Origin of the sequence: Streptomyces zhihengii (assembly GCF_016919245.1) — a bacterium.
Taxonomy (GTDB): domain Bacteria; phylum Actinomycetota; class Actinomycetes; order Streptomycetales; family Streptomycetaceae; genus Streptomyces; species Streptomyces zhihengii.
Window position 1 is genome coordinate 3,585,277 of the sequence record NZ_JAFEJA010000001.1, and the last position, 112,868, is coordinate 3,698,144.

Consider the following 112,868-nt stretch of genomic DNA (forward strand, 5'->3'; position numbering starts at 1 on the left):
AAGCCGGCGACCAGCATCAGCGCGGCGGTCGAGATGCCGTGGTTGACCATGTACAGCGTCGCGCCCGACTGGGCCTGGCTGGTCATCGCGAAGATGCCCAGCACGATGAAGCCGAAGTGGGAGATCGACGCGTAGGCGACCAGGCGCTTGATGTCGCGCTGGCCGACCGCCAGCAGCGCCCCGTAGACGATGCTGATCAGCGCCAGCACCAGGATCGCCGGGGTGGCCCACTTGCTGGCCTCCGGGAAGAGCTGGAGGCAGAAGCGGAGCATCGCGAAGGTGCCGACCTTGTCGACGACGGCCGTGATCAGCACGGCGACCGGTGCGGTCGCCTCGCCCATCGCGTTCGGCAGCCAGGTGTGCAGCGGCCACAGCGGGGCCTTCACCGCGAAGGCGAAGAAGAAGCCGAGGAACAGCCACCGCTCGGTGTTCTGCGCCATCTCGAACTGGCCGCTCGCCCGGGCCTCGGCGATCTCGGAGAGCGAGAAGCTCCCCGCGACCACGTAGAGGCCGATGACGGCGGCCAGCATGATCAGACCGCCGACCAGGTTGTAGAGGAGGAACTTCACGGCCGCGTACGACCGCTGGGCCGCCGCGTTCTCCTCGCTGCCGCCGTGGGCGCGGTCGCCGAAGCCGCCGATGAGGAAGTACATCGGGATGAGCATGGCTTCGAAGAGGATGTAGAAGAGGAAGACGTCGGTGGCCTCGAAGGAGAGGATCACCATCGCCTCGACCATCAGGATCAGGGCGAAGAAGCCCTGCGTCGGCCGCCAGCGCTTGGTGGCCTTCTCCTCCGGGTCGGCGTCGTGCCAGCCGGCGAGGATGACGAACGGGATCAGCAGCGCGGTCAGCGCCACCATCACCACGCCGATGCCGTCGACGCCCAGCTCGTAGCGGACACCGAAGTCGGCGATCCAGGAGTGGGACTCGGTGAGCTGGTAGCGGTCGCCGCCGGGCTCGAACCGCACGAGCACGATCGCGGCCAGCACCAGCGTGGCGAGCGAGAAGAGCAGCGCCAGCCATTTGGCGGCCGTCCTCCGCGCGGCGGGCACGGCGGCGGTGGCGATCGCGCCGACCGCCGGGAGCACCGCCGTTGCCGTCAGGATCGGGAAGGACATATCAGACCGCCCTCATCAGCAGGGTCGCGGCGATCAGGACCGCCGTACCGCCGAACATCGAGACCGCGTAGCTGCGGGCGTAGCCGTTCTGCAGCTTGCGCAGCCGGCCGGAGAGCCCGCCGAACGTGGCGGCCGTGCCGTTGACCACTCCGTCGACCAGGGTGTGGTCGACGTAGACCAGGGACCGGGTGAGGTGCTCCCCGCCGCGGACCAGGACCACATGGTTGAAGTCGTCCTGGAGCAGGTCGCGTCGGGCGGCCCGGGTGAGCAGCGAGCCGCGCGGCGCGGTGACCGGGACCGGCTTGCGTCCGTACATCGCCCAGGCGACCGAGGCGCCGATCACCAGCACCACGACGGTGGAGGCGGTGATGGCGGGGACGCTGATGACGGGGTGCGGGTGCTCGAACTCGGTGACCGGCGCGAGCCAGTTGGCGAACCGGTCGCCGATCGCGAAGAACGCGCCGGCGAAGACCGAGCCGAAGGCGAGCACGATCATCGGGATCGTCATGGACTTCGGGGACTCGTGCGGGTGCGGCTCGTTGCCCTCCGCGTCGGGCTGCCAGCGCTTCTCGCCGAAGAACGTCATGATCATCACGCGGGTCATGTAGAACGCGGTGATGCCGGCGCCCAGCAGCGTGATGCCGCCGAAGATCCAGGCGCGGGCGCCGTCTCCGTAGGAGAACGCCGCCTCGATGATGGTGTCCTTGGTCCAGAAGCCCGACAGGCCCGGGAAGCCGATGATGGCGAGGTAGCCGAGGCCGAAGGTCACGAAGGTGACCGGCATGTACTTGCGCAGCCCGCCGTAGCGGCGCATGTCGACCTCGTCATTCATGCCGTGCATGACCGAGCCGGCGCCGAGGAAGAGCCCGGCCTTGAAGAAGCCGTGGGTCACCAGGTGCATGATCGCGAAGGCGTAGCCGATCGGGCCGAGTCCGGCCGCGAGGATCATGTAGCCGATCTGCGACATGGTCGAACCGGCGAGCGCCTTCTTGATGTCGTCCTTCGCGCAACCGACGATCGCACCGAAGAGCAGCGTGACCGCGCCCACGACGACGACGGCGAGCTGCGCGTCCGGGGCGGCGTTGAAGATCGCGCCGGACCGGACGATGAGGTACACACCGGCGGTCACCATGGTCGCCGCGTGGATCAGGGCCGAGACCGGGGTCGGGCCCTCCATCGCGTCGCCGAGCCAGGACTGGAGCGGCACCTGAGCCGACTTGCCGCACGCCGCGAGCAGCAGCATCAGGCCGATCGCCGTCAGGGTGCCCTCGGAGGTCTCGCCCACCGCGCCGAGCACCGGCCCGAAGGCGAAGGTCCCGAAGGTGGTGAACATCAGCATGATGGCGATCGACAGGCCGATGTCGCCGACCCGGTTGACCAGGAAGGCCTTCTTGGCCGCCGTCGCCGCGCTGGGCTTGTGCTGCCAGAAGCCGATGAGCAGGTACGAGGCGAGGCCGACGCCCTCCCATCCGACGTACAGCAGCAGGTAGTTGTCCGCCAGGACCAGCAGCAGCATCGCCGCCAGGAAGAGGTTCAGGTAGCCGAAGAAGCGGCGGCGCCGCTCGTCGTGCTCCATGTACCCGATGGAGTAGACGTGGATCAGGGTGCCGACGCCCGAGATCAGCAGCACGAAGGTCATCGAGAGCTGGTCGAGCTGGAAGGCGATGTCCGCCTGGAAGCCCTCGACGGGGATCCAGTTGTACAGCGTGCTGTTCAGGGCGCGGTCGTCCGCGTCCTTGCCGAGCATGTCCGCGAAGAGGACGGCGGCGAGGACGAAGGAGGCGCCCGCGAACAGGGTGCCGAGCCAGTGGCCGGTCTTGTCGAGGCGGCGCCCGCCGCAGAGCAGCACCGCCGCTCCGAGCAGGGGCGCCGCGACGAGCAGCGCGATGAGGTTCTCCACGATTCGTCCGTCCCCTTACAGCTTCATCAGGCTGGCGTCGTCGACCGAGGCCGAGTGGCGGGAGCGGAACAGCGAGACGATGATCGCGAGTCCGACCACGACCTCCGCCGCCGCGACGACCATCGTGAAGAACGCGATGATCTGGCCGTCGAGGTTGCCGTGCATCCGGGAGAAGCCGACGAAGGCGAGATTGCAGGCGTTGAGCATCAGCTCGACGCACATGAAGACCACGATCGCGTTCCGCCGGATCAGCACACCGGCGGCACCGATGGTGAACAGCAGCGCGGCGAGGTACAGATAGTTGACCGGATTCACCGCGTGACCTCCTGTCCGTCCCGGTCGTGCCCGTCCGTGTCGCGTCCGAGCCGCTCCTCGGAGCGCTGCTCCAGGGCCTTGAGGTCGTCCAGCGCCTCGCGCGAGACGTCCCGGATCTGGCCGCGGTCGCGCAGGGTGCGGTTGACCGTGAGCTCGGACGGGCTGCCGTCGGGCAGTAGGCCGGCGATGTCCACCGCGTTGTGCCGGGCGTAGACGCCGGGGGCGGGCAGCGGCGGCAGGTGCTTGCCCTCGCGCACGCGCTCCTCGGCGAGTTCGCGCTGGGTGCGGGCCCGCTCGGTGCGCTCGCGGTGGGTCAGGACCATCGCGCCGACGGCCGCCGTGATCAGCAGCGCGCCGGTGATCTCGAAGGCGAAGACGTACTTGGTGAAGATCAGCGCGGCCAGGCCCTCGACGTTGCCGCCGCGGGCGGCGTTGGCGGCGCCCAGTCCGTTGAAGTTCTTCAGGGAGGCGTTGGCGATGCCGGCGATCAGCAGGATGCCGAAGCCGAGCCCGCACAGGGCGGCCAGCCAGCGCTGCCCCTTGATCGTCTCCGTCAGCGAGTCGGCGGCGGTGACGCCGACCAGCATGACCACGAAGAGGAACAGCATCATGATCGCGCCGGTGTAGACGACGATCTGCACGATGCCCAGGAAGTAGGCGCCGTTGGCCAGGTAGAACACCGCGAGGATGATCATGGTCCCGGCGAGGCACAGCGCGCTGTGCACGGCCCGCCGCATCAGGATCGTGCACAGGGCGCCGATGACGGCGACCGTGCCGAGGATCCAGAACTGGACGGCCTCGCCGGTGGAGGTGGTGGAGGCGGCGAGCACGTTCATGCGCCGATCACCTTCCCGGAGGCGGGCTCGTCCTCGCCGAACGTGGACTCGCCCTCCTGCACCTGCTCGCCCCGGGACACCGCGACCTGCCGGACCGTGCCCGGGGCGGCCTCGGTGACCAGGCCCCGGTAGTAGTCCTGCTCGTCGGTGCCGGGGAAGATCGAGTGCGGTGAGTCGACCATGCCCTCGTCCAGACCGGCGAGCAGCTGCTCCTTGGTGTAGATGAGGTTCTCGCGGCTGCTGTCGGCCAGTTCGAACTCGTTGGTCATCGTGAGCGCCCGGGTGGGGCACGCCTCGATGCACAGGCCGCACAGGATGCAGCGGGCGTAGTTGATCTGGTAGACGCGGCCGTACCGCTCGCCCGGGGAGTAGCGCTCCTCCTCGGTGTTGTCCGCGCCCTCGACGTAGATGGCGTCGGCCGGACAGGCCCAGGCGCACAGCTCGCACCCGACGCACTTCTCCAGCCCGTCGGGGTGGCGGTTGAGCTGGTGCCGGCCGTGGAAGCGCGGCGCCGTGACCTTCGGCTGCTCCGGGTACTGCTCGGTGAGCCGCTTCTTGAACATGGCCTTGAAGGTCACGCCGAAGCCGGCGACCGGATTCTGGAACGAGCTCTCGGATCCGTCAGACACCGTCGGCCTCCTTTCCGTCCTGGGGACCATCACTGTCCGTACCGGGTCCGCCGCTGGAGATCAGTTCGCGGTCCCGCCGCGGGCGCCTGCGCGGCACCGGCGGCAGCTCCTGTCCCGGCAGCGGCGGTACGGGGAATCCGCCGGCCATCGGGTCGAACGGACCGGGCTCGGGCTTCGCCGCCTCGGCCTCCCTGTCCTTGCGTCCGCGGAACATGTCGGCGACGAAGGACAGCAGGAGCACCGTGATCACGGCTCCGGCGACGTAGAGCACGATCTGCTGGAAGTCGTAGTTCTCGTTCCGCAGCGCCCGCACCGTCGCGACCAGCATCAGCCAGACCACGGAGACCGGGATCAGCACCTTCCAGCCGAGCTTCATCAACTGGTCGTAGCGGACCCGTGGCAGGGTGCCGCGCAGCCAGATGAAGAAGAAGAGCAGGAGCTGCACCTTGAGGACGAACCAGAGCATCGGCCACCAGCCGTGGTTCGCGCCCTCCCAGAAGGTGGAGATCGGGTACGGGGCGCGCCAGCCGCCGAGGAAGAGGGTGACCGAGACGGCCGAGACGGTGACCATGTTGACGTACTCGGCCAGCATGAACATCGCGAACTTGATCGAGCTGTACTCGGTGTTGAAGCCGCCGACGAGGTCGCCCTCGGACTCCGGCATGTCGAACGGCGCCCGGTTGGTCTCGCCGACCATGGTGACGACGTAGATGATGAACGACACCGGCAGCAGCAGGATGTACCAGCGGTCGGCCTGCGCCTCCACGATCGCCGAGGTCGACATGGACCCGGAGTAGAGGAAGACGGAGGCGAACGCGGCGCCCATCGCGATCTCGTAGGAGATCATCTGCGCGCACGAGCGCAGACCGCCGAGCAGCGGGTACGTCGAGCCGGACGACCAGCCCGCGAGCACGATGCCGTAGATGCCGACGGAGGCGACCGCGAGGATGTAGAGCATCGCGATCGGCAGGTCGGTGAGCTGCATCGTGGTGCGGTGGCCGAGGATCGATACCTCGTTGCCGGCCGGCCCGAAGGGGATCACGGCGATCGCCATGAACGCCGGGATCGCGGCGACGATCGGCGCGAGGATGTAGACGACCTTGTCGGCCCGCTTGACGACGACGTCTTCCTTGAGCATCAGCTTGATGCCGTCGGCGAGCGACTGGAGCATGCCCCAGGGGCCGTGCCGGTTGGGGCCGATGCGCAGCTGCATCCAGGCGACGACCTTGCGCTCCCACACGATGGAGAACAGCACGGTGATCATCAGGAACGCGAAGCAGAAGACGGCCTTGATGACGACGAGCCACCACGGGTCCCGGCCGAACATCGACAGGTCCTCGAGGGCCAGGCTGGTCATTGCGCTCACGCCTCCACCTCCGTCACCTCGGGCGCGCCCGTGACGGCCGCGATACGGACCAGTTCGCCGGGCCGGGCGCCGGTGTCGGAACCCACGCCGCCGCCCACGGAGTTCAGCGGCAGCCACACCACCCGGTCGGGCATCTCGGTGACCTGGAGCGGCAGCCGGACGGACCCGGTGGGCCCGGACACCTCCACGGCGTCGCCCTCCTTCACCCCGGTCTCGGCCGCCGTCGCCGGCGACAGCCGCGCGACGGCGGCGTGCCGGGTGCCGGCCAGCGCCTCGTCGCCCTGCTGGAGCAGGCCCCGGTCGAGCAGGAGCCGGTGGCCCGCGAGGACGGCCTCGCCCTCGCCGGCCCGCGGCAGCGGGCGGGACGACTCGGCCGGCCCGCCGGCCCGGGGGCCGTCCCAGCGGCCCAGCCGGTCCAGCTCGGCGCGCACGGACTTCAGGTCCGGGAGCGCGAAGTGGACGTCGAGTGCGTCGGCGAGCATGTGCAGCACCCGGGCGTCGGTCGGGGCGAGCCGCCGGGTCATCTGCTCGGGCTTGAGCGCGGCCTCGAACATCCGCACCCTGCCCTCCCAGTTGAGGAAGGTGCCCGACTTCTCGGCGACGGCCGCGACCGGGAAGACCACGTCCGCCCGCTCGGTGACCTCGCTCGGCCGCAGCTCCAGGGAGACCAGGAAGCCGACGGCGTCCAGCGCCTCGCGCGCCCGGGCCACGTCCGGCAGGTCGGCGACCTCGACACCGGCGACGAGCAGCGCGCCCAGTTCGCCGGTGGCCGCGGCCTCGACGATCTGGCCGGCGTCCCGCCCGTAGCTCACGGGCAGTTCGCGCACCCGCCAGACCTCGGCGGTCTCCTCACGGGCGCGCGGGTCGGTCGCCGGGCGGCCGCCCGGCAGCAGCGAGGGCAGCGCGCCCGCCTCGACGGCTCCCCGGTCGCCCGCGCGGCGCGGGATCCACACCAGCCGGGCGCCGGTGGCGGCGGAGGTGCGCAGGGCCGCGGTGAGTCCGCCGGGGACGGCGGCCAGCCGCTCGCCGACGACGATCACCGCGCCGTCGGCGCGCAGCGCCTCGGCGGCCACGGCGCCGGCCTCGTCGAGCCCGGTGCCCGAGGCGAGGGCGTCCAGCCACTCGGTCTCGGTGCCGGGGGCGGCGGGCAGCAGCGTGCCGCCGGCCTTCTCCAGGCCGCGGGTGGCGTGGGTGGCGAGCGAGAAGGTGCGCTGGCCGTGCTTGCGGTGGGCCTTGCGCAGCCGCAGGAAGACCCCGGGGGCCTCCTCCTCCGACTCGAACCCGGCCAGCAGCACGGCCGGGGCCTGCTCCAGCGCGGTGTAGGTGACACCGCCGCCGTCGAGGTCCCGTCCGCGGCCCGCGACGACGGCGGCCAGGAAGTCGGCCTCCTCGGCGGAGTGGGCGCGGGCCCGGAAGTCGATGTCGTTGGTGTCGAGGGCGACCCGGGCGAACTTGGCGTACGCGTAGGAGTCCTCGACGGTCAGCCGGCCGCCGGTGAGCACACCCGCGCGGCCGCGCGCGGCGCGCAGTCCCTCGGCCGCCGCCGCGAGGGCCTCCGGCCAGCTCGCCGGTTCGAGCACGCCTTCGTCATTGCGGACCAGGGGGGTGGTGAGGCGGTCGCGCTGCTGGGCGTAGCGGAAGCCGAAGCGCCCCTTGTCGCACATCCACTCCTCGTTGACCTCCGGGTCGTCCGCCGCGAGGCGGCGCATGACCTTGCCGCGCCGGTGGTCGGTGCGGCTCGCGCAGCCGCCGGAGCAGTGCTCGCACACCGACGGGCTGGAGACCAGGTCGAAGGGGCGGGAGCGGAACCGGTAGGCCGCCGAGGTGAGCGCGCCGACCGGGCAGATCTGGATGGTGTTGCCGGAGAAGTACGAGGCGAACGGGTCGCCCTCGCCGGTGCCGACCTGCTGGAGCGCGCCGCGCTCGACCAGTTCGATCATCGGGTCGCCGGCGACCTGGTTGGAGAAGCGGGTGCAGCGCGCGCACAGCACGCAGCGCTCGCGGTCCAGCAGCACCTGGGTGGAGATGGGGACCGGCTTCTCGTAGGTCCGCTTCTTCCCCTCGAAGCGGGAGTCCGCCTGGCCGTGCGAGACGGCCTGGTTCTGCAGGGGGCACTCGCCGCCCTTGTCGCAGACCGGGCAGTCCAGCGGGTGGTTGATCAGCAGCAGCTCCATCACACCCTGCTGCGCCTTCTCGGCGACGGGCGAGGTGAGCTGGGAGCGGACGACCATGCCGTCGGTGCAGGTGATGGTGCAGGAGGCCATCGGCTTGCGCTGGCCCTCCACCTCGACGATGCACTGGCGGCAGGCGCCGGCCGGGTCGAGCAGCGGGTGGTCGCAGAAGCGGGGGATCTCGATGCCGAGCTGCTCGGCGGCGCGGATGACCAGCGTCCCCTTGGGGACGGAGATCTCGGCGCCGTCGATGGTCAGCGTGACGAGGTCCTCGGGCGGCACCGCGGCTCCGCCGCCGGCGGCGGGTCCGGACGTGGTGACGGTCATGCCCGCACCTCCCCGCGGCGCCGTGCGGTCGTCGTGGTGCGGCGGCCCGCCGCGGGGCCGCGGCCGGTGCGGGGCGCGTGCGCCGGACTCATGCGGACACCTCCGTGATGTGTCGGTCGGCCCAGGCCGTGGACTTCGCCGGGTCGAAGGGGCAGCCCTTGCCCGTGATGTGCTGCTCGTACTCCTCGCGGAAGTACTTCAGCGAGGAGAAGATCGGCGCGGCGGCGCCGTCGCCGAGGGCGCAGAACGACTTGCCGTTGATGTTGTCGGCGATGTCGTTCAGCTTGTCGAGGTCCGACATCACGCCCTTGCCCGCCTCGATGTCGCGGAGCAACTGGACGAGCCAGTAGGTGCCCTCGCGGCACGGGGTGCACTTGCCGCAGGACTCGTGGGCGTAGAACTCGGTCCACCGGGTGACGGCCCGCACCACGCAGGTGGTCTCGTCGAAGCACTGGAGCGCCTTGGTGCCGAGCATCGAGCCGGCGGCGCCCACGCCCTCGTAGTCGAGCGGGACGTCGAGGTGCTCGTCGGTGAACATCGGGGTCGACGAGCCGCCGGGGGTCCAGAACTTGAGGCGGTGCCCGGGCCGCATGCCGCCGCTCATGTCGAGGAGCTGGCGGAGCGTGATGCCGAGCGGGCCCTCGTACTGGCCGGGGCTCGCGACATGGCCGCTGAGCGAGTACAGCGTGAAGCCCGCGGACTTCTCGCTGCCCATCGAGCGGAACCAGTCCTTGCCCTTGTTCAGGATCGCGGGAACGGAGGCGATGGACTCGACGTTGTTCACCACGGTGGGGCAGGCGTACAGACCGGCGACGGCCGGGAAGGGGGGCCGCAGCCGGGGCTGGCCGCGCCGTCCCTCCAGCGAGTCGAGGAGTGCCGTCTCCTCGCCGCAGATGTACGCGCCGGCGCCCGCGTGCACGGTGAGTTCGAGGTCGAGCCCGCTGCCGAGGACGTCCTTGCCGAGGTAGCCCGCCTCGTACGCCTCGCGCACGGCCTCGTGCAGCCGGCGCAGCACGGGCACGACCTCGCCGCGCAGATAGATGAAGGCGTGGCTGGAGCGGATCGCGTAGCAGGCGATCACGATGCCCTCGATGAGGGAGTGCGGGTTGGCGAAGAGCAGCGGGATGTCCTTGCAGGTCCCGGGCTCGGACTCGTCCGCGTTGACGACCAGGTAGTGGGGCTTGCCGTCGCCCTGCGGGATGAACTGCCACTTCATCCCGGTGGGGAAGCCGGCGCCGCCGCGGCCGCGCAGACCCGAGTCCTTGACGTAGGCGATCAGGTCGTCGGGCGTCATCGCGAGCGCCTTGCGCAGACCCTCGTACCCCTCGTGCCTGCGGTACGTCTCCAGGGTCCAGGACTCCGGCTCGTCCCAGAAGGCCGAGAGCACGGGGGCGAGCAGCTTCTCCGGGCTCGCGTCCCCGCCTGCCTCCGGCCTGCCCCCGTATTCGGTGGACACGGTCATCACTCCCCCTCCTCGCCGACAGGTCCGGCCGGGTTCTCCGGGTCGGATGCCGAGGTCTGAATGTGGTCCGGTGTCCCGGAGGGACTCGTTGAGGGGTGGTGGTCGGGCGAAGGGCGGGAGTCGTGCGAGCTCAGGTGCTCGGAGCCGGGCTGGGGCCGCTCCCGGGGCACCTCGCCGCGGGGGTGGACCACCCGCGCGGGGAGCACCTCGCCCTTGGCGAGGCGCAGGCCGATCAGCGAGGCCGGGCCCGCGCCGCCGCTCGCCTCGACGGCGCCGGGGCGCTCGTCGGGGAAGCCGGCCAGGATGCGGGCCGTCTCCTTGTAGCCGCACAGCGGGGCGCCTCGGGTGGGCACGACCTGCTCGCCGGCGCGGATGTCGTCGACCAGCTTCTTCGCGGACTCGGGCGTCTGGTTGTCGAAGAACTCCCAGTTGACCATCACCACGGGGGCGAAGTCGCAGGCCGCGTTGCACTCGATGTGCTCCAGCGTGACCTTGCCGTCCTCGGTGGTCTCGTTGTTGCCGACGCCGAGGTGCTCCTTGAGCTCCTCGAAGATGGCGTCGCCGCCCATGACCGCGCAGAGCGTGTTGGTGCAGACGCCGACCTGGTAGTCGCCCGAGGGCTTGCGCCGGTACATGGAGTAGAAGGTGGCGACGGCGGTGACCTCGGCGGTGGTCAGGCCGAGCAGCTCCGCGCAGAACTGCATCCCGGTGCGGGAGACATGGCCCTCCTCCGACTGCACCAGGTGCAGCAGCGGCAGCAGGGCGGAGCGCGATCCGGGGTAGCGGGCGATGATCTCCCGCCCGTCCGCCTCCAGCCGGGCCCGGACGTCGGCCGGGTAGTCGGGGGCGGGCAGTTTGGGCATGCCCAGCGATACGTCCGTCATCGGTCGACGCCTCCCATCACGGGGTCGATGGACGCGACGGCCACGATGACGTCGGCGACCTGGCCGCCTTCGCACATGGCCGCCATGGCCTGGAGATTGGTGAACGACGGGTCGCGGAAGTGGACCCGGAAGGGGCGGGTGCCGCCGTCGGAGACGACGTGGACGCCGAGTTCGCCCTTGGGCGACTCGACCGCCGCGTACGTCTGCCCGGCCGGGACCCGGAAGCCCTCGGTCACCAGCTTGAAGTGGTGGATCAGGGCCTCCATGGAGGTGCCCATGATCTTCTTGATGTGGTCCAGGGAGTTGCCCAGACCGTCGGGGCCGAGCGCGAGCTGCGCGGGCCAGGCGATCTTCTTGTCGCCGACCATGACCGGTCCCGGCTCCAGCCGGTCCAGGCACTGCTCGATGATCCGCAGCGACTGGCGCATCTCCTCCAGCCGCACGAGGAAGCGGCCGTAGGCGTCGCAGGAGTCGGCGGTCGGGACCTCGAAGTCGTAGGTCTCGTAGCCGCAGTACGGGTCGGTCTTGCGCAGGTCGTGCGGCAGCCCGGCGGAGCGCAGGATGGGCCCGGTGGCACCGAGCGCCATGCAGCCGGTGAGGTCCAGGTAGCCGATGTCCTGCATACGGGCCTTGAAGATCGGGTTGCCGGTGGCGAGCTTGTCGTACTCCGGCAGGTTCTTCTTCATGGTCTTCACGAACTCGCGCATCTGGTCGACCGCGCCCGGGGGCAGGTCCTGGGCGAGGCCGCCGGGCCGGATGTACGCGTGGTTCATGCGCAGCCCGGTGATCAGCTCGTAGATGTCGAGAATCAGTTCACGATCGCGGAATCCGTAGATCATGATCGTGGTGGCGCCGAGCTCCATGCCGCCGGTGGCGATGCACACCAGGTGCGAGGAGAGCCGGTTCAGCTCCATCAGCAGGACGCGGATGATGTTCGCCCGGTCCGGGACCTGGTCCTCGATGCCGAGCAGCCGCTCCACGCCCATGCAGTACGCCGTCTCGTTGAAGAACGGCGTCAGGTAGTCCATGCGCGTCACGAACGTGGTGCCCTGCGTCCAGGTCCGGTACTCGAGGTTCTTCTCGATGCCGGTGTGCAGGTAGCCGATGCCGCAGCGGGCCTCGGTGACGGTCTCGCCGTCGATCTCCAGGATCAGGCGGAGCACGCCGTGGGTGGAGGGGTGCTGCGGGCCCATGTTGACGACGATGCGCTCGTCGTCGGCCTTGGCCGCGGACTGGACGACCTCGTCCCAGTCGCCGCCGGTGACCGTGTAGACGGTCCCTTCGGTGGTCTCGCGGGAGGATGCTTCCGAGGTGCTCATCAGCTGTACGACCTCCGCTGGTCGGGAGCCGGGATCTGGGCGCCCTTGTACTCGACGGCGATGCCGCCCAGGGGGTAGTCCTTGCGCTGCGGGAAGCCCTGCCAGTCGTCCGGCATCATGATCCGCGTCAGCGCCGGGTGACCGTCGAAGATCAGCCCGAAGAAGTCGTAGGTCTCGCGCTCGTGCCAGTCGTTGGTCGGGTACACCGGCACCAGCGACGGGACGTGCGGGTCGCTGTCGGGGGCGGAGACCTCCAGCCGCAGCAGCCGGCCGTGGGTGAGCGAGCGCAGGTGGTACACGGCGTGCAGCTCGCGGCCCTTGTCGTCGGGGTAGTGCACACCGCTGACGCCGGTGCACAGCTCGAAGCGGAGCGCCGGGTCGTCGCGCAGGGTGCGGGCGACGGTCAGGAGGTGCTCGCGCGCGATGTGGAAGGTGAGCTCGCCGCGGTCGACGACGGTCTTCTCGATGGCGTTCTCCGGGAGGAGGTCCTGCTCCTCCAGGGCGCCCTCCAGCTCGTCGGCGACCTCGTCGAACCATCCGCCGTAGGGGCGCGACGCGGCTCCGGGCAGCCGCACGGAGCGCACGAGCCCTCCGTAGCCGGACGTGTCCCCTCCGTTGTCGGCGCCGAACATGCCGCGCTGGACGCGGATCTCCTCGCCGCCGTCGCCCCGCTGCCCGGGCAGGTTCTGCCCGGAGAGCTCCTTCTCCGGATTCGGCTCGTCGCTCATCGCATGAGCCCCTTCATCTCGATCAGCGGGAGGGCCTTGAGGGCCGCCTCCTCCGCCTCGCGGGCCGCTTCCTCCGCGTTCACACCGAGCTTCGAGCTCTGGATCTTCTGGTGGAGCTTGAGGATCGCGTCCATCAGCATCTCGGGGCGCGGCGGGCAGCCGGGCAGATAGATGTCGACGGGGACAATGTGATCAACACCCTGCACAATCGCGTAATTGTTGAACATTCCGCCCGACGATGCGCACACACCCATGGAGATCACCCACTTGGGGCTGGGCATCTGGTCGTAGACCTGGCGCAGGACGGGCGCCATCTTCTGGCTCACCCGCCCGGCCACGATCATCAGGTCGGCCTGGCGCGGCGAGCCGCGGAAGACCTCCATGCCGAACCGGGCGAGGTCGTACCGGCCGGCGCCGGTCGTCATCATCTCGATGGCGCAGCAGGCGAGTCCGAACGTCGCCGGGAAGACGGACGACTTGCGCACCCAGCCCGCGGCCTGCTCGACCGTGGTCAGCAGAAAGCCGCTCGGCAGTTTCTCTTCGAGTCCCATGGGAGTGCCCCTTCGCCCCTCTAGTCCCAGTCCAGGCCGCCGCGCCGCCACACATACGCGTAGGCGACGAAGACGGTGAGCACGAAGAGCAGCATCTCCACGAGCCCGAAGATCCCCAGGGCGTCGAAGCTGACGGCCCAGGGATAGAGGAAGACGATCTCGATATCGAAAATGATGAAGAGCATCGCCGTCAGGTAGTACTTGATCGGGAAGCGGCCACCTCCGGCCGGGACGGGCGTCGGCTCGATGCCGCACTCGTACGCTTCAAGTTTCGCCCTGTTGTAGCGCTTTGGGCCGATAAGCGTGGCCATGACCACGGAGAAGATCGCAAACCCTGCCCCGAGGGCGCCGAGCACAAGGATGGGCGCGTAGGCATTCACCCTCCTCGCTCCTTCCAGTCGTCCTTGACCGTTGGACCGCACCGGGCAACCGATTCGCCGCCTCGAAGATCGCTTTCATGTGAGGCAGTTCACAAGCCCGACTGCCCCGCATCCTATGCCCGTCGGTCTGTGATCTGCGACACGGGGTTCGGCATCGAGTTTGTGATCTCCACCACCCGACGAACGATCATGAAGCCCACTGAGCGGTGATCTTCGTACGCGAAGCTCCCGGATGATCACCAGCCGTGACATCTGGGCTCGTCGTGGCTGGTCGGAGGGGGTGGCGCTCTATCAAGTGATGGTGCATGCAAGCAAATTGGCAGTGGACGCCGCGCGGGTGATAAAGGGCGGCGGCTCACCCGACCGTGGGACGGACCGGACGGCGGTGGACACGTGCACGCGTTCACGAGCGCCCGACCGCCCGGACGTTGACCGTTCTGTGACCTGCGCCACTCGCTCAAGACTTCAACAAAAGCGGGCTTGGCCAACGGTCTTCGGGGGTGGTAGGCACCCGGCAATTCGGACCTTTTATGGAAACCACATGATCACAGCCGTGATCATGGATGCCCGATTCGTCCGTTACGGCGTCAATAAAGGGCCATCCAGAGCGGATTCACAGGTTCCGGTCGTAACTGTGGTGCAACACACGTTTCTTGAAGGGAACCCGGAAGCCCTGATAGCGGTTGTACCCATGTCCCACACCGCTCACATACCCAGCCACCGGAAGCCCCGCCGCGGCCCGTCGAAAATCGCGATCCGCGCCGGAGTTGCCGGTGGCTTCCTCAGCACCATCGCGGTGGCCGGTGCCGCCGGTCCGGCCAACGCCGAGCCGGTGACCGAGACCATCGAGATGCCCGTCCTCACCTCCGCGGACCTCTCCGCCCACGTCGCGCAGTCCGCCGCGGCCACGCAGGAGATCGCCCTCGACCTGGAGCTCCAGGCGCAGGAGGAGGCCGCCGCCGCCAAGGCCGAGAAGGCCGCCAAGCAGGCGAAGGCCGAGGCCGACCGCGAGGCGGAGGCCAAGGAGAAGGCGGAGGCCAAGGCCCGCGCCGAGGCCGCGGCCCAGGAGCGCGCCTCGCGCACCTCCGAGCGGACCACCCTCTCCGTGGCGAGCGCGCCCGCGAGCGGCTCGGCGGGCACCGTCATCGCCTTCCTCAAGGCGCAGCTCGGCGACGCGTACGTGATGGGCGCCTCCGGCCCCAACGCGTGGGACTGCTCCAGCCTGGTCCAGGCCGCCTTCCGCGAGGTGGGCATCGACCTGCCGCGCGTCTCCCAGGACCAGTCGGTCGCCGGCACCCAGGTCGGCACCTCCAACCTCCAGCTCGGCGACATCGTCTACTGGGGCGGCGCCGGCTCGGCCTACCACGTGGGCGTCTACATCGGGAACGGCCAGTATCTCGACGCGGCCAACCCCAGCAAGGGCGTCGTCATCCAGGACCTCTCCGGCTACCCGGCGAGCGGCGCGGTGCGCGTGCTCTGACGCCCGCCCTCACGCACGGCACGAAGGCCGCCGCCCGATCCGGGCGGCGGCCTTCGTGCCGTGCTCACGGGGGCGCGTGGGCGGACGGGGGGCCGGGGACGCGCTCGCCCCGCACCGCGCTCACGCCGGGGGTCCGCCGGACCGCGCGCCGCGCTCACCGCGGATCCGCTGCCCCCCGCTTCGCCGCCCGCCATGCCTTCAGGCCCACGACGCATCCGGTGACGGCGGCGATCAGCGCGCCCGCCAGCAGGGTGGGCCCGCCGATGAACACCAGGAACATCAGGATCATCTCGATCCAGGACGGCTCGTCCGCCATGCCGGCTCCCCCCACCGCGCGCGAAGCCCCAGTATGCGCCGGGCGGGCGGCGGGGCGTCAGGCGAGGCCGCCGTTGCTCATCAGGAGCTGCCCGTTGACCCACTGCCCCTGCGGGGAGCACAGGAAGTCGACGAGGTGCGCCGTGTCCCGCGGGGTGCCGAGACGGCCCAGCGGGGTCTGCCGGGACAGCTCCTCCCGGAGCCCGCCGGACATCCAGCCGGTGTCCACGGGGCCCGGGTTGATCACATTGGCGGTGACGCCGAGGTGGGCCAGCTCCCGGGCGGCGGCCAGGACGATGCGGTCGAGCGCCCCCTTGCTGGCGCCGTAGGGCAGGTTGCCGGCGGTGTGGTCGCTGGTGAGGGCGACCATGCGGCCGGTGCCGTGGGCGCCGGTGAAGCGGCGCCCGTACTCGCGCGCCAGCAGCCAGGTGGCCCGGGCGTTCACCGCGAAGTGGCGGTCGAAGCTCTCGACGGTGGTGTCGAGCAGCCCGGAGTCGACGGACTCGCAGTGGCACATCACGAGCGCGGTCACCGGGCCGAGCCGCTCGGCCGCGTCGAAGACCTTCGCGGGGGTCTCCGGATCTGCGAGGTCGGCCTCGACGGCCGCCACGGCCGCCCCGAGCCGCTCCAGCGACGCGCCGATCCCCTCGGCGGCGCCGGGCTCCTCGCCCCAGGCCATGCGCCGGTCGTAGGGGGTCCAGAAGGTGAACGCGATGTCCCACCCGGACGCGGCGAGCCGCTCCGCGACACCGGCCCCGATCCCGGCGGTGCGCCCCACCCCCGTCACCAGGGCGACGGGACGGGTGGTGGGCGTTGCTGCGGCGACGGAGTCCATCCGCGTGATGCTGTCCGGCCGCCGGGGCCGGGGCAACCGGGTTTCGCGGTTGCGCGGCGGCACGGGGCGGGAGGGGGTGCCCCCGGCCGGGCGGCCCCCTCAGGCTCCGGCGCGGAACTGTTCGATCACGCGGCCGTAGCTGTCGCGGCCGTGGCCCGACGCGACGGTCCGGGTCATCAGGTCGCGGTGGAGCTCCGGGAGGCGGGTGTCGACGCCGCGGTCGCGGGAGGCCTCCAGGAGGTGCTGGACCGCGGCGAGCTGGATGTCGACCGTCGCGTCGTCCCCGGGGTAGCTGCCCGCGTCGATCTGGGGCGCGTAGGTGTCCATGAAGCCGCCCACCCCGGCCAGCCAGCGGATCGCCAGGGGCGTGAACGCGCGTGCCGGGACGCCGTCCGCGCCGACCAGGGCCGTGGCGTGCAGCCAGCCCGCGAAGACGGACCACATCAGGCCGAGCAGCCCCGCGTCGTGGAGCGAGGCGAGGCCCGCGTCCTCGCCGAGGTCCACGGGGTCGCCGAGGGCCGCGATCGTCGCGCGGTGCTCGGCGAACGCGGCGGCCGACCCGCTGCACAGGATCATGCTCCGCGGGTCGCCGACGCCGGGCGGCGTGGTCATCACCGCCCCGTCGACGTAGGCGCAGCCGTGCCCGGCGGCCCAGGCCGCGTTCTCGCGGGCCTGCTCGGGCGAGCCGGACGTGAGGTTCAGCAGGGTGCGTCCGGCCAGCTCCGGGGCCACCGGGTCCAGCAGCTCGTGGACGGCCTCGTCGTCGCGGACGCAGACCACGACGACGGCGCTGCCGCGCACCGCGTCGGCGACCGAGGCCGCCCGCACGGCGCCGCGTCCGACCAGGGCGTCGGCCTTGTCCGGGGTGCGGTTCCAGACGGTGGTCGTCCGGCCGGCGGACAGGAAGGCCCCGGCGAGCGCCGAGCCCATCCTGCCGAGACCGAGCACGGACACCGCGGGAGCGGACGGAGCCCCGGCGGCAGCGCGGGACGCGTCGAGTGGGGCGGCAGCGCGGGACGCGGCGTCGAGAGGGGCGGCGGCGGGTGCGGGGAGGGCGTCGGACATCAGGGAGTCGCTCCATGGATCGGTCGGTCCGGTGGGTCCGGCCGGCCGGGCGGGCCGGTCGGTCGGGGTTCCACCCTCGCAACCGCCCCGCCCGCCCGACAGTGGCAGAAACGACCACGGCCGCAAAGATCCTGCCGTAGCGTCGGCGCCCATGAACACGTCACCCGTTCCGCCGGGTCCCGGTGTCGTCGCGATCGCCGTGGTCCCCGATCCCCGGGTCGGGCTCTCCCTGTGGGAGATGTACGAACTGACCATCGCCTGCACGGTGTTCGGCATCCCCCAGCCGGACCTCGCCGACCCCTGGTACACGCTGCGGCTCTGCGGGGACGCCGCGGCCGAGCCGGTCGCCGCCGGTCTCTTCACCCCGCGACCCACCCACCCGCTCGGCGGTCTCGTGGGCGCGGACACCGTGATCGTGCCCTCCGTCCCGGACGCCTGCGTCGAGGACGGCGAGCCGGTCCCCGAAGCCCTCGTCGAGGCCCTGCGCGCCGCGGCGGCCTCCGGTGCCCGGATGGTCTCGCTGTGCACGGGCGCCTTCGCCCTCGCGGCGGCCGGACTGCTCGACGGACGGCGGGCGACCGCGCACTGGCAGCACACGGGGCAGCTCGCCGCCCGGCACCCCGCGGTGCGGGTCGACGACTCGGTGCTCTACACGGACGAGGGCGGGGTGCTGACCAGCGCGGGCGCGACGGCCGCCCTGGACCTGTGCCTCCATCTGGTGCGCCGCGACCTCGGCGCGCAGGTGGCCGGGCGGCTCGCCCGCCGGCTCGTCGTGCCGGTCCACCGCGGCGGCGGCCAGGCCCAGTTCATCGAGCACCCCGTGCCGGAGACCGACGACGACGGGCTGGGCCCGGTGCTCCAGTGGGCCACCCGGCATCTCGACAAGCCGCTGAGCGTCGCCGAGCTGGCGCGCCGGGCCCGGATGAGCCCGCGCACCTTCCACCGCCGTCTCCTGGCGGCCACCGGCACCACACCGCTGCGCTGGCTGCTGACCCAGCGGCTCGCCCTCGCGCAGTCCCTGCTGGAGACCACCGGGCTGCCGGTGGAGCGGATCGGCGAACGCTGCGGCCTCGGCGGCGCGGCGAACCTGCGCCACCACTTCACCCGGGCGTTCGGGATCCCGCCGAGCGAGTACCGCCGGTCGTTCGACGCGTCCACGGCGTCCACGGCGTCCACACCGGCCGCGGCGCCGCCCTCGGCGGCGCCGCGGCCGGCGCTCACGCCTTCGGCGCCACCTTGGACAGGCCGTTGATGATGCGGTCCATCGCGTCGCCGCCCGTCGGGTCGGTGAGGTTGGCCAGCATCTTGAGCGTGAACTTCATCAGCATCGGGTGGGTGAGCCCGCGCTGCGTCGCGATCTTCATGACCTTCGGGTTGCCGATGAGCTTCACGAAGGCCCGGCCGAGCGTGTAGTACCCGCCGTAGGTGTCCTTGAGGACCTTCGGGTAGCGCTGGAGCGCCAGCTCGCGCTGGGCCGGGGTGCGGCGGGCGTGGGCCTGCACGATGACATCGGCGGCGATCTGGCCGGATTCCATCGCGTAGGCGATGCCCTCGCCGTTGAACGGGTTGACGAGCCCGCCCGCGTCACCGACGAGCAGCAGGCCCTTGGTGTAGTGCGGCTGGCGGTTGAACGCCATCGGCAGCGCGGCGCCGCGGATCGGGCCGGTCATGTTCTCGTCGGTGTAGCCCCAGTCCTCGGGCATCGACGCGCACCAGGCCTTGAGGACCTCGCGCCAGTCCAGCTCCTTGAAGGAGGAGGACGTGTTGAGCACGCCGAGGCCGACGTTGGAGGTGCCGTCGCCCATGCCGAAGATCCAGCCGTAGCCGGGCAGCAGCCGGTCCTCGCCGGGGCCGCGGCGGTCCCACAGCTCCAGCCACGACTCCAGGTAGTCGTCGTCGTGGCGGGGCGAGGTGAAGTAGGTGCGCACGGCCACGCCCATGGGGCGGTCCTCGCGCCGGTGCAGCCCCATCGCCAGGGAGATGCGCGAGGAGTTGCCGTCCGCGGCGACGACCAGCGGGGCGCTGAAGGTGACCGGGAGCTTCTCCTCGCCGAGCTTCGCGTGCACGCCGGTGATCCGGCCGGTGCGCTCGTCGACCACCGGGGCGCCGACGTTGCACCGCTCGTAGAGCCGGGCGCCGGCCTTCTGCGCCTGCCGGGCGAGCTGCTCGTCGAAGTCGTCGCGCTTGCGGACGAGTCCGTAGTCCGGGTAGGAGGCGAGATCCGGCCAGTCGAGCTGGAGGCGCACCCCGCCGCCGATGATCCGCAGGCCCTTGTTGCGCAGCCAGCCGGCCTCTTCGGAGATGTCGATGCCCATGGAGACGAGCTGCTTGGTGGCACGCGGCGTGAGGCCGTCGCCGCAGACCTTCTCGCGCGGGAACGCCGTCTTCTCCAGCAGCAGCACGTCCAGGCCCGCCTTGGCGAGGTAGTACGCCGTGGTGGAGCCGGCGGGGCCCGCGCCGACGACGATCACATCGGCGGTGTGCTCGGTGAGGGCTTCGGTCACGGCGGGATCTCCCGAAGATTCGATTCGATATTGCGTACCGAACGGCACAGGACATGTGCAGTCTATGGGGGCGTACGCTTCCGCCGACTGAAGGGCTCCATCTATGAGCGGCAGGTCCCTCCCCGCTGTCCGGCTGCGCGTCCCCACGGACGAGGACGCCCTGGCCTGGCACCGGATCTTCGCCGACCCCGACGTCATGGAGTTCCACGGCGGGAAGGCGGCCGAGCTTTCGGTCTACGAGGAGCTCACCGCGCGCCAGCGGCGGCACGACGCCGAACGCGGCTTCTGCTTCTGGACGATGCTCGACGAGGACGGCGAGGTCATCGGCTTCACGGGCGCGCAGCCCTGGCCGCACACGGAGTTCGGGCCGGTCGGCGAGATCGAGATCGGCTGGCGGCTCGCCCGCCGCGCCTGGGGCAAGGGCTACGCGACGGCGGCGGCCCGCACCACCCTGGAGCGGGTCAAGGCCGCCGGGGTGGACCAGGTGGTGGCGATGGTGAACGCGCGCAACGAGCGCTCCATCGCGGTGATCAAGCGGCTGGGGATGGAGCTCTCGGAGTCCTTCACCACACCGGTCGGCAAGCAGCAGGGGTACTGCTTCCGGCTGGCGCTGGCCTGACGGCCCCGTCCCGCGGCGGTCGCGCCGCCGCGGGACCTCGCGGCACCGCCGGACGTCACGGCACCGCAAGGCGTCACAGCACCGCGGGACGTCACAGCACCGCGGGACGTCACAGCACCGCGGGACGCCACGGCACCGCAAGGCGTCACGGAGCCGCGGGACGTCACGGAGCCGCGGGACGTCAGAAGACCGAGAGCCCCGTCAGCGTGGTGAAGCGGTCCAGCGCGGCCACCCCCGCGACCGAGTTGCCGCGCGCGTCCAGGCCCGGGCTCCACACGCACAGCGTGCAGTGCCCGGGCACCACGGCCACGATCCCGCCGCCCACACCGCTCTTGCCGGGCAGACCGACCCGGTGGGCGAAGTCCCCGGCCGCGTCGTAGGTGCCGCAGGTCAGCATCACGGCGTTGATCTGCTTGGCCTCGCTGCGGGTGAGCAGGCGCGAGCCGTCGGCCCGCAGGCCGTGGCGGGCCAGGAACCGCGCGGCCAGGGTGAGATCGGCGCAGCTCATCTCGATCGAGCACTGCCAGAAGTAGTGGTCGAGCAGCGCCGGGACCGGGCCCGCGATGTTGCCGTACGAGGCCATGAAGTGGGCGAGGGCGGCGTTGCGGTCGCCGTGCGCGGCCTCCGACGCGGCGACCTCGGCGTCGAAGCCGAGCTCCGGATTGCCGCTCTCCGCGCGCAGGAACTCCAGCAGTTCGCTGCTCGCGTCGCCGGTCAGCGTCTGGAGGGCGTCGGTGACGACCAGCGCCCCGGCGTTGATGAACGGATTGCGCGGGATGCCGTTCTCGTACTCCAGCTGCACCAGGGAGTTGAACGGATTGCCGGACGGCTCCCTGCCGACCCGCCGCCACAGGGTGTCGCCGCCGGCCGCCAGCACGAGCGCCAGCGTGAAGACCTTGGTGATCGACTGCGCGGAGAACGGGTGCCGCCAGTCCCCCACCCCGTGGACGTTGCCGTGCAGATCGGCGACGGCCATCCCGAAGCGGCCCGGGTCCACCCCGGCGAGCGCCGGGATGTACGCGGCCGGGCGGCCGCTGCCGACCAGCGGGGCGACGTCGGCGGCGACCTGTTCCAGGACGGCCCGGTAGTCCGGGGCGACGGCGTGCTGCTCCACGGTTCCAGGGCCTCTTGTCCGGAGCCCGGCGCGGGCGCCTACGCCTGCTTGGTGCCGCGGTGGAGGGCCACGATCCCGCCGCTCAGGTTGCGCCAGGCCACCCGCGACCAGCCCGCCTGCTGGAGCTGCCGGGCGAGCCCCGGCTGGTCGGGCCAGCTCTGGATCGACTCGGCGAGGTAGACGTACGCGTCGGGGTTGGAGGAGACGGCGCGCGCGACCGGCGGCAGCGCCCGCATCAGGTACTCCTCGTACACCGTGCGGAACGGCGCCCAGGTGGGGTGCGAGAACTCGCAGATGACCACCCGGCCGCCGGGCTTCGTCACCCGGTACAGCTCGCGCAGCGCCCGGCCGGTGTCCTGCACGTTGCGCAGACCGAAGGAGATCGTCACGGCGTCGAAGACCCCGTCGGCGAAGGGCAGTCGGGTGGCGTCGCCGGCGGTCAGCGGCAGCCAGGGGTGGCGCTTCTTGCCCTCGCGGAGCATGCCGAGGGAGAAGTCGCAGGGCACGACGTACGCGCCGGCGGCGGTGAACGGCAGGGACGAGGTGCCGGTGCCCGCCGCGAGGTCGAGGATCCGCTGCGCGGGCCGGGCGTCGACCGCCTTGGCGACCTCCTTGCGCCACCGCCGGTCCTGGCCGAGCGAGAGCACGTCGTTGGTGAGGTCGTAGTTCGCCGCCACGTCGTCGAACATCGAGGCGACTTCGTGCGGCTGCTTGTCCAGGGTTGCTCGGGTCACGGACCCCATTGAAGCAGCCCCGCACCGTGCACCGGCCGCGCCCCCGCCCGGCCGGGCTCCGCGCCGGGGGCGGGGCCCGGGCACGGAAAGAGGCCGGAAAGGCGGCGCGGGAGAAGCGCAGAAGAGGGCGCGGAAATCCGTGCGCAACCTTCCCGGCGCGGGAGCGCTCTGGGTACGGGTGACAGCCACCACGGAGGGGGAGGCCGGTGCCACCCGACCACCAGCACGAGTTCGAGGCGTTCGCGCGGGCGAACCAGCGCCGGCTCCAGCGGACGGCGTACCTGCTGTGCGGTGACGCCGACGCGGCGCGCGACCTGACCCAGACGACCCTCGCCAAGCTGTTCCAGCACTGGCGGAAGGTGTCCGCGGCGGACCATCCCCACGCCTACGCGAGGACCGTGCTGACCCGGACCTTCCTCGCCGAGCGGCGGCGCGGTCTGCGTGACCTTCTCGCGCACCGCCACGTCGATCCACCGCCGCCGCCCGCGCACACCGAGCTGCGCATCACGCTGCTCGCCGCGCTGGACGAACTCCCGCCGCGCGCACGGGCGATGGTCGTCCTGCGCTACTGGGAGGACCAGAGCGTCGCCTCGGTGGCGCGGCTGATGCTGTGCAGCGAGGGCACCGTCAAGAGCCAGTGCTCACGCGCGCTCGCCCGGCTCCGCGCCTCGCTGGGCGAGGCCCGCCTCCACCTCATGGAAGGGTGACGAACCGCGATGCGGCACGACCACGACAACAACCGCGACCACAACCCCGACCGCGACCCCGGGGACGACCGGACCGCTCTGCTGCTGAGGCACGCCATGGGCGCGGCGTCCGCCGGTCTCCCGCCCCTGCCGGACCTGTCGGGCCCCGCACGGGCGGAGGGTCGGCGCCGCGCGGGACGCAGGCGGCTGGCGCTCGGCGCCGCCGCGCTGGCCGTGGCGGCGGCGGGCGCGGCGGGAACCCGGCTCCTGCCCGAGGGCTCGGCGGCACCCGCCGTGGTGCCGGCGGCCACCGCCCCGGCGGCCCCCGTCGGCCCCGTCCACATCGAGCCCGCACCCGGCGAGGAGACGATGGCCGATCTGCCCGACGACGAGCGCTCCCGCCGGGAGGTCTTCCAGAACGAGGCGGTCGGGGTGCTCCAGGAGCTGCTGCCCCAGGGCACCGGCACGGTCCGGCGCACCGACCTGAACGTGTCGCGCTACCAGGTGGAACGGGGCGACCGGGTGTTCGTCCTGATCCTCTCCGTGCGGCCGTCCACCCGGAGCGTGGCGATTCCCTCGTGCGCGGGGGCCAAGGGCGGCACGTGCGTCACGGCGACGCTCCTCGACGGGGTGAAGGCCCGCGCCACGACCGAGCCCGTCGGATCCGGCGGCGTCACCGCGACCCGGGCGACCTTCGCCTACGGACGGAGCGAGGTCACGCTCTCGCTCTCGCCCGACGAGTCCGCGGGGGTCTCCGCACCGGTCACGAACGAGCAGTTGCTGACCGTCGCCTCGGACCCCGCCTTCCACGAACTGCTCCGCTACGCCGACGAACGTCCGATGGAGCCGCTCGCCACCTCGGTGGGCGGCGGCTGAGGCGCCCCGAACGGTCACCGGCGCCGGCCCGGCTCCCCGGGCCTGTCCGCCCGCGGGCCGTCACGGCGGGGCACGCGGCTCCCTCGCTCCCCGGAGCCCGCGTCCCCGCGGTGGTCATGCGTCGGCGGCACGCGTGGGGGACTCCCGCCCGGGACGAACCGCCGCCCGGAAGACGCGCTCGACACCGCACCGTGACACCGCGGTCACGCCCGTGCCGGTGCGCCGCTACCGCGCCCGGTACACCAGGCGCCCGCCGATGACGGTGGCCACGCAGGTGGACGCCCCGAGGCGGACCAGAGCGGCCCGGTCGGGGACGTCGAAGACGGCGAAGCGGGCGGGGCCGCCGGGGGCGGGCTGCGGCAGGAGGACGAGGGGCGCCGGGGAGAAGGACGGAGGCCCGGGCAGGGTCCCCGGGCGGCGGCCGACCGCGAGGCCGGCGCGGCGCACCGCGTCCTGGGCGGCCTGCCCGCGCAGTTCGCCCGCGACGGCGACGGTGCCGTGGGCGAGCAGCCGCTGCACCCCGCGCCGGGCGCTCGCGCCGCGCCGCGCCGGGTCCTCGCGGAAGAGGGCGCGGGCGCGCTCCCCGGTGACCGGCTCCGTCCCGAGCTCGTCCGCCTCGCGCGGGTCGGGGTGGTAGCAGCCCTCCAGCAGTTCGGGGCCGTACGGGTTGAGCAGGCCGGGGGTGAGGATCCCGGGCCACCGCCGCACCCGGGCCCCGGGGCGGACGGCGGCCAGGTCCTCGTACGGGCCGACGGCGAGCAGGGAGGCGCCGTCGACCAGGACGGCGGATCCGGGCGACGCCTCGGCGACGTGGATCGTCAGCACCGGGGCCTCAGTTGGTGCTCAGCAGCTTCAGCTCGGGGTGCGCCGTGCCGCCCTCGATCGCCGTGGAGGAGATGTGGGAGACGACCCGCTCGTCGACCGGGTCGTCCGCCGGGTCGTCGTGGACGACGATGTGCTCGTACGTCGTCGTCCGCTGCGCCGGGACGCGGCCCGCCTTGCGGATGAGGTCGATGATCTCCAGGCGGTTGGAGCGGTGCCTGGCACCCGCCGACGAGACGACGTTCTCCTCCAGCATGATCGAGCCGAGGTCGTCCGCGCCGTAGTGCAGCGAGAGCTGGCCGACCTCCTTGCCCGTGGTCAGCCAGGACCCCTGGATGTGGGCGACGTTGTCGAGGAAGAGCCGCGCGATGGCGATCATGCGCAGGTACTCGAACAGGGTCGCCTGCGTCTGGCCCTTGAGGTGGTTGTTCTCGGGCTGGTACGTGTACGGGATGAAGGCGCGGAAGCCGCCGGTGCGGTCCTGCACGTCACGGATCATCCGCAGGTGCTCGATGCGCTCGGCGTTGGTCTCGCCGGTGCCCATGAGCATCGTCGAGGTGGACTCGACGCCCAGGCCGTGCGCGATCTCCATGATCTCCAGCCAGCGTTCGCCGGACTCCTTGAGCGGCGCGATGGCCTTGCGCGGCCGCTCGGGCAGCAGCTCGGCGCCGGCTCCGGCGAAGGAGTCCAGCCCGGCGGCGTGGATGCGGCGGATGGCCTCCTCGGCGGAGACGCCGGAGATCCGCGCCATGTGCTCGATCTCGGAGGCGCCGAGCGAGTGGATCACCAGCTCGGGGAACTCCTTCTTGATCGCCGCGAAATGCTTCTCGTAGTACTCGACGCCGTAGTCCGGGTGATGGCCGCCCTGGAACATGATCTGGGTGCCGCCCAGTTCGACGGTCTCCGCGCAGCGGCGCAGGATGTCGTCGAGGTCGCGGGTCCAGCCCTTGGCGGTGTCCTTCGGCGCGGCGTAGAAGGCGCAGAAGCGGCAGGCGGTGACGCAGACGTTCGTGTAGTTGATGTTGCGCTCGATGATGTACGTCGCGATGTGCTCCGTGCCCGCGTAGCGGCGGCGGCGCACGGCGTCGGCCGCGGCGCCCAGGGCGTGCAGCGGAGCGGAGCGGTAGAGGTCGAGCGCCTCGTCCGGGGTGATCCGGCCCCCTGCGGCGGCACGGTCCAGGACGGGCTGAAGGTCGGCCTTCTCGGTCACCGGGCGTCACCTTTCGGCGGGTTTTTCTGCGGATCTGCGGACCGATCCAGGCTACGCCACGGGCCGGCCGCGCCCGCGCCCGGCGTCCGCCCGTGCCCCGCGCGCCCCGCCGGGGCCGTCCGCGGCCGCGGCGGTCACTCCCCGCCGACCCGGGCGAGCGTGCCCGTGGGGCGTCCGGCGCGGTCGTCGGTGGAGGTGTAGCGCAGGCCGTCGTCGCGGAGTTCGAGCCGGATCCGCGAGGTGCCGCCGGTGCAGACGCCGGTGCTGCGCGGCCCCGCCTCGGAGTCGACCAGCAGCGTGCGGTCCTTCGTCCCGGCGAGGGTGAGGACGTCCTCGCAGATGAAGTTGCCGAGGATGTCCGTCTGTTCCGCCGTGCCCGCCCGCTCGCCGGTCCCCGCCTCGCGCAGGGTGACCTTCATCGTCCCGGCGGGTATGCCGGAGGCGGTGACCGAGCCCTCCCAGGTGCCGGTGAACTCCTTCGGCACCCGGCCGCCGGGCGCGGCGGTCCCCGGGCTCGCGGACGCGGTCGCCGAGCTGCTCGGCCGTTCCCCGGCGTCGGCGCCCTTGTCCCCGCCGCCCGCCCCGGGCAGCAGGTCCAGCACGAACGCGGCGCCGACGGTCACCGCGGCCAGCGCGCCGGCGAGGGTGAGCGCCAGGGTGCAGCTCACCCGGCGCCCCCGGGGTCCGCCGCTCGCGGTGAGCGACAGCCCGCCCGGCGCACCGGCCGGGGCGCCGGGGCCCGTGGCGGGCGCCCATGCCGCCGGCCCGCCGGGCTCCACGGGCGGGCCGAAGGCGCCCGCCGGGGCGGGGCGAGCGGGCGGGGCGGGCGGCGCGGGCGCGTCGCCCACCGGGAACGACTCCAGGTGCAGCAGCTCGACCGCCGCGTGGCTGATCGTCCGGACGACGGCTTCCGGCAGCCAGCTCCCGGGCCCGATGTCCGCGCCCGCCTCGTCGAGCCGGGCGGCGAGCTCCGCCGGGGCGGGGCGGTCGGCCGGGTCCTTGGCCAGGCAGGCCGCGGCGAGCGCGCGCATCGCGGCGTCCAGGCCGCCCAGTTCGGGCTCCTCGTGGACCACCTTGTAGAGCAGGGCGGCCGAGGAGTCACCGGCGAAGGGCGCCCGGCCGGTCGCCGCGTAGACGAGGACGGCCCCCAGCGAGAAGACGTCGGCCGCGCCGGTGACACCCTTGCCGACGATCTGCTCGGGGGCCATGTAGCCGGGGGAGCCGACCGAGACGCCGGTCGAGGTGAGCGAGGCGGTGCCGTCGGTGGCCCGGGCGATGCCGAAGTCGATCAGCCGGGGGCCCTCCAGGGTCAGCAGGACGTTCGACGGCTTCACGTCCCGGTGCACCAGGCCCAGGGCGTGCACCGCCTCCAGCGCGCGGGCGAGTCCCGCGCCGAGGACCCGTACCGCGCCGGCGGGCAGCGGCCCGTGGGCGGCGACGGCCTGCGAGAGCGCGGGCCCGGCGACATAGCCGGTGGCCACCCAGGGCACGGGGTCGTCGGGGCCCGCGTCCAGGACGGGGGCGGTCCACTCACCGCCGACCCGGCGGGCGGCCTCCACCTCGCGCCGGAAGCGGGCCCGGAACTCGTCGTCGAGCGCGAAGTGCGGATGGACGGCCTTGACGGCGACCGTGCGCCCGCCGGCGTTGCGGCCGAGATAGACGCGTCCCATCCCGCCCGCGCCCAGCCGGCCGAGCAGCCGGTACCCCCCGATGCTGCGCGGCTCGCCCTCGTCCAGCGGCTGCATGTCGGCTCCCCCGTCGGTCCGCTCTCCTGGTCCGTCGGGCCAGACTAGAACCTGCCGGTGCGCGGGTGTACGGGGCCGGGGCGGCGGGTCAGACGGGCGGGGCCAGCAGCTCCACGCGCACATCGGCGGGGAAGCCGGTGGTCGGCCCCGTGCGGCGGGCGAACTCGGTCACGCCGGCGAGCTGGTCCGTCCCGAACCGGAAGTCCAGCGTGGTGAAGTAGCGTTCCAGCAGCTCGGCGTCGAAGGCCTCCCAGCGGGCGGCCTGCTCGGCGACCTTGGTGACCTCCTCCAGGGACACGTCCCGGGAGGCGAGGAACGCCTCGTGCACCTTGTGGACCACCTCCGGCTCACGGGCCAGGTAGTCCTTGCGGGCGGCCCAGACGGCGAAGACGAACGGCAGCCCGGTCCACTCCTTCCACATCCGCCCGAGGTCGTGGACCTCCAGGCCCAGCCGGGGGGCGTCGTGCAGCGAGGCGCGCAGCGCCGCGTCGCCGATGAGGACGGCGGCCTGGGCCTCCTGCATCATCACGCCCAGGTCCGGCGGGCAGGTGAAGTAGTCGGGCGCCACCCCGTACTGCTCGCCCAGCAGGAGCTGCGCGAGGCGCACCGAGGTGCGCGAGGTGGAGCCGAGGGCGACCCGCTGGCCGTCGAGCCGGTCCAGCGGGAGCTGGGAGACGATCACGCAGGACATCACGGGACCGTCGCAGCCGACGGCGAGGTCGGGAAAGGCGACGAGCTCATCCGCATTGCGCAGGAATTCGACGAGTGTCACCGGCGCGATGTCGAGTTCGCCGCGGACGAGACGCTCGCTGAGCTTCTCGGGAGTGTCCTTCGTCAGTTCCAGGTCGAGCAGTGTTCCCGTTCTGGCAAGCCCCCAGTAAAGAGGGAGACAGTTCAGAAACTGGATGTGGCCGACCCGCGGCCTGCTGCGTCGGATGTCGGTTGCTGTGCTTTCACCGTGACTGTCCACATCGTGAGGCTAGTCCCGTGTCCGCCCCCGGGCCCCGCCGGGGCCGTGCACCGGCACGTCGTCCCTTGTCGGAGGGGTCGCGGGTCAGCCGGCGGGGCGCCCCGTCAAACGGACGGGTGACGTGATCTTTCCCTCTACCGCTGCGCACACGCTGCGTGCTAGGCTCGACGCAAGTTGCAGTTTGGTTTCCCTTGCAGTACAGAGCCTGCGGAGCATGTAACCCGCAGGCTTTTGTCGTTTTCAGACTTCTTGCAGGTTCTGGAGCAGGGCAACCCTTTGGCCCAAGGAGGGCTTATGGCTACCGGAACCGTCAAGTGGTTCAACGCTGAAAAGGGCTTCGGCTTCATCGCCCAGGACGGCGGCGGCCCGGATGTCTTCGTCCACTACTCCGCGATCAACGCGTCCGGGTTCCGCTCCCTCGAGGAGAACCAGGTCGTGAACTTCGACGTCACCCAGGGCCCGAAGGGCCCGCAGGCGGAGAACGTCACCCCGGCCTAAGGGCCAGGGTCGGCGATCGCGCACGACTTAGCAGTACCCAAGGAGCCCTGCCCCGTACATCCGTACGGGGCAGGGCTCCTGCCTGTGCGGCCCCTGCCGGGCGGCCCGCCGCCGGCCGGGGGCCCCTCCCGGTCACGGGTGGCGGCCCCGGTCACCGGCGGCGGATCGCGGTCACGGGTAGAGGCTCTCGATGTCCGCCGCGAAGTCCCGTGCGATCTCCGCCCGCTTCAGCTTGAGCGAGGGCGTCAGATGTCCGCTCTCCTCCGTGAAGTCGGAGGTGAGCACGGTGAACCTGCGGATCGACTCGGCCCGGGAGACCAGCCGGTTGGCCTCGTCCACGGCGCGCTGGAGCGCCGCGAGCAGCTCCTCGTCGCGGACGATCTCCGCCAGCGGCACGCCCGCCCTCTTCTTCATCCGCCGCCAGTGGTCGAGCCCGTCCGGCTCCAGGGTGATCAGCGCGGTGACGTACGGACGGTCGTCGCCGACGACCATGCACTGGCCCACCAGCGGATGGGCGCGCAGCCAGTCCTCCAGCGGGGCCGGGGCGACGTTCTTGCCGCCCGAGGTGATGATGATGTCCTTCTTCCGGCCGGTGATCGTCAGATAGCCGCCCGCGTCGAGGGCGCCCAGATCGCCGGTGGGCAGCCAGCCGTCGTGCACGGCGGGGACGGCGGCGGCCCGCTCCGGGTCCCAGTACCCGCCGAAGACGTGCCCGCCGTGCAGCAGCACCTCGCCGTCGTCCGCGATCCGCACCGCGGTGCCGGGCAGCGGCCAGCCCACCGTGCCCAGCCGGGGCCGCAGCGGCGGGGTGACGGTGGAGGCGGCCGTGGTCTCGGTGAGGCCGTAGCCCTCGAAGATCTGGATGCCGGCGCCCGCGTAGAAGGCCGCGAGCCGGCTGCCGAGCGGTGAGCCGCCGCAGATCGCGTAGCGGACCCTGCCGCCGAGCGCGGCCCGGATGCGGCGGTAGACCAGCGGGTCGTAGAGGGCGCGGGCGGCCCGCAGCCCGAGCGACGGGCCCCGCCCGGTGCCCTGTTCGGCGGCCTCCACGGCCTGCCCGTACCGCCGGGCGATCCCCGCGGCCCGGTCGAACGACGCGGCGCGGCCCATCTTCTCGGCGGTGGCGCGGCCGGTGTTGAAGACCTTCTCCAGGACGTAGGGGATGGCCAGCAGGAAGGTGGGCCGGAAGCCGGCGAGGTCGGCGAGGAGGTCGTCCGTCCTGATCGACGGGGCGTGGCCGAGGCGCACCCGGGCGCGCAGGCAGCCGATGGCGACCATCCGCCCGAAGACGTGCGAGAGCGGCAGGAACAGCAGGGTGGACGCGGGCTCCTTGCTGACCGACTTGAAGACGGGGTGAAGGAGTTCGATGGCGTTGTCGACCTCGGCGAAGAAGTTGCCGTGGGTCAGGACGCAGCCCTTGGGGCGGCCGGTGGTGCCCGAGGTGTAGATCAGGGTCGCCACGGAGTCCGGGGTGAGGGTCTCGCGGCGGGCGTTCAGCACGGCGTCGGGGATGCGGGCCCGCTCACCGGTCTTGCGGAGCTGGCCGACCGCCCCGGTGTCGAAGACCCACAGGTGGTCGAGGCCGGGGAGCTGCCGGCGTTCCTGGCTGATCAGCCGGGCCTGCTCGGCGCTCTCGACCACGCAGGCCGCGGCGCCGGAGTTCTCCAGGATCCAGCGGGCCTGGAACGCCGACGAGGTGGGGTAGATCGGGACGGTGACGAGCCCGGCGGCCCAGGCCGCGAAGTCGATCAGGGTCCACTCGTAGGTCGTCCGGGCCATGACGGCGAGCCGGTCGCCGGGCTTCAGCCCTTCCGCGATCAGCCCCTTGGCGACGGCGCGCACCTCGGCGGCGAACTCGGCGGCGGTGACGTCGAGCCACCCGCCGTCGGCGTCCTTGCGGCTGAGCACGGCCTCGCCGGGGGCCTCGCGCTCGTTGTCGAAGGGGATGTCGGCGAGCGAGCCGCGGGTGACCACAGGGGCGAGCGGCGGTACGGACACCTCCCGTACGACACCGTTCACCTGCTTCTTGCGGGGCTCCACCAGGGCGGGCGCACCGGGGGAAGGGACCAGATCGGCGGACACGTGCGGCTCCTCGTCAGGGGTGTGGGCGGATTCCTGCGGGTGTGCGGGGCGTGGGGGGCGGGGGTGGGGGTGGGGTGTCGGGGGAACGGGCCGGGGCGGGCGGCGGCTCAGGCGCGTTCGAGGACGGCGGTGACGCCCTGGCCGCCGGCCGCGCAGACCGAGATCAGGCCGCGGGCCGGGCCCTCCCGTTCGGCGAGCAGCTCGGCGAGCGTGGCGACGATACGGGCGCCGGTGGCGGCGAAGGGGTGCCCGGTGGCGAGCGAGGAGCCGGCGACGTTGAGCCTGTCGCGGTCCACGGGCGGCAGCCCCCGCTTCTCCCAGGCGGCCAGTGTCGCGAGCACCTGGGACGCGAACGCCTCGTGGATCTCCACCAGGTCGAAGTCGTCGAGCGTCAGCCCGGCCCGCTCCAGCATGCGCGGCACGGCGTGGGCGGGCGCCATCAGCAGACCGTCCTCGCCGCCCCGCACATCGCCGGCGACATGGTCGACCGCGGCCGTCTCGTAGGCGGTGAGATAGGCCAGCGGTGCGAGGCCGCGCGCCTCGGCCCACTCCTCGCTCGCCAGCAGCACGGTGGCCGCGCCGTCGGTGAGCGGGGTGGAGTTGCCGGCGGTCATGGTGGGGGCGGGGCCGTCGTTGCCGTAGACGGTCCGCAGGCCGGCGAGCTTCTCCACGGTCGAGCCGGGGCGCAGGTTCTGGTCGCGCTCCAGGCCGCGGAAGGGGACCACCAGGTCGTCCAGGAAGCCCCGTTCGTAGGCGGCGGCCAGCCGCCGGTGGCTGGTGGCGGCCAGCAGGTCCTGGTCCTCGCGGGAGACGCCCCAGGCGCGGGCGGTGACGGCGGCGTGCTCGCCCATCGACAGGCCGGTGCGGGGCTCGGCGTTCCGCGGGATGTCGGGGACCAGGTGCCGGGGGCGGACCCGGGAGAGCGCGGCGATGCGGGCGCCCGCGGTCTTCGCCCGGCGCGCCGCGAGCAGGATGCGCCGCAGTTCGTCGTTGACGCCGAGCGGCGCGTCGCTGGTGGTGTCGGCGCCGCCCGCGACGCCGCTCTCGACCCCGCCGACGGCGATCTTGTTGGCGACGGCGATCACCGCCTGGAGACCGGTGCCGCACGCCTGCTGGATGTCGTAGGCGGGGGTGCGCGGGTCGAGGGCGGAGCCGAGGACGGTCTCGCGGGCGAGGTTGAAGTCGCGGCTGTGCTTGAGGACCGCCCCGGCGACGAACTCGCCCACCGCGCCCGGGTCCGTCAGCCCGAAACGCGCGACGAGACCTTCCAGCGCCGCACCGAGCATCTCCTGGTTGGAGGCGGTGGCGTAGGGACCGTCGGACCGGGCGAAGGGGATGCGGCTGCCGCCGATCACGGCGACCCTGCGAGGCATCATCGACACCATCTCGACCAGCTCCTGACTCTTGAGTAACCTTACTCTCGGGTAAATCTACGACCGAGCAGGGAGTCAGGACAATGGCCGACCGCTATCTGCACTTCACCGGCACGCCCCCCGGCCGTTTCCTCACCCGCAGGCTCGGCCTGCCCCGGCCCGCCCCGCTGCGGCGTTTCGGCCCCGCCGCCACGGACCTCGGCGGCCCCGTGATCCTGCGCACAGCGGGCCGGTCGGCCCTCGACGGGCCCCTGCCCCTCGACGAGCCCCTCACTCCCGACGGCACGGCCGGCACGGAGGCGGAGACACCGCGGCCCGCGGCCGTCGTGCTCGACGCCACCGGTGTCGCGGGCGTCGCGGACCTCGCCGCGGTGCACTCCGCGCTGCACCCCCTGATGCGCTCCCTCGCCCCCGGCGGCCGGATCGTCGTCGTCGGCGCCCGGCCCTCGGCCGACGACCACCACCAGGCCGCGGCCCAGCAGGCGCTCGAAGGCTTCACCCGCTCGCTGGCGAAGGAGACCGGCGGCGGCCGCACCGCGAACCTGGTCCGCCTCACCTCGCCCGACCCCGCGGCGGCCGCCTCCACCCTGCGCTTCCTGCTCTCCCCCAAGTCGGCCTACGTCAGCGGCCAGGTCCTCGAACTCACCGGCACCGCACCGGCCGCGGCCGCCGATCCCGCCCGCCCCCTGGCCGGCCGGACGGCACTGGTCACCGGGGCCGCCCGCGGCATCGGGGCCGCCGTCGCCGAGGTCCTCGCCCGCGACGGCGCCCGGGTGATCTGCCTCGACGTACCGGGCGCCGGGGCCGACCTGGAGCGCACGGCCGGCGCGCTGGACGGCACCGCCCTGCCGCTGGACATCACCACCGGCGACGCCGCGGACCGCATCGTCGCCGCCCTGCCCGGCGGTGAGCTGGACATCCTCGTCCACAACGCCGGCATCACCCGCGACCGCCGCCTCGCCAACATGTCCGCGGACCGCTGGAGCCAGGTGCTGGACGTGAATCTGGCCGCGGTCCTCGACACCACCGACGCGCTGCTGAAGCGGGGCGCGGTCCGCCGCGGCGGGAGCGTCGTCGCCACGGCGTCCATCGCGGGGATCGCCGGCAACACCGGCCAGACCAACTACGCCGCGAGCAAGGCGGGGGTGATCGGCCTGGTCCGCTCGCTGGCACCGCGCGCGGCGGCCGCCCACGGCGTCACCGTGAACGCCGTCGCACCGGGCTTCATCGAGACGCGGATGACCGCCGCCGTGCCGCTGCTCATCCGCGAGGCGGGCCGCCGGATGAACTCCCTGGCCCAGGGCGGTCTGCCCGTCGACGTCGCCGAGGCCACCGCGTACCTCGCCGACCCCGCGTCCGGCGCGGTCAACGGGCAGGTCCTGCGCGTCTGCGGCCAGAGCCTGCTGGGTGCCTGACCATGACGACCGTCACCCTGGCCTCGGCCCCCTCCCTCACGCCCCTGCTGGCACGCGGCGCGGCCCTGTCCCCGCTCAAGCGGGCCGGCGCGGGCGCGCCCCTGCCCGAGACCCGGCTGGTGCTCCCGGCGGCCCGCACCGACGCCCGCCGGCTGGCGGACTACGCCGCGGTCTGCGGCTTCCCCGCGATGGGGCCCGGCGAGCCGCTGCCCCTGACGTACCCTCATGTCCTCGCGTTCCCGCTGGCGATGCGGGTGATGGCGGACCGGCGCTTCCCGCTGCCGCTGCTGGGGCTCGTCCACACCGGTATCGACATCGCCCGCCATGGGCCGGCGCTGCTCCCCGGCGACCGGCCCGAACTGACCGTGTACGCCGAGGAACTGGTGCCCCACCGGCGGGGCACCGAGGTCGTCATGGTCACCGAGGCGCGGCTGGACGGCGAGCCGGTCTGGGTCTCCCGCAGCTCCTACCTGGCGCGGCACCGGGTCACCGGCGGCACGCCGGACGAGCGCGACCGGGCCGCCGGCGACGCGCCGGACGAGCGGGGTGCGGCACCCGGGCCGCTGCCGGCGCGGACCGAGTGGCGGCTTCCCGGCGATCTGGGGCGGCGCTACGGCGCGGCCTCCGGCGACCGCAACCCGATCCATCTCCACCCGCTGACGGCACGGCTGTTCGGCTTCCCGCGGGCCATCGCCCACGGCATGTGGACCTTCGCCCGGTGCGTGGCCGAGGCCGAACGCGAGGGCGGCCCCTCGGTGTCCGCCCACGCGGAGTTCAGGGCTCCGGTGCTGCTGCCCGCCACGGTCGTCCACGCCTCCCGCACAACCGGCGACGGCACCACCGCCTTCGAACTCCGCACCGGCCCCCGCCGCCACCTCACCGGCGAGACGACGACCCGCTCCCCCGGGGCCTGACCGTCACCCGGTGACCACCCGGCCGCCCGGGCATCCCGGCCCACCCGGGCAACCCAGCCCGTCCGGCCCGGGAGCACGACCGCCCGGGCAACCCAGCCCGTCCGGCGTTTGAGGACACGGCCGCAGGCCGTGCCGCGACCACCGGGGCGCGGTTGCCCCGGATCCGGAGCCCGGTCCGCCGGAGCTCTGCCCCACACCCCGCGCCTCAATCTCCCCCTACAGCCTGGCGGCCATGGGGGTTACCCGCATGCAGAGCTGAGAACGCCCGGGCAACCCAGCCCGTCCAACCCGGGAGCACGACCGCCCGGGCAACCCAGCCCGTCCGGCGCTTGAGGACACGGCCGCAGGCCGTGCCGCGACCACCGGGGCGCGGTTGCCCCGGATCCGGAGCCCGATCCGCCGGCAGGCCCGGCGGCCCACCCGCTCACCGGATCGCCCGCCAGGTGACGTCGCGCCGCCGGTGGGCGCAGTGCCGCGCGCCGACCCCCGCGCGAGCACCCCCTCGCGAGCACCCCGCGACCGCCCCGCCCGCGGGGCCACCCCCCGCTAGCGGGGCGACCAGCGCTCGCCGCGCATCAGGCCGCCGAGGCCCGTCCAGGCGAAGTTCATCAGGGTGGCGGCCGCGTCCTTGGCCGCCAGCTTGTCGCTCTCGTTCGCCCAGCCCGCGAGCGACTCGGCGGCGCCGACGAGCGCCTGCGCGAGACCCTCGATGTCGCGGTCGGCCAGCTCTCCGCTGCGGCCCGCCCCGGCCGTGCCGGGGGCGGGCGGGGTGCCCTCCCGGGCCGCCGCGCCGATCAGGAACGTCACGAAGGCGGTGAGCTCCTCGCGCATCGCGGTCACCTCGGCCGCGAACGGCTCCCCGTGGGTGCGCGCCTGACGGTGCAGCACCGACCAGGCGTCCGGGTTCTCGGCGGTGTGCCGGAAGAACGCCTCCAGGCCCGCCCAGAGCTGGCGGTCGGCCGCCAGTCCCGGCTCGATCGCGGCCTTCACCGCCTCGGTCAGCCGGGCCGCCTCCCGCCGGATGCAGGCGGTGAAGAGCTCTTCCTTGGAGTTCAGATAGAGATACACCAGGGGCTTGGAGACCCCGGCCAGCTCGGCGATCTCGTCCATGGACGCGGCCCGGTAGCCGCGCCGGCCGAAGATGTGCACGGCGGCGTCCATCATCTGCTGCTCGCGCACGGCCCGCGGCATCCGCTTGGCCTTCACGCCCTTCACAGCACCCATTGTCGAAGATCCTCCCGCCCCGTGCCCTTACTCCGCGGTAAGCCTACGGCGCGCGGCGCCGCCCCCGGGCGCGACGGCGTCCCGCGGGGCCGGAGTCCGCCGTCCCGACGCGTCGGGTTCTCCGCGGGTTACGCGGGGACCGCCACGGGCTCCTTGGCGGCGACCTCGCGGTCCGCGGCGTCGTCCTCCTCCTCGTCGACCGGCGAGGACGAGGCGGCCGCGTACTTGTCGCGGTCGAGGATGTTCTCGCGGGCGGCGACGATCACCGGCACGGCGGCCTGGCCGGCCACGTTGGTGGCGGTGCGCATCATGTCGAGGATCGGGTCGATCGCCATGAGCAGGCCGACGCCCTCCAGCGGCAGGCCCAGGGTGGAGAGGGTCAGCGTCAGCATGACCGTCGCACCGGTCAGACCGGCGGTCGCGGCGGAGCCGACGACGGAGACGAAGGCGATCAGCAGGTAGTCCTGGATGCCGAGCTGCACGTCGAAGATCTGCGCGATGAAGATCGCGGCGAGCGCCGGGTAGATCGCGGCGCAGCCGTCCATCTTGGTGGTGGCGCCGAAGGGCACGGCGAACGAGGTGTAGTTCTTCGGGACGCCGAGGCGCTCGGTGACCTTCTGGGTGACCGGCATGGTGCCGACCGAGGAGCGCGAGACGAACGCGAGCTGGATCGCGGGCCAGGCGCCCTTGAAGAACTGGATCGGGTTGACCTTGGCCACCAGGGCGAGCAGCAGCGGGTAGACGCCGAAGAGCACCAGGGCGCAGCCGATGTAGACGTCGGCGGTGAAGGTCGCGTACTTGCCGATCAGGTCCCAGCCGTAGTCGGCGATGGCGTAGCCGATGAGGCCGACGGTGCCGAGCGGGGCGAGGCGGATGACCCACCACAGGGCCTTCTGCAGCAGCTCCAGCACGGACTCGCTGAGCGCGAGGATCGGCTTGGCGCGGTCACCGAGCTTCAGGGCGGCGATACCGGCGACGGCGGCCATGAAGACGATCTGCAGGACGTTCAGCTCGGTGAACGGCGTGATGACGTCGGTCGGGACGATGCCCGTGAGGAAGTCGATCCAGCTTCCGGCGTTCTCCGGCTTCTGGCCGTCCTTCGGCGTGAGGCCGGTGCCGGAGCCGGGGTTGGTGACGAGACCGATCACCAGGCCGATCGCCACCGCGATCAGCGACGTGATCATGAACCACAGCAGGGTGCGGCTGGCCAGCCGTGCGGCGTTGTTGACCTTCCGCAGGTTGGTGATCGAGACCAGGATGGCGAAGAAGACGAGCGGTGCGACGGCGAGCTTCAGGAGCTGGACGAAGATCGAGCCGATCTGGTCCAGCGTGTCCTTCAGCCAGCTCACGTCCTGGCTGCGGGCGAGCCAGCCCAGCAGGACACCGAGGACCAGACCGGCGACGATCTGGGCCCAGAAGGGGACCTTGGGCAGGGGTATGCGGGAGCCGGACTGCTTTCCGGCAGGGGTGGACGCGGTGTTCGCGGACACGGACGCACTCCAGTGGTGAATCAGGGACGGGGCGGGGGCGGCGTGCGGCCCGCGGAGAGCGCGGTACCGCTGCAGGGGATGTGCCGGGGTCGGACGAGGAGGCGCGGGGCCTCTATCGGCAACAGACCGCGGAAGTACAGCGGCACAGGTCGACATGCAGCCGCGCCACGAGCGGAATGCTCGCGGCGGCGTCGTGGCGCGCTGATGTCGTCATACGACACACGTTAACACTTGAACTTTGAGAACCTCAAAGCTTGCCTTGGGGTCAAGACCCTGTTCCGGCCTTCCGGCGGCGGTGCGCCCGCCGGACCCCTCTCCCCGCACTCCCCGGGCCGTCCCGCCCGGGAGGGCGTCAGGCGGCGCCGTCCTCCCGCGAACGGTTCGCGTCCAGACGGGCCTTGGCGCTGTCGACCCGGCCGGAGATCTGCCGCGACATGGCGTCGCGCTGCTTGCGCAGCAGGACGAAGCTGAGCGGGGCCGAGAGCACCAGTGCGAGAAGGATCACCCACGCGAAGTTGGCGTCGCCGAGGCCCTTGGGCACCACCCCGAACTGCACCAGAGCGCCGACCACGACCAGGCAGCCGACGAAGATCGCGAACCGCATCGCGGTGTACCGGATCGCTGCGGCGGACTTTCCTGCGGACACTGCGGGCCTTCTTCCTCTGTGGGGCGGATACGCCGAACCTGCCCGTCCAGTGAAGCACGCCGCCTTCCGGCCCCTTCCGGCGGCAGGCAGGGGCCCGGGCCCGCCGACGGGAGGGGGCGGGCCCGCGGGAAGAGCGGGGGCGGGGTGTCAGAGCAGCGGCAGCAGCATGATGACGTCGTCGCGGTCGTCGCCCTCGGCGACCCGGATCGCGCCCGGCACCCGCCCGACCTCCTTGTATCCGCAGGAGGCGTAGAAGCGGTCGGCGCCGGTGCCGCCGCGGCAGGTGAGCCGGATCGCCTCGACGCCCTCGAAGGTGCGGGCGTGCCCGGCCGCGGCGGCCATCAGCTCGCGGCCGTACCCCTTGCCCTGGTGACGGGGGTGGACCATCACGGTGTAGGCCCAGATCCAGTGGGTCATCAGCCGGTGGGTGTTGTGCTGGAGGAAGACGGTCGCGGCGATCCGGCCGTCCTCGTCCCGGCCGACGAGCAGCCGGGTGCGGCCCTCCGCCATGGCGGCGAGATGGGTGACCCACTGGGGCCTGATGTCCTCGACACCGACCGGCGGGACGAAGCCGACGGCCCCGCCCGCGTTGGAGACGTCGGCCCACAGCGACAGCACCCCGGAGGCGAGCGAGGGACCGGCGGGCGGGTCGATTTCGAAGGTCAGGGCCATGCCGGAAGCGTAAGCAGGAAGCCCCGGCGGGTGCCGGGGCTTCCACAGGGTGGGACACGGGCGGCGCAGGGCCCGGACCCGGGAGCGGCGGGCGGGCCGCCGCGCCGGGTCAGACCCGCATCGGCTGCGGCGACTCGCGCCGGCCGGCGTCCGGACCGGGGTACTCGCGGATGATCTCGTAGCGGGTGTTCCGCTCGACCGGGCGGAAGCCGGCGTCGCGGATCAGGTCCAGCAGGTCGTCGCGGGTCAGCTTGTTCGGCGTGCCGTAGTTGTCGGCGTCATGGGTGATCTTGTACTCGACGACCGAGCCGTCCATGTCGTCCGCGCCGTGCTGGAGGGCGAGCTGGGCGGTCTGCACGCCGTGCATCACCCAGAAGACCTTCACGTGCGGCACGTTGTCGAAGAGCAGCCGCGAGACGGCGAACGTCTTCAGGGCCTCGGCGCCGGTCGCCATGGTGGTGCGCGCCTGGAGCCTGTTGCGGACCTTGCCGTCCTGCATGTCGACGAAGTCGTGCTGGTAGCGCAGCGGGATGAAGACCTGGAAGCCGCCGGTCTCGTCCTGGAGCTCGCGCAGCCGCAGCACGTGGTCCACCCGGTGCCGGGGCTCCTCGATGTGCCCGTAGAGCATCGTGCACGGGGTCTTGAGACCCTTCTCGTGCGCGAGCCGGTGGATGCGCGACCAGTCCTCCCAGTGGGTGCGGTGGTCGACGATGTGCTGCCGGACCTCCCAGTCGAAGATCTCGGCGCCGCCGCCGGTCAGCGACTCCAGACCGGCCTCGATCAGCTCGTCGAGGATGTCGGAAGCCGACATCCCGGAGATGGTCTCGAAGTGGTGGATCTCGGTGGCGGTGAACGCCTTCAGCGAGACGTTCGGCAGGGCCTTCTTCAGCTCGGACAGCGAGCGCGGGTAGTAGCGCCACGGCAGGTTCGGGTGGAGGCCGTTGACGATGTGCAGCTCGGTGAGGTTGTCGTTCTCCATCGCCTTGGCGAGGCGGACGGCCTCCTCGATGCGCATCGTGTACGCGTCCTTCTCGCCCGGCTTGCGCTGGAACGAGCAGTAGGCGCACGATGCGGTGCACACATTGGTCATGTTGAGGTGGCGGTTGACGTTGAAGTGGACGACGTCACCGTTCTTGCGGGTGCGCACCTCGTGGGCCAGTCCGCCGAGCCAGGCCAGGTCGTCCGACGCGTAGAGGGCGATTCCGTCCTCGCGGGTCAGCCGCTCACCGGCCCGGACCTTCTCCTCCAGCTCGCGCTTGAGTCCCGCGTCCATATGACGGCCGCCTCCCATTTTCTCTGCTTTTCTCCACGTCGAACAGGCTCCGCCCACCGTACTCCCCCACCCCGGCGGGGCCTCACGGGCGGGGCGGTACGGCGGGCGGAAGGGTCAGGACTCGTCGGGCAGGTCGCCGACGCGGTTCTCCCACTTGGTGGAGAGCACGATGGTGGTGCGGGTGCGCGAGACGCCCCGGGTGCCGGAGAGCCGCCGGATGGTCTTCTCCAGCCCGTCCACGTCGCTGGCGCGCACCTTGAGCATGTACGAGTCGTCGCCGGCGATGAACCAGCAGTCCTCGATCTCGGCCAGGTCCCGCAGCCGGCGGGCGACGTCCTCGTGGTCGGCCGCGTCGGAGAGCGAGATGCCGATGAGCGCCGTGACCCCGAGGCCGAGCGAAGCCGCGTCGACGGTGGCGCGGTAGCCGGTGATGACGCCCGCCGCCTCCAGGCGGTTGATGCGGTCGGTCACGGAGGGGCCGGAGAGCCCCACGAGCCGCCCGAGCTCGGCGTACGAAGCCCTGCCGTTCTCGCGCAGGGCCTGGATGAGCTGCCTGTCCACGGCGTCCATATGCCTGAGCCTTCCATTATTCAGCGATAGCGCAAGTTTACGTGTAGAATCTAAGGCATGCAGGGAAAACACCCTGCGAATCATTCAAATGATCACGGTGATCCCACAAGGATCACGATCCATACAGGAGATGACACTCACCGTGTACACGATCGAGATGGCCTACGCCCACATGCGACAGCTCCAGGAGCTGGCCAGCCGCTCGCGTGCCCACCAGCCCGCCGCCGCCCACCGGGTCGACCGGACCCGCACCCCCCGCGTCGGCAAGAAGCGCTAACCACCCGCGGAGCCGCCACCGAGCTCCCCTTCCCAGCGGCGGTACAGCCGGTGCGGCACCCCCGCCGCGTCGAGCACCCGCCCGGCGACGAAGTCGACCAGATCCTGGATGTGCGTCGCCCCCGCGTAGAACGCCGGAGAGGCGGGCAGCACCACGGCGCCCGCCTCGTCCAGCGTCACCAGATGCCTCAGCGTCTGCCCGTTCAGCGGGGTCTCCCGCACCGCGACCACCAGCGGGCGGCGCTCCTTGAGCGTCACGCTCGCCGCACGCTGCAGCAGGTCCTTCGACAGCCCGAGCGCCACCCCCGCCACACAGGCGGTGGACGCGGGCACCACCAGCATCCCCTTGACCGGGTACGACCCCGACGACGGACCGGCCGCGAGATCCCCGGCCGCCCAGTGGCGCACGTCCGCCACGTCCACGTCGAAGGTGTCCGGCTTCCCGTCCGCGCCCCGTGCCAGCCACTGGCGCAGATCGTCCCGCCAGTGCGCGTCCCGGTACGCGATCCCGGTCTCGTCCAGCAGCGTCAGCCGGGACGCCCGGCTGACGACGAGGTCCACGCTCTCGCCCGCGGCGAGCAGCGCCCGCAGCACGGCGGCGGCATACGGCGTCCCGGAGGCACCCGACACCCCCACGACCCACGGCCGGCGACTCTTCATTTCCTGCGGCTCCACACCCGTGAGCCTATCCGGCGGCCCGGCCGGACCGCCGGGCCCACCGGGCCCCGGCGGCGGCCCCGGCCCCCGCACGCCCCGGAACCGGCGGGGGGCGCCGCACGTTCTGGTGGTGCCGGCATCGCACACGGACGGATCGGAGGCGGCATGACGGACATCCGGCTCGACACGGGCACCGGCGGCCGGGTCCGCGCCGCCGCGGTGCTCATGGGCGCCTGGATCGCCCTGCTCTGGGCCCTCGAAGTGGCCGACGTCCTCACCGGCCACGCGCTGGACGCCTACGGGGTGATGCCGCGCGAGCCCGGGGAGCTGCTCGACGTCGTCCCCTCGGCCTTCCTCCACTTCGGCTTCGCCCACCTCGCGTCCAACACGATGCCCCTGCTGGTGCTCGGTTTCCTCGCCGCGCTCGGCGGCATACGCCGCTTCCTCGGGGTCGCGGCGCTGATCGTGGTGGCCGACGGGGTGGCCGTCTGGCTCGTCTCCCCCTCGGGGACGAACACCGCGGGGGCGTCCGGCCTGGTCTTCGGCCTGTTCGGCTACCTGCTCGCGCGCGGCTTCGTGGAGCGCAAGGCCCTCGACGTGGTGGTGGGCGTGCTCGTGGCGGCCGTCTGGGGCGGCTCGATCCTCGCCGGGCTGTCGCCGTCGGCGACCGGCGTGAGCTGGCAGGGCCATCTGTTCGGCCTGCTGGCGGGCGTCGCCGCGGCGTTCGTCTTCCGGGCGCGGGGCCGGACGCCCCGCGCCGGGGGCGCCGCCGGCTGACCGGGTCCGGAGCCCGGCCGGGCCGGGCTGGGTCAGACGGTCAGGCCCCGCACCACCAGATCGAGCAGCGCGCACACGAAGAGCGCGATGCCGATGAAACCGTTCACCGTGAAGAAGGCCCGGTTCAGCCGGGACAGGTCGTGCGGCCGGACGATCGAGTGCTCGTACGCGAAGGCCGCCGCCACCACGGCGAGACCGGCCCACAGGAACGCGCCCGCGTCCGTCGCCACCGCGTACCAGACGAAGAGCGCCATCGTCACGACGTGGCAGGCCCGGGCGCCGTACAGAGCCGCCGGGATGCCGAAGCGCGCCGGGACCGAGCGGACGCCGTGCGCGCGGTCCGCCTGCACGTCCTGGCAGGCGAAGATCAGGTCGAAGCCGCCGATCCACACGCCGACCGCGAGCCCGAGGATCACCGCGTCCCACGACCAGGAGCCGGTGACGGCGATCCACGCGCCGACCGGGCCCATGGCCTGGGCGAGTCCCAGGATCGCGTGCGGGTAGTCGGTGAACCGCTTCCCGTACGGATAGACCACCATCGGCACCACCGCGACCGGCGCCAGGGCCAGGCAGAGCGGATTGAGCAGCGCGGCCGCGCCGAGGAAGACCACCAGGGCGATCAGCGCGCCCGTCCACGCCGAGCGCACGGACACCGCTCCGGTGACCAGCTCCCGGGAGGCGGTGCGCGGGTTCCGGGCGTCGATCTCGCGGTCGATGATCCGGTTGCACGCCATGGCGAAGGTCCGCAGCCCGACCATGGCGACGGTGACCAGCAGCAGCTCGGCCCAGTGGACGGTGCCGTCGGCCTCGAACATCGCGGTCAGGGCGGCGATGTAGGCGAAGGGCAGCGCGAAGACCGAGTGCTCGATCATCACCAGGCGCAGGAAGGCCTTCACCTTCCCGGCCTGCCGCGGCGCGGGACCGGGGCCCACCACTCCGTCGGTGGTCGTCATCATGCGAGGCTCCCGAGGAAGGCGTCGAGGTCCGCCAGCAGCCCGTCGACGGGCAGCGGGCCGGTCTCCACCGCGACGGGCACGGCGTCGTCGCCCGGCGGGGTGATGTGCGCGGTGAACGCGTACGACCCCTCCCCGGCAGGGCGGGCGTCCAGCCGCAGCACGGCGCCGCCGTCGACCTCGAACGGTCCGGCGGCCGGCCCGGCGAGCGCGTCGCGCAGGCGCTCCGCGAAGCCGGCGGGCTCCGTGTCACGCACCCCGGGCAGCTCGAATCCGTCGCCCTCGCCGCCGCTGTCCAGCAGGACCGCCCAGGTGTCCCCGGCTCCGGCGAACTCCTCGGGCCCGACGCCCGCCTGTTCGGCGGCGCGACGGACGTCCGGGTCGGCGGGGTCGAGCGCGGGGCGCACCAGGGCCACGTAGTCGGTGTCGCCGCCGATGAACAGCGCCGGCCCCCGGACGGCGGGGCTCACAGTCCGTACTCCTTCCACCGGCTGTCGACCAGGGCGGCCGTCGCCGGGTCGGACTCGACCATCTCGGGCCACCCGCCGTCGCGCGTGTACCCCTCCTCGGGGAGCTTGCGGGTCGCGTCGATGCCCGCCTTGCCGCCCCAGAACTGCTGGTAGGAGGCGTGGTCGAGATGGTCGACGGGCCCCTCGACCACGGTGAGGTCGCGTGCGTAGTCGGTGTTGCCGAGCGCCCGCCAGGAGACCTCGTGCAGGTCGTGGACGTCGCAGTCGGCGTCGACGACCACGATCAGCTTGGTCAGCGACATCATGTGCGCGCCCCAGATCGCGTGCATCACCTTCTGGGCGTGCTTCGGGTACTTCTTGTCGATCGAGACGATCGCGCAGTTGTGGAAGCCGCCCGACTCGGGCAGGTGGTAGTCCACGATGTCCGGGACGATGATCTTGAGCAGCGGCAGGAAGAACCACTCGGTGGCCCGGCCCAGCGGCCCGTCCTCGGTCGGCGGGCGGCCCACCACGATCGACTGGAGCAGCGGCCGCCTGCGCATGGTGACGCAGTCGATCGTCAGCGCGGGGAACGGCTCCTGCGGCGTGTAGAAGCCGGTGTGGTCGCCGAACGGGCCCTCGGGGAGCATCTCGCCGGGCTCCAGCCAGCCCTCCAGCACGACCTCGGCGTTGGCCGGGACCTGGAGCGGCACGGTCTTGCAGTCGACCATCTCGATCCGCTTGCCGGCGACGAAGCCGGCGAACAGGTACTCGTCGATGTCGCCGGGCAACGGCGCGGTCGAGGCGTACGTCACGGCCGGCGGGCAGCCGAACGCGATGGCCACCGGCAGCCGCTCGCCGCGCCGTGCGGCGACCGCGTAGTGGTTGCGGCTGTCCTTGTGGATCTGCCAGTGCATGCCGATGGTGCGCCGGTCGTGGCGCTGGAGCCGGTAGAGGCCGAGGTTGCGGATGCCCGTCTCCGGGTCCTTCGTGTGGGTGAGCCCCAGGTTGAAGAACGAGCCGCCGTCCTGGGGCCAGGTGAAGAGGGCGGGCAGCGCGTCGAGATCGACGTCGTCGCCCTGGAGGACGACCTCCTGCACCGGAGCGTCCTTCACCTTCTTCGGCGGCACGTGGACCATCGAGCCCAGCTTGCCGAAGGCCTCGCGCACGCCGACGAAGCCGTGCGGCAGCTCCGGCTTGAGCAGACCGCCGATCTTGTCGCTGATGTCCGCGTAGGACTTCAGGCCGAGCGACTTCAGCAGACGGCGGTCCGTGCCGAAGACGTTCATCGCGAGGGGCATCGCCGAGCCGCGCACGTTCTCGAAGAGGAGCGCGGGGCCGCCGGCCTTGTTCACCCGGTCGACGATCTCCCCGACCTCCAGGTGCGGATCGACCTCGGCCTTGATGCGCTTGAGGTCTCCCTCGCGCTCCAGAGCCCGGAGCAGGGAGCGAAGATCGTCGTAAGCCATGCGGTCCAGTATCCGGTACGCACTACGCTGGAGCTGTCACGGGGGCCGCGGTTCGGCCCCGAGCTCTGTTGCGCAAGGGGGCGGCCATGCTTCGGGTGCTGATGGTGCTGGTGCCTCTCGGCCTGAGCATCTACGCGTTCATCGACTGCATCACCACCGACGAGAAGGATGTCCGCTACATCCCCAAGCCGCTGTGGGCGATCCTCGTGCTGCTGTTCCCGCTGGTCGGCTCGATCTCCTGGCTGATCGTCGGCAAGGACCGCGCCGCGACCGCCGGGCGGTCCTCGTCCCGGCGCGGCGGCTGGGTGGCGCCCGACGACAACCCGGAGTTCCTGAAGTCGCTGCGCGAGGAGAACGAGCGCGAGCGGCGCAAGGAGCGGGACGAGACGCCCGAGGACGCCGTGGAGGGCCCCGCCGACGGCGACGAGGGCGACAAGCCACGCCCCTGAGCGGACCGGCGGATCCCCGGCGCCGCCGGACACCGCACGTAACGGAGTGAACACGGCACTCGCCGACGGCTACGCCGCGCCGAGGGCTGGGTAATAACCTTGATCCCGTCAACCATCCGCCCGCCCGGCGCCACTTGACCGACCGGGAGTCGTCCTTGAGGGATCAACTGGCCGCGCGGAGCGGCTTACTCGCGCAGCTCGCGTCCCACCTGACCGGCACCGAGGTCGACGGACGCCGGCACCGCCCCTACTGCAAGGCGCTCCCCCCGCCCGTCGTCGCCGTCGTCGGCGGCCGGGGCACCGGCAAGACCCACGACGCGCTGCGGCTGCGGGACCTCTGCGGCACGGTGACGCCCACGGCGTACCTGGACTGCGCCGACGACACCCTGCGCACCGCCGTCGCCGAATCGCCCCGCTCCCGCTCCCTGGTGACCGAGGCCCTGCTGCGGCTCGGCGGCGCCTTCGTGCGCAGCGGCCCCCCGCGCGCCGGGGCCCTCCCGCTGACACGGCTGTTCACCGGGCTGGTGGCCGTCGCCTCCGGCGGGTGGGACGCCGGGCAGGACGAGCGCATCGCGGCCGAACTGGGCCGGCTGGAGGCCCTCTCCCCGGTGCGCGGCACCTCGGGCGAGGCGGCGCGGGACCGGGCGGCACGGCTCGTGGCGGCGTACGCGGTGATGCGGCCGCCGCAGACGCCCACCGGGGTGTCGGTGGAGGTGCTGCTGCGCGACATCCTCCCGCGCGGCGCGCGCCGGGCGGCCGACTGGTACGGCGCCTACCCGGGCGCGCAGGGCGACGCCGCCGCCGGACTGACCCTGCTCGGCGCCCACTTCCGGCACGGCGGCGACCAGCGGGTGCGGGCCGAGTACTACCTGGGGCAGGCGCTGCGCGCCGACCTGGAGGAGGCGTACCGGACGACGGGCGGCTGGCTGCTGCGCACCGGTCGGCCGCTGATGCTGCTCGACAACGCCCACGAGGAGCCGGGCGAACGGCTGGTGCGCGACTGCCTGACCTACCGCGGGCGGGGCCACCGGGACCGGGTCGTCGTCCTCGCCGCGTTCCGGCGGGAGGACCCGCCGGTCCTCACGGGCGCCTACCGGCTGCCGTCGCTGACGTCGGCGGTGGGGCTCGCGGGCGGCCGCACCGACCAGCTGTGCCGGCACGCCATGGTCGTGGTGCCCTACCCGCCGCTGCCCCCGGCCGGTCCCGAGACCTCGGACGGGCTGCTGAGCCATGTGGACCCGGACGCGATGCTGCCGCCCGGACTGCCGCGCGCGCTCTACCGCTTCACCGGCGGGCGGCCGCTGGCGATGACCCGGATGACGGACGCCATCGCCGAGCTGAACAGCCTGGCCGACGCGGCCCCCGAGGACGAGGCGGTGCGGCCCGCGCTGCCGGCGCTGACCCTGCGCTCGCTGCTGCGCTACCGGCCCGCCACCCCGCACCGGACGACCACCGGCCCGACGGTGGCGGGGGCGCTGCGCGACGCGCTGGTGCCGGGCGAGACGGGCGAGCTGCTCACCCTGGTGTCACCGGCGGCCGACGCCCACGCCGCGGGACTGCTGCTGTCGCCCGCCGCCGCCCTCACCACCACCGAGTTGCGCCACGCGCTGGACGCGGACGGCTGGCCGCGCTGCGACGAGCACTTCGTCGCCGACCACTGCCTGCGGATCGTGCTGCTGCACCAGCTCTACCACCGCGAACCGGACCACGCGTCGTGGGTCCGGGGCCATCAGCGCCTCGCGACGCACTACGCGGGCGCCTCCCCGGCCTCGCCGCACCAGTACCACCACGAGCTGTCGATCGGGCTGATCCGCAACGCCGTCGCCCATCTCCACGGCTCGCTGTACCTGATGAACACCGCGGTCTGGCTGGACAATCTGCTGCACATCGCCTCGGCGCCGGTGTTCGCCGGCATCGACGAACGGCGCAGGCTGGCCTTCACCGGCGGCCACCACGAACCGGAGCGCCGGGTGGCGCGGCTGCTGAACGCGGCCTGGCTCGCGCAGGACCGGCTGGAGCTGCCGGAGGCCCGCCTGGAGGCGGCCGCCCGCGGGGCGCTGTACGCGATGCGCGACGACGTCGCCGACGGCTCGGTGCTCACCGACGCCGCCGAGCAGTGGGCCGAGAGCATCCGATCGGGGCGCCCCCTGCGGGAGTGCGCCTGCACACGGCGGGGACGGACGAACGGGGGGAACGAGTGATGAACAATCTGACCAAGATCCTCATCGGTGCGGCGGCCGCGGTCGTCCTGCTGCTCGGCATCGTGTACGTGCCGGACGTCCTCGACCCGGACCGCACCTGCTCGGCCGGCGTCGAACGCCCCGAGGACAGCGAGGAGTGCATCGGCGTCTCCGCGACCGGCTACGACTTCGGCGTCACGGAGATACGCGAGGTCGCCCGCGCCATCGGCGCCGAGAACGAGGAGGCCGCGAAGAGCGGTGACCTGATGGTCTCCGTCGCGGTGATGATGCCGTTCTCCTCGACGGCGCCCGAGCAGCTCACCAAGATGCGCCACGAGCTCCAGGGGGTGTACCTCCAGCAGCGGCTCGCCAACCGGGCCGAGGGCCGGCCGCCGCGGATCCGGGTCCTGCTCGCCAACACCGGTGACCTCGGGCTGCACTGGGAGCGGGTGGTGCTCCAGCTCGTCGGCATGACCGGCGACCCGGTGCCGCTGCGCGCCGTGACGGGGATAGCGACCAGCAACGAGGTGAACAAGCGGGCGGTGGCGCTGCTGGCGAAGCACCGGGTGCCCATGGTGGGTTCGACGATCACCGCGGACGACATCAGCGGGATACCCGGTCTCGCCCGGGTGTCCCCCACCAACAAGGACGAGGCGCGGGCCCTCGTGGCGCACGCCAAGGCGGTCGACCGCAACGCCCTGCTGGTCTACGACACCAACGCCCGCAACAACTACGCGCGCACCCTGCGCGAGGCGTTCGACGAGCAGCTCCCCGACCAGGTCTACGACGCCCGCCCGTTCACCTCGGGCGACGAGCCCGACGACGCGGGCAACCTCGGCAACGTCTTCAACAGCATCGCCCACTACATCTGCGACACCGACGCGCACACGGTCTTCTTCGCCGGCCGGCACACCCCGCTGCGGGTCTTCGTCTCCGAACTGGGCCGGTCGGGCTGCGCCGGCCGGGGCTTCACCGTCTTCACCGGCGACGAGGCCTCGTACCTCGGCTCGGACGACAAGGTCGACCGCAAGGCGCTGGAGCCGCAGCCGGGCGGCCGGAAGCCGCGGGTGACCCTGAAGTACGCCGCCCTGGCGCACCCCGACGCCTGGGTGCCCGCGCCGGGCCGGAGCCTGCCCGCGACGGGCGGATCGGCCCCCGCGTACCGGCAGCTCGCCGACGCCCTCGCCGAGGTGCGCGGCGAGATCGGCGCCAACGTGCTGCACGACGGTCAGACGATCATCGGCTACGACGCGATGGCGACGGCGGTGCAGGGCATCCGCAGGGCGACCGGCTCGTCGGCGAAGGCCCCGTCCCTGGACGACGTGACCGCCCAGTGGCCGCACCTGACGGGCTCGCTCCGGGTGAACGGCGCCAGCGGCTGGATCTGCCTGGACACCGACGGCAATCCGCGCAACAAGGCGGTGCCGATCGTGCGGCTGGCGGAGGACGGCACCCTGCGCTTCGAGGAGTTCTCCTGGCCGGACGGGAAGGAACCCCCGGCCGACTGCGTGTACAAGAAGGGCTGACCGGGCGTCCGGCCGGGCTTGAGGCCGGCCGGGCGGTGCCCGCCGGACGACGGTGCCTGCCGGACGGGCCCTGTCTCAGGCCGCCGCGTAGGCGTCGCGCAGCCGCTGCCAGCGGTCGGGCGTCCAGGACGACCAGTCGGTGACGGGGCTGCCGTCCAGGGCCGCCGCCAGCAGGGCGAGGTGGTCGTGCCAGCCGGCCAGGCAGTCCAGCCGCACCTCGTCGTCGCACCGCAGCTCGTTCGTGAAGCGCAGCACCGTGCCGTCGCCCCGGTGCGCCTCCAGGTGGAAGCGGATCCGGCCGTGGACGGTGACGGTGTACTCGGCGACCCGCTCCGTGTCCCAGGCGGTGACGTGACCGGCCGCGAGGGTGTGCCGTCCGTCGGCGTCGGCGTTCAGCCAGCGCAGCACGACCGCGCCGCCGACCCCCGGTTCGAGGACTTCGGCGGCGCACAGCCAGGAGGGCAGCCCCTCGGGGGTGGCGACGGCGTGCCACACCCGGACCACCGGGTGCGGCAGCGGCACTTCCCAGTGCAGCACATGGGTGCCGTCGTCCCGCGTCACGGAGGTGCCCCGGGGGATCACGTCGTCGGTCATGCCCCCAGCGTCCCGCGCCCCCGCCGGGGGCGCGACCTCACGCTCCGGGGGGCGGGAGGGGCCGTCAGACGCCCGCGTAGGAGTGCAGGCTGTTCACGAACATGTTCACGCCGTAGTAGTTCCACAGGAAGCACAGGAACGCGACGAGCGCGATGTACGCGGCCTTGCGGCCCTTCCAGCCGGCGGTCGCGCGGGCGTGCAGATAGGCGGCGTAGGCGACCCAGGTGATGAAGGACCAGACCTCCTTGGCGTCCCAGCCCCAGTAGCGGCCCCACGCGTCGCCGGCCCAGATCGCGCCGGCGATGATCGTGAACGTCCACAGCGGGAAGACCGCCGCGTTGACGCGGTAGGCGAACTTGTCGAGGGTGGCCGCGGCGGGCAGCCGCTCCATGACCGAGGTGGCGAACTTCCCCGGCTGGTCGCCGCGGGCCAGCTTGGCCTCGTAGGAGTCGCGGAACAGGTACAGGATGCTGCCGACCGCGCCGAGGTAGAAGACGGCGCCGCAGAAGATGGCGGTGGAGACGTGGATCCACAGCCAGTACGAGTCGAGCGCGGGCACCAGCTGGTCGCTCTCGGTGTAGAGCACCGTGACGGCGAACCCGAGGTCCAGCAGGACGGTGGTGACCAGCGGCAGACCGGCCCAGCGGACGTTCTTCTTGGCGAGCAGCAGCGCGAGGTACACACCGACGACGACCGTCGAGAAGGTGGTGGAGAACTCGTACATGTTGCCCCACGGCGCCCGCTGCACCGAGACGGCGCGGGCGACGACGCCGGCGGCCTCCAGCAGGAACGCCAGGACCGTCAGCGACACCGCGATGCGGCCGTAGAGGTCGCCCTTCTCGGTGCCGCCGTGCGCGCCGGGGCCGTCCGGCACGTCACGGGTGCCGGCGGCGGCCCGGGTGACGACCTTCGGCTTGTCCAGCACCGTGGTGCCGCCGGCCGTGCGGACGCTGACGGCCGGGGCCGCGGCGGTGGCCGCGGCGCCCTTGGGCGCGGTCAGCGCGGCGGCCGTGCGGGCCACCTTGCTGCGGCTGCCGAAGAGCCACTCCGCCATGTGCGCGAAGAAGGCCAGCGTGTACACGGCCATCGACGAATAGATCAGGTAGTTGCTGATCTCCGCGAGGCCTTCGTTGGTTGCGGCGGCGAGAGTCACTGCTGTGCCCCTTCGGCAGGAACGTCCGGTTCTTCGGGTTCGGGCGCCGTCGGCGCCTGTGCGTTGAGGGTCAGGGCCAGGTCGGTGAGCTCCTCGGGGAGCTTCGCCGACTCGCTGCGGCCCAGGCCCGCCATCTCGACCACGGTCACGCCGTCCGCGCCGCGCACCGCCCGCACCCAGACGCGGCGGCGCCTGATGAAGAGGGAGGCCGCGAGTCCGCCGATGGCGGCGACGGCGCCGGTCAGCGCCCAGCCGGTGGCGGGCTGCCGGGTGATCTGGAAGGTCGCCCACTCCTTCACGTCCTTCTCGAACGTGATGGAGCCGGCGCCGTCCGGGAGCTGCATGGTCTCGCCGGGCAGCAGCCGCTTCTTGAGGACCTCGCCGTCGCTGCCCTTGAACTGCTTCATCTTGCGGGTGTCGAGCTGGTAGACGTTCTGCGGCAGGCCCGCGTCGACGCCGAGGCTGCCGTGGTAGCCGGTGAGCGCGAGCACCGGGAACTCCAGGCCGGGGAACTGCGAGAACATGTCGCCCTCGCCCGCGCCGGCGAAGGTCGGCACGAAGAACGCCTGGAAACCGAGCTGGTCCTTCTTGCCGTTCTTGTCCCGGTATCCGTCCATCACCTTGATGGCACCGGTGGAGGTCACGTTGTTGTCGATCGGCAGCAGCGGCACCGCGTCCCGGAAGACGAGGTCGCCCTTGCCGTTGCGCACGGTGACGACCGGCGCGTAGCCGTGGCCGTTCAGGTACACCTTGGTGCCGTCGACCTCCAGCGGCCGGTTCACCTCGACGACCTGCTTGCGGTCCGCGCTCCCGGGCGTCGACCAGGTGAGGGCCGCCTCGTAGGTGCGCGGGGTGCCGCGCTGCGGCCCGCTCCTGGCGTAGGTGCCGGTGAAGCTGTCCAGCGTGAAGGAGAACGGCGTCAGCTCGTCGGGCTCGAAGAGCGAGCCCGACTTGAAGTCGTCGTACTGGGTGAGCGTGTTGGAGAAGCCGCCGCCCTCGACGACCAGCTTGCCGCCCTCGGACTTGAAGAGCTGCCCCCAGGCGAACGCGGTCAGCATCACGATCAGCGACACGTGGAACACCAGGTTGCCCGCCTCGCGCAGGTACCCCTTCTCCGCGGCGACGGCGTCCCCGGTGCCGTGGGCGCGGAAGCGGCGGCCGCGCAGCATGGTGAGGGCGGCCTCGCGGACCTCCTCGGGCCCGGCCTCGGTGCGCCAGGTGGTGTAGGCCGGCAGCCGGTCCAGCCGGCGCGGCGCGCCCGGCGGGCGGCTGCGCAGCTGGCCGACGAACTGCCAGGAGCGCGGCACGATGCAGCCGATGAGGGAGACGAAGAGCAGGATGTAGATCGCCGAGAACCACACCGAGCTGTAGACGTCGAAGAACTGCAGCTTGTCGTAGAGCGGCGCCAGGGTCTCGTGCCGGTCCCGGAAGGCCTGCACCTTCATCTCGTCCACGCTGTTCTGCGGGATGAGGGAGCCGGGGATCGCGCCGAGGGACAGCAGGAAGAGCAGGATCAGCGCCACCCGCATCGAGGTGAGCTGGCGCCAGAACCAGCGCGCCCAGCCGATCACCCCGAGCGTGGGGCCGCCGATCGTCTGGTCCGCCGCGCCCTCCACGGGCGCGGTCGAGAGCTGCGAGGCGGCATCGCCGAGCTCGCGCTCCTCGGTGTCGTTCATGGAGGTCCTGCCCATCTCTCAGATCCCCACCGTGAAGCCGTTGGTCCAGCCCTGCATCGACTGGACCATGCTGTCCCACACACCTGTGAGCAGCAGGACGCCGGTCAGGATCATCATCACGCCGCCGATCCGCATCACCCAGGCGTAGTGCCGCTTCACCCAGTCGAACGCGCCGAGCGCCTTGCGGAAGGCCACCGCCGCGAGCACGAACGGCACCCCGAGCCCGAGACAGTACGCGACGGTCAGCAGCGCGCCCCGTCCCGCGCTCGCCTCGTTCGCCGACAGGAACGTCACGGCGGACAGCGTCGGGCCGATGCACGGCGTCCAGCCGATGCCGAACAGGGCGCCGAGCAGCGGCGCGCCGACGAGGCCGGACACCGGCCGCCGGTGGATGCGGAACTCCCGCTGGGTCAGCCAGGGCATCAGGCCCATGAAGAAGACGCCCAGCAGGATCATCAGCACGCCGAGGACCCGGGAGAGGATCTCCCGCTGGCCCTGGAGGGTGGAGCCGAAGTAGCCGAAGAGCGCGCCGCCCGACACGAACACGGCGGTGAAGCCGAGCACGAACAGCGAGGCGCCGGCGACCATCCGGCCCCGGCGCGCCTGGGCGAGGTCGCTGCCGGTGACGCCCGTCACATAGGACAGGTAGCCGGGCACGAGGGGCAGGACGCACGGCGAGAAGAACGAGACCAGGCCCGCGAGCACCGCGATGGGCAGCGCGAGGAGCAGTGCGCCGCCGAGGACCGTCTCGTTCACCCCCTGCGAGGCGGCGAGGAGTTCCACGCCGATCACTTCTCCGCGATCAGCGGGTCGATCATCTTGCGGAGTTCCTCGTCGTCCAGGGCGCGCAGGGCGCGGGCCGCGATCTTCCCCTCACGGTCGAGGACGATCGTCGAGGGGATGGCCTGCGGGTTGAGGCTGCCCTTGGGGAAACCGTTGACGATCAGCTTGCCGATCGGGTCGTACAGGCTCGGGTACTCGACGCCGTAGTCCTTCTCGAAGGCGATCGCCGGTCCCTTGTCGGTGTCCCGGGTGTTGATGCCGACGAACTCGACGCCGTCCGCCTTGGTCTCCTTGGCGACCTTCGCGAAATAGGGCGCCTCGGAACGGCAGGGCGGGCACCACGAGCCCCAGACGTTCATCACGACGACCTTGCCCTTGAGGTCGGCGATGTCGAGCTGCTCGCCCTCCAGGGTCTCGCCCTTGAGCTGGTGGGGCGCCTGCCGTTCGCCCTTGGCGACGGTGGCGATGCCGCCGGAGCCGGCGACGAAGTTGGTGTCCCCTCCGCCGCCGGACTTTCCGCCGTCGCCGCAGGCCGACAGGGTGAGCGCGCCCGCGGCGACCAGTGCGGTCAGCAGGGCGGCGCGGGAGGCACGGCTGAAGCTCATGTGAAAAGTTTCGCATGGCGCGCGGGGCGATCTTCCGCACCCCCCTGGGTGCCCGTTAGGACCCGTTGTCAAGAAGCCCTAAGGAATGTGTTCCATCCTCCGGCGGGGGCCTGGCCGACCTCCAGTGTGCGGAGTTTCGCGAGGATCGCGGGATCCTGCACGTCGAGCCAGTCGCAGAACTGACGGAAGGACACCAGCCGTACGTCCTTCTTGCCGGCCATGCCCTTCAGCGCCTCCTCGACGGCGTCCATGTAGATACCGCCGTTCCACTGCTCGAAGTGGTTGCCGATGAAGAGCGGGGCGCGATTCGACTCGTAGGCACGGCTGAACCCGGTCAGATAGGCGTCCCTGGCCTGCGTCTTCCATCCCGGAAAGCGCGCGGGCACACCCTGGGTCGAATTGCCCGACTGATTGGCGAGCATGTTGTAGTCCATCGACAGCACCTCGAAGGACCGGCCGGGGAAGGGCACCTGCTGGAGCGGCAGGTCCCACAGGCCCCCCAGCCGCTCCGGCCACACCTGGCGGCCGCCGGGCGAGGAGGCGTCGTACCGCCAGCCGAGCCGCTCGGCGGCGGGCAGCAGCGCGTCCTGCCCGAGAAGGCAGGGGGTGCGGGCGCCGACGAGTTCCCTGCGGTAGTCGAAAGGCAGCGGATCGATGTCCGTCCAGCCGCTGTTGGTGCGCCATTCGGTGACGAACTTCACAGCCTGGTCGATCTCGCTGCGCCAGTCGGCCGCCGACCACTTCCCCACCGATCCCGAACCGGCGCAGAAATGGCCGTTGAAGTGGGTGCCTATCTCATGGCCGTCGAGCCATGCGCGGCGTATGTGGGTCAGCGTCTCCTTGATGTGGTCATCGGTCAGATATCCGATGTCCGAAGCGCCGATGCCGTTGTTCGGAGGACGGTAGAGCGATTTCTTCGACTCCGGCAGCAGATATATCCCGGAGAGGAAGAAGGTCATCGCCGCGCCGTGATTCCTGGCGAGTTCGAGAAAGCGCGGGAAGAGGCCGTTGCCGACCTCGCCCGCACCGTCCCAGGAGAAGACCACGAATTGCGGGGGCGTCTGGCCCGGTTCGAGCGGGACGGGTTTCGGGGGCTGGTGCGGCTGGCGGCCGGTGTCGGCCGTGGAGCCGTCCCCGATGGGCCGCCCCGTCGAAGGCGACGGCGAGGGCTTCGGCGTACCGCTCGGGGTGGCGCCCCGGCCCGTTCCCGGCCCTCCGGCGCCGTCCGGCGCGGTACCGGTACCGCTGCCGCAGCCGGCCGCCGTGATCGCCGCGGCGGCGCCGAGTCCCGCGCCCAGAAGTCCCCTTCGGGTGATGTCGCGCATCTCTCCCCCATTCGTGCATTCACGGCTCCCCCGGTCATGGGGAGCCCTTGCGAACCGGCACAGGGTGAGATGCGGACCGGCACCAACGGGTTCCGGAAAAGGTGGCCGGATTTCCCCGGCGGCCTCCTGCCGCCGGGGGACCGGCCGTGCGACGTGCGGGGCCGAAGGGCCTATGCGCCGAATGCCTTCGACTTCCCCTTCACCGGCTTCGCACCGGCGAGGAGATGCGCGGGGACGAGGTCACGGGCGGGCTCGGAGTACCCGACCGAAACGATCCGGTCGCCCTGATAGGTGAACGTCGTCAGCGAGGCCAGCGTGCACTGCCGGCGCCGCGGGTCGTGCCACAGCCGGCGCTTCTCCACGAAGCTGCGCACGATCCAGATCGGGAGCTGGTGGCTGACGCACACGGCCTCGTGGCCGCGCGCCGCGTCCTTCGCCGCGTCGAGCGCCCCCATCATCCGCACGACCTGCTCGATGTACGGCTCGCCCCAGGAGGGACGGAACGGGTTCGTCAGGTGCTTCCAGTTCTCCGGCCGGCGCAGCGCGCCGTCGCCGACGCCGAACGTCTTGCCCTCGAAGACGTTGCCCGCCTCGATCAGCCGCTCGTCGGTGGCGAGGGTCAGCCCGTGGGTCTTGGCCACCGGCTGGGCCGTCTCCTGCGCCCGCTCCAGCGGTGACGCCACGACATGGGTGACGTCCCGCGCCGCGAGGTGCTCGGCGACCCGGTCGGCCATCCGCCGCCCGAGCTCGGAGAGGTGGTAGCCCTCCCGGCGCCCGTAGAGCACGCCGTCCGGGTTGTGCACCTCGCCGTGGCGCATCAGGTGCACGACGGTGATGTCGCCGGCGCTCATGCGGTGGCCTCCGCCGCTGCCCGGGCCGCCGCGGGCAGCGCGGCGGCGATCCGCTCCACGGCCCGCGCGTCGTGGGCGGTGGACACGAACCACGACTCGAAGGCGGACGGCGGCAGGTAGACCCCGTCGGCGAGCATCGAGTGGAAGAACGCGTTGAAGCGGAACGCCTCCTGGCGCTTGGCGTCCTCGTAGTCGCGCACCTCGTCGGCGGTGAAGAACACCGAGAACATGTTGCTCGCCGACTGGACCCGGTGCGCCACGCCCTCCTTGGCGAGGGCGCCGGTCACCAGGGAGCGGATCTCCTCGGAGACGGCGTTCACCGCGGTGTAGGCGGCGTCGTCGAGGAGCCGGAGCTGGGCGAGGCCCGCAGCGGTCGCGACCGGGTTCCCGGAGAGCGTGCCCGCCTGGTAGACGGGGCCGGCGGGGGCGAGGTGGCCCATCACGTCGGCACGGCCGCCGAAGGCCGCGGCCGGGAAGCCGCCGCCCATCACCTTGCCGAAGGTCATCAGGTCGGGCACCACGCCGTCGACGCCGAACCAGCCCGCCTTCGACGTACGGAAGCCGGTCATCACCTCGTCCGAGATGTACAGCGCGCCGTCGCCGGCGCACAGGTCCTTCAGACCCTGGTTGAAGCCCGGCAGCGGCGGGACGACGCCCATGTTGCCGGGCGACGCCTCGGTGATCACACAGGCGATCTCGCCGGGGTGCGCGGCGAAGGCGGCCCGCACGGCCTCCAGGTCGTTGTACGGCAGCACGATCGTGTCGCCGGCCTGGGCCCCGGTGACCCCGGGCGTGTCCGGCAGCGCGAAGGTGGCGAGCCCGGACCCGGCGGCGGCCAGCAGCGCGTCCACGTGGCCGTGGTAGCAGCCGGCGAACTTGATCACCTTGGCGCGGCCGGTGAATCCGCGGGCCAGCCGGATCGCGGACATCGTCGCCTCGGTGCCGCTGGAGACCAGCCGCACCTGCTCGACGGGGGCGACCCGGGCCACGATCTCCTCGGCGAGCGCGACCTCGCCCTCGCCCGGCGTGCCGAAGGAGGTGCCGCGGGCCACGGCGGCCTGCACCGCCGCGACGACCTCGGGGTGGGAGTGCCCGAGGATCATCGGCCCCCACGAACAGACCAGGTCGACGTACTCACGGCCGTCGGCGTCGGTCAGGTACGGGCCGGTGCCGGACACCATGAACCGGGGCGTACCGCCCACGGCGCGGAAGGCACGGACGGGAGAGTTCACGCCGCCGGGCGTCACGAGGGACGCGCGGTCGAAAAGCGTCTGCGAAACTGGGGCGTCATAGGGAAAGCTCACGGAAACCATGGTCTCAGAGGCCCGGGCGATCTTGCGGACAGGTGTTTCACCGCACGTTCGTGGGGGAGGTCACTGTCACGATGATCTGGTTGCGCGGCGGGGGCTGCGAGTGGTCGGGTGGAGATATGCATCGCGGTGGCGGACTGGGCGAGGGGACCGACGACCTGGGTCCTGAGCCTGCCCGACGGGGAAAACACCGGCGAGGCGAAGCACATGAGCCCGTGGGAGGCAGGAGCGGCCGGTTGGGGGTGACCTACAAGTACTTCGGCGCGCCCGACGGCGCGACGGCCGCCCGTGTGCCCATCTCGATGCGCCCCGAGGAACTCGGCGGCGACGAACTCGGCATGGGCGGCATGTTCACCAAGATCAAGCCGGAGACCATAGCCGCCATGGTGCTCACGGGCATCCAGGGCATGCCCCTGCACAGGGTGCCGCCGCTGGAACTCGTGGTCCTGCACCCGGACTACGCGGTGGTGAAACTGCCGATGACGGCGGTCGATCCGCTGCGCGACATCGGCGAGGAATCGGTGGGCGCGGCCGCGTTCATCTGGTCGACGGTCCCGGACCGCGGCGGTCCCAGGGACGCCTTCAACGTCTACCAACTGCTGCACGAATGGCAAGATTTCAGCCATCGTCTGCACGAGGCGGGACATCAGCCGTACTGCCTGGTCTGGCCCTGACGGGGCCGGCGGCACACGAGGGCGGGCCCCGCGGGCCCGCCCTCTCACGTTTCGTGCCCCTTCGGGCCGTTCACGCCCCTCACGCTCTTCATGCCCCCTCGCCCGGATCCGCTCCCTCCGTTCCCTCCGCTCCGTCCGTTCCGTCCGCTCCGTCCGTTCCCTCCGCCAGGGCGGCGTCGGCGGCGCGCAGATGCCTGCCGACCGGGCCGAAGGAGATCAGCCCGCTCCCCGCGCCGGCCGACTCGCCCCGGGCCCCGGCGAGCTCGTCCCGGGCGCGGCGCAGCACGCGGCGCTCCCCCACGGCCCCGGCCGCACGGGCGAGTACGCACCACAGGGCCTCCTGGAGCAGGTCGTGCGGCGGGCGAGGCGCGACGGCGAGCGCCCGGCGCGCCTCCACCGCCCGCCCCTCACCGGCCAGGACCAGCGGGGTGATCCACGGCTCGTAGGGGCCCGGATCGATCCCGTCGAAGGCGCCGGGGCCGGGCAGGCCGTCGCCGCGCAGCACGGGGACGAGGGCGACCAGGGCCGGGGCGCCGTGGGCGAGTCCGGGCATACCGCACTGCGCCGTCACGCCGAGGACCTCCCGGTACAAGGGCTCGGCCCGGCCCCAGCCGTCGGTCTCGCAGACGCGCATCGCCCGGTACCAGGCGGTGAACACCCCGGCCAGCGGGCGTTCATGACGGCGCGCCAGCCCGTCCACCGCGTCGGCCTCGGCGCCGGCTCCCGCCGTGTCGCCCAGGGCGGCGAGCGCCTGCATCCGCACCAGGCGGCCCAGCACCTCGTGGCCGGGCAGCCCGTGGGTGACGGACAGGGAGGCCAGTTCGGCGCCGACGTCCGCACGGCGCGGGGCCAGGCCGCACCGCTCGAAGGACTGCATGAACGCGCCGTTGAGGGCGAAGGCCAGCAGCGCGGGGTCGCCCAGCTCCCGGGCGAGCCGCACGGCCCGGTCCGCTGCCCGGCCGGCGCGCCGCCGCCAGGGCTCCTCGCCCGGGTCGTCGCCCGCCCGGGGCACCGGCCCCTCGGCCGCCGCGTCGCCCCGCGACTCCACCGCGACGACCGCCAGCAGCCGCGCCCGGACCGAGGCCGGGGCGCCGGGCCCCAGCCCGGCCGCCGTCCTGACGGCCGCGCCGACGAGGGCGCCCGCGCCCGCCGGGTCGTCCGCGCGCGTCCACACGGCGGGGACGTCGTAGGAGCCGATCACCCGCGCGGCCAGGTCGGCGTCGCCCGTGGCCTCGGCCGCGGCGACCACGTCCGCCCGCTGCTCCCTGGCCTCCTCCAGGCCGCCGGCCCCGGCCACGGCCAGATCGCGCAGCAGCCCCGCCGTGGCGTGCAGCCGCAGCCGGGCCCGGCCGGGCACCGAGCGCTCCCAGGCGGCCGCCGCCCGGCCCCACACCCCGTCGGCGAGCCCGGCCCCGGCCGCGTCACCGGAGCCGGGCGCGTCCGGGCCCCGCAGGATCCGTTCCTGGGTGCGCGCCAGCGCCGGGCCCGGGTCCATGCCGAGCTGCCCGGCGAGGGTGTCCCGGGCCCGGCGCAGCGTCTCCAGCGCGTCGCCGCGCCGCCCCGACCGGTCCAGGGCGGTGGCCAGCAGCACCCAGCCGTCCTCGCGCCAGGGATGGGCGGCCACATGGGCCTCCAGATCGGGCACCGCGTCACGGGCGGCGCCCGTCGCCACCAGCGCGTCGGCGCGGCGCTCGACCGCCTGGAGCCGCAGCGCCTCCAGCCGGGCCCGGTCCCCGGCGGCCCAGCGCGCCGCGGGGAAGTCGGCCAGCACCGGCCCGCGCCACAGGGCGAGCGCCTCGTCCCAGAGCGCCGCCGCCGTGTGCGGGGGCGCGTCGGCGGCGCGGGCGGCGGCGTCCTCGAAGCGCCAGGCGTCGACCGCGTCCCGCCCGGCGTGCAGCACGTACCCGGGCCCCTGCGTCACCAGCAGCCGCGGGGCCCGGCGGGCCGGGCGGTCCGGCTCCAGGACCCTGCGCAGCGCCGCGACGAAGGTGCGCACCGCGCCGACCGAGCCGGCCGAGGGGTCGTCGTCCCAGAGGTCGGCGACCAGCCGGTCGACGGGGACCACCCGGTTCCTCGCCACCAGCAGCCGGCCGAGCACCTCCCGGTGGCGGGGCGCGCCGAGGGCGACCGGGGCGCCGTGCGCGTTCCAGGCGGCCACCGGCCCCAGCAGTCCGAACTGCACACCCACCGCACGGCCCTTCCGCGTCCCGCCCCGCCACGGGCCCGCGCGGGCGCTCATCGATCGCTGATCCGGGGCCCGCAGCCTGGACGACGTCCCCGAGACCCCGGGCCGGACGACCGGCACCGGGAGACGTCTCCACCCTGCCACGAGCACCAGGAGCTGCTGTGACATCCCTGAGCATCCCCGGCTTCACCCGGCACCGCGTACGCGTCGACGACGGCGTGTCCCTCGACGTCGAGGCGGGCGGCACCGGCCGGCCCGTCGTGCTGCTGCACGGCTTCCCGCAGACCCGTCTGATGTGGCGGCACGTCGCCGCCGACCTCGCCGTCGACCGCACCGTCATCTGCCCCGACCTGCGCGGCTACGGGGCGAGCGACAAGCCGGCCGAGACCGGTCCCGAGGTGTACTCCAAGCGGACCATGGCGCGGGACGTCGTCCGGCTCGCCGCCGAGCTCGGACACGACCGCTTCGACCTGGTCGGCCACGACCGGGGCGCGCTGGTCGCCTTCCGCGCGGCCCTGGACCACCCGGAGGCGGTGGCCCGTGTCGCGATCCTGGACGTCCTGCCGACGCTGGACATGTGGGACGCGATGCACGGCGTCACGGCCGCGATCGGCTTCCACCTGTACCTGATGGCCCAGGAGCCCGGGCTGCCGGAGGCGATGATCGGGGCGAGCCCCGACGCCTTCTTCGGTCACTTCCTCGACGTCTGGGCCTCCGGCCCCGGCGCGATGCCCGACGCGGTGCGCCGCCACTACCTGGACGCCTGCGCCGCCGCCGTCCCCTCGATCGTGGCCGACTACCGCGCCTCCGCGGGCATCGACATCGACCACGACACCGCCGACCGCGACGCGGGCAACCGCCTGACCGTGCCGGTCACCGTCCTCCAGCAGGACTGGGGCGCGGCCCTGGGCTACCACGCCGAGGGCCTGTGGAGCGCCTGGGCACCCGACCTGCGCCACGGCACCGTCGGCTGCGGTCACTTCATGGCGGAGGAGGACCCGGCCCTGATCGCCACGGAGATCCGCGCCCTCGCGGAGCGCTGAGGCGGGCTGCCCCGGGGGCTCCGGGTTCCCGGGGGGGCTCCCCGGGGCGGGGCTCCGGGTTCCCGGGGGGGCTCCCCGGGGCGGGGCTCCGGGTCCCGGGACTTTCCGGGGGGCCCGGCTCCCGGGGCGGGGCGCCTCCGGAGCGCGGGGCCCGGTTCCCGGGACGGGGCGCCTCCGGAGCGCGGGGGGCTCCGGGGGCGCGCACCGGAGGGTGCGGGTTCGTCAGCGGGCGGGCGGGGGCGCGTACCGGGCCAGCATCATCAGCACGGCCTCGTCCACGACATGGTCCGTCGCGGACCGCTCCGGCGCCCACCGCGCCAGCAGCATCCGGGGCCAGAAGACGTAGTTGGAGATCATCCCGAGGAACTGCGTGGCGGCAAGGTCGGCGTCGTCCAGCACGACCGTGCCCGCCTCGCGCTCCGCCTCCAGATAGCGGCGCACCGACGCGAAGTACGGCATCTTCCCGCGGTTGAACTGCGTCTGAGCGAGCTCCGGGAAGCGGTGCAGTTCGGCGATGACGATGCGGAAGAGGTCCGCCATGCCGGGCCGTGCGAGCAGAGCGGCGTAGCGGCGGCCGATCACGGTGAGTCCCGCCCGCGGGTCGCCCGCGGGCGGCTGGGCCGCTTCGTCCTCGTCGCCGGACCGCCAGGAGGCGGTCACGATCGCGTCGAACAGCACCGCCTTGGTCGGGAACTGCTTGAAGAGCGTCGCCTTCGACACCCCGGCCGCCTCGGCGATCCTGGCCAGGGACGTCCTGTCGTAGCCGGATTCGAGGAACAGCCGGGTGGCGGCCGCCAGGATCGCCGCCCGCTTCTCGCCGGCGACGCGCTGGTGGTAGGCCGAGGGCTCGGTGGTCATGGGGCCATTCTACGGCGAGGTGAGTCACTTGACTCACCACCGGCCACCCTCGTAGCCTCCATGGCGAGGCGAGTCACTCGACTCACCATTACGCTGCACGGGAGAGGCCCGCACCATGGGACGCTTCGACAACCAGACCGTTCTCGTCACCGGCGGTACCGGCGGACAGGGCGCCAGCCATGTCCGCGCCTACCACGCCGAGGGCGCCCGGGTCGTGATCGCCGACATCGCCGAGGAGCGCGGCGCGGCCCTCGCCGCCGAGCTGGGCGACCGCGCCCTGTACGTCCGCCTCGACGTCACCGACGAGGCGTCCTGGCAGGCGGCGGTCGCCGCGACCGAGGAGCGCTTCGGCCCGGTGACCGTACTGGTCAACAACGCGGGCGTGCAGAATCCGCCGGCGCCCGTGGAGGCGACCGATCAGCGCGTCTGGAACCGCATCCTCGACATCAACCTCACGGGGACGTTCCTCGGCATCAAGGCCGCGGCCCCCTCCCTGCGACGGGCCGGCGGCGGCGTGATCGTCAACATCGCCTCGACGTCGGGCATCGTCGGCACCGCCCATTACGCCCCGTACGTGACCAGCAAGTGGGGCGTGCGCGGCCTGACCAGGACCGCGGCGCTGGAGTTGGGGCGCGACGGCATCCGCGTCAACGCCATCCACCCGGGAGTGATCGCCACCCCCTTCATCACCGAGCCCGCCGCCGGGAGCGAGGCGCCCATCGCGGACTTCTACTCCCCCGAGCCGTTCGCGATCCCGCGGCTCGGTGAGCCCGCCGACATCACCCGGGCCCTGCTCTACCTCAGCTCGTCCGAGGCGTCCTTCGTGACCGGGGCGGAGTTCGTGGTCGACGGCGGCCTGCTGCTCGGCCCCGCGCTCCAGCAGGAGGCGGCCGCCTGACCTGTCGCCGGGTACGCGGGCGCAGCGCCCGCACGCGCCCCGCGCGTCAGGCGGACGTCCGGCCCGTGCGCTGCGGCCGGGCTCAGACCACCGGCGGACGGCCCAGGCGGGCCATCAGCCACACGGTGCTCCAGCGCATCGGCCGCCGCTCCCCGCAGGGGGTGCGGACGCCCTCGGCGAAGCCGCCGAACCAGGCGCGCAGGCCCGAGCCCGACCGGGTGCGGGCCAGGGTCAGGGCGGTCCACGACCCGAGGTAGAGCGGCACCAGCAGCGCCGGGAGGTTCCGCTTGGCCAGCCAGACCCGGTTGCGGGCCGTCATCCGGTAGTAGACGCCGTGCCGGGTGGGCGCGGTCCGCGGGTGCTGGAGCACCAGCTCGGGGGCGTAGAGGATCTTCCAGCCGTCGTCCAGCGCACGCCAGGCGAGGTCCGTCTCCTCGTGGGTGAAGAAGAAGTCGTCCGGCCAGCCGCCGACCCGCTCCAGCATCCGCATCGACAGCGCGTGCCCGCCGCCGAGGAAGGTGGTGACCTGGCCGCCCCGCATCGGGTCGGTCCTGCCGATCCGGGGGACGTGCCGGCGCTGGGTGAACCCGGTCTCGTCGGCGATGCGGAAGCTGACGATGCCGAGCTCCGGGTCGGCGTCGTACATCGCCGAGACCCGGCTGAAGACGTCGGGCTCGATCAGCAGCCCGTCGTCGTCGAGGTCCACCAGGACGTCGACGTCGCCGAACTCGCGCAACCGCTCCATGGCGACGTTGCGCCCGCCGGCCACCCCCAGGTTCTCCGGGAGTTCCACTCCCGTGACGCCCGGGGGCAGTTCGGAGAGCGCGGCACCGTTGGAGACGACGACGATCCGGGTGGCGGGCAGGTCCTGCGCGGCCACCGAGTCGAGCAGCGCCCCCAGTTCGGCCGGGCGGGTACCCATCGTCAGTACGGCCACACCCACACGCGCTCGGGACACGTCCACATCTCCATCTGTCGCCGGTCGTGACCCGCGCTGTCGCCGGTCGTGACCCGCGAGCTTAACGGGATCCGTCCGGCGGATGTACGGAGGCGGTCGCGGGAGGGCGGGGTGAGACCGCTGTCACCCGGAGGCGGGGTCAGTCCGCGGTCCCGGGCTTGACGCCCCACACGTAGACACTGTCCTCGACGTCGAGCAGGTCCCAGAGCGTCGCGGCGTCGTCCACGGCGAGGTTCACACAGCCCGCGGAGCCGCCGCCGTCGTACAGGTCACCGGGTCTGCCGTGAATCGCCTGGCCGCCGTCGAAGAACTGCGCGTACGGCATCGGTGCGTCGTCGTAGAGGGTGGAGACGTGGTCGCGGCTGCGCCAGTAGATCTCGTGCATGCCGGGGCGGGTCTCCTGCGCGTCCCGTCCGGTGCGGATCGGCACGGGCCCGAAGTCGACCGTGTCCCCCGACTGCACCCAGAGCAGCTGACGGTCCATGTCGACGCAGGTCACACGATAGGTGCGGACCGGGCAGCGGCCCGCGGCGTTCGGGTCGGGCGACGCCTCCACGGCGACCATCGTGCGGTAGGTGGCCAGGTCGGCGAAGCCGTCCCGGCGCGGCGTGCCGTGCTCGGTCTGGAAGGCGCGCACCGCCCGGCAGTCGGCCTCCGACTGCCGCCCGTCCACGGTCAGCCCGAGATGCCGCTCCATCTGGCGCTGGTAGGGGCCGGCGGCGGCGGTGCACGGGGTGTCAGCGGCCGGCGCCGCCGCGGCGGCGCCGGGGCGAACGCGCAGACGAGTACGGCGAGGGCCGCGGGGACTCCGGCGGAGCGGGCGGGGCGCATGCGAGGACCTCCAGGGTGCGCGGACTGGTCCCGAGTGGAACAGCGCACCCGCCCGGCCGACCACTGCTGGTCGGCCGGGCGGGTGATCCGCGTCACCGCGGCGACCGCATCCTCGCCGCGGCGAGGATGCCGGACACGTCGGCGGCATCGGCCGCGTGGGAGGCGCCGGAGGCTTCGGAGGCTTCGAAAGCGTCAGACGCGCGAGGCTTCGCGGGAACGGTCCGTGCCTCCCTTGCAGTTCTTGCCCTTGCAGGGCTCGCCGCGCTCGTTGTCGAGTTCGACGGTGACGCCCCGGTCGCTGTTCTCCTCGGTCACCTCGTACGGGCCGGTGACGGGGTTGCCGGGGAGGACGTAGCCCTCCGGCACCGCGGTCTCGACGAGGTAGTACTCACCGAGCGGCAGGTCGCCGAAGACGCACCGTCCCGCCTCGTCGGTGGAGCAGCCCGCGTCGGCGCGGGTGTCGGGGTCCGTGCCGGTCCGCTGCAGTCCGTCGACACCGTTCGTCTCGCGCCACAGCTCGAAGACGGCCCCGGCCAGCAGGGCGCCGTTCTTGGCGTCCGACTTCACCACGGTGAGCGAACCCGTGGCCGGGGGCTCGGGCGTGCGGGTGTTCTCGACCTCGGCCTGGACACCGGTACCGGCGTTCTGCGCCGTCAGCACCAGGGGACCGAAGACGTTCGGGTCCGGCAGCGGGTAGCCACTGGGGGCTTCCGTCTCACGCCAGTAGTACGTCCCCGCCAGGACCAGCCGGGAGCAGATCCCGGATGCGGGGGTCGCGCAGGTCGTGACCAGCGTGTCCGGGTCCGTCCCGCCGGTCTGCAGACCCGTGACGTCGTTCGTCTCGCGCCACAGCTCGAACTCCGCACCCGCCAACGGCTCACCCGACTCCGCGTCCGTCTTCAGCACCCGCACCTGACCCGTCGTCGGCGGCAGGGGGGACTGCGTGTTCACGGCCTCCACCTGGACACCGGAATCCGCGTTGTCGCTGTTCAGCTCCACCGGACCGAAGACGTTCGGGTCGGGCAGCCGGTAACCGTCGGGCGCCTCCGTCTCACGCCAGTAGTACGTGCCCGTCGTCGTGGTGGCCGAGCACACCCCCGTGGCCGGCGTCGTGCAGGTCGTGACCAGCGTGTCCGGGTCCGTCCCGCCGGTCTGCAGACCCGTGACGTCGTTCGTCTCGCGCCACAGCTCGAACTCCGCACCCGCCAACGGCTCACCCGACTCCGCGTCCGTCTTCAGCACCCGCACCTGACCCGTCGTCGGAGGCAGGGGGGACTGCGTGTTCACGGCCTCCACCTGGACACCGGAATCCGCGTTGTCGCTGTTCAGCTCCACCGGACCGAAGACGTTCGGGTCCGGCAGCCGGTAACCGTCGGGCGCCTCCGTCTCACGCCAGTAGTACGTGCCCGTCGTCGTGGTGGCCGAGCACACCCCCGTGGCCGGCGTCGTGCAGGTCGTGACCAGCGTGTCCGGGTCCGTCCCGCCGGTCTGCAGACCCGTGACGTCGTTCGTCTCGCGCCACAGCTCGAACTCCGCACCCGCCAACGGCTCACCCGACTCCGCGTCCGTCTTCAGCACCCGCACCTGACCCGTCGTCGGCGGCGGCGTGTCGCAGTCGGGAAGGTCCCCGTCGAAGGGGTAGGCGTGGAACTCCTGGCCGCCCCCGCCGCCGGCCGGGCTCGTGTGGGTGAGCGAACCGGTGGTGAAGAAGCGTCCGTTGATCCCCGGGAGACTCACCGTGGTCAGGGAGGACTGCTCCCCCATCAGGAAACTGCCCTGGAACTGTCCGGTGCCCGTCAATTCGACGGTCGTCGCGTCGGGGTAGTTCCACAGAAGCCTCTCGCGGTAGGCGTTCAGCGGGTCGGTGGCATCGTCGATGCCACCGCTGTACGTGTTCAGGACCCGGTCCGTCCCGAAGACGTTGACCAGGACGGTCGCGTCGGCCGGGATCCCGGCGAAGACGACGCCCTGCTGGCCTCCTCCGGCCGCGACCATGTCGAAGTCGACGTTGAAGACCTGCAGAGCGGACGTCCCGTCACCGGTGAACAGTGTCTGGGAGCCCTGGTTGACCGCGGTGCCGGTCGGCGTCCGGCGCTGCCCGTCCACCCTCGCGTAGCACCGGCTGGCCGCGGTGAGTTCGTCGCGCAGCCCTGCGTACGGGTCGACGGCGTCCGGGTCGGGCTGCGGTTCGCCGGTGATCGTTCCGGAGAGGGTGCCCGCGTACCGCACGATCCCGCGCTCGCCGTCCAGACCCCCGGTGGTGTCCAGCGTCTGGCCGGGGGCGACGGTGACGTCTCCGCCCGTCGTCAGGAAGGGCGTGTCGACGGAGGGCGGCACACGCGATCCGACCCCCGCGATGCCGAGGTTGTAGTTGCCCCCGGCCGCGGTGTCCTTGTTCTGGTCGAAGGCGTCGAGCACGACGACCCGGCCCTCGGCCTCCGCCGCACGGCCACGCACCAGGAAGTCGTCGCCCACGAAGATGTTGATCCCGTCGTCCCGGCCCGCGAACGGACCGTTGCCGATCCCGGGGAACGGGTCGGGGCAGGATCCCGGGACGCAGGGACCGAGCCCCCCTGGCAGCGGTGCGGCCTGTGCCGGAGCGGCACCCGGCCCGATCGTGAGCACGGGCACCACGGTGGCCAGCACGGCGCAGGCGGCACCGCTGGACAGCGCGCGTTTGCGCAGTGCGGAGAGGCGCTTGGCGAGGGAGTACATACGCCGATGCTCGGCGCGGCCGGGGAGCCAGACCGGTCATGACACGATCAGTTGATCCGAACGACCGCGATACCACCCGATCGAAGCCCTGGATGGCCCATCGACCGGCACCGCCACCGGCACCCCCGCCCTGCGGGCACCGCTCCCCACCGAGCCCGCCTCCGCCCGGAGACGTCCCTGACCACGGGCGAATCAGGGCTACGGGCGGGTCCAGCCCGCCTCCCGCCCGGTGAGAGCCAGCAGCCGGTCGAGGCCGGAGACCTCCGCCTCCCCGCCGGGAAGCGGTCGCTCCTCACCGAACATCCCCATCGACCGTGCCGTCGGGGCGAGTTGCGAGAACGCGGTCGTCACCTCGGTCACGGTGAGGGGGTCGGGGGCGTACGGCTGCTCCGTGGCGCGGGCCAGGTCCCAGCCGTGGACGACAAGATCACCCAGCGCCATCCGCCCCACCAGGGCGGCAGGCATGTCCATGGCCCCCGTCGTGCCTTCGTCGGCGCCGGGCACGGCCCACGCCTCGGTCAGGGCACGCGCCTGTGCGCCGAAGTCCGACCGCCAGTCACCGTGGCCGACGAACCGCGGCAGGTCCGAGAAGTCGGCGTCCTTCTTCGCCGCCAGGCGCTGGAAATTGACGACGACCTGGAAGAGATGGTCGACCAAGGCGCGCACGTCGTACTCGGCGCACGGCGTCGGGCCCGCAAGCTGATCGTCGGTGATGCCGCGCACGACGTGGACCGTGTGTCCGGCGGCCCTTTCGAGCAGGTCACTCAGGGTGTTCGTCATGGGGCGACCGTAGGCATCCGACCTCCGCACCGTCTTGAAGAAACGCGACACCTCCCGGCATAGGATCGAGGAGTGACAGGGCCGCGGCGGGACACGCGAGGCATCGTCGAGGCGGGGGAACTGTTCTCCCGCGTGGATTTCCGCCGCCGCGAACCGGCCCCCGCGCTGCGCCCCTTCCTGGAGCACTACTGGCTCATCGACTGGGACCTGCCCGAGCCCTACGCCACCCATGTGGTGCCGCACCCCTCGGTGAACATGGTCTTCCAGCGCTACGGCGACGAGGAGCCGTGGGCGGAGGTCGCGGGGATCGGCATGGAGCTGTTCACGCAGAAGCTGACGGGCAGCGGCCGGGTGTGCGGGGTGCAGTTCCGGCCGGGCGGCTTCCGCCCGTTCGCGCCCAACCGGCCGGTGTCGCACTGGACGGGCCGGCGGGTCCCCCTGCACACGCCGCCCCCGCCCCTGCCCCCGTCCCCGGGGCCGGAGTCCGTAGCCGCGTCCGCGCCGGAGCCGGCGCCGCTGCCGGTGTCACCGGGCGGGGTGCGGGCCGTCGTCGGGCCGGACGACGAGGACGCCCGGGTCGCCGCCCTCGACGCCCTGCTGCTCGGCCTCGGCCCGCACCCGGCGGCCGTCGACCGGTCCCTGCGGGCCGTCGCCCTCGTCGACCGTGTCCGTACCGACCGCTCGATCCGCCGGGTGGACGAACTGGCTTCGGCGGAAGGCGCGTCGGCGCGGTCGCTGCAGCGCCTGTTCGCCGAGCAGGTGGGCGTCGGCCCCAAGTGGGTGATCCTGCGGTACCGGATCCATGAGGCCCTGGAGCGCGCGGAGTCGGGCCAGGAGCCCGACTGGGCCGCGCTCGCGGACGAGCTCGGCTACAGCGACCAGGCCCACCTGGTCCGGGACTTCACCGCGACGGTGGGCGTGCCGCCCACGGCGTACGGCCGCCCCACGGGTGGATGACCGGCCTCACCGGCCTTCCGCGGCGCAGCGCCTCGTTCCGCTGCCTCACCTCCCTGCCTCCCTGCTCCGCTCCGGCGTTCCCGGCCCCCTCCAACCCCTCCCGCGACGATCGACTAATGCCCTAGGGTGATCAAACCATTAATCATGGAGGGGGTTCATTCATGCTGCTCGCCCACATCAGCGACCTGCACCTGGACGGCGACGCCAGGGCGACCGACCGCGCCGCCCGCACGGTGACCTATCTCAACTCCCTCACCCGGCAGCCCGACGCCGTCCTGGTGACGGGTGACATCGCCGACCACGGCGCACCCGAGGAGTACCGGCTCGCGGCGGAGCTGCTGTCCGGCCTGAGCTCGCCCCACTTCACCTGCCCCGGCAACCACGACGACCGCGCCGCCTACCGCGAGGTCCTCCTCGGCGCCGCCCCCGGGACGGCGACCTCGGAGCCCGTGAACCGACTGCACCTCGCCGGCGGCCACGCCCTCCTGATGTGCGACTCGACGATCCCCGGCGAAGACCCGGGGCTCTTCGACGACGAGACGCTGAGCTGGCTGGAGCGCACCCTCGACGACCTGGGCGATACCCCGGCGCTGCCCGCCTTCCACCACCCGCCCGCGGTGATCCACCACCCCTATCTGGACTCGACCAACCTCACGAACGCGGACCGCCTGGCCCGGGTGCTGACCGGCCGGACGAACATCCCGGCCGTCCTCACCGGACACGCGCACACCCCCGCGGCCACCACCTTCGCCGGGCTGCCGCTCCTCATCGCCCCCGGTGTCGTCTCGACCGTGCGCCTGCCCTGGGAGCCCGGCGAGACGCTCACCGACCGCGACGCCCCGCCCGCCGTCGCGTTCCATGTACTCGGTGAGGCCGCCTCCCCCGTGGTGACGCATTTCCGCTTCGTCCCCTGACCGGCCGCGGGCCACCGGCGGCCGGTCACCATCCGGCGGCCGGCCGCCGGGGGCACGCGCCCGTCGGCTCATCGGCGCGAGGGCCGCCGCCCGAGCACGCCCACCACCGCAGGTCCCGCGAACCGGCCCTACGGCCGCGGCCCGCAATCCGCTGGCTGGAGCGGTGCGCCCGGTGACATGCTGACGGCGTGAACGGACCGGAGATCACCTTCAGCGTCGCCCCCGAGCTGCGCCTCTTCGTCCCCTCGGACCGCCGCCGGGGACGGACCACCGTGGTCACGGACGGCTCGTCGACCCTGGGCCATGTCGTCGAGTCCCTGGGGGTGCCGCTGACGGAGGCGGGCCGTCTGCTGGTCGACGGCTCCCCGGTGCCGGTCTCGCACATCCCGCGCGAGGGAGAGCACGTCGACGTGCTCGGTGTGGCACGCCCCCAGCAGGTACCCGGCGCTCCCCTCCGCTTCCTCCTCGACGTCCACCTCGGCACGCTCGCCCGCCGGCTGCGGCTCCTCGGCGTGGATGCCGCGTACGAGAACGAGGACATCGGCGACCCCGCCCTCGCCGCGCTCTCCGCGAAGGAGCGGCGCGTCCTGCTCTCCCGCGACCGGGGGCTGCTGCGGCGCCGCGAGATCTGGGCCGGCGCCTACGTCTACAGCGACCGCCCCGATGACCAGCTCACCGATGTACTGGAGCGGTTCGCCCCGGCGCTGGCGCCCTGGACCAGGTGCACCGCGTGCAACGGCCCGCTGCGGGAGGCCGACAAGGACTCCGTGCAGAACAGACTGGAGCAGGGGACGCAGCGCTCCTACGACGTCTTCGCGCAGTGCACGGCGTGCGAACGCGTCTACTGGCGGGGCGCCCACCACGCCAACCTGGAGGCGATCGTCGAGTCGGCGATGCGGACGGCCGGCACCACCACCCGCGGGGACGCCTCCGTCGGCCCCGGCCAGGGCCCCGCACCCGCCGCCTGACCCGGCTGCCCGCGGGGCACCCCGCCACCCGTCCCGGCCGTCCGCCGCCTCAGGGAGCCTCGGCCGTGAGGTACCGCTGCACCGTGGGCGCCAGCCAACGGACCACCTCCTCCCTGTCCATGTCCACGGCGGGCGGCAGACACAGGACATAGCGGGCCAGCGCCATGCCGAGGATCTGCGAGGCGACCAGCGCCGCCCGGCGCGGGGCGTCCGCCGGGTCGGGTGACATGCCCGCCGCGATCGGCCCGAGCTGGTCCCTGAAGATCGACCGCGCGCGCTCCGCCGCCACCGGATTGGTCACCGCCGCGCGCAGCAGGGCCGTCAGCACCTCGTCCTGCTCCCACCGGTCGAGGAAGTGGGAGACCAGGACGGCACCCGCGTGCTTCCCGGGCAGGGCCCCGAGCCCCGGCAGCCTCAGATCGAACTCGGAGGCCGCGGCGAACAGCCCCTCCTTGTTGCCGTAGTACCGCATGACCATCGAGGGGTCGATGCCCGCGTCACGCGCTATGGCCCGGATCGTCGCCCGCTCGTACCCGTCGGCGGCGAACCTCTCACGCGCGGCTTCGAGGATCGCGGCCTTCGTGGCATCGGAGCGGCGCGGACCGCCGGCTGCTTCCGTCGTCATGCCAACAACTGTAGGCCAACAACCGTTGACATCGCCAGACCCCCACGCCTACATTTGCCAACAAGCGTTGACCAACAGATGTTGGCCAACAAGCGTTGACCGATGCGGGCGCCTCCGGGCCCACGTCGCCGACATTCGGGAGGCAGTCATGAGCGGCATCGCCGAGTCAGGCACCACCGGCGCAGCGGACAGCCAGGGTTCCGCAGGCACGCCGGGCGACGACACCCTTCGCACCGACGTGGTCGTCGTCGGAGCGGGGCCCACCGGACTGCTGCTCGCAGGAGACCTGGCCGAGGCCGGCGTCGCCGTCACGCTCGTCGAGCGCCGGCCCGCAGGCAGGAGCAACCTCACCCGAGCCTTCGGCGTGCACGCCCGCACACTGGAGGCACTCGACGCCCGCGGTCTCGCGGAGGAGCTGGTGGCGACAGGCACCCGGCTGACGACACTCAGTCTCTTCCGCCGTCTCGCCCTGGACCTCACCGCGTTGCCCTCCCGGTTCCCCTTCCTGCTGATCACTCCGCAGTACGAGGTGGAGCGGCTCCTGGAGCGCCGGGCGCGCGCCGCCGGCGTCGACTTCCGCCACGGCACCGAGCTGACGGGCCTCGTCCAGCACCCCGCCGCATCCGGCCAGGGGACCGACGCCCCCGGCCACGCCTCCGTCTCCGCCGAGCTGCGCGCCTGTGACGGCACCCTCACCACTCTCCGGGCCCGCTTCCTCGTCGGTGCCGACGGCCACCGCAGCCCCGTCCGCCAGTCCCTCGGGCTGCCCTTCCCCGGCGCCTCCGTCATCAACTCCATCGTCCTCGCGGACGTACGCCTCGCCGAGGAGCCCGCCCAGCTCCTCACGGTCAACGGCGCGAACGACACCTTCGCCTTCATGGCCCCGTTCGGCGACGGCTGGTACCGCGTCATGGGGTGGGACCGCACCCGCCAGGCCGACGACGGCGAGCCCGTCGACCTCGACGAGGTCCGCGACATCGCCCGCCGCGCGCTGGGCAGCGACTTCGGCATGCACGACGCCCGCTGGATCTCCCGCTTCCACAGCGACGAGCGCCAGGCACCGGCCTACCGCGTGGGCCAGGTCTTCCTCGCGGGCGACGCCGCCCACGTCCACTCCCCCGCAGGCGGCCAGGGCATGAACACCGGCCTCCAGGACGCCGCCAACCTCTCGTGGAAGCTGGCCGCCGTCATACGGGGCCAGGCGCCCGACCCCGAGACCCTCCTCGACTCCTACGAGTCGGAGCGCCACCCGGTGGGGCGGGCCGTACTGCGCAGCAGCGGCGCGATCGTGCGCCTCGCCATGGCCCACACCCCGCTCCAGCGGGCGGCGCGCTCCTTGGCGGCCCGGTTCCTGAACACGGTCCGGCCCGCGGCCGCCCGGGCGATGGGCATGGTCTCCGGCATCGGCATCGCCTACAGCGCACCACGCGGCGCCCACCCGCTCGCCGGACGACGCGCCCCGGACCTGAAGCTGGCCGAGGGCCGGCTCTACGAACTGCTGCGCGCGGGCACGTTCGTCCTGATCGAGGCGGCTGACGGAGCCACCGCCACGCCGCCGCCCGCACCTGCCGGCGTGGTGCGGGCCCACTGGGCGGCCGGGCGGCGCCACCCGGCACTCCTGGTCCGGCCCGACGGTTACATCGCCTGGGCCTCAGGGCGCCGCACGTCACTGTGACCGAGCCGACCCGGCAGCGCCCCGCCGCCCGCCCCGAAGGCGCCCCGCCCTGCCACCGGCCCGATCAGCGGGCCGACCTATCCTGATCCCAGTCCGACCACACGTGCGAGGAGCCCTATGACCACCGCCGGAACGCCCGTCGCCGTCGTCACCGGAGCCAGCAGCGGCATCGGCGCGGCCACCGCCCGGCAGCTGGCCGCCGCCGGCTTCCACGTCGTGCTCACCGCCCGGCGCAAGGACCGCATCGAGGCGGTCGCCGCCGAGATCACCGAGGCCGGGCACCAGGCCACCGCCCAGGCGCTCGACGTCACGGACCGGGAGGCGGTGGACACCTTCGCCGCGTCGCTGAGCCGCTGCGACGTACTGGTCAACAACGCGGGCGGGGCTCTCGGAGCGGACCCCGTCGCCACCGGCGACCCGGCCGACTGGCGCCGGATGTACGAGGTCAACGTCATCGGGACGCTCCATGTCACCCAGGCCCTGCTCCCCGCGCTCACCGACAGCGGCGACGGCACGATCGTCGTGCTCTCCTCCACAGCGGGCCTCTCCACCTACGAGGGCGGCGGTGGCTACGTGGCGGCGAAGCACGGCGAGCACGTCCTCGCCGAAACCCTGCGCCTGGAGATCGTCGGCACACCGGTCCGTGTGATCGAGGTGGCCCCCGGCATGGTGAAGACCGACGAGTTCGCCACCACCCGCTTCCGTGGCGACACCGACAAGGCGGCCAAGGTCTACGCGGGCGTGGCCGCGCCGCTCACCGCCGACGACGTGGCCGAGACCATCACCTGGGCCGTCACCCGGCCGCCCCACGTCAACATCGACCTGCTCGTGGTCCGCCCGCGGGCGCAGGCGTCCAACTCCAAGGTCCACAGGGAGCTGTGATGGCCGCCCCCACCGGCGTCACCGTCCGACGGCTGACCGCCGAGGCCCTCCCCGTCGCAGCGGAGGGCCTCGGCGCCCTCCTCGCGGACGCCGTCGACGACGGGGCGTCCGTGGGGTTCCTCGCCCCTCTCGCCATCGACCGGGCGGCCGCCTACTGGTCCGGGCTGGCACCCGCCCTCGCCGACGGGACGGTCACGGTCTGGACCGCGCACGCCGACAACGGCGGCGGCAACGACGGCAAGCGGCACGCCGACGACGACGGAACCGGCACCGGCACCGGCACCGGCACCGGCACCGGCGGCCGTCTCATCGGCACGGTCCAGCTCCGCTCCGAGACGTCCCCCAACGGCACCCACCGCGCCGAGGTGGCCAAGTTGCTCGTGCACCGGGACGCCAGGGGCCGCGGCGTCGCCCGCTTGCTGCTGACCGCGGCCGAGGAGTGCGCACGCGACGCGGGCCGCACCCTGCTGCTGCTCGACACCCAGACGGGCAGCGCCGCCGAGTATCTGTACCGCTCCGCGGGCTGGACACCGGTCGGCACCGTCCCCGACTACGCCGCCGACCCGGCCGGGGTGCTGCGCCCGACGACGTTCTTCCACAAGACCCTCGGCGGCCCCGCCGGGTCGGACTGACCGGCCGGGGAAGCCCTCGTACCCGGGGCTCGGTCCACACGAGAGCTCGACGTACGCAAGAGCTCGACCGCCGCACGAGCTCGGTCCACACAAGAACTCGACGTCCGCACGTGCTGAACCTCCGCACAGGCTCAGCCCACGCCACGCGAGCTCGACCGCCACACGGAATCGGTCCACACGAGAGCTCGGCGTCCGCACAGGCTCGGCGTCCGCACGGGCTCGGCGTACGCGACGGCTCAGCCCTTCACGCACACCAGCTGCTTCAGCTTCGCGACCACCTCGACGAGGTCCCGCTGCTGGTCGATGACCCGCTCGATCGGCTTGTACGCGCCGGGGATCTCGTCCACCACGCCCGAGTCCTTACGGCACTCGACGCCACGCGTCTGCTCCTCCAGGTCCCTCGTCGTGAAGCGCCGCTTCGCCGCGTTCCGGCTCATCCGGCGGCCGGCACCGTGCGACGCGGAGTTGAAGGAGGCCGCGTTCCCGAGGCCCTTGACGATGTAGGAGCCGGTGCCCATGGACCCGGGGATGATGCCGAAGTCGCCGGAGCCGGCCCGGATGGCTCCCTTGCGGGTGACCAGCAGGTCCATGCCGTCGTACCGCTCCTCGGCCACGTAGTTGTGGTGGCAGGAGATCACCGGGTCGAAGGTGACCTTGGCCTTGCGGAACTCCTTCCGCACGACCTCCTGGAACAGCCCCATCATCACGGCGCGGTTGTACTTCGCGTACTCCTGCGCCCAGAACAGGTCGTTGCGGTAGGCCGCCATCTGCGGTGTCTCGGAGACGAAGACGGCGAGGTCGCGGTCGACCAGGTCCTGGTTGTGCGGCAGCTTCTGCGCGATGCCGATGTGGTGCTCGGCCAGCTCCTTGCCGATGTTGCGCGAACCGGAGTGCAGCATCAGCCAGACGGCGCCCGTCTCGTCGAGGCAGAACTCGATGAAGTGGTTGCCGCTGCCCAGGGAGCCCATCTGCTGCATCGCCCGCTCGCGGCGGAACTTGACCGCGTCGGCGACATGGTCGAACCGGCTCCAGAAGTCGTCCCAGCCGCCGGTCGTCAGACCGAACACCCGGCCGGGGTCGACCGCCTCGCGGTGCATCCCGCGGCCGACCGGGATCGCCTGCTCGATCCGGGAGCGCAGCCGTGACAGGTCGCCGGGCAGGTCGCCCGAGGTCAGCGACGTCTTGACGGCCGACATGCCGCAGCCGATGTCGACGCCGACCGCGGCGGGACAGACCGCCCCGTGCATCGCGATCACCGAACCGACAGTGGCGCCCTTGCCGTAGTGGACGTCCGGCATGACGGCGAGCCCCTTGATCCAGGGCAGCGTCGCCACGTTGCGGAGCTGCTGCATGGCGCCGTCCTCGACCGACGCGGGGTCGGTCCACATACGGATCGGTACCTTCGCACCCGGCATCTCTACATACGACATGACTCCTCGATTCCCCCGATGGCAGTGAAAACGCAAATACCCGGCAAATGACCGCGAAAGGTTAGGCGGACCGGCATCCGGGGCGGCGTGTGCGATAGACATTGTGTCCAGCCGCCCTCTGCGGGCGACAACCGAATTTCCCGGGGACACCGGAGGAAAGGGGCCTGGCACGTGCTTCGGAAGACATATGGTCCCGGCACGGCCGCGCTCCTCGCGGCGGTGCTGGGCGCCGGTGCCGCCGGCTGCACCGCCGACGGCGGCGGCGACGACCGCGCGGCCGATCCCAAGGCGGGCACGGCGCCCGTCCCGGCGGCGGCGCCCGGCAAGTACCGCACGCTGCTGGAGCCGTGCGGAGCCGTCGACAGCGCGGCGCTCAAGGACCTGCTGCCCGGCCTGGCGTCGCTCGCCCCGGAGCAGCAGCGGCAGGCGTTCCAGGGCACGCCCGCCGTCACGTACAACACGGACCGCCGTGCGGCCTGCAGTTGGAAGGGCCAGGCGCCCGACGCGTCCCACCAGTTGCGCGTCGAGTTCGAGCGGGTGGTCTCCTACGACCCGGCCGTCAGCGACGAGGACCGCGCGCAGGAGGTGTTCGCGAAGAAGCAGGCCTCGACCTCCGTGCCGGTGCAGCTCGAACCCGAGGAGCCGGAGGAGCCCGCCGGGGAGGAGCCCGGCGGTTCGCCGTCCGCGTCCCCCGGCACCGGCGCGACCGCGGGTGTGGGCACCCAGGCGGGACGGACCCCCGACGGATCCGAAGCCTCCGGGGAGCCCGGCCGGCCGGGCGGCTCCGCGACCGGCCCGTCGGCGAGCGCGTCCGGCGAGGGCCTGGAGCCCCGCGTGCTGACGAGCCTCGGCGACGCCGCCTTCATCGACGACGTGCTCGACACCACCCGCCCCACGGCCCAGCGCCGCGACGTGAGCGTGGTGTTCCGCACATCCAACGTGATCGTGACCATCGTCTACGCGGAGCAGCCCGCCCCCGCGGCAGAGGTGCCGGACAGCAAGGAACTGCAGGAAAAGACCCAGAGCGTGGCCCGCCGGCTGGCGGAGCTCTTCGACGAGTAGAGCGTCCCGCCGCCCCGCGCCGGCTTCCGCGACCCGGCCCGCGCCCGGGCCCGGCCGCGTACCGTGGCCTGGCCGACCGTACGACCGAGTGAAGGAACCATGCACCGTTCAGCCCCGCGACTCACCCGCATACTCGCCTGCGCAGCCGTCCCGGTGATGCTCGTCGTCGCCGGCTGTTCCTCGGACTCGGGTTCCGACGGCGCGCCCAAGGCCTCCGCCTCCCCGACCCCCGAGGCGAAGAAGTCGCCGGAGGTCGCTCCGGCGAAGTTCACCCGGCTCCCCGACCCGTGCTCGGTCATGGCGGCCAAGACGGTCGAGGACCTGGTCCCCGGGGTGAAGTCGAAGGGCGGCACGGCCGGCAAGTCGTCCGACGCCGCCAGCCGCGGAAGCTGCTCGTGGAACGGCCTCGACGACAACGGCGTGAAGGGCTCGCAGTACCGCTGGCTCGACGTCTCCCTCCTGCGCTACGACTCCGACACCTCGCTCGCCGTCAGCGGCGACCAGCGCGCCCAGCAGAGCTACGCCAAGGAGATCGACAAGGCGAAGGCGACCGAGGGCGCCAAGAACGTGAAGACCGCCGCCGCACCCGGGATCGGCAGCGAGGCGACCACGGTCAACTACACCCTCAACAAGACCGACGAGGACTTCGTCTACGCCACGATCGTCGCCCGCACGGCGAACGGCGTGGTGACCCTGACCTACAACGGCACGGGCTACGCGGGGGCGAAGAACCCGTCGTCCGCGGAGCTCACCAAGGCCGCGCTGAAGGCGGCCAAGGAAGCGGTGGCCTCCGTCGAGGCCGCCAACAAGTAGGCGGCACAGGGGGCTTCCGCCCGAGGGCGGAGGAACGGGGTCCGCCGGCATGTGCCAGGCTGTGCCCCGCACAAGAGGGAGAAGGGGAGGGGAACGCGGTGGCCGCGATGCAGCTGACACGTACACACCGAATACTCATCGGTGTCGTCGTCGCCGGAGCGCTGGTCATCGCCGCGATCGGCTTCGCGGGCTCCTACGCGGCCGTGCGCGAGCTGGCCGAGCGCAAGGGCTTCGGCGACTTCTCGCTCGTCTTCCCCATCGGCATCGACGCCGGCATCTGCGTCCTGCTCGCGCTGGACCTGCTGCTGACCTGGATGCGGATCCCGTTCCCGCTGCTGCGCCAGACGGCGTGGCTGCTGACCGCGGCGACGATCGCGTTCAACGGCGCGGCCGCCTGGCCCGACCCGCTCGGCGTCGGCATGCACGCGGTCATCCCGGTGCTGTTCGTCGTCGCCGTCGAGGCCGCCCGGCACGCCGTGGGCCGGATCGCGGACATCACGGCCGACAAGCACATGGAGGGCGTGCGCCTCACCCGCTGGCTGCTCTCGCCGGTGCCGACGTTCAAGCTGTGGCGCCGGATGAAGCTGTGGGAGCTGCGCAGCTACGAGCAGGTCATCAAGCTGGAGCAGGACCGGCTGATCTACCAGGCGCGTCTCCAGGCACGGTTCGGCCGGTCCTGGCGGCGCAAGGCCCCGGTGGAGTCGCTGATGCCGCTGCGCCTCGCGAAGTACGGCGTGCCGCTCGCGGAGACCGCGCCCGCCGGGCTGGCCGCCGCCGGCATCGACCCGGTGCTGCTGCCGCCGGCCCCGCAGCCGGCGGCCGTGGCGCCCGCCGCGGACGCCCGATCGCTGCGGGAGCGGCTGTCGCAGCGTGAACTGCCGAGCGCCGACACCGCCTCCGGCGCCCGGCCCGCGCACCCGGCCCCGGACACCGACGCCACCACCCGCGTCACCAGCGACGCCACCGGCACCCCGGCCGCCGTGCCGACCGGTCCCGCAGAGCAGGCCGAGCACGCCGGTTCCGCACAGCCGCAGGAGGGCCCGGGCACCCACGGGAGCCCGTGGTTCCATGCGCAGCACCTCCCGCAGGAGGCGCAGGCGAACGCCCCCGGGCAGGGCCACGACCCCGCCCGTGCAGAGGCGTTCGAGCCCGTGCCCGTGCCGGTCCCCGCGGGCCCCGGCCGCACCCGCCCGCTCGGCCCCGGCCCCGACGGCCAGGTCTTCGACGGCCAGGTCTTCGAGGGCCCTCAGCAGCAGGCCGCCGGACAGCAGCCCGCCCCCGGCCCGTACGCGGACGACAGGTACCCGCAGCGCCCGTACGCGCCCGGCCCCTACGCCGGTCCGCAGCAGCAGGCGGACGGCCGGCCCTACCCCGAGGACCGGCACCGCCCCGACGACCGGCAGTACCCCGCACAGCAGTACGTGGACGGACAGCAGTACCCCGAGGGACAGCACGACGCGCAGGGCCGGCCCGGGCAGCAGTTCCCCGACGGCCGGCAGGCACCGTTCCCGTCGCAGGCCCCGTTCCCCTCGCAGGAACGTCGCCCGGAGCCGCGCTACTCCGGCCGCGGCCCGGTCGAGCCCATGGCGGCGGACGGCCCCGAGGCGGACCTTCCGGCAGGCCGCGAGCCGGGCCCCGACACGGACTTCGCCGCCGAGGACAAGGAGTTCGCGGAGGCCGCGTACCCGGTCTTCGTGGCGTACGTGGACGAGCACCGGGACTACCCGAAGGCCGACCACCTGGACATACTGCTCAACGACCGCCACGGTGTGCACCACCCGCGGAGCACGGCGCTGCTCAAGCGGCTGCTCCCCGAGTTCCGCCAGCGCCTCCAGGCGGACCTCGAGGCCGAGCACATCGCCTGACGCGTCCCGGCCCCGCGGAGACCGTCGCTCACGCCTCCGACGGCCCGTGCCACCTCCGAGCCGTGACGCCTCCGACGACCCGTGCCACCTCCGAGCCGCGACGCCTCCGATCCGTGCCGCCTCCGACCACGGCGAACCGCGCACGGCGAACCGCGCACCGGCCGCAGGTGCGCTCACGCCGGAGGGCCCCCACCCCTGCGGGATGAGAGCCCTCCGGTCCGAGTGAAGCCGGCGCGAGCCGGCGCGATCGGAATCGACCGGAATCGCCCCGAATCGCCCCGACGCTAACCGGGTCAGGAACCGAGCAGCTTGCGCACCCGGTCCGCGCCCACCGCCAGCAGCAGCGTCGGCAGCCTCGGCCCGGTCTCCCTGCTGACGAGCAGCCGGTAGAGCAGGGCGAAGAACGCCCGCTGCGCGACCTTGAGCTCCGGCGTCGGCTTCGCGTCCGGTTCGAGACCGGCCATCACCTTCGGCACGCCGTAGACGAGCGTGGTCAGGCCGTCGAGGGACCAGTGGGTGTCCAGGCCCTCCAGCAGCAGCCGCAGCGATTCGCGGCCCTCGTCGTCGAGGGAGCCCAGCAGCTCGGCGTCCGGCTCGGCGCGCACCACCGTGCGGGCCTCGGCCGGGACCTGGGTGGAGATCCAGTTCTCGGCGCGGTCCAGGCGCGGGCGGACCTCGTCGAGCGCGGTGACCGGGTGCTCCGGGTCGAGCTCGGTGAGGATGCGCAGCGTCTGGTCCTCGTGGCCGCCGGTGATGTCGGCGACCGAGGCGAGCGTGCGGTACGGCAGCGGGCGCGGGGTGCGGGCCAGCTCGCCGGCGGCCGTGCGGGCGGCACGGGAGTGGGCGGCGGCGTCGGCGGGCAGCACGGTGCCGTCCGCGACCTTGCCCTCCAGCTTGTCCCACTCGTCGTACAGCCGCTGGATCTCCTGGTCGAAGGCGATCTTGAAGGACTGGTTCGGCCGGCGGCGGGCGTACAGCCAGCGCAGCAGCTGCGGCTCCATGATCCGCAGCGCGTCCGCCGGGGTCGGCACACCGCCGCGCGAGGACGACATCTTGGCCATGCCGGAGATGCCGACGAAGGCGTACATCGGGCCGATCGGCTGCTCGCCGCCGAAGATGCCGACGATCTGCCCGCCGACCTGGAACGACGAGCCGGGCGACGAGTGGTCGACACCGGACGGCTCGAAGATCACGCCCTCGTAGGCCCAGCGCATGGGCCAGTCGACCTTCCAGACCAGCTTGCCGCGGTTGAACTCGCTCAGCCGGACGGTCTCCGAGAAGTCGCACGCGGTGCAGCGGTAGGCGAGCTCGGTGGTCTCGTCGTCGTAGGCGGTGACGGTCGTCAGGTCCTTGTCGCACGCGCCGCAGTACGGCTTGTACGGGAAGTACCCGGCGGACGTCGCGCCGTCGTCCTCGGCCGCCGCGCCGGAGCCCTCGGCCGCCTCCAGCTCCGCCTCGTCGACGGGCTTCTGCCCCTTCTTCGGCGGGGCCTTCTTCGTCCGGTACTGGGCGAGGATCGCGTCGATGTCGCCGCGGTGCCTCATCGCGTGCAGGATCTGCTCGCGGTAGACGCCCGCGGTGTACTGCTCGGTCTGGCTGATCGGGTCGTACTCGACGCCCAGCTCCGCCAGCGACTCGGTCATCGCCGCCTTGAAGTGCTCGGCCCAGTTCGCGTGGGGGGAGCCCTTCGGCGCGGGCACCGAGGTCAGCGGCCTGCCGATGTGCTCGGCCCAGGAGTCGTCGACGCCGTCGACGCCGTTCGGCACCTTGCGGTAGCGGTCGTAGTCGTCCCAGGAGATCAGGTGGCGGACCTCGTGGCCCCGGCGGCGGATCTCGTCGGCGACCAGGTGCGGGGTCATGACCTCGCGGAGGTTGCCGAGGTGGATCGGACCGGAGGGCGAGAGCCCGGACGCGACGACGACCGGTTTGCCAGGCGCACGTCGCTCCGACTCGGCGATGACCTCGTCCGCGAAACGGGAGACCCAGTCGGTCTCGGTGCTGCTCTGAGCCACGGTCGGCACGTCCTTCTGTCTCGGAACTGACGCGGCCCATTCTCCCAGACGCGACGGCACGCCCCGGGGCAGCCCGCCGCTCGGGGAAACGGCTTGCTCCCCCGTGGGATACTTGACCGTCGCACCATTCGGCGACTCCCCATCCCAACCGGAACGGAAGCTCATGGCCTCGGTCCCTTCCCTCGCCTCGAACGTGCAGCAGCGCCTCGCGGACGCCCTGACGGCAGCACTGCCGGAAGCAGGCTCCGCCGACCCGCTGCTGCGACGTAGCGACCGGGCCGACTTCCAGGCCAACGGGATCCTCGCGCTCGCGAAGAAGCTCAAGGGGAACCCGCGCGAGCTGGCCGGCCAGGTCGTCGACGCGATCGGCGCGAACGACCTCCTGAAGGAGATCGAGGTCTCCGGCCCCGGCTTCCTCAACATCACGGTCACCGACCGGGCCATCACCGAGACCCTCGCCGCCCGCGCCGCGGACGCCCGCCTCGGTGTGCCGCTCGCCGCCGAGCCCGGCACCACGGTGATCGACTACGCGCAGCCGAACGTGGCCAAGGAGATGCACGTCGGCCATCTGCGGTCCGCCGTCATCGGTGACGCGATGGTGCAGATCCTGGAGTTCGCGGGCGAGCAGGTGGTGCGCCGGCACCACATCGGCGACTGGGGCACCCAGTTCGGCATGCTCATCCAGTACCTGATCGAGCACCCCCACGAGCTGGACCACAAGAGCGACGAGGCGGCTGCGGAGGTCTCCGGCGAGGAGGCCATGTCCAACCTCAACCGGCTCTACAAGGCCTCCCGGGCGCTCTTCGACTCCGACGAGGAGTTCAAGGCCCGCGCCCGTGACCGGGTGGTGGCCCTCCAGGCCGGCGAGGAGCAGACCCTCGCGCTGTGGCAGCGGTTCGTCGACGAGTCGAAGATCTACTTCTACTCGGTCTTCGAGAAGCTCGACATGGAGGTCCGCGACCCCGACATCGTCGGCGAGTCCGGCTACAACGACATGCTCGACGAGACCTGCCGCCTGCTGGAGGAGTCGGGCGTCGCCGTCCGCTCCGAGGGCGCGCTGTGCGTCTTCTTCGACGACGTGAAGGGCCCCGACGGCAACCCGGTCCCGCTCATCGTCAGGAAGTCCAACGGCGGCTACGGCTACGCGGCCACCGACCTGTCCGCCATCCGCGACCGGGTGCAGAACCTCGGCGCCTCCACCCTGCTGTACGTGGTGGACGCCCGGCAGTCGCTTCACTTCAAGATGGTCTTCGAGACCGCCCGGCGGGCCGGCTGGCTGAACGACAAGGTCAAGGCCCACCAGCTCGCCTTCGGCACGGTCCTCGGCAAGGACGGCAAGCCGTTCAAGACCCGTGAGGGCGAGACGGTCCGGCTGGTCGACCTGCTCGACGAGGCGATCGACCGGGCGACGGCCGTGGTCGCGGAGAAGGCCGGGAAGGTCGGCCTGAGCGAGCAGGAGATCGCCGAGAACGGCCGGTACGTGGGCATCGGCGCGGTCAAGTACGCCGACCTGTCGACGTCCGCGGTGCGCGACTACAAGTTCGACCTGGACCAGATGGTCTCGCTCAACGGCGACACCTCGGTCTACCTCCAGTACGCGTACGCCCGTATCCAGTCGATCAAGCGGAGGGCCGGCGAGCGCCGGCCGGCCGCCCACCCCGAGCTCGGGCTGGCCCCGGCGGAGCGGGCGCTGGGCCTGCACCTGGACCAGTTCGGCGAGGTGCTCGGCGAGGTCGCCACGTCGTACGAGCCGCACAAGCTGGCCGCGTACCTCTACCAGCTCGCGTCGCACCTGACGACGTTCTACGACCAGTGCCACGTGCTGAGCGACGACAACGCGCCCGAGGTCGTGGAGAACCGGCTCTTCCTCGTCGACCTGACCGGCCGCACCCTGCACCAGGGCATGGCGCTGCTCGGCATCCGTACGCCCGAGCGGCTCTGACACCCGCACCGACGCGCGAAGGGCGCGGCCCGGACCCCTCACCGGGGGTCCGGGCCGCGCCCTTCGCCGTGCACCGCGCGGGCGCTCACTCCTCGCGGAGTTTCCAGATCCCGCCCAGGTCGGGCCGGTACTCGTGCAGGGGGCGCCCGGCGAGCGCGCTCGTCCGGAACGGCCGGCCCTCGTCGTCGATCCGCAGGGTGCCGCGCCGGTCGCCGCTGCTCCAGTCGACCTCCACGTACCAGCGCACGTCGTGCGACGCGGTGTGCAGGCGCAGGTTGAACACCTGCGGGTCGTTCGACGCCACCTTGTACGGGAAGTCCGTGGCGGGCACGGTGATGTCGCCCTGCTGCCCCGCCACCGGCCGCAGCACGGGACGCGGCTTGTCGAGGTCGACGTCGAAGGTCTGGGGTGTGATCCCGCTGCCGCAGCCCTCGCCCATCGAGTACGCGTTCCAGGCGAGCGGTTCGGTGCGGCCGGTGATCCGCACGTGGACGGCGGTGACGACGACCGAGTCCTGGGTCTTCCCCGTCGCGGTGAGCTGGAGCCGCAGGTCGCCGGCGTCCACCCCGTCGAGGGCGCGCGCCCAGCTCCGGTAGTCCTGGGGCGGGGGCGGCGGCGGGATCTCCTCGGGCGAGCGGCCCATCAGGTAGTACTGGCCGCAGGGCGAGTCCCAGTTGTACGAGCTGATGCCGACCCGCAGCGGGACGCCGGTCGTCGCGGGCGCGCCGTTGCCCGCAGGCGACGAGACCGGCGGGGACGGCGCGGACGTGCCGGGCGAAGGCCCGGCCGAGGGCGTCCCGGACGGTGACACGGACGCCGAGGCCGACGGGGCGGGCCCCGATCCGGACGTCCTGCTCGCCGGGGCGGTGGGGGCGTCACCGGCCGCGCGGTCGCCGGAGGTGCCCGTGTGGCTCGCGAGGACGGCGGCCGGGACGGCGAGGGCGACCACGGCGGCGGCCGCGAGGGCGACGACGAGACGCTTGCGGCGCGCGGACGGGGCCGCCCGGTCCGGTCCGGTGACCGCGTCTCCGCCCACCTCGCCGGCCCGCCCGGCACCCGGCCCGGCGACCTCGTCCACGGTCCCGCCGGCCCGCCCGCCCTCGACCCTGGCCTCGCGGTCGGGAACCTGCGCCCCCGGAGCGACGGGCTCCGGGGGCGTTCGGGCGTCGTCGGGCTCCGGGGCGGCGCCGGCATCGTCGCGCACGGGGGCGGTGGGAGCGCCATCGGCCTCCGGGGCCGCGGAAGCGGAGTCGCGCACCGGGGCGCCGCGGGTGCCATCGGCCTCCGGGGCAGCCCCCGGGGCGGAACCGGAACCCGAACCCGAACCGGAAGCGGATCCCGAGCCGAGCCCGGGGCCGGACCCGGGCCCCGGCCCCGGCCCGGCAGCAGAAGCGGATCCGGTGCCTGGTCCGGAACCGGCGCCGGGGGCCGGCTCCGGCCCGCCCCCCGCCTCGCCGGCGGCCCGCGCCGCCTCCCGTCCCCGGCGGCGGGCCTCGTCCGCGAGGATCCACCGCCGGTGGAGCGCCAGCAGCTCCTCCCGCTCGGCTCCGCACAGCCGGGCCAGCCGCTCCACCACCGCGAACTCCGCCGGGACGGCATCGCCGTTGCAGTAGCGGTGCAGCGTCGAGGTGCTGACGTGCAGCCTGCCCGCGAGCACCCCGTAGCTGTGCCCCGAGCGTTCCTTCAGCCGCCGCAGCATCGCCGCGAACTCCTCGGCCTCCGGCGTCGTCGCCACCTGCCACTCCCCCTCGTCACGCTGTCCCGGCTGTCCCCGCGTCCCGGAACGGCGTTCCAGGCAGCGGCTTTTCGCGCAGCTCAGCGTACTCGCGACCGTTCCACCGTCCCTCATGGTCCGTGGCGCGTTGCGGCCGGAACCCGACGCCCCGCACGCTGTTGATCACACCGCACAGCCCGACGGGACACCAGCCATGCGACCCAGCCTGCGCGACCTGTTCACCGACCTCACGGCCGTGCTCGTGGTGATCGCGTCGACCGCGGTCGTCACACATCTCCTGCGCGGTCCGTGACCACGGACCCGCCGTCCACGCTCCACCACCACCGCACCTGATCACGGGGAGAACCACCATGCGCATCCACCGCGTCCGCACCGCTTCCGCCGTCGCCGCCACCCTGCTCGCGGCGCTGTCCCTGACCGCCTGCCAGGGGGACGGGACGGCGGCCGGCGATTCCGCCCAGCCCGCGGCGAGCGCCTCGCCGAGCACCCCCGCGGACGGCTCGACCGAGAAGCCGGCGCCGTCCGGTTCCGGCTCCGACGCGCCGGACGCCTCCGGCGGCAACGGCGGCGGCACGGGCTCCGACGGGAACGGCGGGAGCGCGGGCTCCGGCGGCAAGGGCTCGGGCGGCGGTACGTCCACGGGCGGTACCACGGGCGGCTCCGGGACGACGGGCGGTTCCGGGGACGCGGGAGCATCCTCGACCGCCTGCACCGGCGCCAACACCAAGGTCGTCTACAGCCCGGTGTCGCGGCCCCTCAACCACGCGATCCTGACCGTCACCAACACCGGTTCCACGCGCTGCGACGCCTACTTCGCGCCCCTGCTGCGCTGGAGCGACGACCAGCAGTCGCCCACCGCGATCGTGCAGGAGAGCAAGCCGCAGGCGGTGGTCTCCGTCGAGCCCGGCGGCTCCGCCTACGCCGCGGTGATCCTGTCCTCCGCCGACGGAAGCGGAAGCCACGGCATGGAGCCGTCGACGCTGGAGGTGCTGTTCCAGCCGCGCAGCGACGAGGGTTCGACCGGCACGCCCGTCAGCCTGCGGCTGCCGTCGGGGACGTACGTCGACTCCTCGGCCCGGGTCACCTACTGGCAGGGCTCGATCGACGACGCCCTCAGCCACTGACCCCACCCGGTACCCGCACCGCGCGAGGCGCTCCCGGCCGGGCCGGGAGCGCCTCGCGCGCGGTGGTGGGCGGCCGCCGTCACCCTCGTCGACCCTGTTCGACGGCGGCCGCCCCGGAACGCCGCCGGGACCCGCTGCCCCGGCTCCTCACCGCAGGAGCTGGTGCGAGGGCCTTCCGGCGGCGTCGTCGATCTCTTCGTGTGCCTTCTGGAGCAGCTGGGACGCGAGGTCCATCAAGGCGCGTGCGCCCGCGATCTCCTCGCCGACCATGAGCTGCGGCTGGTCGGAGCGGTGGCGGTTGGCGTTGCCGTGGCCCCGGTACTCCGTACCGTCGCCGAGCCTCACCATGGCCGCCGCGCGCGTCCGGTCTCCGTCCTCGCGGAACTCCATCTCGATGTGCCATCCGACGAGTGTCTGCATACGGATCACCTCCGGCGTTACCCCTTCCAGGGTGCGCCGCGCGCGGGCTGATCGCGAGCGCATCGGATGCCGCGCCACTCCCGCCCGCGGCGGCTCCGGAGCGTGACCGTATCCCCCGGAAGAAGTTACCCACGGTTCTCATTGGTCTATACCTTGACTGGATCATGACATCGCGCTTGAGTACTGGAAGACACCCCCCACCGCGGCCCGCCCGGAGCCAACTGCGTTACCGGGCAGGGTCGTTGCACCCCTAGGAGTGATGGAGTGCTCAGAACCCGTCTCATGGCCCTGCTGACGGCGGTCCTCGTCGCCATGGGCCTCGCCGTCGCGCTGACGCCGACCGCGTCCGCCGCCTCGCCCTGCGACACGGCCCCCAACTGGCAGCAGGGCGCCTGGTACACGGCTGGCAACGTTGTCAGGTACAACGGCGCCTACTACATCGCGGAGCACGACAACCCGGGATACTCCCCGACGATCAGCACCTGGTACTGGGACCCGTACAACTGCGGCGGCGGGGGCAACCCCCAGCCGGGCGGCTTCGTCGTCAGCGAGGCCCAGTTCAACCAGATGTTCCCGGGCAGGAATTCCTTCTACACCTACAACGGCCTCACCGCGGCCCTGAGCGCCTACCCCGGCTTCGCCAAGACGGGCAGCGACACGGTCAGGAAGCAGGAGGCCGCGGCCTTCCTCGCCAACGTGAGCCACGAGACCGGCGGCCTGGTCCACATCGTGGAGCAGAACACCGCCAACTACCCGCACTACTGCGACTGGAGCCAGCCCTACGGCTGCCCGGCCGGCCAGGCCGCCTACTACGGCAAGGGCCCGATCCAGCTCAGCTGGAACTTCAACTACAAGGCGGCCGGTGACGCCCTCGGCATCGACCTGCTGAACAACCCCTGGCTCGTCCAGAACGACGCCGCCGTGGCCTGGAAGACCGGCCTCTGGTACTGGAACACCCAGTCCGGCCCCGGCTCGATGACCGGCCACAACGCCATGGTGAACGGCGCGGGCTTCGGCCACACCATCCGCTCGATCAACGGCTCCCTGGAGTGCGACGGCCGCAACCCGGCCCAGGTCCAGAGCCGCGTCACCAAGTACCAGCAGTTCGCCCAGATCCTGGGCGTGCCCACCGGCGCCAACCTCTACTGCTGACGCACCCCTGCGCACGACCGCGGGCCCCGGGCACCCCTCGCCCGGGGCCCGCTCCCCTGCCCGGCCCTCGTCCCACCGGGCCGCGTCCACGATCCCTCACCCCGGCCCTGACGCGGCGCCGATGACGACGAGGACGTCCCCGCGCCGCAGTGCCCGCGGGTCCGCACCCGCCAGTTCCACGCGTGCCGCGTGCGGCGGAGTCAGCGCGTCCCAGAAGACGCCGGGGTACTTCTCGATTCTTCGCAGCACGAAGCCGCGGTCCGCGCGCCCCCCGCTATCCGGGCGCAGCCGGTCACCGGCGGTCACAACGCCGCCGATGCACCGCACGACCAGCGCACCGCCGCCCGGGTCGCCGCGCTCGAGCGCGTCCACCTGCAGCCTCCCCTGCTCCGGCACGTTCCCTCCCCTCTCCTTCACCCGCCCACGATCCCCCACCCCGCGCAGGCAACCCCCGCCCGCCCCTCCCCGTCTCCGAGGCCGAGAGCGCGTTCGACCTGAAACAAACGCGCCCGCAACGGGGTTGAGGAGGAACCTTGATACGTGGCCGAAAAGCCTGGGCCACCGCGACAGCGGTGCTCACGGTGATGGCGGCGGCGCCCGCGGTGGCACACGCCGCACCGGCAGCGCCCGACACACGTACCGCGACATCGGCGCAGGGGAGCGCCGACGGGCTGCCGCCCGGGTGGCGGATCACCGGCGAGGGCGGGGCGAGCCACCTGGAGTGGCGCTCGCCGCGGCCCGTCCCGCACGGGGACGCCCGCGTCGAGTTCCGCGCGAACGGCGCACTGCTCGGCGTGCCCGAGCCCCAGGACGACAACCGGACCTTCCGGCTCCCCCTCGACGGGGTGAGCGCCGCCGACCTGGACGGGCTCCGGGTCGAGGCGGCCGGCCGCCGGCTCGACGCCGCCGCCGGCACCGGGAAGCACCGGGCGGTCAAGCCCGCCGTCGTGCGGCTGCCGCCCGTCCAGCCCGCCGGAGCCGTCGACCCCGGCACGAAGGGCCCGTACGCGACGACCACCGGCGAGTACGACCTGCCGTCCGTCAGGCTCCCGGGCATGCCCGAGCCCGTCGAGATGCGCGGCCTGGTCGTCGCGCCGAAGGACGCGACCGGCGAGCGGCCCGTCGCCCTCTTCCTGCACGGCCGCCACGCCACCTGCTACGTCCCCGGCAAGGGCGGCGACGAGGTGACCATCGACTGGCCCTGCGCCAAGGGCGCGCAGCCCATCCCCAGCCACAAGGGGTACCTCCGGGACCAGCAACTGCTCGCCTCCCAGGGGTACGTCACCGTCTCGATCTCCGCCAACGGCATCAACGGGCAGGACGCGGCGGTCGAGGACGCCGGCGCCCAGGCCCGCTCCTCGCTGGTCCGCGGCCACCTCGCCCGCTGGGCCGACTGGGCCGCCGACCCCGCCTCCGCGCCCGCCGCCCTGCGCAAGACCCCGAAGCCGGACCTGTCCCGGGTGCTCCTCGTCGGGCACTCGCGCGGCGGCGAGGGCGTCAACCGCGCGGCCATGGACAGCCTGTACCCGCCGCCGCCCGCCCAGGACGGCGCGCCCGGCGACGCCCGCTGGACGATCCGCGGCACCGTCCTCATCGGTCCCACGATCTTCGGCCAGAACCCGGTCGCCGACGTCCCCTCGCTCACCGTCCTGCCGGGCTGCGACGGCGACGTCTCCGACCTCCAGGGCCAGGTCTACGCCGACGGCACCCGGGGGGTGAGCCGGGGCAAGGCCCTGCACAGCTCGGTCTACATGGTCGGCGCCAACCACAACTACTTCAACAGCGAGTGGACGCCCGGCCAAGCCGCGGCCCCCGCCGACGACGACTTCTGGCACGACCCCCAGGCCCCGGACCCGCTCTGTTCGCCCGGCCGGGCCGGCCGTCTCACCGCCGACCAGCAGCACCGGGCCGGCGCCACCTACATCGCCGCCGCGGCACGGCTGTTCGTCGACGGCGACGACCACGTGCGCGAACTCCTCGACGGCACCGGGCGCCGCGCACCCTCCGCCGACCCGGCCAGGGTGCTGACCCACGCGGTCGGCGGCGACCGGTCCGCCGGCTTCCTGCCGGACGACCCGCTGAAGGTCTCCGGCGCCCGCCTCTGCGACGCCGTCGCCCCCGGCGGCTCCGCCTGCCTCGGCGAGGGCGTCGTCGGGACCTCGCCGCACTTCGCCTACTGGCGCCCGGAGCACGAGGCCGGCCGCCGCGCGATCGCCCTCGCCTGGACGGCCCCGGGCACGCCCGCCCGCGTGACGCCCGAGAAGCCGCTCTCCGCCAAGGGCGCGACGTCCCTCGCCCTGCGCATCGCCGTCCCGCCGAACAGCCGGGGCACCCAGTTCGACGTCGCCGTGAAGGACGCGTCGGGCAAGCGCGCGAACCTGGGACGGGTCCGCGTCGACGGCCTGCCCGGCACCGACCGCACCTCCTCGTACTGGGCCCAGGAGGTCCGCGTACCGCTGACCGCGGCGAACGCCGCGAAGCTCGACCTCGCCCAGGTCGCCTCCCTGGAGCTGGTCCCCGTCTCGCGTTCCGGCAAGGCCTGGCTGATCGACGCCTGGGCCTGGCAGCCGGGCACGCCCGCGGTCGAGGCCGCGCCGCTCACCCGCGTGGACCTCGGCCGGCTCACCGTCGAGGAGGGCGACTCCGGCAGCCGCACCTACACGGTGCCCGTCCGCACCACCGGCGAGAACACGGGCACGGTGCGCCTCTACGTGATCGACCCGGAGACGGGCACCACGACCGACCGCCTGGTCCAGGTCGGTCCCGGCACGGCGGGCATCGACGTCCGGGTCACCGTCACCGGCAACACGCGCTACGGCTGGGGCACCGCGCACGACGTCCTGGTCAAGGCCGTCCGGGGCACGGTCGTCGGCGCCGACTCCGGCGGCGTCACGGCCACCGAGGACGACCCCATGCCGAAGGTGAGCCTCCGGCCCGTCGCCGCCGACGTCACCGAGGGCAAGCCGCTGACCTGGCGGATCTCCCTCTCCGAGCCCGCCGACGTCGAGATCCCGGTCGTGGCCGAGCTGACGGCAGTCCCCGACGGCCGCGCCGAGCTCTCCTCGGCCGACGTCGACCAGGACTGGCTGCGCATGCTCGTGGAAGAGATCCCGAACCCGGCCGTCCCGCTCTCCGAACTGGACTACCGCACCCTGTGGACCACGGTCCCGGCCGGTGACACCACCACGGAACTGACCGTCCCGACCGTCCGCGACCGGCTGCGTGAGCCCGTCGAGTACGTCCGCCTCCAGCTCGTCGACGACGAGGGCAGCCCGACCGGGCAGCCCTTCGAAGGCCGCGTCCGCAACGTGTCGTAGGCCTTCCGGGGCCTACGCGCCCACGGCCTCACGGCCTCCGGGTGAAGGAGCACCACACCACCTTGCCCGGCTCGCGCTCGCCGACACCCCAGGTGTCGGCGAGCGCGCCGACGATCAGCAGCCCACGCCCCGACTCCTCGCCGGAGCCGGGTCCGCCGGGAATCGCCGGCCGTCCGTCCCCGCTGTCGTGCACCTCGACACGGAGACGGCGGCCGGCGTCCTCGTTCACCAGCCGCACCAGATAGCCGCGTCCGGGCGGGACCCCGTGCACGAGCGCGTTGGCCGCCAACTCGTCCGCGCACAGCAGCACGTCGTCCACCCGGTCCCCGTCCCAGCCCCATCCGCGCACCACCTCCCGGACGAACTCCCGCACCTCCCGCACCGAACGCCGTTCCCGCCGCCAGAACCGCTCGCGCACAACCTCGGCGCGCATCGTCGTATCCACGGCGCCGAGCCTCCCGGCCCACGCTCTCCCGCATCAGTGCGCCCGCCCGTACACCTCTTCTGTACGGGCCGCCCGGGCGTAACGCACACCCTGGTCAGGGGAGTTGTACGTGCATGAGCTCCGTGCGACGCCACCGGAAGAACGCCTCGGCCATGCGACTCCTCGGCCGCCAGCTCGCCCGCTTCCGCGAGACCGCCGGTCTCACCCAGCGCGACCTGGCCACCGAGCTCAACCTGGCCGAGGAGACCGTCGCCTCCATCGAACAGGGCCGCCGCCCCCTCAAGCCCGACCTCGCCGACCGCCTCGACGCCCGACTCGACACCAAGGGCGCGCTCCTGGTCGCGGTGGAGAACATGCCCGAGGTGGACCTGATCCCGGCGTGGGCGGAGGAGTTCCTCGACAGGGAGCAGGAGGCGCTGGCTCTCGCCTCGTACGAGAACCAGGTGGTCCCGGGGCTGCTGCAGACGGCCGACTACGCGCGGGCCGTCTTCGCGAGCCGCATTCCCGTGATGGACAAGGACGAGATCGAGGCACAGACCGAGCGTCGTCTGGTGCGCCGGCGCATTCTCCAGAGCACACCTCGGCGCAGCGTCAGCTTCGTCCTCTGGGAGGCGGTGCTGCACGTACCGTTGGGCGGTACGCACGTTCACCGGGCGCAGCTCGCGCATCTTCGCTCGCTCACCGAACTGCCCGGCCTCGCAATCCAGGTGATGCCGTTCACGCACACGACGCACCCGGCACTCGACGGGGCGTTCGTGCTCCTGGAGACTCCGGACCACCAGCACCTGGCCTACACGGAGACACAGCGCGGCAGCCACCTCATCCATGCACCGGACGAGGTCAGCATCCTGGCCCAGAGATATGCGATGCTGCGAACACTGGCCCTCGATCCTGACGACACCAGGGGCCTGCTGGATCGGCTGCTAGGAGAGACATGAGTGCCCGCCTGACCTGGTTCAAGTCGAGCTACAGCGGCAGCGATGGGGGCAACTGCCTCCAACTCGCCTACGAACGGCGCGCGTCGGGCCACAGCGACCGCCGGGGGGCCGAGCCCACCGTCCACATCCGCGACTCCAAGACCCCCACCGGTCCCGTCCTCACCCTCACCCCCACCGCCTGGGCCTCCTTCGTGGACCACCTGGTCTGAGCGGCCGGATCGCTCACCCGTACAGGCCCGCGCCCGACGCGCCCCCGCGGAACCCGGGCAGCCCCTGCGTTACTGGCCTCGGACGCATCGGACCGTCGGCAGAGGGAGCAAGCCATGACCGCAGACACCGGCCGCGTGATCGGCACCATCACCGTCTCGGCCGACGGGTACACCGCCGGGCACCACCAGACCGAGGAGCGCCCCTTCGGTGACGACGGGGGCGACGGGTCGGGCGCCGTGCTCCACGCCTGGATGTTCGAGACCCCGGACGAGAACCGGGCCGAGATCGAGCGGTTCGGCGAGGCCCGGGCGTACATCATGGGGCGCAACATGTTCGGTCCCGTGCGCGGCGGCTGGGACCGGCCGTGGGACGGCTGGTGGGGCGACGAACCCCCCTTCCGCTCACCGGTGTTCGTCCTCACCCACCACGCCCGCGAGCCGCAGCCGATGGCCGGCGGCACGACCTTCCACTTCGTCACCGACGGCATCACCGCCGCCCTGGCCCGCGCCCGCGCATCGGCCGGGGACGGGGAGGTCGCCGTCGTCGGCGGCGCCACGACCCTGAACCAGTACCTCGCCGCCGGCCTGATCGACGAACTCCGCCTCGCCATCTCCCCGGTCACCCTCGGCAGCGGCACCCGCCTCTTCGAGGGCGTCCCGCCCCTGAAGCTGGAACAGCTCTCCTCCCGCGCGGCGAGCCTGGTCACGCACGTGACCTACCGCGTCCTGCGCTGACCGGTCGGGAGCACGCGCCGAGATGCACGCGCGGTGCCACGCTGCCCGCCGGGTCATGCCGCGCGTCTGATCACCGCCGGTCCGAGGCGTCGCCTCACGAGTTCCCATTCGACTCGCGTGGCTTGGAATCCCTGGCCGCGTGCGGCCTCCGCGGCACTCTTCGCCTCCGCGAGAGACAGGCACAGAGCGTCCCGGAATGCCTTCAAGACCTGCCCGGAGTTCCGAGCGTCGTTCCTGAGAAGCAGCACATACTCCCCGTGCTCCGCAACGAGCGCCGCCCGGACATCCGCAGGAGCAGGTCCCCAGTCACCGTCGCACGCGATCGTCCCGCAGCGGGCGCACGAGTAGTCGGCCTCCCAGCGGAGCCGGTTCGCCCGGATGAGCTGCACGACCCATCGCTCACTCTCAGCCCCGCATGTCCCGCATGCGCTCACGGTACGAACTGCCTGCTCGTCCATCCCTGCTCTCCCGCCCCGCGTCGATCTCAAGCCCACCGAACATCATTCGCACCCCCCGTCACTGTTCGGGGCAAGCCCGTTCGGCCTCCGCGTGGTGCGGGTATGCCCCGCCCTGCCGACCGCGCATCCGGGTTCGGCAGGGGGAACTTCACATGGGGGAAGCGTGCGTACTCGTGTCTCCGGCCTCGGCCTCGGTGCCGTCCGTGGTGACTATCCGCTCATGACGCCGGCGGTGGGCAGCACACTGCAGGTGCTGCGGGGGTTCCTGCTGTTGCTCTGGATCGCCATGGTCTTCCTCACGATCTTCACCCCGGACCAGGTCGGTCTCAACCTCCTCTGGACGACGCTGGTGGTGGTCGCGGTGTACGCCGTGAAGTTCGGCTGGCGCCTGCTGACCGCCCGGCTCGGCATGAACAGGTGCTACCTGCTGACGGACGGCGTGGCCGTCACCAACCGCTTCGGCCGCATACGCGACTCCGTGGCGTGGAGCGACGTCACCGGGGTCCAGCAGACGGCCGTCGTGGGCCTCGTCAGCGGCGCCCACCGCATGGAGATCTCCCGCAACCGGTCCCCCAAGCCCCTCTGGTTCGTGGCCCCGGGCGCGAAGGCGCCCCTGGTGGACGCATTCCTCGCCGAGGGCCGCCGCGCGGGCGCGCTCCCATAGGAGGGCCGGGGGCCACGGCATCGCGCGGATGCCCCTACAGCTCGGAGAACGGCCGCTCCGTACCCCAGTCGAACGCGTACGCCCGGTGCCGCGAGCAGTACGTGACCCGTCCGGCGCGGCCCTCCCGCCCCAGCTCCGTGAGCAGGAACTCCTCCATGACCAGGGCCGCGGCCTCCGGCAGGTAATCGGCCAGGGGATACGCGAGGGAGTCCACGACGACGGCCACGCCACCCGGACGGGCCTCGACCAGCTCCCTGCCGCACAGGCTGACGCCCAGGCACAGCCAGGCGAGGTCCTGCCAGTGGACACCGCCCTCCGGAGGCACGAGCCACACACCTCTGCCGACGACGACCCCGGCGGGCGGCCTGCTCGCCACGGGCCGCAACTCCGCCGACAGATCCGCCGCCAGACCACCGATCGGGCTCCTGAAGCGGAATCTGGTCTGCACGGGATCACCTCCGGTCGAACCCAACGACAGGGACGGCAGGTCTCCGGTCCGTGGAGATCCCCGAGGAGGTGAGCCTGCTGCCGGCCCAGCCGTCAGCACTCCCCCGCCCGGCTCGTCACCTGGTACGTGAACTCCGGGAGGCGCACCTTCGAGGACTCGCCCAGTCCGCCCGGGGCCACGGTCTCGCCCAGCCGGTGTGGGCGCGGGTGACGTCCATGCAGAACCAGGCACTCGCACCGTCGGCGGACACCGCGTACCGGGCGTGGTCCGCCGTCGCCTCGCCCGTCACCTCGGCGGACACCCCGAACTGCGGGGCGTCGCCGCTGCCGTGCTCCACGATCTCCTGCCGGACCTTGATGCCGTAGGCGCCGTCGAAGTCCTCGGGGGTGTCGGGTCCGTCGAGCGGGCCGCCGTGGGCGGAGCTGCCGTTCAGGGAGGCGGTGGCGCCCTCGACCGCCGAGGTCAGCTCGTCGTCGCTCCACCCGATGTCGTCCTGGGCCTTCAGCCCCTGGAAGCCGGTGACGATCCCCCCGGCGGCCATCGCGACCAGCAGGAGCCGTGCCACGACGAAGGAGGCGTTCGAGACGTCGGGGGCCGAGGGGTTGCGGGCGGTACGCCAGGCGCGGACGCGGTCCGCCTTGACGCACGCCATCAGCAGGAGCAGCCCCGCGAGGACGAACGTCGTCACTGCCATACCCGTCATGCCCGATCCTCCGCCTCGTCGCCGTACCGGCACCGCCCGCTCTTCGAACAGCGCACGACTCTAGACGCTGCGGCCGAAGCCGTGCGGCGCGGTCATCCGGCGGGGCCGACCGGACGTCCCGCCACGGCGTCCGCGACGCGTGCCGTCTCCGCGTGCCAGTGGGGGTGTTCGGCCCAGAACTCCGGTGGCTGCGCGGCCACCGCCGCGAGCAGGTCGTCCTCGAACCAGCCTCCGGCAGCCTGCCGCGGCAGCGAGGCGCGCAGGAGGTCGAGCGCGACGGGGACCAGGACCGCAGCACCCACGCGCTGGCCGAGGAGGCGGATCATGTCCCAGGTGCCGAGCGCTCCGACCGGGCGGCGGCGCAGCGCGTGGACGGCCTCGACCAGAGCGGTCACCGGCGGCCCGGGAGCCGGCCAGACGTCACCCTCCAGCTCCTCCAACGACCGCGCCGTGTCGATGCCGTGCGCGGGGAGCGGCGGTGGCGGGGCCGCCTCGGGACGCACGGCGCGATCGACGTTCCACCGCACGGGCAGGTCCGCGTCGCAGACGGCGCAGACGTAGTGGTCGTCCTTGACGACGCAGGTGGTGCCGCACTCCTCGCAGCGGCGGAAGACCGCCGCATGGGTGAAGTGTGCCGGGCGGGCGAGAGCGCAGGCGTCCAGGGCAGCCGCGACGCGGGGGAAGGACGCCGGCTCCGGGCAGTAGCCCGTCGAGAAGTTGGAGATCTCCTCGACCTCCCAGCCGCCGGAGTCCGGACGGAACAGGACCTCGCCCGCCCCGTGGACCGGGAGCCGCCCGGCGCAGGCGACATGCTCCGAACGCCGGGGGGCCAGGCGCAGCAGGCCGTCGGCGCCGACGGTGTACGTGAAGGGCTGCGCCAGGTCCGCCGCGGTCTGCTCCGCAGCCCAGCGCGCGAACTCCTCACGGGTGGCGACCGGGACGCCGCCGGGCGCGTCAGGGGCCGCGGCCGCGAGCTCGGGTGGTCCGATGTACGGGTACAGAAGCGGACCAGGCCCGGTGTCGCGAAGCGGGGGCGGCCCGGCATCCCGCAGCGGGTGCCGCCCGGCGTCGTCGCGCGGGCCGGGGCGCACGGCGTCGCGCGGGCCGGGGCGCACGGCGTCGCCGTGCGGGCCGGAGGCGGCGTCGCCGTGCGGCCCCGCCCCGGTGTCCGTCTCCCGACGCGCCCCGTCCACGCCCCCGGCCCCCGCCGCCCCCGGGCGGCTCAGTCCGTCGCGCCGATGCGGCGGGCGACCTCCGTCGCCCAGTACGTGAGGATCATGTTCGCGCCGGCGCGCTTGATGCCGAGCAGGGTCTCGGCGATGGCGGCCTCGCGGTTGATCCAGCCCTTCTCGGCGGCCGCCTCGACCATCGCGTACTCGCCGCTGATCTGGTACGCCGCGACCGGCACGTCGACCGACTCCGCGACCTTCGCCAGGATGTCGAGGTAGGGGCCCGCGGGCTTGACCATGACCATGTCGGCGCCCTCCTCCAGGTCCAGCGCCAGCTCCCGCAGCGACTCGCGGACGTTGGCCGGGTCCTGCTGGTAGGTCTTGCGGTCGCCGGTGAGCGAGGAGCCGACGGCCTCGCGGAAGGGGCCGTAGAAGGCGGAGGAGTACTTCGCGGTGTACGCGAGGATCGACACGTCCTCCTTGCCGATGGTGTCCAGGGCGTCGCGGACGACCCCGATCTGACCGTCCATCATGCCGCTGGGGCCCACCACATGGACGCCCGCGTCCGCCTGGACCTGCGCCATCTCGGCGTAGCGCTCCAGGGTGGCGTCGTTGTCGACCCGGCCGTCGGCCGTGAGGACGCCGCAGTGGCCGTGGTCGGTGTACTCGTCGAGGCACAGGTCGGACATGATGACGAGCTCGTCGCCGACCTCGGCCCGCACGTCGCGGATCGCGACCTGGAGGATGCCCTCCGGGTCGGTGCCGGCGGTGCCGAGCGCGTCCTTCTTGCCGTCCTCGGGCACGCCGAAGATCATGATCCCGGCGACGCCCGCCTCGCGGGCCTCGACGGCCGCCTTCCGCAGGGTGTCCCGGGTGTGCTGCACGACCCCGGGCATGGCCTGGATCGGCACGGGCTCGCCGATGCCCTCGCGCACGAAGGCGGGGAGGATCAGGTCGGCCGGGTGCAGCCGCGTCTCGGCGACCATGCGCCGCAGGGCGGGGGTGGTCCGGAGCCGCCGGGGGCGGGCACCGGGGAAGGATCCGTACGCAGTCATACGGGCCACGCTACGCCCGCCCCGCACGGGCGATTACCGACACCGCGTCGGCGGGCGGGGCCAGCCCGGTCAGCAGCCGTCGAGTGCGGCACGGAGGCGGCCGAGGCCCTCCGCCCGCCGGAGGTCCCGGTCGGGCATGCCGTCGTCCCGGCGCCACCGCCAGGCCGAGAACATCGCCCAGTTCAGGGCGCGGCACCGCCGCACCAGGGCCTGGTCGGCCCCCGGGTAGTACGGCGCCGCAGCCTCGGGCGCGTGGGCGAGGTCGAACTCGACGGGCCCCCGGCAGCAGGTGGCGAGGTCGACGAGGAGCGGACCGCAGCTCGTGGCGAGGAGGTTGCCCGGGTGGGGCTCGCCGTGCAGGAGCTGGTCGCCGCCTCTCCGGGCGTCGAGCAGCGCGGCGAGGCCGCCGAGCGTGCCGGCGAGCAGCCGCCGCTCGGCGACGGGCAGTTCGGGCGACCGGTCCCGGTCCTCGACCTCCCGGAGCGCCGCGGCGACACGGTCGGTGACATGGGGCGTCTCCAGGCCGGACGACGCTCCGGCCCGGCGCAGGGCGGTGTGGTGCCGGTGGAGCGCGTCCGCGTAGGCCGCGGGCGCGACCTCCGGCGCCACGGGCGGGTGGTACGTCCAGAGCGAGACCGCGAAACCGTCCCTACGGTGCACGCGGGCCTCGACCCGGGGGTCGAGCCCGGCCACCGGGGCGCCGGTGTCCGCGAGCCGGCGCGCGACCTCCACCTCGAACGCGGACTCGGCCGCGAGCCGCGCGGGCGCGACCCGGGCCAGCACCTCGCAGGGGACCAGGCGCAGCGCGACACGGTCCGAGTCGTGGACGACGATCACGTCGTCCACCGGGAGGCCCAGGCGCGCGGCGGTCGCCCGGCCCGCCTCGACCGCGCGGTGGAGTTCTGCCGGTTCCATGCGTCCTCCCTGGTCGCGCCCGTCGCCCCGGGGCGGCGCGCCTGTCCCGGCCCGGTACGCCCGGGCCCGCTCCGTGGCGCGCCGGCCCCGGTCCCCGGCCCGGTACGCCCGGGCCCGCTCCGGCTCCGCCGGGGGCGGCGGCAAGCATCGCAGGGCGGGCCCGCACGGGCCCCTGGTTTTCGTGCGCCGCCGCGCACGCACGGCCCGGGGAGCGCGCGGGCGCCTGGATGGGGGACACCCCCGGGACCGTCCGATCCCCCACGGCCCGGCACCCCGCCGGAACGGGCCCCGCCCCAGGTCCACCAGAGCCCCCGGGGCCCGGCGCAGCACCCGGCACTCCCAGCGCCCCGGGCCCCAGGCACCCGGCACCCCGCCGAAACGGGCCCCGGCCCCAGGCACCGCACTCCCAGCGCCCCCGGGCCCCCGGGCCCCAGAGCCCGCGGCCCTCTCAGCGCCCCCGGCGCACCACCCCCGCGCTACGGACGCGTCGCCGTCACGACCCACGCGGCGGAGCCGAAGCGGACGCCGTCCGGGGTGGCGTGGGCCTCCAGGTCGGCGCGGAGGGTGGCGAGGGCGCGGGCGCGGCCGGCCTCGTCGAGTTCCTCCAGCATCCAGCCGAGCATGCCGGAGACGAAGGAGTAGGCCTCGTCGACGGTGCGGCCGAAGCGCATGGACAGCCGGTGGTCGTCGAAGTGCGGCGTGCGGAATCCGGCGGCGAGGAGGCGCTCGCGCACGGTGTCCGGGTCCGACATGAAGAACGGCCCGGGCGCGTCCGCCGGCGGGGGGCCGACGTCCCGGCCGTCGGCGAGGTCCGCCACGAAGGAGCGGAACCACTCGTTGCGGGAGACGTCCTGCCACACCAGCAGCACCAGCCGCCCGCCCGGACGCAGGGCCCTGGCGACGTTGCGGAAGGCGGCCACCGGGTCGGCGAAGAACATCGAGCCGAGCCGGCTGATGGCGACGTCGAAGGACGCCTCGTCGAAGGGGTGGGTCTGGGCGTCGGCGTGCTCGTGGCGGATGCTGTCGAGCCCCTCGCGCTCCGCCTCGCGGCGGGCGACCGCCAGCAGCGGCCCGGAGAGGTCCACGCCCAGCACGGGGCCGCTCACCGTGAGCCGGGCCGCGGCACGCGAGGTGAGCCCCGCGCCGCAGCCGACGTCGAGGACCCGCTCGCCCCGCTGGAGGTGGGCGGCGTCCAGGAAGGGGCCCTGGTAGGCGTGGACGGCACGGTCGAAGTCGGCGGCGTGCTCCGCCCAGTACGTGCCCTGGTCGCCGTCCCAGGACTGTGCCTGGTCGGCGTTGGAAGGATCGACGCGCAGCGTCCTGGAGTCCATGTGACCGTCACCCACTCGTCCCGCGCCCGCCCGTGCTCCGGCGCCCTTGCCTCCGGTGTACTGCGTCGGCGGCCCTCCTGTCGAACACCCCGGCCCCGGTGTCGCCCCGTGCGGGGCGACACCCGCCCGACGCGACCCGGACCGGACGCTCACCGTGACGGCCGCGACTGCTAGGACACCCCCGCCCGACGCAACCCGGACCGGAACCTCACCATGACGACCACGACCGCCAGGACACCCCCGCCCGACGCAACCCGGACCGGAACCTCACCATGACGACCACGACCGCTAGGACACCCCCGCCCGACGCGGCCCGGACCGGAACCTCACCATGACGACCACGACCGCCAGGACACCCCCGCCCGACGCGGCGTGCGTCATGCGCGGCCGGCCGCCCCGGCGGACCGCCGGGGCGGCACCCGCGCGCAACGCGGCGTGGCCGGGCGGGAGCCTTCTCCCGCCCGGCCACGCCGGACACATCCCTGGACGCCGGGGGCGTCAGGTCGTCGTGCGACGCCTGCGCCCGCCCGGGCGCCGTTCCGACGGCCGGGTCACGTGCTCGCCGGCCTCCACGGCCGCGGCCCGGCGCGCGGCGCCGAACTCCGCGAGCGCCTCGGCGAGGCGGTGCACCGACGGCTCGGGCGACAGGACGTCGACCCGCAGGCCGTGCTCCTCGGCCGTCTTGGCGGTCGCGGGGCCGATGCACGCGATCACGGTCACGTTGTGCGGCTTGCCGGCGATGCCGACGAGGTTCCGCACGGTCGACGAGGAGGTGAAGAGCACCGCGTCGAACCCGCCGCCCTTGATCGCCTCCCGGGTCTCGGCCGGCGGCGGCGAGGCGCGCACGGTCCGGTAGGCGGTGACGTCGTCGACCTCCCAGCCGAGCTCGATCAGCCCGGCGACCAGCGTCTCGGTCGCGATGTCGGCACGCGGCAGGAAGACGCGGTCGATCGGGTCGAAGACCGGGTCGTAGGGCGGCCAGTCCTCCAGCAGCCCGGCGGCGGACTGCTCGCCGCTCGGCACCAGGTCCGGCTTGACGCCGAAGTCGACCAGCGCCGCCGCCGTCTGCTCGCCGACCGCCGCGACCTTGATCCCGGCGAAGGCGCGCGCGTCGAGCCCGTACTCCTCGAACTTCTCGCGCACCGCCTTGACCGCGTTGACCGAGGTGAAGGCGATCCACTCGTAGCGTCCGGTGACCAGGCCCTTGACCGCTCGCTCCATCTGCTGGGGCGTGCGCGGGGGCTCGACCGCGATGGTCGGGACCTCGTGCGGGACCGCGCCGTAGGAGCGGAGCTGGTCGGAGAGCGAGGCCGCCTGCTCCTTGGTGCGCGGCACCAGGACCTTCCAGCCGAAGAGCGGCTTGGACTCGAACCACGCGAGCTGGTCGCGCTGCGCCGCGGCGCTGCGTTCGCCGACCACGGCTATGACCGGCTGGTGCCCGTCCGGGGACGGCAGCACCTTGGCCTGCTTCAGGGTCTGCGCGATGGTGCCCAGCGTCGCCGTCCACGTCCGCTGGCGGGTGGTGGTGCCGGCGACGGTGACGGTGAGCGGGGTGTCCGGCTTGCGGCCGGCCGCCACCATCTCGCCGGCCGCCGCGGCGACCGAGTCGAGCGTGGTGGAGACGACGGCCGTGCCGTCGCTCGCCCCGACCTCGGTCCAGCAGCGGTCGGACGCCGTGCGGGCGTCGACGAACCGGACGTCGGCGCCCTCCGAGTCCCGCAGCGGGACACCGGCGTACGCGGGCACGCCGACGGCCGTGGCGATGCCCGGCACGACCTCGAAGGGAATGCCCTCGGCGGCGCAGGCGAGCATCTCGCGGCCCGCGTCCGTGTCCAGGCCCGGGTCGCCGGTCACGGCACGGACGACCCGCTTGCCGCCGCGCGCGGCCTCCATGACAAGATTGGCCGCGTCCCTGAGAACAGGGATGCCGGCGGACACTGACGCGTCGTCAACTACCGTCAGCTCAGGCGTGCTTACGCCCGCCCGGGCATGGCTGCGGACGACCTCCAGCACAGCGGGCTCGGCGACCAGGACGTCCGCGCCGGAGAGCGCCTCCACGGCGCGCAGGGTCAGCAGACCGGGGTCGCCGGGACCGGCACCCAGGAAGGTGACGTGCCCGTGTGCCGGGAGGGCCGGATGGTTCGAGGTGGTGGGGCTCAAAGTGCTCGCTCCCCCATAAGACCGGCCGCACCCTTGGCGAGCATCTCGGACGCGAGTTCGCGACCGAGCGCGATGGCGTCGCCGTGCGACGTGGGTACGGGACCGGTGGTGGACAGCTGCACCAGCGCGGAGCCGTCGGTCGTGCCGACGACGCCCCGCAGGCGCATTTCGGTGGCATCCTGTCCGTCGTCCAGCAGGTCGGCCAGCGCACCCACAGGTGCGGAGCAGCCGGCCTCCAGGGCGGCGAGCAGGGAGCGCTCGGCGGTCACGGCGACCCGCGTGCGCGGGTCGTCGAGCTCGGCGAGCGCGGCGACGAGTGCGGCGTCGGCCGCCGGACACTCGATCGCCAGGGCCCCCTGGCCGGGGGCGGGCAGGACGAAGTCGACCGACAGGAAGTCGGTCACCTCGTCGGTCCTGCCGATGCGGTGGAGTCCGGCGGCGGCGAGCACGACGGCGTCGAGTTCCCCGCTCCGGACGTATCCGATCCGGGTGTCGACGTTGCCGCGGATCGGCACGGTCTCGATGCGCAGCCCGTGGGAGCGGGCGTACGCGTTGAGCTGCGCCATGCGGCGCGGCGAGCCGGTGCCGACGCGGGCGCCGTCCGGCAGCCGGTCGAAGGCGAGCCCGTCGCGGGCGACGAGCGCGTCGCGCGGGTCCACCCGCGGGGGCACGGCGGCCACGGTGAGGCCCTCGTGCTCGGCGGTGGGCAGGTCCTTCAGGGAGTGGACGGCGAAGTCCACCTCGCCGCCCAGCAGCGCGTCGCGCAGCGCGGCGACGAACACCCCGGTGCCGCCGATCTGCGACAGGTGCTCACGGGAGGTGTCCCCGTACGTCGTGATCTCGACGAGCTCGACGTCCCGGCCGGTGGCGCGGCGCACCGCCTCGGCCACGTGCCCGGACTGGGCCATGGCGAGCTTGCTGCGCCTGGTCCCGAGCCTCAGTGCCCTCTCGGTCATACTCGCCCTCGGTTCTTGACGTCTGCGTCATTCAGATCGGCCCGGCTGACGGAGGCGACCGTCTCCGGGTCGAGGTCGAACAGGGTCCGCAGCGCGTCCGCGTACCCGGCTCCGCCGGGCTCTCCGGCCAGTTGCTTGACCCGCACCGTGGGGGCGTGCAGGAGCTTGTCCACCACACGGCGCACGGTCTGGGTGATCTCGGCGCGCTGCTTCTCGTCGAGTCCGGTGAGCCGCCCGTCGAGGCGGGCCAGTTCGCCGGCCACCACGTCGGCCGCCATGGTGCGCAGCGCGACGACGGTCGGAGTGATGTGGGCGGCGCGCTGGGCGGCGCCGAAGGCGGCCACCTCGTCGGACACGAGGGTGCGCACCTGGTCCACGTCGGCGGCCATCGGCGCGTCGGCGGAGGCGTCGGCGAGGGACTCGATGTCGACGAGGCGCACGCCGGTGAGGCGGTGCACGGCGGCGTCGACGTCCCGCGGCATGGCGAGGTCGAGCAGCGCGAGGCGCACGGGGCCGCCGTCGCCGGCGGCGGGCGCCGGGCGGGCGGAGTGCTGCGGGGCCCGGGGGGTGCTCGCGGCCCAGGCGGCGTGCTGCGTGAGCGAGCCGGCGGGGGTGTCGTCGAGCCCGACGGGGCATTCGGAGCCTGGGGCAACGTCCACGCCGCCGGTCACGCCGGTGATCGCCGCGCGGGCGGACCGCGCGGATTCGTCGTCGAAGGCGCCGGGGGCGTCGGCGGCGCCGGGCAGCTCGGCCACCCGTCCGTCACGGGCGGCGGCCGCCGCCAGGCGGGCCACCAGGCTGCCCTCGGGGGCGCGCAGGTCGGCGCCCTTCCGGGCGGCGGGCACCACGTGCTGGGCCACGGCCGCGGCGACGGTCCCGGCGTTGAGGACGAGGCCGGTCGCGCCGGTGCAGGACACCACCACGTCGGCACGTGTCAGCTCGTGCTCCACCTCGGACATGGGGACGGCCACGGCGCGCACGCCGGTCTCCGACAGGGCGGCGGCCAGCCGGTCGGCACGCTCCCGGGTCCGGTTGGCGACGACGAGTTCGCGTACGCCGAGCCGGGCCAGCGTGGTCGCGGCGAGCGAGGACATGGAGCCCGCGCCGATGACCAGCGCCCGCTTGTCGGCGGCCCAGGTCCCGACGGGCTCGCCGGCGGCGAGCTGCTCCAGGCCGAAGGTGACGAGCGACTGCCCGGCCCGGTCGATCCCGGTCTCGCTGTGGGCGCGCTTGCCGACCCGCAGCGCCTGCTGGAACAGGTCGTTGATCAGCCGCCCGGCGGTGTGCAGTTCCTGTCCGCGGGCCAGGGCGTCCTTGATCTGGCCGAGGATCTGGCCCTCGCCGACGACCATCGAGTCGAGTCCGCACGCCACCGAGAACAGGTGGTGCACGGCCCGGTCCTCGTAGTGCACGTACAGATAGGGGGTGAGCTCCTCCAGGCCGACGCCGCTGTGCTGGGCGAGCAGCGTGGAGAGCTCCGCGACACCGGCGTGGAACTTGTCGACGTCCGCGTAGAGCTCGATGCGGTTGCACGTCGCGAGGACCGCGCCCTCGGTCGCGGGCTCTGCGGCCAGGGTGTCCTGCAACAGCTTGACCTGCGCGTCAGCGGAGAGCGACGCGCGTTCCAGCACGCTCACCGGGGCGCTGCGATGACTCAGTCCGACCACCAGGAGACTCATGCCGGCATCACGGCGGGCATGTCCCCGTCAGGTCCCTTCCGCGCCGAGGACTCGGCTTCCTCGCCGGCCTTCCGCTGCTCGTGGAAGGCGAGGATCTGCAGCTCGATCGAGAGGTCGACCTTGCGCACGTCGACGCCGTCCGGCACGGACAGCACGGTGGGGGCGAAGTTGAGGATGGAGGTGACACCGGCGGCGATCAGCCGCTCGCAGACCTGCTGGGCGGCGCCGGCGGGCGTCGAGATCACGCCGATCGAGACGCCGTTGTCACTGATGATCTTCTCCAGCTCGTCCGTGTGCTGGACGGGGATTCCCGCGACGGGCTTGCCCGCCATCGACGGGTCGGCGTCGATCAGCGCGGCGACACGGAAGCCGCGGGACGCGAAGCCGCCGTAGTTGGCGAGCGCGGCGCCGAGGTTTCCGATGCCGACGATGACGACCGGCCAGTCCTGGGTGAGCCCCAGCTCACGGGAGATCTGGTAGACGAGATACTCGACGTCGTAGCCGACGCCCCGGGTCCCGTAGGAGCCCAGGTAGGAGAAGTCCTTGCGCAGCTTCGCGGAGTTGACGCCCGCCGCCGCGGCGAGCTCCTCGGAGGAGACCGTGGGCACGGACCGCTCCGACAGAGCCGTCAGCGCGCGGAGGTACAGCGGGAGCCGGGCGACGGTGGCCTCGGGGATTCCTCGGCTACGGGTCGCCGGTCGGTGATTTCGGCCAGTTGCCACGATGCTCCTGGGGGATGAGCGAGGCTGCAGGCGGCCGTGTGTCTCAAGACCGCCCCGTCGAATGCAGGCTATGTCTTTGTGAACGCGTGCACAAAGATGGTGTCCGCTTTGTCCGTGCAAAGTGATGGGGGTCACGCGATCCGGGGGCCCGATCCTGGAACCGCGCACCGTCCAGGGCCGTTCGGGGCTCGAAGGGGACAAAGGCGTACACACTCCTCGCGACGTCGCCCCCCGAGACCGCTTGGCGACACCACTGTGCCCTGTGCACCCGCCCTGCGGACAGGGCCCGGAGCCCCCTGGATTCCCGGCCCCCTCACCGCCCCCTCACTCCCGCAGCGCCCGGCGCAGCCGCGCCGGGTCCACCCGCCAGAAGGTGTGCTGCTCACCGTCGACCAGCACCACCGGGATCTGCTCCCAGTAGGCGCGGTGCAGCTCCTCGTCCCGGGTGATGTCCTTCTCCTCGAACGACGCCCCGGTCTCGGCGCACACGACCCGCACGACCTCGCGCGCGTCGTCGCACAGATGACAGCCGGGCTTGCCGATCAGCGTGACGACACGCTCGTCGGCCTTCTTCTTCGTACGGCGCAGCAGCGGACTCATGCCCTCCATTCTGGCCGCGCCGGACGGCCCCGTTTAACGGCGCGGACCCGGACTGTTCACGTCACCGCATCCCGCCGGGTCGGGAGCGGTGACGCGGACTGGCTATGCTCACGACATGGCCGCACTGGGATGGCTCACCCCCCGAAGGCGCTCCGCCACCGCACGCAGCGTGCTGGCAGGCGAGGCCGCAGCCGAGGCAGCCCGCAAGTCCTCGCAGACCATCGAGGCGCTCCAGGAGCTCGAGGGCGAGCACGCGCCGCCCGCCGAACCGGTCTTCCCCGTCGCCGGTGACGTGCACGCCGCCGCCTTCTTCGACCTCGACAACACGGTGATGCAGGGCGCGGCGATCTTCCACTTCGGCCGCGGGCTGTACAAGCGCAAGTTCTTCCACCGCAGCGAACTGGCCCGGTTCGCCTGGCAGCAGGCCTGGTTCCGGCTGGCCGGCGTCGAGGACCCCGAGCACATGCAGGACGCCCGCGAGAGCGCCTTGTCGATCGTGAAGGGCCACCGCGTCTCCGAACTGATGACCATCGGCGAGGAGATCTACGACGAGTACATGGCCGACCGCATCTGGCCGGGCACCCGGGCACTGGCCCAGGCGCACCTGGACGCGGGCCAGAAGGTCTGGCTGGTGACGGCCGCGCCGGTCGAGACGGCCACGATCATCGCCCGCCGGCTCGGCCTGACCGGCGCGCTGGGCACCGTCGCCGAGTCCGTCGACGGCGTGTACACCGGCAAACTCGTCGGCGAACCGCTGCACGGCCCGGCGAAGGCGGAGGCGGTGCGCGCCCTGGCCGCCGCCGAGGGGCTCGACCTGGAGCGCTGCGCCGCGTACAGCGACAGCCACAACGACATCCCGATGCTGTCCCTGGTGGGCCACCCGTACGCGATCAATCCCGACACCAAACTGCGCAAGCACGCCCGCGCGCGCGACTGGCGCCTGCGCGACTACCGGACGGGGCGCAAGGCCGCGAAGGTCGGCATCCCCGCCGCCGCGGGTGTCGGCGCGCTGGCCGGCGGCACCGCCGCCGCCGTCGCCCTCCACCGCCGCCGCCGCTGACGGCCCGGCCCCGCCCCGCTCCCGGCTCTCCGCCCCTGCCCCGGCCCCGCTCCCGGGCCGCCGTCCGGCGACGCTCCGCGGCCGTCGGCGGGACGCTCCGTCAACACCGCTCCACGGGCGCTCCCCAGACAGATCCCGACGCAATTCGATCAACAACTGCTCACGATGTGCGACGTGATGCGTCATCAAGACGGCACAGAACCGTCGTAAACGGCGATTTGAGCAACTGGGTGTAGCACTGCCTGTACGAAGCGTTATTCTCCTCAGACGCATGACGGACCCCACCAGTCATCACGACGGGTGAACGGTCCCGCACTGAACGTGATGAAAGCTCTGCCTCTGGGAGTCCCGTGTACCCACACGTCGGGGTTGACGCCTCGGGCCTGGCTACGCTGCGCGCAGCGGTCATCGACCACTTGCGCGGCCTCGTCCCCGCCGCGTACGCCGTCCCCGCATTCGCCGCACCCGCTCTCGCCGCCGGCGGACCGGTCGCCCCCTGCTACGCCCTGGCGGACGGCATCGAGTCGGGCCCGGCCCGCACCGCCGTCGCCGACGGGCGCCGCGCGGGCGAGGCCCGCACCGTCGCCCGGCGGGGCGCCCGGGCCGCCGGCACCTCGACCACCGCCCGCCGCCCCACCGCCGACAGCGACAGCGCCCGCATGATGGACCTCGTCGAGCGCGCCCAGGCGGGCGAGGCCGAGGCGTTCGGCAGGCTGTACGACCAGTACAGCGACACCGTCTACCGCTACATCTACTACCGCGTCGGCGGGAAGGCGACGGCGGAGGACCTGACCAGCGAGACGTTCCTGCGCGCCCTGCGCCGGATCTCCACGTTCACCTGGCAGGGCCGCGACTTCGGCGCCTGGCTGGTGACGATCGCCCGCAACCTGGTCGCCGACCACTTCAAGTCGAGCCGCTTCCGCCTGGAGGTGACCACCGGCGAGATGCTCGACGCCAACGAGGTCGAGCGCAGCCCGGAGGACTCCGTCCTGGAGTCCCTGTCCAACGCCGCCCTGCTCGAAGCCGTGCGCAAGCTCAACCCGCAGCAGCAGGAGTGCGTGACCCTCCGCTTCCTCCAGGGCCTGTCCGTCGCGGAGACCGCCCGCGCCATGGGCAAGAACGAGGGGGCGATCAAGACCCTCCAGTACCGGGCCGTCCGCACCCTCGCCCGGCTGCTGCCGGACGACGCCCGCTGACCTTCCGCCCCTCCCCCGCGGGCCCCGGTCCGCGCCACCCCCACAGGGGACCCCACACCCCGCACCCACCCCCGACCCAACTCACCCTCGGTGACGCCTCGATGACGCACTGGTCCGATCATCTTTCGCGCGTAACCCAAGTGCCGCGCCGCTCGTTGTGCGGGATGCAGGCTCCCTCTGGACGCGCCATGCCCGCAGCCACTCACTCGTTCGTGTGGATGTGCTCAAGGCGTGCAACCCTCCAGCCCCCCAGGGGAGTCGACCGTCATGACGAGAGGAGGTGCCGCCAGTGATCGCGAACGTTTCGGCACACCGGCGGGCGAGCGCCTTCGCCCAGGCCTTGGAAGACCAGGCGGCCGAACAGCCCGAGGCCCCGGTCGAGGAGACCGGGCAGGAGCGGCTGCTCAGCCTGGCACACGGTCTCGGCGAACTGCCGAAACCGCAGATGGACCCCGAGGTCAAGGTGGTCCAGCGCGCACAGCTCGTGGCCGCCATGGAAGCGATGCTCATCGAGGGCGCCGCCGGCACAGGCGCGTCCACGGGCCCTACCGTGCCCGAGCAGCGGACCCACGGCCGCGGCGCCCATCGGGCCTCCCCGCTCCGGAAGTTGCGGCCGCGTTCCCGGTGGTCGAAGGGGCTTGCGGCCGGCGGACTGACCGTGGGCGTGGCCGCGGGCGCGTTCAGCGGAGTGGCCGCTGCCAGTGGCGACGCCCTCCCGGGTGACTCGCTGTACGGGCTCAAGCGCGGCATGGAGGACTTCCGGCTGGTCCTCGCGGACGGCGACTCCGACCGCGGCGAGCTCTACCTCGACCAGGCCTCCACCCGGCTGAGCGAGGCCCGCCGCCTGATGGAGCGCGACCGCGCGGGCAGTCTGGACCACGAGTCGCTGAGCGAGATCCGCCGGGTGCTCACCGGCATGCGGCACGACGTCGGCGAGGGCCACCGGCTGCTGAGCGCCGCCTACGCCCGCGACGGCTCCCTCGGCCCGATCGCCACGCTCGACTCCTTCTCCCGCTCCCACCGCGACACCTGGAACGGCCTGCGCGACCGGCTCCCCGTCCAGCTCGCCGACGTCGGCGCCGACGTGAGCTCGGCCTTCGACGCCATAGACGAGGAGGTCGGGCCGCTCCAGTCCCTGCTGCCGCCCACCCCGCAGGGCGACGCCCCCGGATCCCGGACCCCGGGCACGGGCGAGGGGTCCGGCGGTGCCGCCGAGCCCGGCAGCGCGGCACCCTCCGCGCCCGGGCAGGAGAGCGGCCGGCCGGGCCAGGACACGGCACCCCGCCCGTCCGGGTCCAGCTCCGCCCCCGCCGACGACGGTCTGCTCGGCGGGAACACCGGCGGTCTGCTCGACCCGCCGCCGCAGCAGACCACGCCGTCCCCGTCCGGCAAGCAGTCGCAGGACCCCGTCCCCGACGTGACGATCCCGCCGCTGCTGCCGGGCATCCTCCCCGGCCTCGGCTTCGACGCCGAGGACGAGTGACGGGCGGGCCACCAGCCCCGCCCCGCCGCACGGCAGGAGAAGGGGGCTTCCACCGGACCGGTGGAAGCCCCCTTCCGCTGTCCCGGAACAAGCCGGAAGAAGCCGGGACAAGCCGCGGGAAGCCGGCGGCCGGGAGAGCTCCGAGGTCAGAAGAAGACCGAGCGCCGCTGCACCAGCAGCTTGTACAGCGTGTGCTGGATCTGCTCGCGCACCTGGTCGGTCAGGTTGAACATCAGCATCGGGTCCTCCGCCGCCTCCGGCGGATACCCGTCCGTCGCGATCGGCTCCCCGAACTGGATCGTCCACTTCGTCGGCAGCGGCACCGCGCCCAGCGGGCCCAGCCACGGGAAGGTCGGCGTGATCGGGAAGTACGGGATGCCCAGCACCCGCGCCAGCGTCTTGGCGTTGCCGATCATCGGGTAGATCTCCTCGGCCCCGACGATCGAACAGGGCACGATCGGCGCCCCCACCCGCATCGCCGTCGACACGAAGCCGCCCCGGCCGAAGCGCTGCAGCTTGTAGCGGTCGGAGAACGGCTTCCCGATGCCCTTGAACCCCTCCGGCATCACCCCGACGACCTCGCCCCGCGTGAGCAGCCGCTCCGCGTCCTCCGCGCACGCCAGCGTGTGCCCCGCCTTGCGGGCCAGTTCGTTGACCACCGGCAGCATGAACACCAGATCGGCGGCGAGCAGCCGCAGATGGCGCCCCGCCGGGTGGTTGTCGTGGACGGCCACCTGGAGCATCAGTCCGTCCAGCGGCAGCGTCCCTGAGTGGTTGGCCACCACCAGCGCCCCGCCGTCGGACGGGATGTTCTCGATCCCCTTCACCTCGACGCGGAAGTAGTTCTCGTACAGCGGCCGGAGCAGCGACATCAGGACCTGGTCGGTGAGCTCCTCGTCGAAGCCGAACTCGTCGACCTCGTAGTCGCCGGTCAGCCGCTTGCGCAGAAACGCCAGACCGCCCGCGACCCGCCGCTCCCAGCTCCCGCCCGCCGCCGCGGGCGCCTCCTCGCCGGACGCGCCGTCCCCCGGCGCACCGGGCGACTCCCCCGGCTGCTCGGGCAGCGCGCTGACCACGTTCTCCCGGGCCCCCGCAGCGCGCCCCCGGGGCAGCCGTGCCGAGGCGGGCCGCTCGGCCGCCGCCGGCTCCCCGGCCGCGGCCTGGTCGGGCTTGTGGCGGCCCGTCCCGGCGGGGCGCCGCCGCGCCGGGCGCTGCGCGCCGCCGCGCGAACGGTCGTCGTCGAACGGAATGACCTTGGCGTCCGCCATCGTCGGCTGTGCTCCTTGTCCGGCCGTTCCCCGGGCGTCCCCGGGCCTGTCCGCGCCTG

Annotated in this window: 105 protein-coding genes (1 of these 105 running past the window's edge); 36 read left to right on the forward strand and 69 right to left on the reverse strand. The window is 73.0% G+C overall.

The window, feature by feature from the left end; all coding sequences use genetic code 11:
* The 13 genes from JE024_RS14955 to JE024_RS15015 all read right to left on the reverse strand — a co-directional run.
* Window positions 1-1,118, reverse strand: the 5' portion of a protein-coding gene (locus tag JE024_RS14955; RefSeq protein ID WP_205374053.1) for an NADH-quinone oxidoreductase subunit M. Its footprint begins 454 nt before the window's first position; the window shows 1,118 of its 1,572 coding nt (coding positions 1-1,118); its start codon is at window positions 1,116-1,118; its stop codon lies beyond the left edge, outside the window.
* Between the two features lies 1 nt (window position 1,119).
* Window positions 1,120-3,018: an NADH-quinone oxidoreductase subunit L gene (gene nuoL / locus JE024_RS14960; protein WP_205374054.1), complete on the reverse strand. Its 1,899-nt coding sequence runs from the start codon at window positions 3,016-3,018 to the stop codon at window positions 1,120-1,122.
* Between the two features lie 15 nt (window positions 3,019-3,033).
* Complete coding sequence (nuoK, locus tag JE024_RS14965) at window positions 3,034-3,333, reverse strand: NADH-quinone oxidoreductase subunit NuoK (RefSeq protein ID WP_187741813.1); 300 nt, start codon at window positions 3,331-3,333, stop codon at window positions 3,034-3,036.
* Window positions 3,330-4,169, reverse strand: a complete 840-nt coding sequence (locus tag JE024_RS14970) for an NADH-quinone oxidoreductase subunit J (RefSeq protein ID WP_205374055.1) — start codon at window positions 4,167-4,169, stop codon at window positions 3,330-3,332. Before JE024_RS14970 ends, nuoK begins: the two co-directional genes overlap by 4 nt.
* Window positions 4,166-4,828, reverse strand: a complete 663-nt coding sequence (nuoI, locus tag JE024_RS14975; protein WP_205374056.1) for an NADH-quinone oxidoreductase subunit NuoI — start codon at window positions 4,826-4,828, stop codon at window positions 4,166-4,168. Before nuoI ends, JE024_RS14970 begins: the two co-directional genes overlap by 4 nt.
* Entirely contained in the window at window positions 4,791-6,155 is a 1,365-nt protein-coding gene (gene nuoH / locus JE024_RS14980; protein WP_205376550.1) for an NADH-quinone oxidoreductase subunit NuoH, read from the reverse strand. Before nuoH ends, nuoI begins: the two co-directional genes overlap by 38 nt.
* A 5-nt stretch (window positions 6,156-6,160) precedes the next feature.
* Window positions 6,161-8,662: an NADH-quinone oxidoreductase subunit G gene (locus tag JE024_RS14985; RefSeq protein ID WP_205374057.1), complete on the reverse strand. Its 2,502-nt coding sequence runs from the start codon at window positions 8,660-8,662 to the stop codon at window positions 6,161-6,163.
* A gap of 88 nt (window positions 8,663-8,750) precedes the next feature.
* Window positions 8,751-10,124, reverse strand: coding sequence for an NADH-quinone oxidoreductase subunit NuoF (gene nuoF / locus JE024_RS14990; RefSeq protein ID WP_205374058.1), 1,374 nt, complete (start codon window positions 10,122-10,124; stop codon window positions 8,751-8,753).
* Window positions 10,124-10,987: an NADH-quinone oxidoreductase subunit NuoE gene (gene nuoE / locus JE024_RS14995; protein WP_205376551.1), complete on the reverse strand. Its 864-nt coding sequence runs from the start codon at window positions 10,985-10,987 to the stop codon at window positions 10,124-10,126. The genes nuoF and nuoE overlap by 1 nt, the downstream gene beginning before the upstream one ends.
* A gap of 17 nt (window positions 10,988-11,004) precedes the next feature.
* Entirely contained in the window at window positions 11,005-12,327 is a 1,323-nt protein-coding gene (locus tag JE024_RS15000) for an NADH-quinone oxidoreductase subunit D (protein WP_205374059.1), read from the reverse strand.
* On the reverse strand, window positions 12,327-13,055 hold the full coding sequence (locus tag JE024_RS15005) for an NADH-quinone oxidoreductase subunit C (RefSeq protein ID WP_205374060.1): 729 nt from the start codon (window positions 13,053-13,055) through the stop codon (window positions 12,327-12,329). Before JE024_RS15005 ends, JE024_RS15000 begins: the two co-directional genes overlap by 1 nt.
* Window positions 13,052-13,606, reverse strand: a complete 555-nt coding sequence (locus tag JE024_RS15010; protein WP_205374061.1) for a NuoB/complex I 20 kDa subunit family protein — start codon at window positions 13,604-13,606, stop codon at window positions 13,052-13,054. The genes JE024_RS15005 and JE024_RS15010 overlap by 4 nt, the downstream gene beginning before the upstream one ends.
* Window positions 13,607-13,626: 20 nt before the next feature.
* Window positions 13,627-13,986: an NADH-quinone oxidoreductase subunit A gene (locus JE024_RS15015; RefSeq protein ID WP_147987607.1), complete on the reverse strand. Its 360-nt coding sequence runs from the start codon at window positions 13,984-13,986 to the stop codon at window positions 13,627-13,629.
* 691 nt (window positions 13,987-14,677) lie between these two features.
* Between JE024_RS15015 and JE024_RS15020 the strand changes: the two genes are divergently transcribed.
* Window positions 14,678-15,466, forward strand: coding sequence for a C40 family peptidase (locus tag JE024_RS15020; RefSeq protein WP_244882864.1), 789 nt, complete (start codon window positions 14,678-14,680; stop codon window positions 15,464-15,466).
* A 154-nt stretch (window positions 15,467-15,620) separates the two neighbouring features.
* Here the strand turns inward: JE024_RS15020 and JE024_RS15025 are convergent, their stop codons facing one another.
* The 3 genes from JE024_RS15025 to JE024_RS15035 form a co-directional block, all read right to left on the reverse strand.
* Entirely contained in the window at window positions 15,621-15,782 is a 162-nt protein-coding gene (locus JE024_RS15025) for a hypothetical protein (RefSeq protein WP_205374063.1), read from the reverse strand.
* Between the two features lie 57 nt (window positions 15,783-15,839).
* Window positions 15,840-16,616, reverse strand: a complete 777-nt coding sequence (locus tag JE024_RS15030) for an SDR family oxidoreductase (protein ID WP_205374064.1) — start codon at window positions 16,614-16,616, stop codon at window positions 15,840-15,842.
* A gap of 99 nt (window positions 16,617-16,715) precedes the next feature.
* Complete coding sequence (locus tag JE024_RS15035) at window positions 16,716-17,681, reverse strand: NAD(P)-dependent oxidoreductase (protein WP_205374065.1); 966 nt, start codon at window positions 17,679-17,681, stop codon at window positions 16,716-16,718.
* 151 nt (window positions 17,682-17,832) lie between these two features.
* Between JE024_RS15035 and JE024_RS15040 the strand changes: the two genes are divergently transcribed.
* Complete coding sequence (locus tag JE024_RS15040; RefSeq protein ID WP_205374066.1) at window positions 17,833-18,933, forward strand: helix-turn-helix domain-containing protein; 1,101 nt, start codon at window positions 17,833-17,835, stop codon at window positions 18,931-18,933.
* Here JE024_RS15040 and JE024_RS15045 read toward each other — a convergent pair.
* Window positions 18,899-20,185, reverse strand: a complete 1,287-nt coding sequence (locus tag JE024_RS15045) for a geranylgeranyl reductase family protein (protein WP_205374067.1) — start codon at window positions 20,183-20,185, stop codon at window positions 18,899-18,901. The genes JE024_RS15040 and JE024_RS15045 overlap by 35 nt on opposite strands.
* A 103-nt stretch (window positions 20,186-20,288) precedes the next feature.
* Here JE024_RS15045 and JE024_RS15050 point away from each other — a divergent pair, with 103 nt between their 5' ends.
* Window positions 20,289-20,804 carry a GNAT family N-acetyltransferase gene (locus JE024_RS15050; protein ID WP_205374068.1) on the forward strand — a complete coding sequence of 172 codons (516 nt, stop codon included), beginning with the start codon at window positions 20,289-20,291 and terminating at the stop codon, window positions 20,802-20,804.
* A gap of 181 nt (window positions 20,805-20,985) precedes the next feature.
* Here the strand turns inward: JE024_RS15050 and JE024_RS15055 are convergent, their stop codons facing one another.
* Both JE024_RS15055 and JE024_RS15060 read right to left on the reverse strand, forming a co-directional pair.
* Complete coding sequence (locus JE024_RS15055) at window positions 20,986-21,918, reverse strand: glutaminase (protein ID WP_205374069.1); 933 nt, start codon at window positions 21,916-21,918, stop codon at window positions 20,986-20,988.
* A gap of 38 nt (window positions 21,919-21,956) precedes the next feature.
* Window positions 21,957-22,652, reverse strand: a complete 696-nt coding sequence (locus tag JE024_RS15060; RefSeq protein WP_205374070.1) for a demethylmenaquinone methyltransferase — start codon at window positions 22,650-22,652, stop codon at window positions 21,957-21,959.
* Window positions 22,653-22,858: 206 nt separating this feature from the next.
* Here JE024_RS15060 and JE024_RS15065 point away from each other — a divergent pair, with 206 nt between their 5' ends.
* A complete protein-coding gene (locus JE024_RS15065; RefSeq protein WP_205374071.1) occupies window positions 22,859-23,359 on the forward strand; it encodes a SigE family RNA polymerase sigma factor in 501 nt (166 codons plus the stop codon).
* A gap of 9 nt (window positions 23,360-23,368) precedes the next feature.
* A complete protein-coding gene (locus JE024_RS15070; RefSeq protein ID WP_244882866.1) occupies window positions 23,369-24,214 on the forward strand; it encodes a hypothetical protein in 846 nt (281 codons plus the stop codon).
* A 225-nt stretch (window positions 24,215-24,439) separates the two neighbouring features.
* On the opposite strand, the gene JE024_RS15075 is transcribed toward JE024_RS15070, so the two are convergent.
* From JE024_RS15075 to JE024_RS15090, 4 genes are all read right to left on the reverse strand, one after another.
* Window positions 24,440-25,039: a hypothetical protein gene (locus JE024_RS15075; RefSeq protein ID WP_205374072.1), complete on the reverse strand. Its 600-nt coding sequence runs from the start codon at window positions 25,037-25,039 to the stop codon at window positions 24,440-24,442.
* Window positions 25,040-25,046: 7 nt separating this feature from the next.
* Complete coding sequence (mqnC, locus tag JE024_RS15080) at window positions 25,047-26,246, reverse strand: cyclic dehypoxanthinyl futalosine synthase (RefSeq protein ID WP_205374073.1); 1,200 nt, start codon at window positions 26,244-26,246, stop codon at window positions 25,047-25,049.
* Between the two features lie 134 nt (window positions 26,247-26,380).
* A complete protein-coding gene (locus JE024_RS15085) occupies window positions 26,381-27,991 on the reverse strand; it encodes a serine/threonine-protein kinase (protein WP_205374074.1) in 1,611 nt (536 codons plus the stop codon).
* Between the two features lie 88 nt (window positions 27,992-28,079).
* Window positions 28,080-28,961, reverse strand: a complete 882-nt coding sequence (locus JE024_RS15090) for a menaquinone biosynthetic enzyme MqnA/MqnD family protein (RefSeq protein ID WP_205374075.1) — start codon at window positions 28,959-28,961, stop codon at window positions 28,080-28,082.
* Between the two features lie 294 nt (window positions 28,962-29,255).
* Here JE024_RS15090 and JE024_RS15095 point away from each other — a divergent pair, with 294 nt between their 5' ends.
* On the forward strand, window positions 29,256-29,459 hold the full coding sequence (locus JE024_RS15095; protein WP_003967102.1) for a cold-shock protein: 204 nt from the start codon (window positions 29,256-29,258) through the stop codon (window positions 29,457-29,459).
* Between the two features lie 171 nt (window positions 29,460-29,630).
* Here JE024_RS15095 and JE024_RS15100 read toward each other — a convergent pair whose 3' ends face one another.
* Window positions 29,631-31,538, reverse strand: coding sequence for an AMP-dependent synthetase/ligase (locus JE024_RS15100; RefSeq protein WP_205374076.1), 1,908 nt, complete (start codon window positions 31,536-31,538; stop codon window positions 29,631-29,633).
* Window positions 31,539-31,645: 107 nt separating this feature from the next.
* Window positions 31,646-32,923 carry an acetyl-CoA C-acetyltransferase gene (locus JE024_RS15105; protein ID WP_205374077.1) on the reverse strand — a complete coding sequence of 426 codons (1,278 nt, stop codon included), beginning with the start codon at window positions 32,921-32,923 and terminating at the stop codon, window positions 31,646-31,648.
* 71 nt (window positions 32,924-32,994) lie between these two features.
* On the opposite strand from JE024_RS15105, the gene JE024_RS15110 reads away from it, so the two are divergent.
* Together JE024_RS15110 and JE024_RS15115 are read left to right on the forward strand one after the other, a co-directional pair.
* On the forward strand, window positions 32,995-34,326 hold the full coding sequence (locus tag JE024_RS15110) for a 3-oxoacyl-ACP reductase (protein ID WP_205374078.1): 1,332 nt from the start codon (window positions 32,995-32,997) through the stop codon (window positions 34,324-34,326).
* 2 nt (window positions 34,327-34,328) lie between these two features.
* Window positions 34,329-35,240, forward strand: a complete 912-nt coding sequence (locus JE024_RS15115) for a MaoC/PaaZ C-terminal domain-containing protein (RefSeq protein WP_205374079.1) — start codon at window positions 34,329-34,331, stop codon at window positions 35,238-35,240.
* Window positions 35,241-35,786: 546 nt separating this feature from the next.
* Here JE024_RS15115 and JE024_RS15120 read toward each other — a convergent pair.
* The 7 genes from JE024_RS15120 to JE024_RS15145 form a co-directional block, all read right to left on the reverse strand.
* Entirely contained in the window at window positions 35,787-36,464 is a 678-nt protein-coding gene (locus tag JE024_RS15120) for a TetR/AcrR family transcriptional regulator (protein ID WP_205374080.1), read from the reverse strand.
* A 128-nt stretch (window positions 36,465-36,592) separates the two neighbouring features.
* Entirely contained in the window at window positions 36,593-37,954 is a 1,362-nt protein-coding gene (locus JE024_RS15125) for a dicarboxylate/amino acid:cation symporter (protein WP_205374081.1), read from the reverse strand.
* A gap of 112 nt (window positions 37,955-38,066) precedes the next feature.
* Window positions 38,067-38,168: a putative leader peptide gene (locus JE024_RS42285; RefSeq protein WP_355648005.1), complete on the reverse strand. Its 102-nt coding sequence runs from the start codon at window positions 38,166-38,168 to the stop codon at window positions 38,067-38,069.
* A gap of 138 nt (window positions 38,169-38,306) precedes the next feature.
* Window positions 38,307-38,600 carry a DUF4229 domain-containing protein gene (locus tag JE024_RS15130; protein WP_205374082.1) on the reverse strand — a complete coding sequence of 98 codons (294 nt, stop codon included), beginning with the start codon at window positions 38,598-38,600 and terminating at the stop codon, window positions 38,307-38,309.
* Window positions 38,601-38,747: 147 nt separating this feature from the next.
* Complete coding sequence (locus tag JE024_RS15135) at window positions 38,748-39,272, reverse strand: GNAT family N-acetyltransferase (RefSeq protein WP_205374083.1); 525 nt, start codon at window positions 39,270-39,272, stop codon at window positions 38,748-38,750.
* A gap of 109 nt (window positions 39,273-39,381) precedes the next feature.
* Window positions 39,382-40,545 (reverse strand): aminofutalosine synthase MqnE, encoded by a 1,164-nt coding sequence (gene mqnE / locus JE024_RS15140; RefSeq protein ID WP_205374084.1) that lies wholly within the window; start codon window positions 40,543-40,545, stop codon window positions 39,382-39,384.
* Between the two features lie 114 nt (window positions 40,546-40,659).
* Window positions 40,660-41,115 (reverse strand): Lrp/AsnC family transcriptional regulator, encoded by a 456-nt coding sequence (locus tag JE024_RS15145; protein WP_205374085.1) that lies wholly within the window; start codon window positions 41,113-41,115, stop codon window positions 40,660-40,662.
* A 130-nt stretch (window positions 41,116-41,245) separates the two neighbouring features.
* Between JE024_RS15145 and JE024_RS15150 the strand changes: the two genes are divergently transcribed.
* The gene (locus tag JE024_RS15150) at window positions 41,246-41,392 is read left to right on the forward strand and encodes a hypothetical protein (protein WP_205374086.1); all 147 of its coding nucleotides are present in this window, start codon (window positions 41,246-41,248) and stop codon (window positions 41,390-41,392) included.
* Here JE024_RS15150 and JE024_RS15155 read toward each other — a convergent pair.
* The gene (locus JE024_RS15155) at window positions 41,389-42,051 is read right to left on the reverse strand and encodes a UbiX family flavin prenyltransferase (protein WP_205374087.1); all 663 of its coding nucleotides are present in this window, start codon (window positions 42,049-42,051) and stop codon (window positions 41,389-41,391) included. The genes JE024_RS15150 and JE024_RS15155 overlap by 4 nt on opposite strands.
* Window positions 42,052-42,213: 162 nt before the next feature.
* On the opposite strand from JE024_RS15155, the gene JE024_RS15160 reads away from it, so the two are divergent.
* Window positions 42,214-42,825 carry a rhomboid family intramembrane serine protease gene (locus JE024_RS15160; protein WP_205374088.1) on the forward strand — a complete coding sequence of 204 codons (612 nt, stop codon included), beginning with the start codon at window positions 42,214-42,216 and terminating at the stop codon, window positions 42,823-42,825.
* 32 nt (window positions 42,826-42,857) lie between these two features.
* Here JE024_RS15160 and mqnP read toward each other — a convergent pair whose 3' ends face one another.
* From mqnP to JE024_RS15175, 3 genes are read right to left on the reverse strand one after another with little or no spacing between them, the layout of a single operon-like run.
* Entirely contained in the window at window positions 42,858-43,781 is a 924-nt protein-coding gene (gene mqnP / locus JE024_RS15165; RefSeq protein WP_205374089.1) for a menaquinone biosynthesis prenyltransferase MqnP, read from the reverse strand.
* Entirely contained in the window at window positions 43,778-44,248 is a 471-nt protein-coding gene (locus JE024_RS15170) for a hypothetical protein (protein WP_205374090.1), read from the reverse strand. The genes mqnP and JE024_RS15170 overlap by 4 nt, the downstream gene beginning before the upstream one ends.
* On the reverse strand, window positions 44,245-45,696 hold the full coding sequence (locus JE024_RS15175; protein ID WP_205374091.1) for a menaquinone biosynthesis decarboxylase: 1,452 nt from the start codon (window positions 45,694-45,696) through the stop codon (window positions 44,245-44,247). Before JE024_RS15175 ends, JE024_RS15170 begins: the two co-directional genes overlap by 4 nt.
* Before the next feature lie 86 nt (window positions 45,697-45,782).
* On the opposite strand from JE024_RS15175, the gene JE024_RS15180 reads away from it, so the two are divergent.
* From JE024_RS15180 to JE024_RS15190, 3 genes are all read left to right on the forward strand, one after another.
* Window positions 45,783-46,145: a PLD nuclease N-terminal domain-containing protein gene (locus JE024_RS15180; protein WP_205374092.1), complete on the forward strand. Its 363-nt coding sequence runs from the start codon at window positions 45,783-45,785 to the stop codon at window positions 46,143-46,145.
* A 155-nt stretch (window positions 46,146-46,300) separates the two neighbouring features.
* Complete coding sequence (locus JE024_RS15185) at window positions 46,301-48,346, forward strand: hypothetical protein (RefSeq protein ID WP_205374093.1); 2,046 nt, start codon at window positions 46,301-46,303, stop codon at window positions 48,344-48,346.
* Window positions 48,346-49,851 carry an ABC transporter substrate-binding protein gene (locus JE024_RS15190; RefSeq protein WP_205374094.1) on the forward strand — a complete coding sequence of 502 codons (1,506 nt, stop codon included), beginning with the start codon at window positions 48,346-48,348 and terminating at the stop codon, window positions 49,849-49,851. The genes JE024_RS15185 and JE024_RS15190 overlap by 1 nt, the downstream gene beginning before the upstream one ends.
* 75 nt (window positions 49,852-49,926) lie before the next feature.
* Here the strand turns inward: JE024_RS15190 and JE024_RS15195 are convergent, their stop codons facing one another.
* The 8 genes from JE024_RS15195 to hemL form a co-directional block, all read right to left on the reverse strand.
* Window positions 49,927-50,445: an SRPBCC domain-containing protein gene (locus JE024_RS15195; RefSeq protein WP_205374095.1), complete on the reverse strand. Its 519-nt coding sequence runs from the start codon at window positions 50,443-50,445 to the stop codon at window positions 49,927-49,929.
* Window positions 50,446-50,509: 64 nt separating this feature from the next.
* On the reverse strand, window positions 50,510-51,598 hold the full coding sequence (ccsB, locus tag JE024_RS15200) for a c-type cytochrome biogenesis protein CcsB (protein ID WP_205374096.1): 1,089 nt from the start codon (window positions 51,596-51,598) through the stop codon (window positions 50,510-50,512).
* Window positions 51,595-53,289, reverse strand: a complete 1,695-nt coding sequence (resB, locus tag JE024_RS15205) for a cytochrome c biogenesis protein ResB (protein ID WP_205374097.1) — start codon at window positions 53,287-53,289, stop codon at window positions 51,595-51,597. The genes ccsB and resB overlap by 4 nt, the downstream gene beginning before the upstream one ends.
* Window positions 53,290-53,292: 3 nt before the next feature.
* The gene (locus JE024_RS15210) at window positions 53,293-54,057 is read right to left on the reverse strand and encodes a cytochrome c biogenesis CcdA family protein (protein ID WP_205374098.1); all 765 of its coding nucleotides are present in this window, start codon (window positions 54,055-54,057) and stop codon (window positions 53,293-53,295) included.
* A gap of 5 nt (window positions 54,058-54,062) precedes the next feature.
* Window positions 54,063-54,662, reverse strand: a complete 600-nt coding sequence (locus tag JE024_RS15215) for a TlpA family protein disulfide reductase (RefSeq protein ID WP_205374099.1) — start codon at window positions 54,660-54,662, stop codon at window positions 54,063-54,065.
* A 68-nt stretch (window positions 54,663-54,730) separates the two neighbouring features.
* Window positions 54,731-55,987: a polysaccharide deacetylase family protein gene (locus tag JE024_RS15220; protein ID WP_205374100.1), complete on the reverse strand. Its 1,257-nt coding sequence runs from the start codon at window positions 55,985-55,987 to the stop codon at window positions 54,731-54,733.
* 170 nt (window positions 55,988-56,157) lie between these two features.
* Window positions 56,158-56,838 carry a histidine phosphatase family protein gene (locus tag JE024_RS15225; RefSeq protein ID WP_205374101.1) on the reverse strand — a complete coding sequence of 227 codons (681 nt, stop codon included), beginning with the start codon at window positions 56,836-56,838 and terminating at the stop codon, window positions 56,158-56,160.
* The gene (hemL, locus tag JE024_RS15230; protein ID WP_205374102.1) at window positions 56,835-58,151 is read right to left on the reverse strand and encodes a glutamate-1-semialdehyde 2,1-aminomutase; all 1,317 of its coding nucleotides are present in this window, start codon (window positions 58,149-58,151) and stop codon (window positions 56,835-56,837) included. The genes JE024_RS15225 and hemL overlap by 4 nt, the downstream gene beginning before the upstream one ends.
* Before the next feature lie 116 nt (window positions 58,152-58,267).
* Here hemL and JE024_RS15235 point away from each other — a divergent pair, with 116 nt between their 5' ends.
* On the forward strand, window positions 58,268-58,822 hold the full coding sequence (locus JE024_RS15235; protein WP_205376553.1) for a hypothetical protein: 555 nt from the start codon (window positions 58,268-58,270) through the stop codon (window positions 58,820-58,822).
* 88 nt (window positions 58,823-58,910) lie between these two features.
* Here JE024_RS15235 and JE024_RS15240 read toward each other — a convergent pair whose 3' ends face one another.
* Window positions 58,911-61,010, reverse strand: a complete 2,100-nt coding sequence (locus tag JE024_RS15240; RefSeq protein WP_205374103.1) for an AfsR/SARP family transcriptional regulator — start codon at window positions 61,008-61,010, stop codon at window positions 58,911-58,913.
* A gap of 158 nt (window positions 61,011-61,168) precedes the next feature.
* Here JE024_RS15240 and JE024_RS15245 point away from each other — a divergent pair, with 158 nt between their 5' ends.
* Window positions 61,169-62,050, forward strand: a complete 882-nt coding sequence (locus JE024_RS15245) for an alpha/beta fold hydrolase (protein WP_205374104.1) — start codon at window positions 61,169-61,171, stop codon at window positions 62,048-62,050.
* 222 nt (window positions 62,051-62,272) lie between these two features.
* On the opposite strand, the gene JE024_RS15250 is transcribed toward JE024_RS15245, so the two are convergent.
* Window positions 62,273-62,908: a TetR/AcrR family transcriptional regulator gene (locus tag JE024_RS15250; protein ID WP_205374105.1), complete on the reverse strand. Its 636-nt coding sequence runs from the start codon at window positions 62,906-62,908 to the stop codon at window positions 62,273-62,275.
* Window positions 62,909-63,023: 115 nt separating this feature from the next.
* Between JE024_RS15250 and JE024_RS15255 the strand changes: the two genes are divergently transcribed.
* Complete coding sequence (locus JE024_RS15255) at window positions 63,024-63,806, forward strand: SDR family NAD(P)-dependent oxidoreductase (RefSeq protein ID WP_205374106.1); 783 nt, start codon at window positions 63,024-63,026, stop codon at window positions 63,804-63,806.
* Window positions 63,807-63,888: 82 nt separating this feature from the next.
* Here JE024_RS15255 and JE024_RS15260 read toward each other — a convergent pair whose 3' ends face one another.
* The 4 genes from JE024_RS15260 to JE024_RS15275 all read right to left on the reverse strand — a co-directional run bounded on the left by JE024_RS15260 (window position 63,889) and on the right by JE024_RS15275 (window position 69,090).
* Window positions 63,889-64,764, reverse strand: coding sequence for a glycosyltransferase family 2 protein (locus JE024_RS15260; protein ID WP_205374107.1), 876 nt, complete (start codon window positions 64,762-64,764; stop codon window positions 63,889-63,891).
* 139 nt (window positions 64,765-64,903) lie between these two features.
* A complete protein-coding gene (locus JE024_RS15265) occupies window positions 64,904-65,461 on the reverse strand; it encodes a L,D-transpeptidase (RefSeq protein WP_205374108.1) in 558 nt (185 codons plus the stop codon).
* Between the two features lie 326 nt (window positions 65,462-65,787).
* Window positions 65,788-68,310 (reverse strand): SpaA isopeptide-forming pilin-related protein, encoded by a 2,523-nt coding sequence (locus tag JE024_RS15270; protein WP_205374109.1) that lies wholly within the window; start codon window positions 68,308-68,310, stop codon window positions 65,788-65,790.
* Window positions 68,311-68,508: 198 nt separating this feature from the next.
* Entirely contained in the window at window positions 68,509-69,090 is a 582-nt protein-coding gene (locus JE024_RS15275; RefSeq protein WP_205374110.1) for a TIGR03086 family metal-binding protein, read from the reverse strand.
* A 72-nt stretch (window positions 69,091-69,162) separates the two neighbouring features.
* Between JE024_RS15275 and JE024_RS15280 the strand changes: the two genes are divergently transcribed.
* The 3 genes from JE024_RS15280 (at window position 69,163) to JE024_RS15290 (ending at window position 71,929) form a co-directional block, all read left to right on the forward strand.
* Entirely contained in the window at window positions 69,163-70,047 is an 885-nt protein-coding gene (locus JE024_RS15280) for a helix-turn-helix domain-containing protein (RefSeq protein ID WP_205374111.1), read from the forward strand.
* Window positions 70,048-70,208: 161 nt separating this feature from the next.
* Window positions 70,209-70,961 carry a phosphodiesterase gene (locus JE024_RS15285; protein WP_205374112.1) on the forward strand — a complete coding sequence of 251 codons (753 nt, stop codon included), beginning with the start codon at window positions 70,209-70,211 and terminating at the stop codon, window positions 70,959-70,961.
* Window positions 70,962-71,149: 188 nt separating this feature from the next.
* Window positions 71,150-71,929: a Mut7-C RNAse domain-containing protein gene (locus JE024_RS15290; protein WP_205374113.1), complete on the forward strand. Its 780-nt coding sequence runs from the start codon at window positions 71,150-71,152 to the stop codon at window positions 71,927-71,929.
* Window positions 71,930-71,978: 49 nt separating this feature from the next.
* On the opposite strand, the gene JE024_RS15295 is transcribed toward JE024_RS15290, so the two are convergent.
* The gene (locus JE024_RS15295; RefSeq protein WP_205374114.1) at window positions 71,979-72,554 is read right to left on the reverse strand and encodes a TetR/AcrR family transcriptional regulator; all 576 of its coding nucleotides are present in this window, start codon (window positions 72,552-72,554) and stop codon (window positions 71,979-71,981) included.
* A 148-nt stretch (window positions 72,555-72,702) separates the two neighbouring features.
* Here JE024_RS15295 and JE024_RS15300 point away from each other — a divergent pair, with 148 nt between their 5' ends.
* The 3 genes from JE024_RS15300 (at window position 72,703) to JE024_RS15310 (ending at window position 75,743) form a co-directional block, all read left to right on the forward strand.
* Window positions 72,703-74,229 carry an FAD-dependent oxidoreductase gene (locus JE024_RS15300; protein WP_205374115.1) on the forward strand — a complete coding sequence of 509 codons (1,527 nt, stop codon included), beginning with the start codon at window positions 72,703-72,705 and terminating at the stop codon, window positions 74,227-74,229.
* Window positions 74,230-74,346: 117 nt separating this feature from the next.
* Window positions 74,347-75,111 carry an SDR family NAD(P)-dependent oxidoreductase gene (locus JE024_RS15305; protein WP_205374116.1) on the forward strand — a complete coding sequence of 255 codons (765 nt, stop codon included), beginning with the start codon at window positions 74,347-74,349 and terminating at the stop codon, window positions 75,109-75,111.
* Window positions 75,111-75,743 carry a GNAT family N-acetyltransferase gene (locus tag JE024_RS15310; RefSeq protein ID WP_205374117.1) on the forward strand — a complete coding sequence of 211 codons (633 nt, stop codon included), beginning with the start codon at window positions 75,111-75,113 and terminating at the stop codon, window positions 75,741-75,743. The genes JE024_RS15305 and JE024_RS15310 overlap by 1 nt, the downstream gene beginning before the upstream one ends.
* 236 nt (window positions 75,744-75,979) lie before the next feature.
* On the opposite strand, the gene JE024_RS15315 is transcribed toward JE024_RS15310, so the two are convergent.
* Window positions 75,980-77,173, reverse strand: coding sequence for an RtcB family protein (locus JE024_RS15315; RefSeq protein ID WP_205374118.1), 1,194 nt, complete (start codon window positions 77,171-77,173; stop codon window positions 75,980-75,982).
* Window positions 77,174-77,344: 171 nt separating this feature from the next.
* Here JE024_RS15315 and JE024_RS15320 point away from each other — a divergent pair, with 171 nt between their 5' ends.
* From JE024_RS15320 to JE024_RS15330, 3 genes are all read left to right on the forward strand, one after another.
* Window positions 77,345-78,235, forward strand: a complete 891-nt coding sequence (locus JE024_RS15320; RefSeq protein WP_205374119.1) for a DUF3558 domain-containing protein — start codon at window positions 77,345-77,347, stop codon at window positions 78,233-78,235.
* A 99-nt stretch (window positions 78,236-78,334) separates the two neighbouring features.
* On the forward strand, window positions 78,335-79,048 hold the full coding sequence (locus JE024_RS15325; RefSeq protein ID WP_205374120.1) for a DUF3558 domain-containing protein: 714 nt from the start codon (window positions 78,335-78,337) through the stop codon (window positions 79,046-79,048).
* Window positions 79,049-79,146: 98 nt separating this feature from the next.
* Window positions 79,147-80,913 (forward strand): DUF2637 domain-containing protein, encoded by a 1,767-nt coding sequence (locus JE024_RS15330; RefSeq protein WP_205374121.1) that lies wholly within the window; start codon window positions 79,147-79,149, stop codon window positions 80,911-80,913.
* Between the two features lie 293 nt (window positions 80,914-81,206).
* Here the strand turns inward: JE024_RS15330 and lysS are convergent, their stop codons facing one another.
* Entirely contained in the window at window positions 81,207-82,934 is a 1,728-nt protein-coding gene (gene lysS, locus JE024_RS15335; protein ID WP_205374122.1) for a lysine--tRNA ligase, read from the reverse strand.
* A 154-nt stretch (window positions 82,935-83,088) separates the two neighbouring features.
* Here lysS and argS point away from each other — a divergent pair, with 154 nt between their 5' ends.
* Entirely contained in the window at window positions 83,089-84,867 is a 1,779-nt protein-coding gene (argS, locus tag JE024_RS15340) for an arginine--tRNA ligase (protein ID WP_205374123.1), read from the forward strand.
* Window positions 84,868-84,952: 85 nt separating this feature from the next.
* On the opposite strand, the gene JE024_RS15345 is transcribed toward argS, so the two are convergent.
* Window positions 84,953-86,602 (reverse strand): transcriptional regulator, encoded by a 1,650-nt coding sequence (locus tag JE024_RS15345; protein WP_244882867.1) that lies wholly within the window; start codon window positions 86,600-86,602, stop codon window positions 84,953-84,955.
* Between the two features lie 350 nt (window positions 86,603-86,952).
* Between JE024_RS15345 and JE024_RS15350 the strand changes: the two genes are divergently transcribed.
* Window positions 86,953-87,726, forward strand: a complete 774-nt coding sequence (locus JE024_RS15350; protein ID WP_244882869.1) for a DUF4232 domain-containing protein — start codon at window positions 86,953-86,955, stop codon at window positions 87,724-87,726.
* Between the two features lie 147 nt (window positions 87,727-87,873).
* Here JE024_RS15350 and JE024_RS15355 read toward each other — a convergent pair whose 3' ends face one another.
* Entirely contained in the window at window positions 87,874-88,146 is a 273-nt protein-coding gene (locus JE024_RS15355) for a DUF1876 domain-containing protein (RefSeq protein ID WP_205374125.1), read from the reverse strand.
* Between the two features lie 264 nt (window positions 88,147-88,410).
* Here JE024_RS15355 and JE024_RS15360 point away from each other — a divergent pair, with 264 nt between their 5' ends.
* On the forward strand, window positions 88,411-89,298 hold the full coding sequence (locus JE024_RS15360) for a glycoside hydrolase family 19 protein (protein ID WP_205374126.1): 888 nt from the start codon (window positions 88,411-88,413) through the stop codon (window positions 89,296-89,298).
* 96 nt (window positions 89,299-89,394) lie between these two features.
* On the opposite strand, the gene JE024_RS15365 is transcribed toward JE024_RS15360, so the two are convergent.
* The gene (locus JE024_RS15365; protein WP_205374127.1) at window positions 89,395-89,670 is read right to left on the reverse strand and encodes a hypothetical protein; all 276 of its coding nucleotides are present in this window, start codon (window positions 89,668-89,670) and stop codon (window positions 89,395-89,397) included.
* 161 nt (window positions 89,671-89,831) lie between these two features.
* Between JE024_RS15365 and JE024_RS15370 the strand changes: the two genes are divergently transcribed.
* Complete coding sequence (locus JE024_RS15370; RefSeq protein ID WP_205374128.1) at window positions 89,832-92,615, forward strand: alpha/beta hydrolase family protein; 2,784 nt, start codon at window positions 89,832-89,834, stop codon at window positions 92,613-92,615.
* Window positions 92,616-92,643: 28 nt separating this feature from the next.
* On the opposite strand, the gene JE024_RS15375 is transcribed toward JE024_RS15370, so the two are convergent.
* Window positions 92,644-93,048 (reverse strand): ATP-binding protein, encoded by a 405-nt coding sequence (locus tag JE024_RS15375; protein WP_205374129.1) that lies wholly within the window; start codon window positions 93,046-93,048, stop codon window positions 92,644-92,646.
* A gap of 125 nt (window positions 93,049-93,173) precedes the next feature.
* Here JE024_RS15375 and JE024_RS15380 point away from each other — a divergent pair, with 125 nt between their 5' ends.
* The 4 genes from JE024_RS15380 to JE024_RS15395 all read left to right on the forward strand — a co-directional run bounded on the left by JE024_RS15380 (window position 93,174) and on the right by JE024_RS15395 (window position 96,064).
* A complete protein-coding gene (locus tag JE024_RS15380; RefSeq protein ID WP_244882871.1) occupies window positions 93,174-93,998 on the forward strand; it encodes a helix-turn-helix domain-containing protein in 825 nt (274 codons plus the stop codon).
* Window positions 93,995-94,207: a DUF397 domain-containing protein gene (locus tag JE024_RS15385; RefSeq protein ID WP_205374130.1), complete on the forward strand. Its 213-nt coding sequence runs from the start codon at window positions 93,995-93,997 to the stop codon at window positions 94,205-94,207. Before JE024_RS15380 ends, JE024_RS15385 begins: the two co-directional genes overlap by 4 nt.
* A 114-nt stretch (window positions 94,208-94,321) precedes the next feature.
* Window positions 94,322-94,942: a dihydrofolate reductase family protein gene (locus JE024_RS15390; protein ID WP_205374131.1), complete on the forward strand. Its 621-nt coding sequence runs from the start codon at window positions 94,322-94,324 to the stop codon at window positions 94,940-94,942.
* Between the two features lie 678 nt (window positions 94,943-95,620).
* A complete protein-coding gene (locus JE024_RS15395; protein WP_244882872.1) occupies window positions 95,621-96,064 on the forward strand; it encodes a hypothetical protein in 444 nt (147 codons plus the stop codon).
* A 34-nt stretch (window positions 96,065-96,098) separates the two neighbouring features.
* On the opposite strand, the gene JE024_RS15400 is transcribed toward JE024_RS15395, so the two are convergent.
* The 11 genes from JE024_RS15400 to JE024_RS15450 all read right to left on the reverse strand — a co-directional run bounded on the left by JE024_RS15400 (window position 96,099) and on the right by JE024_RS15450 (window position 107,802).
* The gene (locus tag JE024_RS15400; protein WP_205374133.1) at window positions 96,099-96,512 is read right to left on the reverse strand and encodes a hypothetical protein; all 414 of its coding nucleotides are present in this window, start codon (window positions 96,510-96,512) and stop codon (window positions 96,099-96,101) included.
* A 115-nt stretch (window positions 96,513-96,627) separates the two neighbouring features.
* On the reverse strand, window positions 96,628-97,215 hold the full coding sequence (locus JE024_RS15405) for a phospholipase D-like domain-containing protein (RefSeq protein WP_244882874.1): 588 nt from the start codon (window positions 97,213-97,215) through the stop codon (window positions 96,628-96,630).
* A 92-nt stretch (window positions 97,216-97,307) separates the two neighbouring features.
* Entirely contained in the window at window positions 97,308-98,408 is a 1,101-nt protein-coding gene (locus tag JE024_RS15410; protein ID WP_205374134.1) for a contact-dependent growth inhibition system immunity protein, read from the reverse strand.
* A gap of 29 nt (window positions 98,409-98,437) precedes the next feature.
* Window positions 98,438-99,439, reverse strand: coding sequence for a porphobilinogen synthase (gene hemB / locus JE024_RS15415; protein ID WP_205374135.1), 1,002 nt, complete (start codon window positions 99,437-99,439; stop codon window positions 98,438-98,440).
* Window positions 99,440-99,508: 69 nt separating this feature from the next.
* Entirely contained in the window at window positions 99,509-100,354 is an 846-nt protein-coding gene (locus tag JE024_RS15420) for an aminoglycoside phosphotransferase family protein (protein ID WP_205374136.1), read from the reverse strand.
* Between the two features lie 476 nt (window positions 100,355-100,830).
* Complete coding sequence (locus tag JE024_RS15425) at window positions 100,831-101,685, reverse strand: class I SAM-dependent methyltransferase (protein ID WP_205374137.1); 855 nt, start codon at window positions 101,683-101,685, stop codon at window positions 100,831-100,833.
* A gap of 498 nt (window positions 101,686-102,183) precedes the next feature.
* On the reverse strand, window positions 102,184-103,845 hold the full coding sequence (locus JE024_RS15430) for a bifunctional uroporphyrinogen-III C-methyltransferase/uroporphyrinogen-III synthase (RefSeq protein WP_205374138.1): 1,662 nt from the start codon (window positions 103,843-103,845) through the stop codon (window positions 102,184-102,186).
* Window positions 103,842-104,801: a hydroxymethylbilane synthase gene (gene hemC, locus JE024_RS15435; RefSeq protein WP_205374139.1), complete on the reverse strand. Its 960-nt coding sequence runs from the start codon at window positions 104,799-104,801 to the stop codon at window positions 103,842-103,844. The genes JE024_RS15430 and hemC overlap by 4 nt, the downstream gene beginning before the upstream one ends.
* Window positions 104,798-106,480 carry a glutamyl-tRNA reductase gene (locus tag JE024_RS15440; RefSeq protein WP_205374140.1) on the reverse strand — a complete coding sequence of 561 codons (1,683 nt, stop codon included), beginning with the start codon at window positions 106,478-106,480 and terminating at the stop codon, window positions 104,798-104,800. The genes hemC and JE024_RS15440 overlap by 4 nt, the downstream gene beginning before the upstream one ends.
* A complete protein-coding gene (locus tag JE024_RS15445; protein ID WP_147987555.1) occupies window positions 106,477-107,202 on the reverse strand; it encodes a redox-sensing transcriptional repressor Rex in 726 nt (241 codons plus the stop codon). Before JE024_RS15445 ends, JE024_RS15440 begins: the two co-directional genes overlap by 4 nt.
* Window positions 107,203-107,526: 324 nt before the next feature.
* Window positions 107,527-107,802, reverse strand: a complete 276-nt coding sequence (locus tag JE024_RS15450; RefSeq protein WP_205374141.1) for a glutaredoxin family protein — start codon at window positions 107,800-107,802, stop codon at window positions 107,527-107,529.
* Between the two features lie 115 nt (window positions 107,803-107,917).
* Here JE024_RS15450 and JE024_RS15455 point away from each other — a divergent pair, with 115 nt between their 5' ends.
* The 3 genes from JE024_RS15455 to JE024_RS15465 all read left to right on the forward strand — a co-directional run bounded on the left by JE024_RS15455 (window position 107,918) and on the right by JE024_RS15465 (window position 111,541).
* Window positions 107,918-108,862 carry an HAD family hydrolase gene (locus tag JE024_RS15455; protein WP_205374142.1) on the forward strand — a complete coding sequence of 315 codons (945 nt, stop codon included), beginning with the start codon at window positions 107,918-107,920 and terminating at the stop codon, window positions 108,860-108,862.
* 350 nt (window positions 108,863-109,212) lie between these two features.
* Window positions 109,213-110,058 (forward strand): ECF subfamily RNA polymerase sigma factor, BldN family, encoded by an 846-nt coding sequence (locus tag JE024_RS15460; RefSeq protein WP_205374143.1) that lies wholly within the window; start codon window positions 109,213-109,215, stop codon window positions 110,056-110,058.
* Between the two features lie 289 nt (window positions 110,059-110,347).
* Window positions 110,348-111,541, forward strand: coding sequence for a DUF5667 domain-containing protein (locus JE024_RS15465; protein ID WP_205374144.1), 1,194 nt, complete (start codon window positions 110,348-110,350; stop codon window positions 111,539-111,541).
* A gap of 146 nt (window positions 111,542-111,687) precedes the next feature.
* Here the strand turns inward: JE024_RS15465 and JE024_RS15470 are convergent, their stop codons facing one another.
* Window positions 111,688-112,809, reverse strand: a complete 1,122-nt coding sequence (locus tag JE024_RS15470) for a lysophospholipid acyltransferase family protein (RefSeq protein WP_205374145.1) — start codon at window positions 112,807-112,809, stop codon at window positions 111,688-111,690.
* Between the last annotated feature and the right edge of the window lie 59 nt (window positions 112,810-112,868).

Excerpts from the sequence above, each read along its gene's own strand:
- JE024_RS14970 (WP_205374055.1), bottom strand. The coding sequence starts at position 4,169 with ATGAACGTGCTCGCCGCCTCCACCACCTCCACCGGCGAGGCCGTCCAG.
- nuoI (WP_205374056.1), bottom strand. The coding sequence starts at position 4,828 with ATGGTCCCCAGGACGGAAAGGAGGCCGACGGTGTCTGACGGATCCGAG.
- nuoH (WP_205376550.1), bottom strand. The coding sequence starts at position 6,155 with ATGACCAGCCTGGCCCTCGAGGACCTGTCGATGTTCGGCCGGGACCCG.
- JE024_RS14985 (WP_205374057.1), bottom strand. The coding sequence starts at position 8,662 with ATGACCGTCACCACGTCCGGACCCGCCGCCGGCGGCGGAGCCGCGGTG.
- nuoF (WP_205374058.1), bottom strand. The coding sequence starts at position 10,124 with ATGACCGTGTCCACCGAATACGGGGGCAGGCCGGAGGCAGGCGGGGAC.
- nuoE (WP_205376551.1), bottom strand. The coding sequence starts at position 10,987 with ATGCCCAAACTGCCCGCCCCCGACTACCCGGCCGACGTCCGGGCCCGG.
- JE024_RS15000 (WP_205374059.1), bottom strand. The coding sequence starts at position 12,327 with ATGAGCACCTCGGAAGCATCCTCCCGCGAGACCACCGAAGGGACCGTC.
- JE024_RS15005 (WP_205374060.1), bottom strand. The coding sequence starts at position 13,055 with ATGAGCGACGAGCCGAATCCGGAGAAGGAGCTCTCCGGGCAGAACCTG.
- JE024_RS15010 (WP_205374061.1), bottom strand. The coding sequence starts at position 13,606 with ATGGGACTCGAAGAGAAACTGCCGAGCGGCTTTCTGCTGACCACGGTC.
- JE024_RS15020 (WP_244882864.1), top strand. The coding sequence starts at position 14,678 with ATGTCCCACACCGCTCACATACCCAGCCACCGGAAGCCCCGCCGCGGC.
- JE024_RS15025 (WP_205374063.1), bottom strand. The coding sequence starts at position 15,782 with ATGGCGGACGAGCCGTCCTGGATCGAGATGATCCTGATGTTCCTGGTG.
- JE024_RS15030 (WP_205374064.1), bottom strand. The coding sequence starts at position 16,616 with ATGGACTCCGTCGCCGCAGCAACGCCCACCACCCGTCCCGTCGCCCTG.
- JE024_RS15035 (WP_205374065.1), bottom strand. The coding sequence starts at position 17,681 with ATGTCCGACGCCCTCCCCGCACCCGCCGCCGCCCCTCTCGACGCCGCG.
- JE024_RS15040 (WP_205374066.1), top strand. The coding sequence starts at position 17,833 with ATGAACACGTCACCCGTTCCGCCGGGTCCCGGTGTCGTCGCGATCGCC.
- JE024_RS15050 (WP_205374068.1), top strand. The coding sequence starts at position 20,289 with ATGAGCGGCAGGTCCCTCCCCGCTGTCCGGCTGCGCGTCCCCACGGAC.
- JE024_RS15070 (WP_244882866.1), top strand. The coding sequence starts at position 23,369 with ATGCGGCACGACCACGACAACAACCGCGACCACAACCCCGACCGCGAC.
- JE024_RS15085 (WP_205374074.1), bottom strand. The coding sequence starts at position 27,991 with ATGCAGCCGCTGGACGAGGGCGAGCCGCGCAGCATCGGGGGGTACCGG.
- JE024_RS15095 (WP_003967102.1), top strand. The coding sequence starts at position 29,256 with ATGGCTACCGGAACCGTCAAGTGGTTCAACGCTGAAAAGGGCTTCGGC.
- JE024_RS15105 (WP_205374077.1), bottom strand. The coding sequence starts at position 32,923 with ATGGTGTCGATGATGCCTCGCAGGGTCGCCGTGATCGGCGGCAGCCGC.
- JE024_RS15110 (WP_205374078.1), top strand. The coding sequence starts at position 32,995 with ATGGCCGACCGCTATCTGCACTTCACCGGCACGCCCCCCGGCCGTTTC.
- JE024_RS15115 (WP_205374079.1), top strand. The coding sequence starts at position 34,329 with ATGACGACCGTCACCCTGGCCTCGGCCCCCTCCCTCACGCCCCTGCTG.
- JE024_RS15120 (WP_205374080.1), bottom strand. The coding sequence starts at position 36,464 with ATGGGTGCTGTGAAGGGCGTGAAGGCCAAGCGGATGCCGCGGGCCGTG.
- JE024_RS42285 (WP_355648005.1), bottom strand. The coding sequence starts at position 38,168 with ATGACGACATCAGCGCGCCACGACGCCGCCGCGAGCATTCCGCTCGTG.
- JE024_RS15135 (WP_205374083.1), bottom strand. The coding sequence starts at position 39,272 with ATGGCCCTGACCTTCGAAATCGACCCGCCCGCCGGTCCCTCGCTCGCC.
- mqnE (WP_205374084.1), bottom strand. The coding sequence starts at position 40,545 with ATGGACGCGGGACTCAAGCGCGAGCTGGAGGAGAAGGTCCGGGCCGGT.
- JE024_RS15145 (WP_205374085.1), bottom strand. The coding sequence starts at position 41,115 with ATGGACGCCGTGGACAGGCAGCTCATCCAGGCCCTGCGCGAGAACGGC.
- JE024_RS15150 (WP_205374086.1), top strand. The coding sequence starts at position 41,246 with ATGACACTCACCGTGTACACGATCGAGATGGCCTACGCCCACATGCGA.
- JE024_RS15155 (WP_205374087.1), bottom strand. The coding sequence starts at position 42,051 with ATGAAGAGTCGCCGGCCGTGGGTCGTGGGGGTGTCGGGTGCCTCCGGG.
- JE024_RS15160 (WP_205374088.1), top strand. The coding sequence starts at position 42,214 with ATGACGGACATCCGGCTCGACACGGGCACCGGCGGCCGGGTCCGCGCC.
- mqnP (WP_205374089.1), bottom strand. The coding sequence starts at position 43,781 with ATGATGACGACCACCGACGGAGTGGTGGGCCCCGGTCCCGCGCCGCGG.
- JE024_RS15175 (WP_205374091.1), bottom strand. The coding sequence starts at position 45,696 with ATGGCTTACGACGATCTTCGCTCCCTGCTCCGGGCTCTGGAGCGCGAG.
- JE024_RS15180 (WP_205374092.1), top strand. The coding sequence starts at position 45,783 with ATGCTTCGGGTGCTGATGGTGCTGGTGCCTCTCGGCCTGAGCATCTAC.
- JE024_RS15190 (WP_205374094.1), top strand. The coding sequence starts at position 48,346 with ATGAACAATCTGACCAAGATCCTCATCGGTGCGGCGGCCGCGGTCGTC.
- JE024_RS15195 (WP_205374095.1), bottom strand. The coding sequence starts at position 50,445 with ATGACCGACGACGTGATCCCCCGGGGCACCTCCGTGACGCGGGACGAC.
- resB (WP_205374097.1), bottom strand. The coding sequence starts at position 53,289 with ATGGGCAGGACCTCCATGAACGACACCGAGGAGCGCGAGCTCGGCGAT.
- JE024_RS15215 (WP_205374099.1), bottom strand. The coding sequence starts at position 54,662 with ATGAGCTTCAGCCGTGCCTCCCGCGCCGCCCTGCTGACCGCACTGGTC.
- JE024_RS15220 (WP_205374100.1), bottom strand. The coding sequence starts at position 55,987 with ATGCGCGACATCACCCGAAGGGGACTTCTGGGCGCGGGACTCGGCGCC.
- JE024_RS15225 (WP_205374101.1), bottom strand. The coding sequence starts at position 56,838 with ATGAGCGCCGGCGACATCACCGTCGTGCACCTGATGCGCCACGGCGAG.
- hemL (WP_205374102.1), bottom strand. The coding sequence starts at position 58,151 with ATGGTTTCCGTGAGCTTTCCCTATGACGCCCCAGTTTCGCAGACGCTT.
- JE024_RS15235 (WP_205376553.1), top strand. The coding sequence starts at position 58,268 with ATGCATCGCGGTGGCGGACTGGGCGAGGGGACCGACGACCTGGGTCCT.
- JE024_RS15250 (WP_205374105.1), bottom strand. The coding sequence starts at position 62,908 with ATGACCACCGAGCCCTCGGCCTACCACCAGCGCGTCGCCGGCGAGAAG.
- JE024_RS15255 (WP_205374106.1), top strand. The coding sequence starts at position 63,024 with ATGGGACGCTTCGACAACCAGACCGTTCTCGTCACCGGCGGTACCGGC.
- JE024_RS15265 (WP_205374108.1), bottom strand. The coding sequence starts at position 65,461 with ATGGAGCGGCATCTCGGGCTGACCGTGGACGGGCGGCAGTCGGAGGCC.
- JE024_RS15270 (WP_205374109.1), bottom strand. The coding sequence starts at position 68,310 with ATGTACTCCCTCGCCAAGCGCCTCTCCGCACTGCGCAAACGCGCGCTG.
- JE024_RS15275 (WP_205374110.1), bottom strand. The coding sequence starts at position 69,090 with ATGACGAACACCCTGAGTGACCTGCTCGAAAGGGCCGCCGGACACACG.
- JE024_RS15285 (WP_205374112.1), top strand. The coding sequence starts at position 70,209 with ATGCTGCTCGCCCACATCAGCGACCTGCACCTGGACGGCGACGCCAGG.
- JE024_RS15295 (WP_205374114.1), bottom strand. The coding sequence starts at position 72,554 with ATGACGACGGAAGCAGCCGGCGGTCCGCGCCGCTCCGATGCCACGAAG.
- JE024_RS15300 (WP_205374115.1), top strand. The coding sequence starts at position 72,703 with ATGAGCGGCATCGCCGAGTCAGGCACCACCGGCGCAGCGGACAGCCAG.
- JE024_RS15305 (WP_205374116.1), top strand. The coding sequence starts at position 74,347 with ATGACCACCGCCGGAACGCCCGTCGCCGTCGTCACCGGAGCCAGCAGC.
- JE024_RS15310 (WP_205374117.1), top strand. The coding sequence starts at position 75,111 with ATGGCCGCCCCCACCGGCGTCACCGTCCGACGGCTGACCGCCGAGGCC.
- JE024_RS15315 (WP_205374118.1), bottom strand. The coding sequence starts at position 77,173 with ATGTCGTATGTAGAGATGCCGGGTGCGAAGGTACCGATCCGTATGTGG.
- JE024_RS15325 (WP_205374120.1), top strand. The coding sequence starts at position 78,335 with ATGCACCGTTCAGCCCCGCGACTCACCCGCATACTCGCCTGCGCAGCC.
- argS (WP_205374123.1), top strand. The coding sequence starts at position 83,089 with ATGGCCTCGGTCCCTTCCCTCGCCTCGAACGTGCAGCAGCGCCTCGCG.
- JE024_RS15350 (WP_244882869.1), top strand. The coding sequence starts at position 86,953 with ATGCGCATCCACCGCGTCCGCACCGCTTCCGCCGTCGCCGCCACCCTG.
- JE024_RS15355 (WP_205374125.1), bottom strand. The coding sequence starts at position 88,146 with ATGCAGACACTCGTCGGATGGCACATCGAGATGGAGTTCCGCGAGGAC.
- JE024_RS15375 (WP_205374129.1), bottom strand. The coding sequence starts at position 93,048 with ATGCGCGCCGAGGTTGTGCGCGAGCGGTTCTGGCGGCGGGAACGGCGT.
- JE024_RS15380 (WP_244882871.1), top strand. The coding sequence starts at position 93,174 with ATGAGCTCCGTGCGACGCCACCGGAAGAACGCCTCGGCCATGCGACTC.
- JE024_RS15385 (WP_205374130.1), top strand. The coding sequence starts at position 93,995 with ATGAGTGCCCGCCTGACCTGGTTCAAGTCGAGCTACAGCGGCAGCGAT.
- JE024_RS15390 (WP_205374131.1), top strand. The coding sequence starts at position 94,322 with ATGACCGCAGACACCGGCCGCGTGATCGGCACCATCACCGTCTCGGCC.
- JE024_RS15395 (WP_244882872.1), top strand. The coding sequence starts at position 95,621 with ATGACGCCGGCGGTGGGCAGCACACTGCAGGTGCTGCGGGGGTTCCTG.
- JE024_RS15405 (WP_244882874.1), bottom strand. The coding sequence starts at position 97,215 with ATGACGGGTATGGCAGTGACGACGTTCGTCCTCGCGGGGCTGCTCCTG.
- hemB (WP_205374135.1), bottom strand. The coding sequence starts at position 99,439 with ATGACTGCGTACGGATCCTTCCCCGGTGCCCGCCCCCGGCGGCTCCGG.
- JE024_RS15420 (WP_205374136.1), bottom strand. The coding sequence starts at position 100,354 with ATGGAACCGGCAGAACTCCACCGCGCGGTCGAGGCGGGCCGGGCGACC.
- JE024_RS15425 (WP_205374137.1), bottom strand. The coding sequence starts at position 101,685 with ATGGACTCCAGGACGCTGCGCGTCGATCCTTCCAACGCCGACCAGGCA.
- hemC (WP_205374139.1), bottom strand. The coding sequence starts at position 104,801 with ATGACCGAGAGGGCACTGAGGCTCGGGACCAGGCGCAGCAAGCTCGCC.
- JE024_RS15440 (WP_205374140.1), bottom strand. The coding sequence starts at position 106,480 with ATGAGTCTCCTGGTGGTCGGACTGAGTCATCGCAGCGCCCCGGTGAGC.
- JE024_RS15450 (WP_205374141.1), bottom strand. The coding sequence starts at position 107,802 with ATGAGTCCGCTGCTGCGCCGTACGAAGAAGAAGGCCGACGAGCGTGTC.
- JE024_RS15455 (WP_205374142.1), top strand. The coding sequence starts at position 107,918 with ATGGCCGCACTGGGATGGCTCACCCCCCGAAGGCGCTCCGCCACCGCA.
- JE024_RS15470 (WP_205374145.1), bottom strand. The coding sequence starts at position 112,809 with ATGGCGGACGCCAAGGTCATTCCGTTCGACGACGACCGTTCGCGCGGC.